Source organism: Verrucomicrobium spinosum DSM 4136 = JCM 18804 (genome assembly GCF_000172155.1).
GTDB classification, from domain to species: domain Bacteria; phylum Verrucomicrobiota; class Verrucomicrobiia; order Verrucomicrobiales; family Verrucomicrobiaceae; genus Verrucomicrobium; species Verrucomicrobium spinosum.
The window spans coordinates 1441425-1556767 of the sequence record NZ_ABIZ01000001.1; the positions used below are offsets into that span (position 1 = coordinate 1441425).

Annotated in this window: 89 protein-coding genes (2 of these 89 cut by a window edge); 39 read left to right on the forward strand and 50 right to left on the reverse strand. The window is 59.5% G+C overall.

Annotation, left to right across the window (positions count from 1 at the left end; genetic code table 11):
* The 5 genes in view from VSP_RS05650 to vccD (VSP_RS05670) are tightly spaced (at most 28 nt apart) and all read left to right on the forward strand, a layout consistent with a single transcriptional unit that may run on beyond the window.
* A protein-coding gene (locus VSP_RS05650) for an autotransporter-associated beta strand repeat-containing protein (RefSeq protein WP_009959323.1) crosses the window boundary here: on the forward strand, positions 1–533 show its end. Its footprint begins 6793 nt before the window's first position; 533 of the gene's 7326 nt are visible here — the last part of the coding sequence; its start codon lies off the left edge, out of view; it ends in the stop codon at positions 531–533.
* A gap of 28 nt (positions 534–561) precedes the next feature.
* A complete protein-coding gene (gene vccA, locus VSP_RS05655; RefSeq protein ID WP_232289549.1) occupies positions 562–4593 on the forward strand; it encodes a Verru_Chthon cassette protein A in 4032 nt (1343 codons plus the stop codon).
* Positions 4590–5108 carry a Verru_Chthon cassette protein B gene (vccB, locus tag VSP_RS05660; protein ID WP_009959325.1) on the forward strand — a complete coding sequence of 173 codons (519 nt, stop codon included), beginning with the start codon at positions 4590–4592 and terminating at the stop codon, positions 5106–5108. The genes vccA (VSP_RS05655) and vccB (VSP_RS05660) overlap by 4 nt, the downstream gene beginning before the upstream one ends.
* Before the next feature lie 12 nt (positions 5109–5120).
* On the forward strand, positions 5121–6239 hold the full coding sequence (gene vccC, locus VSP_RS05665) for a Verru_Chthon cassette protein C (protein WP_009959326.1): 1119 nt from the start codon (positions 5121–5123) through the stop codon (positions 6237–6239).
* Positions 6229–6852: a Verru_Chthon cassette protein D gene (gene vccD, locus VSP_RS05670; RefSeq protein WP_232289550.1), complete on the forward strand. Its 624-nt coding sequence runs from the start codon at positions 6229–6231 to the stop codon at positions 6850–6852. The genes vccC (VSP_RS05665) and vccD (VSP_RS05670) overlap by 11 nt, the downstream gene beginning before the upstream one ends.
* A gap of 1 nt (position 6853) precedes the next feature.
* Here vccD (VSP_RS05670) and VSP_RS34045 read toward each other — a convergent pair whose 3' ends face one another.
* A complete protein-coding gene (locus tag VSP_RS34045) occupies positions 6854–7537 on the reverse strand; it encodes a DUF2293 domain-containing protein (RefSeq protein WP_009959331.1) in 684 nt (227 codons plus the stop codon).
* A 116-nt stretch (positions 7538–7653) separates the two neighbouring features.
* Here VSP_RS34045 and VSP_RS05680 point away from each other — a divergent pair, with 116 nt between their 5' ends.
* Together VSP_RS05680 and VSP_RS05685 are read left to right on the forward strand one after the other, a co-directional pair.
* A complete protein-coding gene (locus VSP_RS05680; protein WP_009959333.1) occupies positions 7654–8232 on the forward strand; it encodes a J domain-containing protein in 579 nt (192 codons plus the stop codon).
* A 58-nt stretch (positions 8233–8290) separates the two neighbouring features.
* Positions 8291–10084, forward strand: coding sequence for an Hsp70 family protein (locus VSP_RS05685; RefSeq protein WP_009959334.1), 1794 nt, complete (start codon positions 8291–8293; stop codon positions 10082–10084).
* Positions 10085–10096: 12 nt separating this feature from the next.
* Here VSP_RS05685 and VSP_RS05690 read toward each other — a convergent pair whose 3' ends face one another.
* The 3 genes from VSP_RS05690 to tal all read right to left on the reverse strand — a co-directional run bounded on the left by VSP_RS05690 (position 10097) and on the right by tal (position 13866).
* Complete coding sequence (locus tag VSP_RS05690) at positions 10097–10567, reverse strand: arsenate reductase ArsC (RefSeq protein WP_009959335.1); 471 nt, start codon at positions 10565–10567, stop codon at positions 10097–10099.
* Positions 10568–10728: 161 nt separating this feature from the next.
* Positions 10729–12720 (reverse strand): hypothetical protein, encoded by a 1992-nt coding sequence (locus VSP_RS05695; RefSeq protein WP_029190212.1) that lies wholly within the window; start codon positions 12718–12720, stop codon positions 10729–10731.
* A 192-nt stretch (positions 12721–12912) separates the two neighbouring features.
* On the reverse strand, positions 12913–13866 hold the full coding sequence (gene tal / locus VSP_RS05700) for a transaldolase (protein ID WP_009959336.1): 954 nt from the start codon (positions 13864–13866) through the stop codon (positions 12913–12915).
* A 202-nt stretch (positions 13867–14068) separates the two neighbouring features.
* Here tal and nuoB point away from each other — a divergent pair, with 202 nt between their 5' ends.
* The 4 genes from nuoB (at position 14069) to VSP_RS05720 (ending at position 17751) form a co-directional block, all read left to right on the forward strand.
* A complete protein-coding gene (gene nuoB, locus VSP_RS05705; protein ID WP_009959337.1) occupies positions 14069–14602 on the forward strand; it encodes an NADH-quinone oxidoreductase subunit NuoB in 534 nt (177 codons plus the stop codon).
* 33 nt (positions 14603–14635) lie between these two features.
* Positions 14636–15211: an NADH-quinone oxidoreductase subunit C gene (locus tag VSP_RS05710; RefSeq protein ID WP_009959338.1), complete on the forward strand. Its 576-nt coding sequence runs from the start codon at positions 14636–14638 to the stop codon at positions 15209–15211.
* A gap of 223 nt (positions 15212–15434) precedes the next feature.
* Positions 15435–16757 (forward strand): outer membrane protein assembly factor BamB family protein, encoded by a 1323-nt coding sequence (locus VSP_RS05715; protein WP_009959339.1) that lies wholly within the window; start codon positions 15435–15437, stop codon positions 16755–16757.
* Positions 16758–16878: 121 nt separating this feature from the next.
* Positions 16879–17751, forward strand: coding sequence for a DUF6268 family outer membrane beta-barrel protein (locus VSP_RS05720; RefSeq protein ID WP_009959340.1), 873 nt, complete (start codon positions 16879–16881; stop codon positions 17749–17751).
* 11 nt (positions 17752–17762) lie between these two features.
* Here the strand turns inward: VSP_RS05720 and VSP_RS38945 are convergent, their stop codons facing one another.
* Together VSP_RS38945 and VSP_RS38950 are read right to left on the reverse strand one after the other, a co-directional pair.
* Complete coding sequence (locus tag VSP_RS38945) at positions 17763–18884, reverse strand: serine hydrolase (protein WP_009959342.1); 1122 nt, start codon at positions 18882–18884, stop codon at positions 17763–17765.
* A gap of 20 nt (positions 18885–18904) precedes the next feature.
* Complete coding sequence (locus VSP_RS38950) at positions 18905–19609, reverse strand: type I 3-dehydroquinate dehydratase (RefSeq protein WP_009959343.1); 705 nt, start codon at positions 19607–19609, stop codon at positions 18905–18907.
* 60 nt (positions 19610–19669) lie between these two features.
* Between VSP_RS38950 and VSP_RS05735 the strand changes: the two genes are divergently transcribed.
* From VSP_RS05735 to VSP_RS34060, 10 genes are all read left to right on the forward strand, one after another.
* Positions 19670–21067: a sugar transferase gene (locus VSP_RS05735; protein ID WP_009959344.1), complete on the forward strand. Its 1398-nt coding sequence runs from the start codon at positions 19670–19672 to the stop codon at positions 21065–21067.
* A gap of 170 nt (positions 21068–21237) precedes the next feature.
* On the forward strand, positions 21238–22191 hold the full coding sequence (locus VSP_RS05740) for a UDP-glucuronic acid decarboxylase family protein (protein ID WP_009959345.1): 954 nt from the start codon (positions 21238–21240) through the stop codon (positions 22189–22191).
* Between the two features lie 123 nt (positions 22192–22314).
* Positions 22315–22935, forward strand: a complete 621-nt coding sequence (locus VSP_RS05745) for an Amuc_1102 family pilus-like protein (RefSeq protein ID WP_009959346.1) — start codon at positions 22315–22317, stop codon at positions 22933–22935.
* A gap of 92 nt (positions 22936–23027) precedes the next feature.
* Entirely contained in the window at positions 23028–24782 is a 1755-nt protein-coding gene (gene mul2B / locus VSP_RS05750) for an Amuc_1101 family PilM-like pilus complex protein (RefSeq protein WP_009959347.1), read from the forward strand.
* The gene (locus VSP_RS05755) at positions 24783–25841 is read left to right on the forward strand and encodes an Amuc_1100 family pilus-like protein (protein ID WP_009959349.1); all 1059 of its coding nucleotides are present in this window, start codon (positions 24783–24785) and stop codon (positions 25839–25841) included.
* A 48-nt stretch (positions 25842–25889) separates the two neighbouring features.
* Positions 25890–26897 (forward strand): Amuc_1099 family pilus-like system protein, encoded by a 1008-nt coding sequence (locus tag VSP_RS05760; RefSeq protein WP_009959351.1) that lies wholly within the window; start codon positions 25890–25892, stop codon positions 26895–26897.
* A gap of 160 nt (positions 26898–27057) precedes the next feature.
* The gene (locus VSP_RS05765) at positions 27058–29508 is read left to right on the forward strand and encodes an Amuc_1098 family type IV pilus outer membrane protein (RefSeq protein ID WP_009959352.1); all 2451 of its coding nucleotides are present in this window, start codon (positions 27058–27060) and stop codon (positions 29506–29508) included.
* A 77-nt stretch (positions 29509–29585) separates the two neighbouring features.
* Positions 29586–30182, forward strand: a complete 597-nt coding sequence (gene coaE / locus VSP_RS05770) for a dephospho-CoA kinase (protein ID WP_009959354.1) — start codon at positions 29586–29588, stop codon at positions 30180–30182.
* A 4-nt stretch (positions 30183–30186) separates the two neighbouring features.
* Positions 30187–31626 carry a transcription termination factor Rho gene (gene rho, locus VSP_RS05775; protein WP_009959355.1) on the forward strand — a complete coding sequence of 480 codons (1440 nt, stop codon included), beginning with the start codon at positions 30187–30189 and terminating at the stop codon, positions 31624–31626.
* A gap of 2 nt (positions 31627–31628) precedes the next feature.
* The gene (locus VSP_RS34060; RefSeq protein WP_009959357.1) at positions 31629–32774 is read left to right on the forward strand and encodes a ribonuclease D; all 1146 of its coding nucleotides are present in this window, start codon (positions 31629–31631) and stop codon (positions 32772–32774) included.
* Between the two features lie 116 nt (positions 32775–32890).
* Here VSP_RS34060 and VSP_RS05785 read toward each other — a convergent pair whose 3' ends face one another.
* The 30 genes from VSP_RS05785 to VSP_RS05935 all read right to left on the reverse strand — a co-directional run bounded on the left by VSP_RS05785 (position 32891) and on the right by VSP_RS05935 (position 68240).
* Complete coding sequence (locus VSP_RS05785; protein WP_009959358.1) at positions 32891–34255, reverse strand: sigma-54-dependent transcriptional regulator; 1365 nt, start codon at positions 34253–34255, stop codon at positions 32891–32893.
* 111 nt (positions 34256–34366) lie between these two features.
* Positions 34367–36817, reverse strand: coding sequence for an O-antigen ligase family protein (locus VSP_RS05790; protein WP_157210752.1), 2451 nt, complete (start codon positions 36815–36817; stop codon positions 34367–34369).
* 8 nt (positions 36818–36825) lie between these two features.
* Positions 36826–38250, reverse strand: coding sequence for an MraY family glycosyltransferase (locus tag VSP_RS38955; RefSeq protein ID WP_157210753.1), 1425 nt, complete (start codon positions 38248–38250; stop codon positions 36826–36828).
* Between the two features lie 63 nt (positions 38251–38313).
* Positions 38314–39465 carry a glycosyltransferase gene (locus tag VSP_RS05800; RefSeq protein WP_009959361.1) on the reverse strand — a complete coding sequence of 384 codons (1152 nt, stop codon included), beginning with the start codon at positions 39463–39465 and terminating at the stop codon, positions 38314–38316.
* A 23-nt stretch (positions 39466–39488) separates the two neighbouring features.
* Entirely contained in the window at positions 39489–40250 is a 762-nt protein-coding gene (locus tag VSP_RS05805) for a glycosyltransferase (RefSeq protein ID WP_157210754.1), read from the reverse strand.
* Between the two features lie 139 nt (positions 40251–40389).
* Positions 40390–41172: a glycosyltransferase family 2 protein gene (locus VSP_RS05810; RefSeq protein ID WP_009959364.1), complete on the reverse strand. Its 783-nt coding sequence runs from the start codon at positions 41170–41172 to the stop codon at positions 40390–40392.
* Positions 41169–42347: a glycosyltransferase gene (locus VSP_RS05815; RefSeq protein ID WP_009959365.1), complete on the reverse strand. Its 1179-nt coding sequence runs from the start codon at positions 42345–42347 to the stop codon at positions 41169–41171. Before VSP_RS05815 ends, VSP_RS05810 begins: the two co-directional genes overlap by 4 nt.
* Complete coding sequence (asnB, locus tag VSP_RS05820; RefSeq protein ID WP_009959366.1) at positions 42344–44164, reverse strand: asparagine synthase (glutamine-hydrolyzing); 1821 nt, start codon at positions 44162–44164, stop codon at positions 42344–42346. Before asnB ends, VSP_RS05815 begins: the two co-directional genes overlap by 4 nt.
* A 2-nt stretch (positions 44165–44166) precedes the next feature.
* Positions 44167–45126, reverse strand: coding sequence for a glycosyltransferase family 4 protein (locus tag VSP_RS43585; RefSeq protein WP_081452415.1), 960 nt, complete (start codon positions 45124–45126; stop codon positions 44167–44169).
* A gap of 277 nt (positions 45127–45403) precedes the next feature.
* Entirely contained in the window at positions 45404–46126 is a 723-nt protein-coding gene (locus VSP_RS05830; RefSeq protein WP_009959368.1) for a class I SAM-dependent methyltransferase, read from the reverse strand.
* Between the two features lie 83 nt (positions 46127–46209).
* Positions 46210–47109, reverse strand: coding sequence for a glycosyltransferase family 2 protein (locus VSP_RS40680; RefSeq protein ID WP_081452416.1), 900 nt, complete (start codon positions 47107–47109; stop codon positions 46210–46212).
* 3 nt (positions 47110–47112) lie between these two features.
* A complete protein-coding gene (locus VSP_RS05840; protein ID WP_009959370.1) occupies positions 47113–48501 on the reverse strand; it encodes a hypothetical protein in 1389 nt (462 codons plus the stop codon).
* A gap of 43 nt (positions 48502–48544) precedes the next feature.
* A complete protein-coding gene (locus VSP_RS05845; RefSeq protein WP_157210755.1) occupies positions 48545–49705 on the reverse strand; it encodes a glycosyltransferase in 1161 nt (386 codons plus the stop codon).
* Between the two features lie 15 nt (positions 49706–49720).
* On the reverse strand, positions 49721–50740 hold the full coding sequence (locus tag VSP_RS05850) for a glycosyltransferase family 2 protein (RefSeq protein WP_009959372.1): 1020 nt from the start codon (positions 50738–50740) through the stop codon (positions 49721–49723).
* Positions 50730–51947, reverse strand: a complete 1218-nt coding sequence (locus VSP_RS05855) for a glycosyltransferase family 4 protein (RefSeq protein WP_009959373.1) — start codon at positions 51945–51947, stop codon at positions 50730–50732. Before VSP_RS05855 ends, VSP_RS05850 begins: the two co-directional genes overlap by 11 nt.
* On the reverse strand, positions 51944–53119 hold the full coding sequence (locus tag VSP_RS05860) for a glycosyltransferase family 4 protein (RefSeq protein ID WP_029190217.1): 1176 nt from the start codon (positions 53117–53119) through the stop codon (positions 51944–51946). Before VSP_RS05860 ends, VSP_RS05855 begins: the two co-directional genes overlap by 4 nt.
* A gap of 28 nt (positions 53120–53147) precedes the next feature.
* Entirely contained in the window at positions 53148–54521 is a 1374-nt protein-coding gene (locus VSP_RS42915; RefSeq protein WP_198141324.1) for a glycosyltransferase family 4 protein, read from the reverse strand.
* The gene (locus VSP_RS34070) at positions 54407–55345 is read right to left on the reverse strand and encodes a hypothetical protein (protein ID WP_009959377.1); all 939 of its coding nucleotides are present in this window, start codon (positions 55343–55345) and stop codon (positions 54407–54409) included. Before VSP_RS34070 ends, VSP_RS42915 begins: the two co-directional genes overlap by 115 nt.
* A 161-nt stretch (positions 55346–55506) precedes the next feature.
* Positions 55507–56415 carry a glycosyltransferase family 2 protein gene (locus VSP_RS05875; protein WP_009959378.1) on the reverse strand — a complete coding sequence of 303 codons (909 nt, stop codon included), beginning with the start codon at positions 56413–56415 and terminating at the stop codon, positions 55507–55509.
* A complete protein-coding gene (locus VSP_RS05880) occupies positions 56412–57398 on the reverse strand; it encodes an alpha-1,2-fucosyltransferase (protein WP_009959380.1) in 987 nt (328 codons plus the stop codon). The genes VSP_RS05875 and VSP_RS05880 overlap by 4 nt, the downstream gene beginning before the upstream one ends.
* A gap of 197 nt (positions 57399–57595) precedes the next feature.
* Positions 57596–58345 (reverse strand): hypothetical protein, encoded by a 750-nt coding sequence (locus VSP_RS05885; protein WP_009959381.1) that lies wholly within the window; start codon positions 58343–58345, stop codon positions 57596–57598.
* A gap of 82 nt (positions 58346–58427) precedes the next feature.
* The gene (locus tag VSP_RS05890; protein ID WP_009959382.1) at positions 58428–59189 is read right to left on the reverse strand and encodes a DUF268 domain-containing protein; all 762 of its coding nucleotides are present in this window, start codon (positions 59187–59189) and stop codon (positions 58428–58430) included.
* Between the two features lie 28 nt (positions 59190–59217).
* The gene (locus VSP_RS34075) at positions 59218–59892 is read right to left on the reverse strand and encodes an O-methyltransferase (RefSeq protein WP_009959383.1); all 675 of its coding nucleotides are present in this window, start codon (positions 59890–59892) and stop codon (positions 59218–59220) included.
* A gap of 3 nt (positions 59893–59895) precedes the next feature.
* Positions 59896–61164, reverse strand: coding sequence for an ABC transporter ATP-binding protein (locus tag VSP_RS05900; protein WP_009959384.1), 1269 nt, complete (start codon positions 61162–61164; stop codon positions 59896–59898).
* 177 nt (positions 61165–61341) lie between these two features.
* Positions 61342–62172: an ABC transporter permease gene (locus VSP_RS05905; protein ID WP_009959385.1), complete on the reverse strand. Its 831-nt coding sequence runs from the start codon at positions 62170–62172 to the stop codon at positions 61342–61344.
* Positions 62173–62250: 78 nt separating this feature from the next.
* Positions 62251–63816: a PLP-dependent aminotransferase family protein gene (locus VSP_RS05910; protein ID WP_157210757.1), complete on the reverse strand. Its 1566-nt coding sequence runs from the start codon at positions 63814–63816 to the stop codon at positions 62251–62253.
* Positions 63817–63837: 21 nt separating this feature from the next.
* Positions 63838–64473 carry a YdcF family protein gene (locus tag VSP_RS05915; protein WP_009959388.1) on the reverse strand — a complete coding sequence of 212 codons (636 nt, stop codon included), beginning with the start codon at positions 64471–64473 and terminating at the stop codon, positions 63838–63840.
* A gap of 27 nt (positions 64474–64500) precedes the next feature.
* Positions 64501–66378 (reverse strand): carbamoyltransferase family protein, encoded by a 1878-nt coding sequence (locus VSP_RS05920; RefSeq protein WP_009959389.1) that lies wholly within the window; start codon positions 66376–66378, stop codon positions 64501–64503.
* Between the two features lie 267 nt (positions 66379–66645).
* Positions 66646–67767: an acyltransferase family protein gene (locus VSP_RS05925; RefSeq protein WP_009959390.1), complete on the reverse strand. Its 1122-nt coding sequence runs from the start codon at positions 67765–67767 to the stop codon at positions 66646–66648.
* A 155-nt stretch (positions 67768–67922) separates the two neighbouring features.
* On the reverse strand, positions 67923–68240 hold the full coding sequence (locus VSP_RS05935) for a hypothetical protein (RefSeq protein ID WP_009959392.1): 318 nt from the start codon (positions 68238–68240) through the stop codon (positions 67923–67925).
* Positions 68241–68674: 434 nt separating this feature from the next.
* Here VSP_RS05935 and VSP_RS05940 point away from each other — a divergent pair, with 434 nt between their 5' ends.
* A complete protein-coding gene (locus VSP_RS05940; protein ID WP_009959393.1) occupies positions 68675–69823 on the forward strand; it encodes an IS4-like element ISVsp14 family transposase in 1149 nt (382 codons plus the stop codon).
* 365 nt (positions 69824–70188) lie between these two features.
* Here the strand turns inward: VSP_RS05940 and VSP_RS05950 are convergent, their stop codons facing one another.
* Entirely contained in the window at positions 70189–70794 is a 606-nt protein-coding gene (locus VSP_RS05950) for a superoxide dismutase (RefSeq protein WP_009959396.1), read from the reverse strand.
* 233 nt (positions 70795–71027) lie between these two features.
* Here VSP_RS05950 and VSP_RS05955 point away from each other — a divergent pair, with 233 nt between their 5' ends.
* The 5 genes from VSP_RS05955 (at position 71028) to VSP_RS43820 (ending at position 77061) form a co-directional block, all read left to right on the forward strand.
* Positions 71028–72113 (forward strand): permease, encoded by a 1086-nt coding sequence (locus VSP_RS05955; protein ID WP_009959397.1) that lies wholly within the window; start codon positions 71028–71030, stop codon positions 72111–72113.
* The gene (locus VSP_RS38960; RefSeq protein WP_009959398.1) at positions 72110–73504 is read left to right on the forward strand and encodes a TIGR03943 family putative permease subunit; all 1395 of its coding nucleotides are present in this window, start codon (positions 72110–72112) and stop codon (positions 73502–73504) included. The genes VSP_RS05955 and VSP_RS38960 overlap by 4 nt, the downstream gene beginning before the upstream one ends.
* A gap of 186 nt (positions 73505–73690) precedes the next feature.
* Positions 73691–75007, forward strand: coding sequence for a hemolysin family protein (locus VSP_RS05965; RefSeq protein WP_009959399.1), 1317 nt, complete (start codon positions 73691–73693; stop codon positions 75005–75007).
* 907 nt (positions 75008–75914) lie between these two features.
* The gene (locus tag VSP_RS42920; RefSeq protein ID WP_198141325.1) at positions 75915–76604 is read left to right on the forward strand and encodes a reverse transcriptase domain-containing protein; all 690 of its coding nucleotides are present in this window, start codon (positions 75915–75917) and stop codon (positions 76602–76604) included.
* 157 nt (positions 76605–76761) lie between these two features.
* The gene (locus tag VSP_RS43820; RefSeq protein WP_343123276.1) at positions 76762–77061 is read left to right on the forward strand and encodes a group II intron maturase-specific domain-containing protein; all 300 of its coding nucleotides are present in this window, start codon (positions 76762–76764) and stop codon (positions 77059–77061) included.
* 349 nt (positions 77062–77410) lie between these two features.
* On the opposite strand, the gene VSP_RS05975 is transcribed toward VSP_RS43820, so the two are convergent.
* Positions 77411–77797 carry a hypothetical protein gene (locus tag VSP_RS05975; protein WP_009959402.1) on the reverse strand — a complete coding sequence of 129 codons (387 nt, stop codon included), beginning with the start codon at positions 77795–77797 and terminating at the stop codon, positions 77411–77413.
* 677 nt (positions 77798–78474) lie between these two features.
* On the opposite strand from VSP_RS05975, the gene VSP_RS05980 reads away from it, so the two are divergent.
* The 10 genes from VSP_RS05980 to vccD (VSP_RS06025) all read left to right on the forward strand — a co-directional run bounded on the left by VSP_RS05980 (position 78475) and on the right by vccD (VSP_RS06025) (position 100888).
* Entirely contained in the window at positions 78475–80925 is a 2451-nt protein-coding gene (locus VSP_RS05980; protein ID WP_157210758.1) for an autotransporter outer membrane beta-barrel domain-containing protein, read from the forward strand.
* A 39-nt stretch (positions 80926–80964) separates the two neighbouring features.
* Positions 80965–84897, forward strand: coding sequence for a Verru_Chthon cassette protein A (gene vccA, locus VSP_RS05985; protein ID WP_009959405.1), 3933 nt, complete (start codon positions 80965–80967; stop codon positions 84895–84897).
* Positions 84894–85451: a Verru_Chthon cassette protein B gene (gene vccB / locus VSP_RS05990; protein ID WP_009959406.1), complete on the forward strand. Its 558-nt coding sequence runs from the start codon at positions 84894–84896 to the stop codon at positions 85449–85451. The genes vccA (VSP_RS05985) and vccB (VSP_RS05990) overlap by 4 nt, the downstream gene beginning before the upstream one ends.
* Positions 85448–86530, forward strand: a complete 1083-nt coding sequence (gene vccC / locus VSP_RS05995) for a Verru_Chthon cassette protein C (protein WP_009959407.1) — start codon at positions 85448–85450, stop codon at positions 86528–86530. Before vccB (VSP_RS05990) ends, vccC (VSP_RS05995) begins: the two co-directional genes overlap by 4 nt.
* 16 nt (positions 86531–86546) lie before the next feature.
* The gene (gene vccD / locus VSP_RS06000) at positions 86547–87158 is read left to right on the forward strand and encodes a Verru_Chthon cassette protein D (protein ID WP_009959408.1); all 612 of its coding nucleotides are present in this window, start codon (positions 86547–86549) and stop codon (positions 87156–87158) included.
* A gap of 94 nt (positions 87159–87252) precedes the next feature.
* Entirely contained in the window at positions 87253–94539 is a 7287-nt protein-coding gene (locus VSP_RS34090; protein ID WP_081452419.1) for an autotransporter-associated beta strand repeat-containing protein, read from the forward strand.
* A 34-nt stretch (positions 94540–94573) separates the two neighbouring features.
* Positions 94574–98605, forward strand: a complete 4032-nt coding sequence (gene vccA, locus VSP_RS06010; protein ID WP_232289552.1) for a Verru_Chthon cassette protein A — start codon at positions 94574–94576, stop codon at positions 98603–98605.
* Complete coding sequence (gene vccB, locus VSP_RS06015) at positions 98602–99117, forward strand: Verru_Chthon cassette protein B (protein ID WP_009959412.1); 516 nt, start codon at positions 98602–98604, stop codon at positions 99115–99117. The genes vccA (VSP_RS06010) and vccB (VSP_RS06015) overlap by 4 nt, the downstream gene beginning before the upstream one ends.
* Positions 99118–99132: 15 nt before the next feature.
* On the forward strand, positions 99133–100263 hold the full coding sequence (gene vccC / locus VSP_RS06020; RefSeq protein ID WP_009959413.1) for a Verru_Chthon cassette protein C: 1131 nt from the start codon (positions 99133–99135) through the stop codon (positions 100261–100263).
* Positions 100253–100888, forward strand: coding sequence for a Verru_Chthon cassette protein D (gene vccD / locus VSP_RS06025; RefSeq protein WP_081452420.1), 636 nt, complete (start codon positions 100253–100255; stop codon positions 100886–100888). Before vccC (VSP_RS06020) ends, vccD (VSP_RS06025) begins: the two co-directional genes overlap by 11 nt.
* 290 nt (positions 100889–101178) lie before the next feature.
* Here vccD (VSP_RS06025) and VSP_RS06030 read toward each other — a convergent pair whose 3' ends face one another.
* Both VSP_RS06030 and VSP_RS06035 read right to left on the reverse strand, forming a co-directional pair.
* Complete coding sequence (locus VSP_RS06030) at positions 101179–102993, reverse strand: IS1634-like element ISVsp1 family transposase (RefSeq protein ID WP_009959415.1); 1815 nt, start codon at positions 102991–102993, stop codon at positions 101179–101181.
* Between the two features lie 320 nt (positions 102994–103313).
* Complete coding sequence (locus VSP_RS06035) at positions 103314–104327, reverse strand: L,D-transpeptidase (RefSeq protein WP_009959416.1); 1014 nt, start codon at positions 104325–104327, stop codon at positions 103314–103316.
* A 1243-nt stretch (positions 104328–105570) separates the two neighbouring features.
* On the opposite strand from VSP_RS06035, the gene VSP_RS06040 reads away from it, so the two are divergent.
* Positions 105571–106215 (forward strand): hypothetical protein, encoded by a 645-nt coding sequence (locus VSP_RS06040; RefSeq protein ID WP_009959417.1) that lies wholly within the window; start codon positions 105571–105573, stop codon positions 106213–106215.
* Positions 106216–108322: 2107 nt separating this feature from the next.
* On the opposite strand, the gene VSP_RS34095 is transcribed toward VSP_RS06040, so the two are convergent.
* The 5 genes from VSP_RS34095 to VSP_RS41975 form a co-directional block, all read right to left on the reverse strand.
* Positions 108323–108868 (reverse strand): hypothetical protein, encoded by a 546-nt coding sequence (locus tag VSP_RS34095; RefSeq protein WP_156346416.1) that lies wholly within the window; start codon positions 108866–108868, stop codon positions 108323–108325.
* Between the two features lie 584 nt (positions 108869–109452).
* Positions 109453–109770 (reverse strand): hypothetical protein, encoded by a 318-nt coding sequence (locus VSP_RS06055; RefSeq protein ID WP_009959420.1) that lies wholly within the window; start codon positions 109768–109770, stop codon positions 109453–109455.
* Entirely contained in the window at positions 109767–110153 is a 387-nt protein-coding gene (locus VSP_RS06060) for a hypothetical protein (RefSeq protein WP_009959421.1), read from the reverse strand. The genes VSP_RS06055 and VSP_RS06060 overlap by 4 nt, the downstream gene beginning before the upstream one ends.
* A 48-nt stretch (positions 110154–110201) precedes the next feature.
* On the reverse strand, positions 110202–110744 hold the full coding sequence (locus tag VSP_RS06065; RefSeq protein WP_157210759.1) for a hypothetical protein: 543 nt from the start codon (positions 110742–110744) through the stop codon (positions 110202–110204).
* Between the two features lie 161 nt (positions 110745–110905).
* Positions 110906–111433 carry a hypothetical protein gene (locus tag VSP_RS41975; protein ID WP_198141326.1) on the reverse strand — a complete coding sequence of 176 codons (528 nt, stop codon included), beginning with the start codon at positions 111431–111433 and terminating at the stop codon, positions 110906–110908.
* Between the two features lie 727 nt (positions 111434–112160).
* On the opposite strand from VSP_RS41975, the gene VSP_RS06075 reads away from it, so the two are divergent.
* On the forward strand, positions 112161–112343 hold the full coding sequence (locus VSP_RS06075; protein WP_156346420.1) for a hypothetical protein: 183 nt from the start codon (positions 112161–112163) through the stop codon (positions 112341–112343).
* 287 nt (positions 112344–112630) lie between these two features.
* Here VSP_RS06075 and VSP_RS06080 read toward each other — a convergent pair whose 3' ends face one another.
* From VSP_RS06080 to VSP_RS06100, 5 genes are all read right to left on the reverse strand, one after another.
* Positions 112631–113179, reverse strand: coding sequence for a hypothetical protein (locus VSP_RS06080; protein WP_009959426.1), 549 nt, complete (start codon positions 113177–113179; stop codon positions 112631–112633).
* A 92-nt stretch (positions 113180–113271) separates the two neighbouring features.
* Entirely contained in the window at positions 113272–113964 is a 693-nt protein-coding gene (locus VSP_RS06085) for a hypothetical protein (protein ID WP_029190222.1), read from the reverse strand.
* 32 nt (positions 113965–113996) lie between these two features.
* Complete coding sequence (locus VSP_RS06090) at positions 113997–114545, reverse strand: dihydrofolate reductase family protein (RefSeq protein WP_009959428.1); 549 nt, start codon at positions 114543–114545, stop codon at positions 113997–113999.
* A gap of 89 nt (positions 114546–114634) precedes the next feature.
* Positions 114635–115054: a hypothetical protein gene (locus VSP_RS06095; RefSeq protein WP_009959429.1), complete on the reverse strand. Its 420-nt coding sequence runs from the start codon at positions 115052–115054 to the stop codon at positions 114635–114637.
* A 131-nt stretch (positions 115055–115185) separates the two neighbouring features.
* Positions 115186–115343: the 3' portion of a hypothetical protein gene (locus VSP_RS06100; RefSeq protein ID WP_009959431.1), read on the reverse strand. Its footprint extends 34 nt past the window's final position; 158 of the gene's 192 nt are visible here — the last part of the coding sequence; its start codon lies beyond the right edge, outside the window — the gene reads right to left on this strand; the stop codon is at positions 115186–115188.

Here is a 115343-nt window from a genome sequence, read left to right on the forward strand (position 1 = left end):
CTGCCGACCGCAACATCTCCATCAACAACGGTGCCAGCCTGCAGGTGGGCAAGCTGGGTGAATTGGGCGACAGCACCGGCCAGTCTTTCTCGCTGCAGAACAGCGGCACGGGGATCATCAGCCTTCAGGGAACACTGGAGTTCGACATCATGGAAAACTTTGGAGGGGACGCCAACCTGGCCTCACCGCTGGCCACCAACGATGTGCTCGTGCTCAAGAGTGACAACGCCATCGTGCTGGGCGGCGCGTTGAAGGTGACGGACATCAACGAAACCTCCGAGTTCTGGATGGAGCTGGACAAGTGGCAGCTCATTGACTGGAGCAATGTGGTTGTGGGTGGGAACCCGAACAACGCCAAATTCAGTGGCTCCCTTGGGCTGCTGGACATGCCGGATCTCGGCGAGGACTTGAAGTGGGAGATCTCCACCGACCTCAACGGCCTCTACATCCAGGTGGTGGTGGTGCCAGAGCCCGCCCGCATGTTGCTGCTCCTTGTGGGCTTGGCCGGCCTTTGCCTCCGCCGTCGCCGTTGATCAAAAGCAAACCAAACAGGTCAATCGCATGAACAAAAGACGCAACATGAACAGGGGGAGTCAGCAGGCCGGGATGGCTCTGGTGATGGTGCTCGCCATTGTGGCTCTTCTCATGGGTCTGGTGCTGGCGCTGCTCTCCATGGGCTCGTCAGAAGCCCGTTCCTCTTCCGCATTCAGCCAGACCTCGCAAGTGCGCAGCCTCACCGACATGCCGGTGAGCATTGTCATGGGTCAGATCCGCGAGGCCACCTCCGGCTTGGGGATGAGCAAGACCTGGGCCTCCCAGCCGGGCATGATTCGGGTGTATGGCACCACCGCAGGCACGGTCGCGGGGCGGGCCAAACTTGAGACTGCCTGGAGACTCTACTCCTCAGACAAGATGTCCGAGGCAGGGGCGGACTTCAATGCCAGCAACGAGGTCGGCACGCTGACGGACTGGAAGCAAAACACTGCCCAGTTCACCGACTTGAATGAACCCGTGGCCAGGCTGGATGCGAATGGGAACATTCGTCGCGTGTATCCGGTGCTGGACTCCAGTGCCTTGTCCGCGTCTGGCGGCACTACGGCGGGCAAGGTGGCGGGGTTCGGCCTTTCCTCCACCGTCGCTGCCCCCGGAGCGACGGCTGAGCAGCCCATGCCCATGCCGTTGCGCTGGCTCTATGTGCTACAGGACGGCACGGTGGTGGCTCCGGATGGCGGTGAAGGCGGGCGTGCCACTTTCAAGAAAGATGTGGTCATTGGAAACAACCCCATCGTGGGACGCATTGCCTTCTGGACCGATGACGAGAGCTGCAAGGTCAACATCAACACCGCGGGTGAAGGCACGGGCTGGGACGTGCCGAAGGCTGTGGGCTGGTCTGACCGGAACTTCGCCTACTTTGTTCCGGCCCAGAACGAGTTCCAGCGGTTTCCCGGTCACCCGGCCATGACCTGCTTGAGCGCCGTGCTCCAGGGTTTTGATGCCAAATACGCCTACCAGTTTCCGCAAGTGCAGAGCGATGGCACGGTGACCAACAAGACATCCTATCAGACCTGGCTTCGTAACATCTATGACCTGCTGCCCCGCGTCCAGTTGGGCACCACCGGCGAGAGCACGATGGGCGGCACGGAGACTGTCACCGGTGCCACCGGCATTCCGCTCAAGAGGGACCGTCTCTTCACCTCGGTGGATGAGTTCTTCTACGGCTCTTCTTTTGACGCCGCCACCGGGCATCGGCTTCCCAATGGGACCGGCGGATCCGTGGATGCCGCGGATCTGGAGGCGGGGCGCTTCTTCCTCACTGCGCACAGCCGTGCACCGGAGGTTAACCTCTTTAACCGTCCTCGCATCTCCCTCTGGCCCATTCAGGCAGAGACTTCCAAGCGCACGGCCAAGGACAAGCTGCTGGCCTTCTGTGCCACGTCTGGAGGGCAGTTGGGGGCCTTCCAGCGCGCCTCGACGTGGGAGAATGACTCCACCAGACAGGGGTCCTCCCAGAGCCCCTCGGAGGATTTTCAGCTCGCGGGGAATCAGGCCTTGTTCAGCTACATGCAGAAGCTCACGAAGGCGGGCATCCCAGGATTTGGCACCTCCACCTTCGATGACAAGTATGGTTCGATGAATCGAAACCAGGTGCTGCTGGAGATGTTTGACCTGGTGAGGTGGGGCGTGAACGCCAGCAATCCCTATGAAGCCCCCAAGTATCACTACCTCCCACCGCGGGCCTACACTGGGCTGAACAATGAGTATCTTGCGGAAGCCTCCGCCGTGCCGGTTGTGTCGCAGGGGACTTCCGCAGAATCGTTTGGATCCAAGCTCAAGGCCTTTGGCCGGTTCCCCACGGTGGTTGAGGCGTCGCTCATCTTCATGGCGACGGAAGTGGACAGCAACCCGGACGGCAGTCCCAAAGATGTGGCACCTGCGGACAGCAAGGCCGACAAGACGAAGCGCATGCGCGCCTATCTGGTGCTGCAGCCATTCACCCCGGTGGTGGGCATGCCGCCTTACTCGCCCAACGTGCGCTATCGCATCAAAGGCATGGAGAATTGGAAAGTGAACAGTCAACCTCTGGGCTTTCCCGCGGCCGGAGTCAATCGTGTCTGGGTGCCCGCCGGTTCGGCCAAAGATGGTGGTCACTCTACCGCCTACACTTCGTTTCATGCTCAGTTTTACCGGGCTCGCAACGGTCTGATGAAGTCCGTCGCCATCGGAGGCGTGGGTGCGGATGAGACCAATTCGTTCCCGTTTGTAAGTGTGGACGTGGATGTCTCCACACAGAACACCTTCCAGTTCACGGGCGGCCCCATCACCATCGAGACCCATGTGGGCAATGGTGCGGCCGGGCAATTGGATGACACCACCTTGATCCAGTCTGCGACATTCAATTTCTCCTCCCCTACAGGGGCCTGGCCGGTGCCGACGGTGCGCGTCAACTCGAGCATGCCCTCCAATGCGAACTGGACGGTGGCCAAAGAGTGCATGGATCTTCAAGCTCGCTTCAACAAGAACGATCCGCAAAACTATCTCATCGTCTTTGGCGACACAGTGCGGTCGGTGATCACCAATGCCAAGAACGCCAGCATGAAAGGCGACTTCCGCCTTATGTGCGGCCTGCGGGACATCCCGGCGGACTACTACGTGACTCATCCTGACTACAGCAGCACCACGAAGGAGGAGGCACAAACGCTGCGTCACGCCGGCACCACCTTCACTGGTCACTACGGCCGCATTCACGGCAATGCCAACGTTTACAACACGGTGGGCAAGCAGCACATCTGGCAGCTCGCGGGTTACACCATCGGCAATGACAAGAAGGTGACCAAGCCCTACGGTTTGCTCAGGGACGTGGCCTACTGGCAGGACTGTCAGCCAGCTGCTCCGTACCAGCTCGACGGAGCTTACAATGCCACGAACCGCCCCGGTGACTGGGACAGTGGCATGGGCCGTATCGAAGACGGACCGTACATCAACAAGCCGGACGACACGGGGGCCACCGCTGATGTGGTGAGTGTGCGCACCGGCTACTTTGCCCGTGACGGGTTCAGTCAGGAAACCAATGGGAGAACTTACTCGCCCAATCGTCAGATCTGCTCCGGAGTGGCCTTTGGCTCGCTGCCCACCGGTATGCACCCCACCCCGGCGAACAGCAATCGCGTGGGGCCCTGGCAGACGCTGCTCTTCTGCCCGAATCCGCCATCGCGCGTACGTGCGGCCAGTCTGGAGCCCATTCAGACGGATCACTGGGGATTCCGCCCACCGAGGGATCACCTGCTCCTGGACATGTTCTGGATGCCGGTGGTGGAGCCCTATGCCATCAGCGAGCCCTTTTCCACCGCCGGTAAAATCAACCTCAACACCCAGATCATGCCTTTCTCCTACATCCAACGGGATACGGGGATCCATGCCGCTCTCCGCAGTGTGAAGATCACGGCGCTGCCCGCGGAATCCGCCTGGCCCAAGGACACCACGACGAACACTGTCACCGCGGACCAGATGGAGCAGTGCTACAAGAGCTGGGAGAACTGGTATCGCTACGAGAACACCTACGACGTCAACGCGGATGAGACGATGAAGGGCTTCCGACAACGGTTCGACCAGGGGGACATCTTCCGCAGCGCCTCGGAGATCTGCGATATCTTCCTCGTACCGAAGCCGATGTCGGGCCGCACCTACTACCCCCGGGCTGATGGCCTGCCGAGCTCCTCACCGACCTATGAGAGCATGGTCACCTGGTGGAACGGCAGCCTTTCCAGCCAGAAAGACGGGTTTGAACTGACTGGCGACAACGTGCGCGAGTCCCCCTACAACCAGCTCTATCCCCGCCTCACCACCAAGTCGAACATCTTCACCGTGCACTATCGGGTGCAGGTGCTCAAGAAGGCGCGCTCCTCCGCTGCGGACGAGTGGGATGAGAGCAAGGATGCCGTCACTGCGGAGCAGCGCGGCTCCTCCATCATCGAGCGCTACATCGATCCCAACGACCCGGAACTTCCCAACTACTTCGCCAACCCCTCCCAGAGCGGAGCTTTGGACGACTATTATCGCTTCCGCGTCATCACCCGCAAAACGTTCATGCCATGAAACTGATCCTGCCACCCTCCAAGAAAAAACTACATTGTCGCGGCTTCTCCCTGGTGGAGACCACCATCGCCGTAGGCATCGCCGCCACCGTGCTTGTCGCCCTGGTGGGACTGATCCCCGTGTCCCTGGACACGCTGCGTGAGGCCTCCAACACCACCGCTTCCGCCAGGATCGTGCAGTCTATTTCCTCGGACTACCGCATGCGGGACTGGAGTGATGTGCTCCAGCAGCAGCAGCAGGGGGGGCAGCAGGACTACACCTTCGATGCACAAGGCACGCGGGTGAGGTCGGGTGACACCAGCGCCATCTTCACCGCACGCGTGTCAGTGACGGATGCGAAACCGCTGCCTGGCATGGCTTCCTCGAACCCAAGGTTGAAGGCTTTGCAGATCCTGGTCACCAGCAGCCCAGATCCTGACCTGGCCTTTCAAAAACCCGCCACCTGCATGCGTGCGCAGACCCTCCTTGCCCAGACCGGCAAGACGGCCAGTGCTGCGGCTGTGGCTTCCAACTAACCAACCTTCCCTATGTCCGGCCACTGCCCACTCCGCAAGACGGCGGCATTCACCTTGATCGAGCTCCTGGTATCCGTGGCAGTGCTCTCGGTGCTCATGATGGTGTTGTCCCAGGTGTTGTCAGACACCCAGGCCACCTGGGGCCGTGCCAAGGCCCGGACTGAGGAGTTCCGGGAGGCACGGGCCGCCTTTGAAGCCATCGCCGCGCGTCTTTCCCAGGCCACGCTGAATTCGTACTGGGGCTACAAACTGGATGCAAACGGCAATCCCCTGATCTACCAGCGCCAGTCCGAGCTGCACTATGTGAACGGTCCGGTCACGACCCTGCTGGGCAGTGCGGTGCCAGCCGCAGGGCACGCCGTCTTCTTCCAGGCTCCGCTGGGGGAGAATCTCGACCCCGGAAGTCCCAACCCTGCCTCCACAGAGCCCTATGGGCTGGAGTCCATGATTAATGCCTGGGGCTGGTATGTCACCTATGATAGTGACCTGCCACGCCGTCCCGCCTTTCTGGGAGACACCCCGGCGCATCCCGAGCGCAAGCGGTTTCGCCTGATGGAATTCCGCCAGCCGACAGAGAAGCTCTCCCTTTACCGCCTGGTCACTCCGCCCAATGGTGATGCCACCTCCACAAAGATCCCGTGGTTGGAGGCGCAGAACTCACAAAACGGCCTCTATGACTGGTTCCGCTCGGATCTGGCGGCCGACTCCCAGCCGGTGGCGGAGAACATCCTTGCCATCTTTGTCCAGCCTGTTTGGCCCATGCCTGGCAAAGACACAGGGGCGGACACCTCGGCAGCTCCCAACTACCTCTATGACACCCGCCGGCATCAATGGCCAGACACCACCACCATGGCGGAGCGCAGCCGGCATCAACTCCCACCTATGATCCGGCTCACGCTCGTAGCCCTGGATGAGCGCGACTGGTCGAAGCTGGACAGTACGGCCACAGATGCGCTTGCCACCCAGTTGCGCACACTGGCCAATACCAAGGTCTTCATCACGGCGGCGGAGTATGAGAACGACGTGAAGAAGCTGGAGTCCGAACTGGTCAATCTCAACCTCGGCTTCCGTGTCTTCTCTACTGCGGTGCAGATCCCCGCCGCCAAACTGATGTCATCCCGTGAGAACTGAACATCCCTCCTCTGCGGCCTCGCGCGGCGAAGCCTTCACCTTGATCGAGATGATGGTCGTCATCGCCATGGTGGCAATGTTGGTGGCGCTCTCTTCCTTCTCCATCGGCTCAGCACTCTCGGCGCAGCAGCTCACATCATCGTCAGCGCGCTTCACGAATGAGCTCGCTTATGCCGCGCAACTGGCGGCCCGGGAGAACCGCATGGTCGGCGTCCGCTTCCTCCGCCGGGAGCAGGAGGTCGGCGGCGGCAAGAGCTATTTCCAAGGCTGGCAGCTTATGGTGCCGGACCGCACCACTGGAAAGTGGAGGCCGTTCGGTGAGGTGAATCTGCTGGAGAAGTCCACCATCATGCTCGGTCAGGAGGCCTGGTCCACCTTGCTGGCCCGCTCACCCCTCGTGAACGCCTCCGCCGTGGATGATGTGGACACCACCCCGCCCGTGTTTGCCTTCAAACCCGAGGGAGGCACGACTCTGCCGCGTGGCGCTTCTGTTCCAAAGTGGTGCGTCACCCTCGCCCTCGCCACCGACTGGGAGCGCTCGCCAGATGCCCTGCCGTCGAACTACCGCACCCTTGTGCTGAATGCCAGCACGGGGGCGGTTGTACTTTATTGAACTACTCCACCGCCCACTTGCGCTCCACGCGGTTCACGATGTCGATCACTGCGTCGCGCGCCTGTTCCTTCTTGTAGCCTCTCTCGAAGAGTTTGTCGTAAGGCGTCTCGGTGTGGCGGATATGGGCTCGAACCGCGAGCTTCAGGGACTCGTCATCAAGTTCTTCACGGGCGGCTTCGCGCCGGCCCACGCGGCCAGAGTGTTTCTCACACGCATGCATGGCGATCTCCGATTCCAACCCCTCAGGGCAGGAGGGGTAGAGCTGACGGATGCGCATCGCAAACACCGCGATGTACTCCTGGTCCAGCTTCTCCCGTCGCACGGCGTCCTTGGCGCGTTTCACCTCACGATCCGCCGCATCGGCCTCGCATTCCGCCTCAGCGAGCTGGAGAGCATAGGCTTCCACGAGCGTGCCGCGTCGCTCATACCGATTGCGCCGCTTTTCAGGTGAATAGACCGGATGCGCGACGTTGGAGTGTTTGGTGGCCCGGCGGGTCAGTGCCACATCCCCCGCGGGCAGCAGCAGGTGGTCTCCCAGTCCCTCGCAACCGGTGCAAGTCAGTTTTTGATTCCGGTACACGCATAGCAGGGCCCCCTGCATGATGGGGCGGCTGCAGCGGGAGCATTTTTCGTTTTGTTTACTGAAGAAGACAATGAAGAGGCTTTCTGACTCGGTATCGGGCATGGAAAGAGGGCGTTTGTTTCAGATTAGACAGCGAAGCCCCGCTGACAAATGATGGCTGGTGCGAATGCGCCGGACCTTGCCAGAGCGGTGCGCCGCGATTAGGGAACCGCTGACCTGTGACCAACGCTTTTGATATCCTCGCCCTTCCCGCCCGTCTGTCTCTGGACGAGGGCACTCTGCAACAGGCTTATCTGAGCCGGAGCAGACTGGCGCATCCGGATCACGGGGGCAGTGACCGCGAAGCCTCAGAAGTCAACGCGGCTTATGAAGTGCTGAAGGCCCCGGACAAGCGGGTGAAGCATCTTCTTGAGTTCGCCGCCCCGGAGGCCGCCCGGAGCTGGCGCACCGTGCCGCTGGATGAGCGGATGATGAGCCTGTTCTCCAGCATCGGCCAGACGCTGGATGTCTCCGCCAAGTTCGTGGAGCGGAAGGTTCGCGCCCAGAGTGCGCTGGCCAAGGCGCTCCTGGCCAACGAGGAGATGCAACAGCGCGAGCGGCTTGAGAAACTGGGCATCGCCATCTCTTCCCGTCTGAGTGAGATGGAATCCGCGCTGCCTGAGCTGGACACCCGGCTGGAGTCGGATCCCGCCAGTCTGGAGACGTGGAAGGAAATCGCCGCCCTCCAGGCCCGAATGGCCTACCTGACCAAGTGGCAGGCGCAGATCCGCGAACGGCTGCTGCAACTGATGATGTAGAGGCATTCAGTGCATTGGTGCTGGATGCGACTGCGCCCCGCGCTACCGTGCCCGTGCTATGGCCTCAGACTACATCCTCGGCATCGATCTCGGCACCACCAATTCCCTTGTGGGGGTGGTGGACAGCGGGTTTCCCATCCTCCTGGCGGATGGTGAGGGCTCCCGGATGACTCCGTCTGCGGTTCATTATGGGCCAGAGGGGGAGGGGGTGGTGGGCAGTGCGGCCGTGCGTCAGCGGGCGGTGGATGTGCAGCACACGGTCACCTCAGTGAAGCGCCTCATGGGGCGTCGGGCAGGGGAGTCGGCCTGGCAACCGCCCTATGATCTCGCTGGCCTGGGCAAAACAGCCGTGCAGGTGAGTGCAGACATCCTCAGGCACCTCAAAGCGGTGGCGGAACGTGCCCTGGAAGTACCGGTCACGCGGGCGGTCATCACAGTGCCCGCATTCTTCAATGATGCCCAGCGCAATGCCACCAAGCTGGCGGGAGAGCAGGCCGGGCTCACAGTAGAGCGTATCTTGGCAGAGCCCACCGCGGCGGCGCTGGCCTATGGGCTGGACAAGCTGGAGGAGCATCGGCGCATCGCCGTGTATGACCTGGGCGGAGGCACCTTTGACGTCTCTGTGCTGGAGATGCGGGACGGTGTGTTCCAGGTGCTCTCCACAGCAGGGGATACGCAGTTGGGCGGTGATGACATTGATCGCTCCTTGGCCGAGTGGATCTGGGACAATTGCGGGCTTGATCCAGCGATGGCCTACGAAGACCTTCAGTCCCTTCAGCGCATGCGGTTGATCGCCGCTGCGGAGGAGGCCAAAAAGCATCTCTCCTCCGTCTCTGCGACAGAGGTGCTGCTGCCGTTTTTCCTCGAACAACAAAGTGTGCAGGTCACTGTGTCCCGCAGCGACCTCGAGGGGCTGACGCAGCCCCTGATGGAGCGCACGCGCAAACATTGCCTGAGAGCCTTGGCAGATGCCCGGTGCGAGGTGACCGATCTGCATGACGTGATCCTCGTGGGAGGGAGCACCCGCATGCCGCTGGTGCGCGAGACCGTGCGATCCATCTTCCAGCGGGAGCCGGATGTTTCCCAGAACCCTGATGAGGCCATTGCGATGGGGGCCGTCATCCAGGCCGGCATTCTGGCAGGCTCGCTGCGTCAGGTGGTGCTGCTGGATGTGACGCCGCTCTCCCTGGGCATCGAAACCTTCGGGGGTCTCATGAATGTGATCATTCCGCGCAACTCGACCCTTCCCTGCAAGGCCGGGGAGATGTTCACCAATGCGGTGGCCAACCAGTCAGAGATGCTCATCCGCGTGCTGCAGGGGGAACGGGAGCTGGCCAAGGACAACTGGGAACTCGGGCGGGTGGCGGTGCCGTTCCCGGCCGGGCCCAAGGGCAGTGCCCGGGTGGGGGTGCAGTTTGCCATCGACGCCAACGGCATCCTTCAGGTGCTGGCCCGCGACACCGTCACGCAGGTGGACACGGTGCTGGAGATCCAGAACTCGGCCGTGGATGTGGAAGACGCGCGAGTGGAGCAGATGATCGCAGAGAGCGTGGACTTCGCCTTTGAGGACATGAACGAGCGCATCTGGACTGAAGCCCGTCTCAAGAGCGAGGAGCTAACTGCTGCGGTGGACGAGGCGCTGATCCAGTGTGAAGGGCTGCTTGAACCGGCGGAAACCGTAAAGATCCGCGAGTGCAATGCGGAGGTAAGACGCCTGCTGGGCGTGGAGCCTCACGATGCGCGGGCTCTGAAGGCGGCCAATCAGGCTCTGGATGATGCCACGCAGACCCTGGCCGTGCTCCTTGTGGAGCGGGCCATGGAGGCGGCGCTGGAACGGAAGCTCGGGATTTGAATCAGCCCCGTCTTATGAGTTCGCGGGCTCAGGGCTGCCGTGTTCCAGCATCTCGGCCAGTTCCTGGGCTTTCCAGACCTCGACCGCAGCTTTGATCTGGTCTCGTACCTTGCGCACCTCAGCGAGCTTCTCCTCGTCTGTGCCGGTGAAAAGAGACGGGTCATGGAAGCTCCAGTGCAACCGGGTGAGCAGGCCGGGGAAAAGAGGGCACTTCTCCGCAGTCTCATCATCGCAGACTGTGACGACCACGTCATACCGATGTCCGGAACTGAAGAGGTCCAGCACGTGCTTGGAATGCTGGTGTGAGATATCGACACCCACTTCCTGCATCGCTTTGACCGCCAGTGGGTTCAGGTCTCCGGCTTCGATGCCGGCGCTCTCCGCCACGGCAAAGTCACCGCAGAGATAGTTGAGCCATGCCTCTGCCATCTGGCTGCGGGCGCTGTTGTGGGTGCAGACGAAGAGAACCTTTTTCTTGCGCATGGGATGGGCAGGAGGATTGGAGTATGGCCAAATATGGCACTGCGGTCATTCCAGCTGCAAACCACACGGCGTGGCGATTTCGTCACCCGGTAAAATAAAACACCCACGTCCAGGCAATGGCCCTGACGTGGGTGAGTCTGACAAACAAATCAGAGTGGATCTCAGGCGCTGGCCTTGTCTGTTGCCTCCTCAGAAGGGGCACTGGGGGCTTCCTGAGTCTCTTCTTGAGGGGTGGAAACTTCGGCGGGTACCTCTTCGATGTTCTCCGCGGAGGCCACTTCGGCCGCTGCTTCCACCACGGGATCGGAGGTGCCTTCCAAGGCACCCACATCCACGTGAGGCGCAGGTTCAGCCTCCACTGCATCGGACACCTCTTCAGGAACTTCAGCAGGTGCTTCGACTTCTGCGGCTGACTCGGTCACCTCTTCTTCAACAGGCGCGGATTCCTCAACTGGGGCTTCGGTGGAAGCCGCAGCTTGGGCGGGTTGAGCTTTGACGGGCTTGGGCTTGGCAGGCGGGGGTTCCGTCACACCGGGGAAGACCACGCCGTCAGCGTACTCGATCACGTAACCTTCGCTGTTGAGCCAGTGAAGGTCTTTTAGCAACTGCACATGTTCAGGAGAGGGCTGGTGAGCAGGCTCTTCAACTGGGGCAGCGGCTGCGACGGCAGCAGGAGCCTCAGCCGTGGCTTCGGTCGTGTCGGTCACCACTTCAACAGTGCCTTCTTCAGCGGGGGCGGCCTCGCTGGCGGATTCGACGGCCTGAGTTTCCTCCCCTGCAGGAGCTTCTGCCGCAGTCTCCAATACAGGAGCGGTGGCTTCGGCTGGGGCCACGAGATCAAGCAGCTCTTTGGTGGAGACGCCGGGCTTGGTCTTGATCAGTTCCACCAGTTTGGCGATGCGATCGGAAAGCACTACGCTGGAATCCAGGGAGCGGGGGCGCACGCGGCTCACCCAGAGCTTGCCGCCGCGGCGTTTGAAGAGCTTCAGGCCATGGTGCTCAAAGCCGCTGCAAAGCTGCTGGGCCGTTGCCAGGAGATGCTTCCGGGCTTCGTCCACTGCGCGGCGCAGGTGATTGTAGAGTGCGGGGGCCAGCAGGCGCTTGGGAATGTTGCCGGACACTGTCGCTTCGCTCACTTCGCCCACCAGGGTGTCAGCATGCGCTTTGCGGAAGTGCGTCTCCATGTCGGCGCGGGACTTGAACCGCAGCGGCTCCGCTCCCTCTGCGACCTCGCCCTTCTGCCACACCCACTGGGTGCCGTGCTTCTGTGATTCCTTCCACTTCGCGACCGCCTCGGGCGTGTTGTCGGTACGAACCCGGCGCTTGTACTCCTCGAAGGGGAGATGATTGAACCGCTCGCGATGCAGGCGGTGGAGATTCGTCTGGTAGCTGTGGTGGCTGGGCGGGCCCAGAGGCTCACCACTCATGCCGCAAACCGCCACGCTGGCGAAGTTGCCCTTGGGCTCCTCCAGCTCAATCTGCTCTGAGACGTAGAATTCCTTGAGCGCTTCACTGTGGAGGAAGTGAGCCAGCGCATCTTCGCGGCTCAGCCAGAGCGAGCCATCCTGAGGGACGGTGTACAGTTTGCCGGGGGCGTCTGCTGCGAGGCTGAACTTCACATGGAAACGTTCGCCATTGGCGAGGACGAGGCGGGCTGCGTCGAAGACGCTGTAGGCCTTGCCAGCGGTGCGGATCATGGCGGCCATGGCTTCCGTGGCGCGTGCTTCTGGCTCCACTCCCACGGTCAGGCCGGGCACAGGACGCGGGGCTTGGTCAAAGCTGGGACGTCCACCACGGTCATCTTGACCATGCTGCCTGCCCCCGCGATCACGATCTCCGCGGAAGCCGCCACCACGACGGTCATCCCGACGATCGCCACCTGGGCCACTGCGTGGCTTGTCAAATGAGCGTCTGTCTCCGCCACTGGCACCAGGACCACCAGGGCCGCGGCGATCGCCGAAGCCGCCGCGGCTCATGCCGCCACGACCTCCGTCGCGTCCACGGTCTTTGAAGTCACGACGTTGGCGGGTGTCTTCCTCGGGGAAGTCGGCGCCGGTAGAGGGCTTGGATTTGCCGAAGTCCGCCACCCAGCTGGGCGCGAGGCGAAGACTGGAAAGATCGAGCGGCGGCGTTGTCTCTTGTGAATCAGACATTGGGAGCGGAGGCGTGAAGGACGTCCATTGTGACTGTTTAAGTGACGATGGCAATGGGATTGTGCACGGCTTGTCCTTCATCGCATGCCGCGCCTGTTGTGATCTTCCCCACAGTGATGAAAAAACAAGGCCGCGTCCGGGTGAGGACGCGGCCTTGCTCATACCAAATCAAGGGAGGGGCATGAGTGGGCCTTACAGGGCAGCCTGCACCAGCTTCTCAAGCTTCACGATGTCCTCAGCGAACTTGCGGATGCCCTCGGAGGTCTTCTCCGTGGCCATTGCATCTTCGTTGAAGAGCCAGCGGAAGCTCTTTTCATCGAGGTTCAGGCGCTCAATGGAAAGGGACTTGGCGTGCTCGGTGTTCAGCTTCGGTGAGATGGGCTCGCTGGCGGCCTGCAGTTCACCCAGCAGCGAGGGACTGATGGTGAGAAGGTCGCAGCCGCACAGTTCGGTGATTTCACCCTTGTTGCGGAAGCTGGCCCCCATCACTTCGGTCTTGTAGTCGAAGTGCTTGTAGTAGTTGTAGATCTGGGTCACGGACACCACGCCCGGATCTTCCGTTGGGCCGTAGTCCTTGCCGGTGCTCTTTTTGTGCCAGTCGAGGATGCGGCCTACGAAGGGGGAGATCAGCTTGATTCCGCCTTCAGCGCAGGCAACGGCCTGGGCGAGGCTGAAAAGGAGCGTCAGGTTGCAGTTGATGCCTTCCTTCTGAAGCACTTCGGCGGCCTTGATGCCCTCCCAGGTGGAGGCGATTTTGATCAGGATGCGCTCACGAGAGGCACCGGACTTCTCATAAAGGTCAATGATGTGGCGGGCCTTGTCGATCGTGCCCTGGGTGTCGAAGGAAAGGCGGGCGTCCACTTCAGTGGAGACGCGACCCGGCACGATCTTCAGAATTTCCTGGCCGAAGTTCACGAGGATGCTGTCAATGACGGACTCCACGAGGGCACCGCCGCTCAGGGTCGATCCTTTGTGATCGGTGACCGCCTTGTCCACCAGAGGCTTGTACTCGGCCTTCTGGGAGGCTGCGAGGATCAAGGAAGGATTCGTGGTGGCATCCTGGGGCTGATAGGCGCGCATCGCCTCAAAGTCGCCCGTGTCGGCCACGACCACGGTGTGTTTCTTCAGTTGGTCAAGTTGGTTCATGATGATTTAGAGGGGTGGTAGAATAAGGGGAATGCCGGGGGATGCAAGGGGGGAGTCTGGGGCAAAGAATTCATGATTGGGATGAATGACAACGGGGAGTGGATGCCGGAAAGGCGAGGCGCGTGCTTGTGAAAATTTTCACAAAGCGGTTGCCCGGTTGAACCGGGCGTTTAGGTTGGCCATTGTTCCACCCGGCCTTGCCATGACTGAAGCCACCAGCACCACTCCCTTTGCCTACGACTCCAAGATCGAGAGCAATGTGGTCATCACCCGGCTTGATGCCGCGATCAACTGGATGCGGAAGAACTCCCTCTGGCCCATGCCCATGGGTCTCGCCTGCTGCGCTATTGAGCTCATGGCGACCGCTTCCTCCCGGTATGACATCTCCCGCTTCGGGGCGGAGGTGTTCCGCTTCTCCCCTCGCCAGAGCGATGTGATGGTGGTCGCTGGGACCGTTACTTACAAGATGGCCCTCGCCGTGAAGCGCATCTGGGACCAGATGCCGGAGCCCAAGTGGTGCATCGCCATGGGTGCCTGCGCCAGCAGCGGCGGCATGTATCGCAGCTATGCGGTACTCCAGGGGATCGACCGCCTGATCCCGGTGGATGTCTATATTTCCGGTTGCCCGCCCCGGCCCGAGGCGCTTCTGGAAGGATTCTTCCGCCTCCAGCAGAAGATCGAGAAGGAGCATTCGCTTCTGGATCAGAAAAAGGAGCTCGTCGAACAGCTCTCCTAAGCCGTCTCCGCCTTTCCCCGCCGCCTTCCTGCCATGGATGTGTCCCAGATCGTCAAAGCCCTTGTGGAGAAGTTTGGCTCCCAAGTCACCGGAAACACCGAGTTTCGTGGAGAAACCTCCCTCACGGTCACCTTGGAGTCGCTCAAGCCCTTCCTGCGGTACTGCCGGGATGAGATGGGTTTCGACTATCTGATCGATGTCTCCAGCGTGGACCATTTCGAGACGGATCCCCGTTTTGAGATGGTGTATGAGCTTTACAGCCTGTCCCATCACCATCATCTGCGGGTGAAGTCCCTGCTGACCGAGGAGCAGGAAGCTCCCACGGTGAGCGATCTGTGGGCGACCGCGGAATGGCATGAGCGCGAGGTGTTTGACATGATGGGCATCCGTTTCGACGGCCATCCGGACCTGCGCCGCATTCTGATGTGGGAGGGGTACCCCTTCTACCCGCTCCGCAAGGAGTTCCCCCTGGCTGGCAAGCCCAGTGAAATGCCGGAGATTGCCTTCACCGGCATCGCACCGTTGGAGGGGGGGCCCTTCGTCACGGCTCCGAGCGATGCTGACACCATTGAGCGTGAGCCTCGCGCCAAGACGTTCGAAGACGCCTGATTCGTCGAGACTATTCCGGTTAGTGGAATCAACGGCAGCAGGGGCGTGGGCCCGGCAGGAAGTGTGACAGTCTTGCCACAATTGCCCATGACTTCGTTACTGGGCGAGAACCCCTTTTCTCTGAGATAGACAAAGCGGGGCAAATGCGTTTTGCTCTCCCTGCTCGGGCAGTTGGAGAAGTTTCCAGCTATGCCTTCATGCTCATCTTCCGTTGTTAACCTGTATGATGACCCGATTTATTGCCCCCGTGGTGCTTGGCGGCCTGGCCGTTTCAGCAGTCGTTTCCCAAGCTGCGCCGCCTCTGCTGCCGGCCCGCGCCACCTCGGCAGCGGCGAGTTCCGGTCCTGCGGAATGGCCCAGCTTCCGGGGCCCCAAGACAGATGGCACTGCTCCCGTGTTGCCAGTGGCGGATGCCAGCAAGGTCAAGCTCAACAAGCGCTGGAAGGTGGAGACGCCCAAAGGGTTCGGTTCCTTTGCTGTGGCAGGGGCGAAGGCCTACACCATCATCACCCGTGATGTGGAAGGCAACAACAGCGAGGTGTTGTTGGCTCTCGACGTCAAGTCCGGCAAGGAACTCTGGGCCCAGCCACTGACCATCGTCAAATATGACGGCGGCGGTGACTCCGGCACTCCCAGCAACAAGGGTGGCGATGGCCCGCGCTCCACGCCCATCGTGAATGACGGGAAGGTGTATGTCATCGATGCCAACCTGGGCGTGTACGCTTTTGACGCCACCACTGGCAAGGAAGTCTGGAAGCGTGACGTAATGAAGGACAACTCGGGGGTTCAGATCAAGTGGCAGAACGCGGCTTCCCCTGTAATTGACGGCGAAATCCTGCTGATGTGCGGCGGTGGTCCTGGGCAGGCCTTCCTGGGCCTGAACAAGAAAACTGGCGATATTGTGTGGAAGGGCGAGGACGATCGCATGACTCACGCCACTCCGGTAATCACCAATATCCTGGGCGTGCACCAGTGCATCTTCTTCACGCAGAAAGGTCTCGTGGCAGTGGATCCCCAGAAGGGCACGGTCCTCTGGCGTGGTGACTTTCCTTTCAAAGTGAGCACGGCCGCATCGCCGGTGGTGTATGAAGACGTGGTGTACTGCTCCGCTGGCTATGGTGTGGGTGCGGGTGCCTTCAAGATCTCCAAGTCAGGCTCCGGACTGGAGGCCGCCCCTCTTTGGCGGCGTGAGAATGAGTGCTTTAACCACTGGAGTACGCCGGTGGTGAAGGATGGCTATCTCTATGGCATGTTCAGCTTCAAGGAATATGGCAATGGTCCTGTGGCATGCGTGGATATTCGCACTGGCAAGGATGTCTGGAGCGAGGCGGGATTTGGCCCCGGGCAGGTGATTCTGAGCGGGGACACGGTGATCGCCCTCAGCGACAAGGGAGAAGTCGTTTTTATTAAGGCCGACCCGACCAAGTACAGCGAATTGAAACGTGAATCCATTGTCGAAGGCAAAGTGTGGAGCTACCCGGTTCTCGCCTACAACCATCTTTTCGCCCGTAGCACGGTGGAAGGTGGTTGCTGGGAGATCAAGTAACCCACTTGCGCGGTTGAGTGAAGGAGTTCACTCAACTTTGCTTTGAACTTTGGGGGCCCGGAAGTTGATTCCGGGCTCTTTGTTTTTGAATAGCTGCATCAATCCTGTCCTCCCTTCCCTTATGAAGTTTGTCGCCTCCTTATTTACCGTTCTCGGACTCGCACTGGCGGGTGGTCTCCGTGCCCAATCTCTGGAACTGAATCCAGATGGGGCGCGTATGGCGAGGTTCGACACCTGGTACGAACCCTCGGCTGATGTCGAAAAAGGCGGCGAAGTGGAGTTTTTCCAGATTCGGCTGGGGTCACCGCTCTATGCTCACCGGGCGGGAGAGTACATTTGGGGCATTCGGGCCAGCTATGAGTTCACGTCGCTGGATCTCTCCAATGATATGCTGGCAGAGAGTGCCTTCCATCGTATGGATATTGGTCCTGCTCTGGTTTATCTGCCGGAGGGCTCGCCTTGGCGAGCTTTTGCATTCGGTGGGGTGGGGCTCGCCACAGATTTCACGGAGGTGAACAGCGAGGACGTCATCTTTTCTCTGTTGGCGGCCGTGGGGTACAAGTTTTCTGATTCCTTCACCCTGCTGGCGGGGGGCTACTATTCCCAGGACTTTGGCGATGCCCAAATCTACCCTGGCCTCGGTTTCATGTGGAAGATCTCAGAGCGCTGGACCATGTCCCTGCTGCCGCCTCGTGCCCGGCTATCCTATGCACCCAATGATACCTGGCGCTTTGCTCTTGAAGGGTATCCCGATGGCGGCGGTTGGAGTGTTGAGGCAGCCAATGGCAAGCAGTCCAGCCTGGAGCGTAAAGCATGGCGGGCCGGTGCACGCATCGAGCGCAAGATCGCGGACGACGGCTGGGCCTATGTGGGGGGAGGCTGGGCGTTTGGCAGGGAACTGCGCCTGGAGGAAGAGGACAGCGGTCGGCTGCTCTTTGAGTCCGACGTGGATGGCGGGGCCTACTTTGCCATCGGACTCAGCTTTGGATTCTAAAATCAAAAGGGCTACCCCTTGAGCGACCACTCAAGGAGGGACTGGGAGTCCTTCCAGACGGCTTGGGAGGTATCAGAAAGCACGACGACGATGCGTCGGTGGTTGTCCTTCTCTCCACTGGAGATGAGGCAATAACCGGCGGCCTGCGCGTAGCCCGTCTTCATGCCATCGCAGAAGGCGTAGTTTCGCAAGACCCGGTTGGTATTTTCCAGGTTGATCCAGCTTCCATCGTTCTTTTTGAAGACAAAGGATTTGGTGCTGATCATTCGCCGGATGTCTGGCACGGCATCTACGGTCAGGGCCACTCGGGCCATGTCTCTTGCAGTGGAGTATTGCCCATCTGCGGGCAAGCCGTGGGGATTGAGGAAGCGGGTGTCTTTCATTCCCAGCTCGGCAGCACGGGCGTTCATCTTTTTGACGAACTCGTCCATGGTGCCCGCGTTATCCCGCGCCAGGGCTTGTGCAATATCATTGGAGCTTTTCACTAAGAGGGCAGTCAGCAACTGACGGCGCGGATACTGTTCACCCGCCTTGATGCCGAGGCGGACGGGCGCGCACTTGGTGTCATCAGGCTCCACAGTGAGGATCTGGTCCAGGTTTCCGTCTTCCGTCAGCAGCAGAGCGGTGAGCAGCTTTTGGGTGCTGGCCACTGGGGCTTTGCGATCAGCGTTCTTTTCAAAAAGCACCTCGCCAGTGCCTGCGTCCACGACGATGACGCGTTCCGCCTGCACCTTGGGAGCGGGGCCCCGGCGTTCCTTGCGCAACGCGGCCTCTTGCTGTTGCCGGGCTTTTGAGATCTCAGCATCCAGGCTCAGCCGGAGTTGATGAATTTCCTCACGCTGCTTCGCCAGATCTGCGGCGGTGTCGGCTAACTGGCGTTCCTTGTCTGCCAGGGCCCGATCATGGGCGAGGCTGGCTTCCTCGCGGGCCTGGAGCTGTTTTTCCCGGGATTTGAGCGCATCAACGGCAGTGTCCAGATGTCCGGCATCATTACAGGCTGGCAGGGAAAGCGCCAGCAGGAGGGCGGTGAGCCGGGCTGCCCGCCAGGCCGTCCAGGAACTGTTTTGCGCACCTGCGGCATGCGGATGGGCAGAGGAATAGGGGGGCTGGCTCGCGGAGGCTGTGCGGGGCATCAATGACAGAAAGGGGAATTTTAGAGTTCCTGCAACAGTTCTTTCAATCTCCGGGCAGGCCACTGACCGGGGGCATTCGGACTGCCCAGATAACCGTAATTGAGCACGCTACCACATTTCGCAAGCACAAGCCGCGATGTCCGCCCCAGGGGCCCCATGCCCATGATGCTGATGGGCAGGCGCTTCTCCGTGGCTGCCAGGGTGACCAGCCGTCCCAAGTCTGCCGGACTTTGAAGCATGGTGGCGATCTTTACGGCATCGAACCGAAATTGCAGCGCTACATCGACCGCGCCACGCAACACCTCATCCATCGGCGTGGACTGGAAATCGTGGAAGGAACCAATGACGCCCACTCCCTTGGACTGTGCCTTGCGAATGAGGGGCTGGAAATCCATGGCACTGCGGAGCTCCACATCCATCAATGTCGCCACATCCAAATGAGACTCGAGGAGCGCACATCTTGCATTCGCACTCAGTTCTTGCTCCCCCCCCTCAAATGGATGTCTCGCCGTAATGAGAAGGGGCAGTGTAAGGTGGGTTGCGTGACTGTGAAGTTCTTCCAGCGGTAGCCGTATGGAATCCAAACGGAGTTCCAATACATCACACTCCTCAGAAATGAGACTGATCTGCGAAATCCCTTCCAGCGTACTGGCAGAGCTGACTGCCCCCACAACGAGTGGGCGGGAGTTGGTGAACAGGTTCTTACTGGAGGCCAGTTGCGCCATTATGGAAATTATTTAAATTGCTATAAAATAGAATTCGGACAAAAATGTCGTCTTAAACCTATGCTTGGTCGCCGTCAGGAAATCAATCTTCAGCTCCATGAAGTTCTGGACTGCATCCTGCTGGCCTTCTGTCTCTGGCTGGGGCACTGGCTGCGGGGTACTGTGGCACTCCAGATCTGGCCGACCTTGGACAAGATTCCGCCGTTCTCGGAGTTTTTCTGGCTGATGGCGGTTATCGCCCCTTTTTTCCCGCTCATTTTGGAGTCACGAGGTTTTTATGACAACGTCCTCAACAAATCGCTCGGCACAAGCCTCAAGCAGCTGTTAGGGGCGGGGATTCGCATCGGGGTCATGGTGGGTTTTTGCGAAATCTTCCTGAAGTGGGAGGTGCGCAGTCGTGCGGTCATGGCGCTGGGAGCCTTGCTGGGGGTGGCGGCTTTGCTCATCCGCGAGGCGATGGTGCGCCGCACTTTGCGAAAGAAGCTGGCTACCGGACATGCGGACAAGGAGCGGGTGCTTTTGGCTGGTTCTCCGGCCCAGGTGGACGGGATTTTGAAGAGCCTGACCGATGACCAGCGGGCTGAACTGGAGGTGGTGGGGTCCTATGAAGTGGCCCTGGAGCCCGTGTCGAAGCTGGTGGAATTGCTGCACACCAAGTCAGTGTCACGCGTGATCTTCAGCGTGGATCATGTGTATTTCAGCAAGCTTGAGGAGGCGGTGCAGGCCTGCGAGACGGAGGGGGTGGAGGCATGGCTCAGTGCCGACTTCCTTCAAACAACGATCGCCCGCCCGACATTCGACATCCTCGGCGGCAAGCTGATGCTCGTTTTCCACACCACACCGAAGATCTCCTGGTCGCTCTTCATGAAGGACGTGATCGATCGGGTCTGCGCTTTGCTGCTCCTGGTGGCCACTTCCCCCCTGTGGTTGATCGCCATGGCAGGCATCAGGCTTTCTTCACGTGGCCCAATCTTTTTCCTGCAGGACCGCGCGGGGAGGCACGGCCAGCCTTTCCGTATGATGAAGTTTCGCACCATGATGTCCAATGCTGAAGCCGCTCAAGAAGAGCTGGCCAGGCAGAACGAGATGTCCGGACCGGTTTTCAAACTCAAAGATGATCCTCGCGTGTTTCCATTTGGCCGCTGGCTGCGCCGGCTGAGCATTGATGAACTGCCTCAGCTCATCAACATATTAAGAGGGGAGATGAGCCTCGTCGGCCCCAGGCCCTTGCCGGTATATGAGATCGAAAAGATCGAGAAGCATGCCCAGCGCCGTCGGTTGAGTGTGAAGCCCGGGCTCACCTGCCTGTGGCAGGTGATGGGCAGGAATCGGATCACCAGCTTTGAGGACTGGGTGGATCTTGACCTGAAGTACATCGACAACTGGTCGTTGTGGCTGGACTTGAAGATTATGTTCAAGACTATACCGGCTGTTCTCCGTGGATCTGGCGCTCATTGAGGCGGGGGGGGAGTGTCGGGGGGGGCCTCATGGACAGGGTTTGTCCGACCGAATTGGAGGCAGAGCAGGCCCCAAAGGGCGGGCACCATGTGTTTTGCCCACATATCACTTGCAACCGGGGGGATTTGTCCCCTTACTCGCGCCCAATTTCTGCGTAGCCAGACCTTTCTATGAGCATTAAGAAAACCGCCGTCGTCACCGGAGCCGCAGGCTTTTTGGGCTCCCACCTTTCGGATCGTCTCCTTGCCGAAGGCTACAAGGTGGTGGGATTGGACAACCTCCTGACGGGGAACTTGCGAAATATCGCTCACCTGGGCAGCAATCCTGATTTTGACTTTATCCAGCATGATGTGACGAAGTTCATCGATCTGCCGGGCCCGGTGAATCTGATTTTCCATTTCGCATCCCCGGCCAGCCCGATCGATTACCTGCAACTCCCCATTCAGACGCTCAAGGTGGGCTCATTGGGCACGCACAATGCCTTGGGGCTGGCTAAAGCGAAGCAGGCGACCTGCCTCCTGGCCTCGACTTCGGAGACCTACGGCGATCCGCTGGTGCATCCCCAAAAGGAAACCTACTGGGGGAACGTCAACCCGGTCGGCCCTCGCGGTGTGTATGACGAGGCCAAGCGTTTCGCCGAGGCCATGACAATGGGCTACCATCGTGCTCACGGTCTGGACACCAAGATCGTCCGCATCTTCAACACCTATGGCCCGCGGATGCGTCTGGAAGATGGTCGCGTGGTCCCAGCCTTCATTGGCCAGGCGCTCCAGGGGCAGCCGCTGACGGTTTTCGGAGACGGCTCCCAGACCCGCAGCTTCTGTTATGTCAGCGATCTGATCGATGGCATCTTCCGCCTTTCGCAGAGCGACTACCACGAACCCGTCAACATCGGTAATCCTGCCGAAATGACCGTGATTGAGTTCGCGGAAAAGATCCTTCGCATCACCGGCAGCGATTCAAAAATCGATTTCCGTCCGCTGCCCGTTGATGACCCGAAAGTCCGCCAGCCTGATATCACGCTTGCCCGGAAAATCCTTGGTTGGGAGCCCAAAGTGAGCTTCGAAGAAGGCATCGTAAATACCGTCGCCTATTTTAAGGACTTTCTTGCACTCAACGCTTGATGTCCTCAGCGGGAACCTGCTAGAAATGAGTAAATCTGCGATTAATCAGCCCTCCCTGACCAGCGGTTAACTGGCATGTGGAGGGTGATTCCGTGGACTCATTTCAAACCTTCCCGATCCTTCATGAGACTACTTTCCGGACTTCTGGCTCTCTCTGCCATTTTGGCACTTCAGGTGACTGGCGCACAGGCGCAGGATGCGCCCACGGTGAAGGTGGACGTGAAGGACATGAAGGTGCAGCAGCAACAGTCTCCCCAGATTTCTGCCAGCAATGTGACAGACAAGCGGTGGCGGCCTAAGAACTGGCTGGAGGTGGATCTGGCGTTTGAGGCCAAGAAGGCGAACTTGCCGGGCGATCGCAACCCCTTCATTGAGAGCTTGGAAGTAAAGTTCTACGTGGCGCTCAACAAGACGGACGCTGCTGGCAAATACATCCTCCTGACCGCGACGACCACCTTCCTAAATGTGATGTCCAAGGAAGTCAGCCATGGCATGATGTTTGCCCCGCCGCAGGCACTCAGCCGCCTCCTTGACAAGTCGGAGTTTTCCACCGCTGACGCCAAGGCTTGGGGCGTGGAAATCAACCACAATGGCCAGCTCGTGGGTGGCTATTCCTCCCAGGGGGGCAAGTTCTGGGAAACCTCGGCACAGAACTTTGCTGTGACTGACGGCGTTCTGCTCCCCAAGGCGAAGACTCCTTTCTCTGTTCTTTGGGGTGACTACGACCTCGAAAGCAAGCAGTAATCTTTTTTCACAAGGTGCAGTGATCGATTGTCCCGGACCAAACAGGGTGCCGGGCAATCTCAAGCGGCTCAACCCGGTCTAAATACAAAGCAATGGCGGATAGCAGTTTTGCAGTTCTCAATCTGGGCTCTCAACGCGTCGGAGGCGCAGTTTTTAGCAAGGCGCGAAACGGTGACTTGGTTCTCAAGGCCTTCGATTTCGCAGAAATGCATGGTGATCCCAGTGTCGAGGCCACCCGCCTTCCACAACTGAGAGTCGCCATCCTGGAACTTGCTGACAAACTCAAATTGAAGGGCAAAACGGTCTGGTATGCTATTCCTGGGCATTCCGTTTTCACACGGTTTGTAAAGCTTCCTCCGTTCGACACGGAAAAGGCGGATCAGATCGTTGAGTTTGAGGCCCGTCAGAACGTGCCTTTCCCTATCAACGAAGTCATCTGGGACTACGAATTCATCGGTGATGAAGGGGGCTCTGAGCGTGAAGTGGCGTTGGTGGCCATCAAGGCCGATGCGCTGAATGACGTGAATGACCAGGTGGAATCTGTAGGCATCAAGGTGGCGGGAGTGGATCTCGCTCCGCTCGCTGCCTTCAACGCCTTCCGCTATGCCTATCCAGATGTTGAAGAGTCTGCCTTGATCATCGATCTGGGCGCTCGCTCCACCAACCTGGTGTTTGTCGAAGGTTCTCGCGTTTTCACCCGCAATATCCTGGTCGGCGGCAGCACTTTGACCGGGAATATTGGCAAAGAACTAGGAATGAACTTCAGTGAAGCCGAGGAGCAGAAACGTTCCCGCGGCTACGTTGCTCCCGGTGGTGCCTATGAGCCCAACGAGGATGAGGTGGTGGATGCGATGGCGAAAATCATGCGCAACACGATGACCCGGCTTCATGGCGAAATCGTGCGTACCATCAATTATTACCGTGGTCAGCAGGGCGGTTCACCACCCCGACGCTTCTTCCTCTGTGGTGGCGGTGCGCAAGCGGCATTGGCCGTGGAGTTCTTCCATGAGAAGTTTAATCTCCCGGTTGAGATCTTTAATCCACTGCGGGGCGTGCAGCTGGACTCCCGGGTGAACCGGGCGCTGGCTGAGGACAATGCCGCAGGGATGGCAGAACTGGTGGGATTGGGGCTGCGTCAAGCTGGGGCCTGCCCCGTGGAAGTGGAGCTTTTGCCGGATTCGGTATCCAGCGCCCTCGATTCCGCCCGTCGAGCCCCGTTCCTCCTCATGGCGACCGCGTGTCTGTTCGCTGCGCTTGGGGTTGGGGTGTTTTACTTCAACCGTGCCAAGCAGGCTGTGGACAGCCGTCTCACTTCTGCCGATGCGGAATACGCCGAACTGGACAGGGACGACAAGCTGATCAAGGACTACGACAAGCAGCTCAACCTTCTTCAGGGACAGAGTGGCCAGCTTGAACAAGCGGTGAACGACCGTAGCTATTGGACCCACCTGCTCAACGTGCTGAACAGCAAGTTCGAGAATGACTTCATCTGGTTGACCCAGATTGAAGTGCTGAAAAACGGTGGAGCGATGACACCCTCACTCGGTGGCGCTACCGCCGCTGCTGCGACGCCTCCGCCCGCGACACTCGCTTCCAATGCGACCGCCACTCTGCCAGGTGCTGAGCCCCAGTACCAGCTGCGCCTTCAGGGGCTCTACCGGAAGAACGACAGTGGTCAAGAGGTGGTTTACAAGTACTACAACGACCTGAAAACCGCCACTGACCTGTTTTCAGCTCCACCCGCGGAAGAGAAGCCCGAGGTTGAGGCCGGTCTAGAAGAGGACCGTTACGCCTACACCTTCAAGTTTCGCCTGCCTCTCGTAAAAGGAATGAAATTCGACAAGTAAATGAATTGGATCAAAGAAAACAAATCACTGGCGGCCATTTTGGGCGTGATGATAGCCGGGGCTGTAGCCTTGGCGGCACTGCTCTTCATGTCCTATACGGCCTACAACGAATCCGTTGAAAAGTGGAAGACCACCAGCGAGAACGTCAAACGCCTCAAGTCGGCCAAACTTTACCCGGATACCACCAATGTGGCCGCGAAGGAGAAGATGGTGTCTGAGTATGCGGACAAGGTGAACTTGCTGCGCGCGACTCTGCTGGATCCAAAGGTCCAACAACCGGTGAAGCCCATCTCTGAAACGGAGTTCCAGGCCAAGCTTAAAGACCGCGCCAACACCGTGAAACGTCTGGCAGAAGGGTCGCAGGTGCTTCTGCCGGCGGACTTCGCGCTAGGATTCGATGAGTACACCGGTTCTCTTCCCCGGACCCCGGAAGTGGCAGCAGATCTTAACGTCCATCTGGATGTGATGGAAAAGCTTGTCACTGCCCTGATCCAGTCGGGAGTGAAGTCCGTGGATTTGCTGGAGCGCACCAAGCTGCCCAATGAGAAAGCTGCCGTGGCCGCCCCTGTGATTGCACCGAGAGCTACCAAGGCAAAGCCCAACTCCAAGGGGAAGAACAAGACCATCATCACTGCTGCCGCCGCCGCGGAACCTGTGCTGGACCGCTATCCGATCAAGCTCATGCTGACCACGGACCAGGGGCCCTTCCAGAATCTGATGAACACTTTGGCCAATCCCAGCAAGCTGCCCCATTTCCTGGTGGTTCGCCAGTTGCGGGTGGAGAATGAAAAGCTCGACGGTCCACTGAAATCAGAGATTCGCATTTCTCGGGATGCAGTTTCGCCTGAGACCTCAAATGCTCCAGCCGCCGCTCCGAGTGGTGCTCCTGCTGGAACTCAGGTGATCGTGCCCCCCAAGGCCGCACCCAAAGATGCCATCACCATCATGGGTGAGGAGAAACTGAAGCTGTATCTGGAAGTTGACTATGTCCGCTTCCGTCCGGCCGCAGAGGTGGAGGAAGTCGCCACTCCTGCTGCAACCGCCGCTGTCACCAATTGATCGGAGCTATCCGGCTGCTACTGAATCATCTGCCAATTTTCCGCCATCATGCAAAAGGGAAAAAGCAACTACGAACGCGTCATCCTGATCCTCTCGGCCTTGGTTGCCGTGGGATTGAGCGCCTGGCTCATTTTTATGAGCCTCGGATTCTCTTCCTCTGTTGAAACGTCCACGCCCAAAAAAGGTGCGGAACTGGGGACAGCCCCTATCAAGAGTGTAGAAGACGCGATTACTCGCGCCATCACCGATCCAAAGCCTTGGGTGGCAGTGGTCCGGGCCAACAAGCCAGTGCCGCTGAACAAGTCGGTGCTGCTGGTTCTGAAAGATGAGCAGCCCTACGACCTCTTCCTGGATGACCCTCAGCTTCGTCCGCCGATGTCGAACTCGTTCCTCCGGAACAATGAACTGGAATTCCTCTCGCCGAACGTCGGGGATCTGGATCCCGACAACGATGGGTTCTCCAATCTGGAGGAATTCTCTGCCAAGCCGGCGTCCACCAACCCCAAGGATGCCCAGTCCCATCCGCCCATCACTGACAAACTGTTCATGGTGCAGCGGATCTCCAATGACTACCGGATCACGCTTCGTTCCCCCTCGACTCCTCACCAGGTGGCGACCCCGGACGACAAGCGCAAGAACTGGTTTGTTGACCCGAACGCCATGGATGCGAGCGGTCAGCCTGACATGAAGGCGCGCAGCTTTGGCAAAGATGGAAGCCGTTTCAAGGCTGTAAAGTTCGAGCGGAAGGCAATTCCTGACCCGACCGTGGGTGAGCGCGACGTGTCAGAACTGACCGTGGAAGACATCGTACGTGGCAACACCCTTGTGCTGGTGATGGGCAAGGAACAGAATCTGGCGGACTACGAAGTGAAGTTCCAGTTCCGGCTCAAAGTGGTTGCCGACATCCCACCTGTGAAGAAGGGGGGCACGTTCCGGATTCCCGGACACGAAAGCACCACCTACAAAGTCATAGACATCTTGGAAGACAGCGCTGTGATATCACCCCTCAAAGCCGATGGCACCCCCGATGGCGAGTTGGTGGTCAAAAAGGGCTGATGCAACAGGGGTTCTCTTTCAACGATTTTTTAAAAATTGAACTCGCCAACGAACGCCCGATTTGAATAAACTCCGCCGAACACAATTATACGGCTCTCAACACTCCCTAATGACACGCATCAACCGATCACAGCCTATGAAGCAAACCGCGTATGTATGTATGACCCTTGCACTTTGCTCCGGCGCGGGATTTGCCGGCAGCCAAGGTGGCCCCAGTGGCTCCGCGTCTGGCATTGCCCAGCGTGAGCTGGCCCGTCGTGAGGCCCGGGTCCAAGAGGCGCAAGCGGCCATGGAGCGCGGGGACAAGCTGTTCGCAGAAGGCGACTACGAGGGCGCGCTCAACGAATACAAAGCTGCTCTGGACTTGCTGCCTGATGCGCCCATGACGGCGTCCTTGCGGGATGCTGCGACCGCCCGGTATTGCGATGCCGCTGTCGAACTCGCTCGCGAACGGGCCAAGAATGGCCGTTATGCTGAAGCCAAGGCTCTTCTCAACGACGCTTTGGCCCGCAACCCTGATCATGTGAAAGCCAAGAAGTTGCTGGTAGAGCTGGACGATCCGGTCCGCTATGAGCCGGCTCTGACGCCCGAGCACGTGAAAAACGTGGGGGAAGTGGAGCGCCATCTACAGATGGGCTACAGCTACTACAACATCGGCGACTACGACGCGGCGATTCGCACGTTTCAAGACGCTCTCCGCATCGACAAGTACAACGGCGCTGCCCGTCGTGGTATGGAGCGCGCTGAGCAGAAGCGCTCGGAGTACTTTGACACCGCACGGGATCACCAGCGCGCCAAGATGCTGAATGCGGTGAACGCAGGCTGGGAAGACCAAGTGCCTGTCGTGCTCACGCAGTCCGCTGTAGATCCCTTCGTCGGTGGTGCTGACGGTTCCCGCTATTACACGGAAAAGATGCAGCGCATCATTTTCCCTGCGGTGCAGTTCCAGGGTGCGAGCATTGATGAGGCCATCGAATTCATGCGCATCAAGAGCCGTGACTTTGACACGGTTGAGCGTGATCCGAGCCGGAAGGGTGTGAACCTGATTCTGAAGGCCGGTTCGACCCCTTCCACAGCACAGATCAGCCTTGACCTCAAGGATGTGCCCATGGTGGAAGCCCTCCGCTACATTACGGAACTGGCCGGGATGAAGTACAAGATCGAGCCCTTTGCCGTGGTGGTGGTGCCGCTCTCGGACGTGGGTACCGAGCAGTACACCAGAAACTACAAAGTGCCCCCGTCGTTCCTGAGCCTGGGCCAGGAAGGTGCTGGTGGTGGTGCCGCAGCTGCCCCAGCTGATCCCTTCGCGGCAGGTGGTGGTGCCGCTCCGGCGCTCAATCGCAAGGCAACGGCCTTGGAGATTCTCAAGGCTCAGGGCATTCAGTTCCCTGATGGTTCCTCCGCTGTGTTTGTCGCTGCCACATCGCAGCTCATCGTTCGCAACACTCAGCCAAACCTCGACCAGGTTGAAGCTTTCGTGGAAGGTCTGACCAAGCAGGTTCCGCAGCAGATTTACATCACTACGAAGTTTGTGGAAGTCAGCCAGAAGAACACCGACGAACTGGGCTTTGACTGGCTCATCGGCGGCTTCGACATCGGTGGCCGAGCCTTCGGTTCCGGTGGCACGACAGGCAATTCCTCAAACGGCCCAGTGAGCTCTTCGAACTATCCGTTCAGCCAGAGCGGCGTCCCCATCGGACAGAACCCGGTGACCGCTGGTCTCCGCTCAGGTACCTCTGCCATTGCGGCAGACTCGATCGACGGCCTGATCTCCGGCCAGAGTTTGGTTTCCAGTGCTGCTCCTGGTGTGTTCGCCCTCGCTGGTGTCTTCACCGACCCGCAGTTCCAGGTAGTCATTCGCGCTCTTAGCCAGAAAAAGGGTGTGGACCTCATGAGCGCCCCCAGCGTGACGACCCGTTCTGGTCAGCGTGCTACGGTGGAAGTGATTCGTGAATTCATCTACCCGACGGAGTTCGATCCGCCGCAAATTCCGCAGAGCGTCGGTGCCACAACGACCACTGGAGGCGTCGGCTTGGGTTCCTCCACTGCGGCTTTCCCCGTCACTCCTACGACCCCGACCGCGTTTGAAATGCGCCCCGTCGGTGTCCGTATGGAAGTGGATCCCGTGATCGGCCCCGATGGCTACACCATCGACCTCAACCTCGCTCCTGAAGTGACCGAGTTCGAAGGTTTCATCAACTACGGCAGCCCGATCAACACGGCTTCTACTGACGCCCTTGGCAATCCTACCACGGTGACGCTGACGGAAAACCGTATTGAGCAGCCGGTCTTCTCCACCCGCAAAGTCACGACGGCTGTGACGGTGTGGGACGGCCAGACCGTCGCCATGGGTGGTTTGATCCGCGAAGACGTTCAAGATGTGGAAGACAAGGTGCCAATTCTTGGTGACATCCCGATCCTCGGTCGTTTGTTCCAGAGCAAGGCTGAAGATCACTTCAAGCGTAACCTCATGATCTTCGTGACGGCCAAGCTGATTGATCCTTCGGGCGAACCGATCCGCAAACCTGCCCCTACTCCTGTCGCTCCCACGGCTCCGCCTCCCGTGAGCATGGATGGTGGTCCAGGACTGGTGCCGGCCATCAACCCTTAATCGGGTAAGGGTCAGTTAGACCGCAATATCTTTGCAGGGCGGGCTGGGAAACCAGTCCGCCCTTGCTATTTTGTAGAATGAAAATCTGGATCGTAACGGGTGGTGCCGCTTCCGGGAAATCAACGTTCTGTCGTTTGCTTGCCGAGCTGTCGTCTCAGGTGGTGCTGTTTTCGAGCGATGAGGCGGTGCATCAGATCTACCAGACGCCAGAGTTGGCAGCTGTGCTGGCAGGGGTGCTGGACCCATCCGTCGTCGGGGAAGACGGTCTGGTGTCGCGGGGGGCGTTGCGGGATCTGGCGTTCAACGATCCCACAGTGCGACGGAAACTTGAGGATTTCCTTCATCCTCAGGTATTTAAAAAGCTTTCTGATTTGGTTCAGCAGACCCGGGAAGCCGGAAAGGCACAACTTTTGATTGCGGAAGTGCCTTTGTTCTACGAGGCTGCTTCAGACTTTCCTGCTGATGCGGTCATCGTCGTCGCCTCTGAAGCCAGGGTGCAGCACGACCGAATGACGGGAGAACGTGGACTGAACGCTGACACCGCTCAACGCATTCTCGACATCCAGTGGCCGCTTCGGCGCAAACTGGAGCTCGCGGACAAAGTCGTCTGGAACGAGGGTTCGACTGAACTCCTGCGTTCTCAGGCCCAGCTACTCTTGCAACAAATCGTATAGCCAGATGCATAGTGAAGAAAACCCGGTCTCTGTCCCTGCGGACGCTCCAGAGGGAGCGCTCGTGAATGAGACGGTGATCGCTGAAGCCAGCGCACCCGAAACGACAACTCCTCCGCCTGTTGGAGCGAGCCCTGCCCCTGACCATACCGGGGCACCAGTTGAGGAGAAGGTGCCAGGTCCTTTCCCAGAAGTCGTAACGATCAACGACTTGCAATCCAGCACCCTGGGGGCACTACAGGCCTTGGCTGCTACGCTGGGATGGCGCGTCAACGGCAGCCGTACCAAGCACCAGCTTGTGGTGGAGTTGGTGAGTTGGATGATGCAACACGGCACCCGGGCTGAGGTGGAAGGTTTCCTTGAGATGCAGCAGGAGAGCTTCGGTCTCATCCGATATCCTTTGTACAATTTCGCCCCGTTGCCAGAGGACATCTTCGTGCCTATTTTTGTGATCCGGAAGTTCAATCTCCGGCCCGGCCAGAAGATCAAAGCCAGCATCAAAGTGCCGCGCGAGAAGGAGAAGTATCTCGCCATGGACCGGATTCTTGAGGTCGAAGGCAGGAGTGTTGATGAATGGCAACTGCCTGTGGATTTTGACAAGCTGACGGCGACCTTCCCTTCCCAGCGGATCATCCTGGAGACTCCGAAGAATCCTGCGGTGAGTGCCCGCATGGTGGACATCATCGCTCCGCTTGGCAAAGGTCAGCGGGCTTTGATCTGCGCTTCGCCCCGCTCAGGCAAGACGATGTTGTTGAAGGACATCGCCAGATCCATCACTGTGAACCATCCTGAGGTTACCCTCATCATCCTTTTATTGGATGAGCGGCCGGAGGAGGTCACAGATTTCGAAGAGAGCGTGCAGACGGAGATCTACAGTTCTACTTTTGATGAAAGTCCCAAGAGGCATTCCCAAGTTGCAGAGCTGGTGCTCGAACGTGCTAAGCGCCTGGTGGAGCTCGGTAAAGATGTGGTGATCTTGTTGGATAGCATCACCCGACTGGCGAGAGGTTACAATGCCCTGCAGGGCGGCAAGGGCCGCACCATGTCTGGCGGGATTGACGCCAAGGCATTGATGAAGCCCAAGAAGTTCTTCGGCGCGGCTAGAAAGGTCGAAGAAGGCGGCAGCCTTACAATTGTGGCGACGGCCCTCGTCGAAACAGAGAGCCGGATGGACGAAGTGATCTTTGAGGAGTTCAAGGGGACGGGCAACATGGAGGTGAATCTCGACCGCGAGATCGCCGAGCGCCGCATTTTCCCGGCGATCCATGTGCTCAAGTCAGGCACCCGTCGCGATGAGTTGTTGTATCACCCCGATGAGTTCAAGCGGATCTCCGTGATCCGCAAGCAGCTCGCCAGCGTTCCTGCCTATGAGGCAGTTGAATTCCTCCTCAAAAACATCGAGCGAAGCAAGAGCAATGCTGAGCTGTTGCTGTCTGGATTGCGTTGAACATGATTTCCTCATCCGCTGAGCCATCCATTGGTCGGGACTACTATTGGATCGACACCGAAGAGCAATTGAGGGGGCTTGCCGCGGATCTCAATAGCTTGATCACCCGTGGTGAGCTGACTCGCGTCTATCTGGACACGGAGGCAGACAGCCTGCATCACTTTCAGGAGAAGCTGTGTCTCATTCAGCTTGCTGCCAATGGCATTTATGCCCTGATTGATCCGCTGGTTCTTTCCGACCTCGGCCCGTTGTTGGAAGTGGTGGACAATGCGGAGGTGTGGTTTCACAGCGCAGACTACGATCTGACGCTGCTGAAGCGGACCTGCAACTGGACCCCCACACACCTCAAGGACACCCAAGTGGCCGCCAGGCTGACCGGGCATCGTACTTTTGGATTGGCGGCTCTGGTGGAGCAGCACTGTGGTGTCACGCTTTGCAAGAGCTCTCAAAAAGAAGACTGGAGCCTCCGCCCTCTGCCTGCCAAAATGCAGGCTTACGCGGTTGACGATGTCCGTTATCTGGGGCGGCTCGTGGATATTTTCATGACGGATCTGGTGGCGAAGGATCGTGTGACCTGGTTTGAGCAGAGTTGTGAATCTCTGCGCCGAGATGTTCTTTCGAGGCAGGAGAAAGACCGCGATGAGGCTTGGCGCATCAGTGGCTCCGGGCGGCTGCGGCCTGCAGGGCTCGCCATCTTGAGAGAGGTCTGGAATTGGCGTGATGGTATCGCACGTGAAAAGGATGTGCCTCCGTTCCGCGTTTTGAACAATCAGCAGATGCTGACGATGGCAACGGAGTTCGAAACTTCGGGTACTGCCCACCCTCCGCCCAGATGGCGCGGCCGGTGGAAGGAAACCTTCGAGGCGGCTGTGACCCGGGTTAAGAAAGCAGACCCCGCGAGCTGGCCGGAACGGCCCAAAAAGCATGCCCGCCGAATGACTGACCAAGATCGGGCGAAGATCGACCGGCTCTGTCAAGCTCGAGACCTCAAGGCAGAGGGGCTTGGACTTGAGACGTCTCTGTTGGGTTCGCGGGGGCTGATGGAAGATCTGGTCCTGAATCCGGATGGAGAAGTTAGAAACAAGCTCATGGCATGGCAGCGCGAGGTGCTGCAAGACGTGCTTTCCAAAGAAGAACTGGTGTTCTGACCCCCCGGCAGTGCCATGCGCGCGGCATGATCAAGACACAAAAAAGCGCCTCTGAAAAGAGGCGCTTTTTTGTGTCTTGAAGGTGACAATTCAGCCTGCGTCAGAAGCAAACGGTCCTATGACGTGGTTTTACGCTCCACATTGAGCTCCATTTTCCGGTAAAGGGTGGCGATACTCACGCCGAGCATGCTGGCCGTCTTCTCACGACTGCCGTTGTTGAACTTGAGGGTCTCGGCAATAAAGAGCTTCTCCTGGCCGCGGATGAATTCATCCAGCGTGCCACCGATGGGCAGGCGCTGTTTGCCTTCACCGCTGGCAGGGTCGAGTGGTGCCTCCACCTTTTGGGTGACCTTGGCAGGCAGGTCGCTGGGTTTGATGGAATCTCCTTCCGCGAGGGCGCACGCACGCTCGACCGCGTTGCGCAGTTCGCTGATGTTTCCCGGCCAGGGATATTTCTCAAGAAACTCCTCGGCAAAGGCTTCCATCCTCTTCATCCCCCGCCCGGAGCGCAGGGCTTGTTCTCTAAGAAAATGCTCCACGAGCAGGGCTATGTCTTCCCGGCGCTCACGCAGCGGCGGCACAATGATGGGCACCACTGAGAGCTTATAATAGAGATCTTCGCGGAATTTCCCATCCCGAATGGAATCTTCGAGGTGGGCTGTGGTGGAGGTGATGAGGCGGAAGTTAAATCCTGAACCATTGTACATGGTCTGGGAGGAGACTTGGGCCTGCTCCAAAAACCCGTTCAATTGCGCCTGGATGCGCATCGGCATCTGGTGGATCTCCGCAATGTGGATGGTGCCACCACGTGTGCGGGCAAAGATGCTGTTCTGTGGAGAGCCGTGACCGAAGAGCTCAGACTCAAGAAGATCTGGCGGCAGCGCGCTGCATTGGATGGCTTTGAAAGGACCGGAGCTGCGCCGGCTGCTCTCATGCAGGGCGCGAGCGATCAATTGCTTGCCGACGCCGAATTCCCCTTCAAGCAGGACAGGGCTGTCATTATCGGCGACGCGCTGGACAATGCTGAGGATTTTTTGAATTGGCGCGCTGCCGCCTACCAGACGGGAACTGTTGGCTGCTGAGGGCGGGGCGGCTTGATAGCTGCTGGCGGCCGTTACGCTCTTCTGTCCCAGTGCTTGTTCGATCGTGCGCTTGAGGTCGGCAAGGTCGAAGGGTTTTGTGAGATAATCATAGGCGCCCAGCCGCATGGCCTCTACGGCAGTCTCTACGCTGCCGTGGCCTGTCACCATGATGATGGCGGTGCTGGCGGATTCGGCACGGGTGTGTTTGATGATTTCCAACCCGTCAATATCACCGATGCGGAGATCCACAATCACCAGATCGGGGCGACTGTCCCTGATGCTGCTCAATCCAGCCATCCCGGTCTGGCACTGCACGACCTCGTGTCCCAAGCCACGGCAAAACTTGGCCATAAGCTCCAAGATGGACGCCTCGTCATCAATGATTACCACTTTTGCCATGTTAGGAAGAATGATTGGGTATGGGAGTTTACAGAAATTTAACCGAGGTTAAACAGAGTACTCCTTTGGGTCAATCGTTTACTTCTCGAAAATGAGAATATATGGTTGTACTCAGGGCTCGGCAGAGCGAGTTCGATAGGCTAGAAGAGAGTCCCAAGCACGGGAATAATCTCCCTTCTCAGCGAGGCGTACGGCATATTCGTAAAGGGTGCCTACTGGGGTATTAGGGATTCTTGTTACATCTCTCAGGGTGGTGAAGGCCTCTGCATCTAGCCCTTGTTGCCGCTGCACTTGGTACAGCCCCAAGCCGCGTACCGCGTCCATGGGATTCTGTAGAAAGCTCCGGGTCAACTGCCCAAGATCCCGGACTTCACCTGTGGCGGGAAGGGATGGCTGTCGCATGTGTTTGAACGCCAGCTCACAAGCGTCGCGAAACTTCCCTTCGCCAGCCCAGTGTCGGCCCAGCACGATCCATCCGCTGGTGCTCCAGTTGGGATTGTTCTGAAGTTCACGGATGAGCTGATTCTTGTCACCCCTGCTGTACCAAAGCTCAAAGAGGGACAGCTTCTGGGATGGTGTGAAGTTGTCGAGACTGGGATGGCTGTCGAGCAGCTCCCGCAGGGCTGTCTGGAAGTCGCTTCCAGAGACCCGTTCCAAATAGAGGAGACGGAGCTTGGGATCCTCCGCCATGGATCGCAGCGGCTCCCGCAGATCGGGAAAGCGATGGATGTTGTCGGCGATCTGTCTGTAGTAATCGGCGGCATTGCGAGGATCCCGGCGAATGGCCTCCCGCAGAGCCGGGAGGGCCTGAAGGGGGGCGTGATCCAACCAGAGGGCGGCCTCCTGCATGCAGAAGGTGGGGGTGTTCGGTTCCAGTGCGCGAGCCCGGGAAAAGTCGTCCATCACCTGCTGATGGGGGCGGCCGAGCTGGAGGGAGATGGCGGCGCGAATGTAGTAGGCATCCCATCTCATCGGTTGAGTGGCGATGACTTTGTTCAAGGCCTCGAGCGCGTCAGCTTGATTGCCAGAGGAGGAGAGCGCCCTGGCAGACTCCAGCTGCATCCTGGCGCTGAATGCCCCGGGCAGAACAGCCTCCCCTGAACCTACGGCCATCCACGCGAAGCCGCTGAACAAACAGATCCCGCTGGCGGTGTAGCGCAGGATGGGGACGGAGAGGTTCGCCGCAAGACGTTTGGCCGGGTGCCAGGCCAGCCCGGCGAGCAGTGCGCCGAAGGTGGCCAGCCCCAGCGTGTGGAGGGGGGTATCCACAAAAGCCTGGAGAAACAGCAGGGCGACCCCAATCCCCGCAGCAGCGCGAAGCCGCCGGTCGCGACGTCCGCTGCCGTCGGATTTCTTCCACCTTCCAAAGCCTTTCCAGATGAAATAACCTGCGGTGAATGCCGCCGCGAGGGCCAGCAGTCCGCCTTCGATGCCCAGCCAGAGCCAGTCGCTTTCCGGGTGGGCGGTGCGGGTGATCATTCCATCACCGGAGGCGGTCTTGTGCAGGGCGTACACGGGCTCGAAATTGCCGAGCCCCACCCCGATGAATGGTGCCTGAGGGATGAGCGCCAGGGATTGCTGGAAGATCTTGATCCGGCCATCACTGCTCAACGTGGAGACGATGCCCTCCGAACCTGTGAACCGTTCCAGAATGCGCTGGCCGTAGATGAGGGAGACCGTGGCGAGAATCAACAGCAGGGAGGTGGATACGGCAAAACGCTTCGCCGAACGCGCGGCATGGCTGCCTGACATCATCCACATGCCCAGACCGACGAAGAACAACACGACCCCTGTGCGTGAGGTGTTGGCGAGGATGGCACCGAACATGGGGAGAATAGAGAGGGCAAAAACGGGCCAAGACCAGCGCTTACGGTGGTAGGCATCATATGTGCAGGCGAAGGCCAGCACCGCCCCGGAGGCCAGCAAGCCCGAGAAGTTGTTCCGGTTGGTAAAGGGGCCGTAGTAGTCAATGCGCTCGGTGCCCTGCCAGAAAATCACTTCATAGTCCCCGTAGTGCACGACGAGGCTGGCAATGGCGATGCCAGCGATGCCCAGCACCAGCAACTGCAGCAGGGTCCGCCTTTCGGGTTCATCGAACCCCCGGGTGATGCAGACGCTGAGCCACAGGGTGCCCACGGTGAGTAATAGCACCCCCTGAAGGGTGATCCAGGGCTGGGGAGACTGGGTGCCTGGCATGATGATGCCAAAGGCGTCCCGCAAGGTGGTGCGCCACGCCGGAAGGTCAGAGTCTCCAACGGGCAGCAACCCGCACAAGGAAAAACCCAGCATCAGCAACAAGGGGGCACCGACCCATGCCGGCACTCTGAAGCGCGGGGGCGCAGCGAAGATGGCGGCACCCATGAGCACCGTAGAGAGCCCTATCGCGAAGGGCGACCGATTCCCGCAGATGGAGATGGCCAGCAGCGGCACCGCCACCAGGAGCAAGAGAGCCCACCAAGGGGTGGGCGCGACTGGAGGGATGCTTCGGGAAGGCGGCGGGTCTTCCTCATCCTCTACGAGGGGGCGACGTGGGGACTTGGAGTTGCGTTGTCTTTTGAGCACCTAGGGTACTAGGGGGTGAGGTTTGCTTTTGGCGTAGCGATGGGTCTGGAATCAAGGGAACCTGCCGCAGGTGTGAATTCAATGTCCGACAGACGGCCCCATCTTTCTGTGGCGAGATTGAGGGCGGGAATGAGCTGGTCCGCCTTGGCCACCCAACGATCTGCCATGTCAGCGTCGTCCGGCACGTAGAGACGGCAGGTCAGGTCTGTGATGAGTGAGAAATCCAGCGGGCGGAACCCGGCCGCTGGGGCAAGCTTGACCCCAATGCGCTCCGTACCCAGGCGGAAGAGCATGAGAAACTCATCGGCCTCCAGCGATCTTTCTGCCTCCCACTCCAGCACCTTGCCATAGGCGGCAGTGTAGAGCATGTCCCGGCGTCGGTTGAGCGCTTCTCTGAACTGGGCCCGTACTTCCCGCCAACTGCGGACATACCCCAGATAGCGCGCTGCGCCCAGCCCCAGCAGGAACAGGGCTGCGGTGGCAATCGGCAAAGAAAGACCGCGATTCCAGAAGAGACTGATGCCGAAGAGGCTGAGCACCAGGCACACCGTATAGAGGGCAATGAGCGCCTTGGCCTTGCTGAAGCCCAGCAACATCAGGCGATGATGGATATGCTGGGCATCGGCGCGGAAGATGGGTACTCCGCGCAAGAGCCGGCGAATGATGGCAAAGAGGGTGTCAAGAATCGGCACGCCCAGAGCGATGATGACCACCAGCAATGAGGCGATGATCGTCCCCTTGTTGGAGGAAAGGAGGGAGACAGAGGCGACAAAGAAGCCAATGAGGTAGGCTCCTCCATCCCCAAGGAAGATGCGCGCCGGTGGCAGGTTGAAGACGAGAAAGCCAATGAGGGCACCGCTCATGACCACAGAGATGAGCACCACGTCCGGCATCCTGGCAAAGTGGCCAACAAATGCGAGGGTGAGGCTGAGGAACAGGCCAAATCCCGTGGCCAGCCCATCCATACCGTCGATGAGATTGATGATGTTGGGGATGGAGATGAGCCAAAGGAGGGTGATCGGGAGCCCCCACCATCCCAACACGATCTGCCCCTCGCCAAAGGGGTTGGACAAGCTGTCGATCGAGATGCCCAACGCGTAGAGGATGCAGGCGGCACCTATCTGACCGACAAGCTTGACCCGCGCCCCCAGCGGACGCAGATCGTCCGCGAAGCCCACGGAAAAGATGAGCAGATTGGTGAGGATGATCGGCCACCATTGAGCGAAGAAATCTGGAAGCCACCAGGTAGCGAATGCAAAGCCCAGGCAGAGCGCCACGAAGACCGGAAGCCCGCCCAATCTTGGCACTGGTGTTGTGTGCAGTTTCCGATGTTGATCCGGATGGTCCATGCCCAGCCCGGAATTTTGGCGAATGATGAGCCAGGTGCCGAGCGCACTGACCAAGATGGCCCCCGTAAAGAGGAGCCACATCATCGGGGAGGGCACCCGCGGCAGGGGGAGATCCAATGCCAATAGACTGTGTAAATGGGACATCCGTCAGGAGATTATGCGGGGCGACCGGACCAGTTGGACAAGGCGCTGGTGCCAATCATCCACGGCGAGAGTCTGGATGGACGCAAGTTTTCCATGCCATTCCGGGCAAGAGACAACCGCAGCAGGCACGGAGCCGCCTGACATCTGATTGCGCAGCCAGTCGGTCACTCCTTGGCAATCACCCGGTGCAAAGAGACCTGCTCCGGGATGGTTCTTTTGGAGCATTCGAGCGATGCCGCCTTCGGTGGGGCCTATCCAGAGGATCGGCCGGTTCAGGTGCTTCAGAACGGCGAGTTTGGACGGCCAGAGCAGACCCTGGGTTTCGACTTTTTGAGTGGCGACGAGCACATCTGCCCTAAGCAAGGAGGAGACCAGTTGCTCGTCTGGTGCGTAGTCCAGCCAGCGGCACCGTCGCAGTCCAAGTTCCGCTGCCCGATGTTTTGCCCATGGAATCTGCGGGCCGCGCCCTTGGAATACGAGGTCCGCTTCCAGTCCCGCTGCCTCCAGCTGATGCTGAGTTTGAAGGAGGGTTTCAACATCGTGCGCCCGGCCCAAATTGCCCGAGTAGAGCCAGGTGAAACTGGATGGGGATTGCGAAACTATCGGCTGGCTAACTATTGAGGCCGCAGTGATTGTCGAAGGAGGCCACGGGGGGCAGAGATGAAGCCGGGGGTCGGTTTTGAGCTGGAGAGCGTCTGCCATGTCCTCGTCCAGACACCCGATCAGCTCACAGCGTCGAAGGCCGAGCTGCACCGCCTTGTCAAGCCAACGGTAGGGAGGGCTTTTCGGGGATACCTCCCCCAGGGCGGCTGCGATTTGGGGGTAAACATCCATGACCCAGTGGGCGAGAGGAATGCGCCGGATGCGGGAGATGAGCGAGGCGGTGAAGACGAGGCCCGGTGGGTCGGACAGGCAGAAAATCACGTCAGGTCGCGGAGCAAGACAGCCTGCGACGAAGAGTCTCCCATGTGCCCAGCCTTCACGCATCCACCGCTTGAAGCCGCCCGAGCCCGTGCCTTGTCGGTAACTGCCCCCTGCGGATCTGCTGAAGACCTCCCAACCACGCGCCTGAAGTCCAGTGCCCAACTCGGCCAGCAACCGGGCCGTGGGGGCTGGATCCGGGGAGGTGAACTTGTTGAGGAGAAGGATGCGCATGAGCTGGCAGATGCCAGTATCTTTTACTCCACCCCGTAAAGGGAGCCTGGATCCGCGTGCCACTTCTTCCGGAGCAGGTACACGTCCCGGAACATCCGCCATGAATCCCGAAAGAGGTGAATCTTGCCGCCGGGGATTTCACTCCAGTCCACAGGGAACTCTGAGATGTCACAGCCTGCGTGCCGGAGGGCCATCATCAGATCGACGTCAAAGGCGAAGCCCATAAGCGTGAGCCGGTCCCGGACGGATTCAAATACCCGGCGCGGGACCACTTTGCAGCCGCACTGGGTGTCATAGACGGGTACGTGGAGCAGCTCGGAAACGAGCGTTGCATAGATGCGCCCGACGAGATGCCGGTGAAAGAGGCGATGAACATTGCGTCCCAGCATCTTGACCCTGGAGGCGAACCAGGCGTGGGGGGCAACGTCCTGGCGGGCGGATCGGACAGCAGTCACCAGCCGGGCAATCTCGGAGGCGGACACCGCCCCATCGGCGTCGGCGAACGCCAGCCATTGCTCACCCTGATGGGCGGACCAGCCAGCATACACCGTGCCCCCCTTCCCAACGTTCTGCGGCAGAGCCAGCATCGGCCGCACAAAGGGGTGGGCGGAGCGGTATTCATCGACCAGGGCGCGAAGCTTTCCGGCTTCCTCCTCACCGCTCCCGTCATCCACCACCAGGATGGAGACACCGCCAACATCTCCCAGCACCCTGCAAAGGTCGGAGAGAAAGGGGCGGAGACGGGTGCTCTCGCGAAAACAAGGAATGACGAGCAACAAATTCAAAATGATGAATTATGAATTATGAATTATGAATGCGGAATGCGGAATGCGGAATGCGGAATGCGGAATGCGGAATGCGGAATGCGGAATGCGGAATGCGGAATGCGGAATGCGGAATGCGGAATGCGGAATGCGGAATGATTCAGGTTCGAGGAAGTTTTTTCTGGAGGCGGTGGTCGAGGAGGTGAAGGGCTAGTATGACCTCTGCGAGGACCCGCTGCAATGTGTAGAACCACCCGCGCCAACCATCGAAGAGGAGCCCTTTTGCGAAGAGGCAGTAGATCAGAGTCGCGAAGGGGGCGAGGACCATGGACTTGCGAAGCCGGTCCTGGAGGGACAGGCTGGCATCGAGGGCTGTAGCGAGTTTTTCGGCCTCCAACAAGGCGTACCTGTCCTGGGACTGAATCCACCGCGTGAGGGATTTGCGGTCATCATGATTGATGAAGCTTTGGATCAGGCCAGTCGTCCCGTTGATATCTAGCAGTTGGGTGTGTCCGTCCTGCCGGTAGGTGCAGGCTTCCTTGCGGAAAAGCACGGCACGCGGCGGGTAGAGCGTGGCCCGGAGAGGCCGGCCGGCGATGCAGTAGCGGAAGCGTGCATGATAAGCGACCACGCTGGGAACTGGGGCGAGAGATGCCAGTTCGGAAACAAATCCCGGATCGAGGACATAATCAGCGTCCAGTGCCAGGATCCATGGGGAATCCGCCAAGGCCACGCCGTGGTTCCACTGTGAGGTGTGATCGTCAAAGGCACGCTGCTGGAAGGTGACGTTGGGGAAGGCCCTGGCAATCGCCGCTGTCCCGTCCGTGCTGTGGCTGTCCAACACCACAACCCTGGGGAACGCTGTGAGTGGTTCCAGGCAGCGGGCCAGGTTGGGTGCCTCGTTCCAGGTGAGGATGAGGGGGGTGATGTGGGCCAGATTCACGATGTCATTTTGCCTGTGCCTACCACTTCGCCGTAGAGTTTTACAAGCCGGGCTCCCACAGCCTCCAGTGAATAGCGGGACGCCACGAAAGATGCAGCATCTTCACCGAGGCGCATCCGTTCAACTGGGCTTGATGCTAGTAAAGCGATAGCGTCTGCCAGTGCGTCCTCCTTGGCTTCGCTTCGGACAACGGCGGACGCTGCTTCATGGGCTAGCGCCACTCCAGGGGTGGCGACACAGGCCCGGCCAGATGCCATCGCTTCGAGGAGTGCAATTCCGAAATTCTCGGAATGGGAGGGCAGCACAAATACATCTGCAGCAGCCAGGGCGGACAGCTTGAATTGATTATCCAGAAAGCCGGTCCATATGACCTTGTGATCAACTCGAAGGTTTGAAGCCAGAGTTTTGAGTTCGGCCTCGTATTTGGCAGGGGCATTGCCCGCGAGTACTAGCACAGCGTCTGGATGACGTTGTTGGATTAGGGCGAAGCTCTTTAGCAACAACTCCACTCCTTTTTTTGGATCTATCCGGGAGAGGAACAAAATTAAAGGGGAGGACTGCGCGGCTGGAAAGCGCTCGAAGAACAGTGACGTTGAAGGCAGATTAGAGAACGGTCTCAGATCAATTCCCAAAGGCAGAATCGCCGTTTGCGAGGTTAGTTGCAACGGGGCAGCTTCATCAGCCTCAGCCTGACTGGTGAAGTGAATTTTTGCAGCATGTTGTAGAAGAGGTCTTTCAAGTAGCCGAAACGAAATGGACTTGAGCCAGGGGCGCCTGTGGGTCATGCCCCAGTTATTGAGCAGGCCTAAGGGGCGAACTACGTAGGGGATGCGATGGCGACGGGCAGCATGTGCAGCTGCCCAAGGTGCGTAGGAAAAAAGTGCGTGAATGTGAACGAGATCGAACTTGGTAATGTTCTCCTTCAGCCAGCGGCCTAGAGGTCGGGATGCCTTGTAAAATTGGGTTTGCCTTGGAAATTCATGAAGGGTAAATCGTGCATCGTTGGGGAAAGAGCTGCGGCCCACAACTTCGACTTCGCTTGAGCTGGGCCAGCGTGTGGTCGCGACCGTCACTTCCACGTCATGCTTGATAAGGCCATGGGCCATCGCTACCATTGCGAAACTCGGCCCACCATCGCTCCGATCAAGCGAAGGAATGATATGGAGGACCTTCATCGAAAAGTGCTTGGAGTGATCCGGTGTTTTTCAAGCCAATGCACCAGCATGAACAAGCTCCAGCGCTCATACCATGTCGGATGTTTCATCGGGAAGGACTTGGTCAGTGAATCAAACTGTTGTTTCCACTCTGGGGTTGCCAACCATTTTTGGTAAGGAAATAAGAAGCCCCGTTTCGGCTGATTTTTTATCCATGGTGGAATCTCCGGCACTGCATCCACCAGAAGCATTTTGCCCATGCGAAGGCGCAAGCTGGCAGGCACTTTCGCGACGGATTCGAATAGAGTCTTGTCGACCAAGGGTACCCGCAGTTCCAGCCCGTGGGCCATGCTCATGACATCACTGTCGCGAAGCAATTGGTTTCGCATATAGTGGGTCAGCTCGAGTGCGCTTACCGCATCGGGCCCGTCTTGTGGAATGGACCAACTCGACGAGCTTTGCTTCATCGAGACCTGTGGACGGTTGAGAACGAGACTTGCCAGGGCCTTGGCTTCTTCATGAGTTCTAATGCTGCGAAAACTGCTGTAGGCATCGGCGATTGTCGCTGGGGCGGGAGAGGTCAGAAGACTTCCCAAACGACGCAGGCGCGAACTCCGCCCGTGTAGTTGAAGAGATCGACCTGCCAACCCGTTCAACTTCGCGAAAGCGAGAGTTTTGTGCAGGCGCTGCAGGCGGGGCACCTGCCTGAAGCTGGGATATCCTCCGAAAACTTCATCGCCACCCAAGCCGCTGAGTACCACCTTCATGCCGTGATGACGGGCAAGGGATGCGACGCAATAGGTGTTGAACCCGTCGATCGTCGGCTGATCCACAGAGTCGAGAAATTTTGCGAAGAGTTCTGCGCCTGTTTCTGCGCTGAGGTGCATTTCGTGATGGATGGCACCGAAGTGTTTGGCTGTGCGTGCTGCTGGGCCGGTTTCATCAGCGACTGAATCGTCGACCCCGATGCTGAAGGTCTGAAGACGGTCTCGCCCAGTCGCATTGGCCAATGCTAGCAGCGCGGTGGAATCAATGCCGCCGCTCAAAAACAGGCCCACTGGTACGTCACTCACAAAGTGGTGCTCAATGCTGTCAAGGAGTGCCAATCTTGCGAGTTGCACGCTCTCCGCAAGATCGGAGCAGTTTGAGACTGGAAATCCGACTTCCCACCAGCGTGTGATCGTCGTGTGCCCGGCTCGCCAAGTGAGGTGACAACCCGCCTCAAGCATGGACACGCCTTCGAGCAGCGTGCGAGGTTCCGGAACCGAACCACTTTGGAGAAAAAGGCAGACACTTTCTTCATCTGGCCTGAGGGGCACAAAACCGGATGCGATCATGCTGCGCAACTCCGAAGCAAATACTATATTTCCGTTCTGGTCAGCATAATAGAGCGGCTTGATGCCAAAAGGATCCCGCGCAAGAAAGCAAGTTTCTTCTTGGTGATCCCAGATTGCGAAAGCAAACATGCCTCGCAAACTCTGCAGACAGGCTGCTCCCTGTCGGGCATAAAGCTGGAGCACGACCTCAGTGTCCGTTCCTGTGGAAAACGGCACACCACTATCCTCTAGTTCTTGCCGGAGCGCCCCGAAGTTGAAGATCTCACCGTTGAATGTGATGGTAAAGCGACCATCTGGGCTGCTCATCGGCTGGATGCCAGCCGGGGAAAGATCCAGGATGGCCAAGCGGGCGTGTGCGAACGCTGCGGTGTGACACGGCGACTGCCAAGAAGAGCTCCCGTCAGGCCCACGGTGACGCAATGCATCAAGCATGGCCTGTAGCTGGTCTGTCCGGATGGTTCCGGAGGGGTTGCTTTCGACGATGCCTGCGATGCCGCACATGATCAGGCGTAGGGTGGACGGTTTTTCGGCATCAACTTTTGCAGAGGTGCTGCCAGTCGGGCCTTAAATGCTTCAAAGCCAAATGCCGCTTTCACCGCGGCACTGAGTGCCATTGGCTGAAAGAGCAACTTGTTGGGGTACTTTTGATCGAGGATTGACAATACTGCGTCCGCCAAGGCGACTTTGTCGTCCGGATCGACAAGCACGCCAAGACGCCCCTGATCCAGGGCATCTGTTGATCCGTCTTGGTTTCCTGCAATGACAGGCCGACCGCTTGCCATGGCTTCCAAGAACACGATGCCAAATCCTTCAGCTTTGCTGGGCATCACAAAGATGTCGCAAAGCCGGTAGAGATCGGGAAGTTCTTCCGTGGGTATGAACCCAGTAAAGATCACTGAATCTGCCACGCCTAGGCGTAAGGCCTCCGATTTAAGGTAGCCAAGATCATCCCCTGTGCCTGCGACAATATAGCGCATGTTCGGGCATCGGTTCAGGATGCCCGGCATTGCGGCGAGCATGGTTTCATGTCCCTTGTAACGCTCTGACCGGTCGACTCTGGCAACTGTCAGGGCGATTGGTTGATCAATGTGGAGACCATAGCGGGAAAGGAGGTTGTCGGGCTTTGGCCCGGGGGAGAACCTGCTCTCATCGAATGAACAGGGAAGCAGCGATGCTTTCGCCAGATCGAGACCATGTCGAGCCGCGGAGCTGCGCAATGTGAATCTACTTACGGCATACAACCAGTCTGCAGAAGCCAGAGCCCGGCGTCGGGAAGCCGGAAGCGGGTTCCACGCTTCGATGCCGTGGAGGACTCCCACATACGGGCTGCGAAGGAGGCGTGCCAACGGAAGTACTGCCGGCATGAAGTTCAGATGAAAGCAAATGATGCAGTCAGGGCGTTCACGAAGCGCATGGTACCATCCGATCAACACCATGGCGGCGGTTCGCAATCTCAATGGCATCCGGGCTGCCGAAGAGCACCTTACATTTTGTGCAAGTATTGGGTCAGATGAGGGCAGGCAATCGTTCTTCGCAATCACACGAATGGCCGCATTGGGAAACAGATGGCGCACTGCCTGGGTTGCTTGCCGGGAGAATGCCTGGATGCCTCCTGCGCCTGGGGAAAGGCCCGGTGCCCAAAGGTGGATGACCTGCTGAGGGGGAGACACTAAATGGGAGATGGTTTTTTGATGCAGGTGAGCGAACTGGTTGCAGCGGAAGGGACAATTTTGGCCCTGCTCAACTCTTTGACGAGTTCCATTCTCTCAGAGTCTTGCATTTCCGGAGGCCCTCCATGAGACGTTCACTTGTCGCCATCACGATCGTGCCTCTTTTTGCACCAGTCTCTGAATGTCCGGCAAGGCTAGGGAAAAACCAAGGGCGCTGGGAAAATGGTGTTCCACGCAAGTACAACACGTTAAGAGCCCGGCCCTCGCCATAGTTGTCGTATGAATAGCTGGGATCATCAGGTACTTCAAAGTCATCGATCATGATGACGGCAGGCACATTGCTGGAGTGGATGATTTCCAGTTCCTCCTTTAACGGCAGGTCTTCGTGCCAGTGGGCATCGAGATAGATAAACGTCCAGGTGGTTTTGACTTTGTCAGAATTCAGATGGTGCTGCAGAAACGGCCGGCTGTCTCCTTGGTTCAGCCGTACCATGGGGTTCCTCGCAAATTTGGCCGAAGAGAAACCGAAGAACCTTGGATTGTACTCCACCGAAGTCACTGGCAATCCTGAGACGGACTGCATGAATTCTGTAGAGATGCCGCGGAACGATCCAGTTTCAACAATCTGCTGAAATTTGAATTGCTGCAGGAGCTCTTTAAAAATCTCCTGGCGAAAGTTCTGTCCATTGAACGGACCGCCGCCGCCCCAGCTGTTGTTCTTTCGCGGATACAGGTAGTACTCCAGAGTGCCGAACAGTCTGGAGTTTTTCAGGAACCCTGGGATGATCGTCATAGGTTAGGGGGGCTTGTGTGACGATGAGTCTTCGAGTGGTTCTGCATAGTCGAGTCGCGTAAGTTTCTTTCGTTGTGCGATAGTTAAGTGGAGCGTCGCCTTTCCAATTTCCTGAGGCGATGCCAGCCGAGAACCGCAGAGGCACTGGCAGGTTGACGAAATCGCCTAAGGGCAAAAAGGCGGCAGGGCAACAGCAACATGCCCAGAAGTGCCGCAGCGAGCGTGCCATGGGAAATTTCCCAGCGCATACGGGTGGCGACATGCCAGAACATCAAGGGTGTCAGCCAGCAAGGATATCGGAGGAAAGGCAGGAGTCCTGCGTTGACAACCATTTCAGCCCGTTCCTGACAGCTGTGCCGATCCGGTGACGCTGACAGGTGGATCACTGGCAACTTTGAATCGTAAAGGATGATGCCTCCGTGTTGGTAGAGTTGCAGACTCAAGTCCAGTTCTTCCATGCCATAGGCAACACGACGGGGGACGTAGCCAGGAAGCTTCTGATAGGCGGACTTTCGATAGACGCAGCCACAGCCCTCAAACTCTGCCACTCTAATAGGGCAGTCAGATGGGGGGGTGCCCTTCGCCGGAGAAGTCGCGGCTGCCAGCATGGTCGCCTCTGGGTGGAACCGGAAAACCCATTCGACTCTTGAAAAGAACGACGGATCGGCGGGGAAGGAATCGTCATCGAAGGAGACAACAATCTCATGAAGAGCGGCATTGATGAGAAGGTGACGTGCGCCGCCGGGACCCAGCCTCTCAGGTGAGGAAAAAATCCGCACCTCCGGCCAAAACCGCTCAATAGACTCAAGGATGCCTGGATCGGCACCGTCTACATGAACACAAACGTCGTCCGGAGCTGGGGTGCACGCGTGGATGACTGACAGTGTATGCAGCAACCCTTCGCGCCTAGTGCTGGCGGGAATGACTACGGATACTTGAATTTTGGTGCAAGCTCCGCAGGTCAACAACGAAGGATCATCCATGCGCTATGGGCGGTGCTTTTCAGCCCGTGGCTGCCTGGCATAGACAGGTTGCAAGGTAACTGCAAGTGCCAGACCCAAAGTGCCAAAAACAAGGAATCCAGCGGTGTGGTTGAACACGATCTGTGCAAAAAGGTGAATAACCTGAATTAGAGCCGCAGCCAACGCCAAGCCTTTGCCCATTCCAGGCTGGCACCGGCGGAACAGCTTCCAAGCGAGGGCTATCAAATAGAACCGCAATCCATACCAGATGCCAAAGCCAAGTGGTCCAACCTCCGCCATGATCTGCGCCGGTTCGGATTCAAACAGCGCCTGCTTTTTGGGAGGAGGAATGCTCAAAGCGTTGCGAAGGGCAAAAGAGGCAGGGTTGGTAACGCCGATGCCAAGGCCAATGCCTTCACTTTGTTCCATCCCTGCACTCAAGTCCAAGATTGGACTGAGAAGCCGATCCTTAACGGTATCGCTAGAGGCGGCCCTTTGGTAGAAGGCATTCGCGGCTTGTTTGAAAAGGAAAATTGAACTGAACAAGGCGAGTGTCAGGGCCAGCCCAATTTTGAGCGTCGCGAACTTGATGGAACTCAGTCGCAATGCTGCGGTTCCCACAACAAATCCCGAAGTGATGATAATCTGGCCAAATACTGCAGAGCGGGAGCCTGACATGTAACCCGCGGCGAGCAGCAACGGGAGGCAGATAAACGAATTGATGGATTGGAATCGAGCTCCCGGCGAAGTGATGACCACCAGACAATATGCGGTGAAGCAGTGAAGAAAAGTCGTGAGACCGGTCAAATAAGAGAAGGTGCCGGTAATTCTAGTAAACTTCAGTTCACCAACAACAGCAGCAGTCGCGCTTGGAGCGGTTGCCTCATGGGCATAGACGTTTAAGAAAGAGTCTGCCGGGGCAAAGAATTGAAAGATCCCGAGCACGCAAACTGGGATGGCCAGCAGGGAATACCAGGAGAGATTGTGAAGAAGTTGGCGCTGGTTGGCAAACAGGTGAGGGACGATAAAAAGAAGGGGTAAATAGAAGAAGTAGGTTTTAAGCCCAAACAGAGCAACAATTGGAGAATCCAGATTCGGGTTGAGGGCGGAGAGACCGACGATCGCGAAAGCTGTTAGAACAGGGACAGCTGGTGCCGCGGATTTTAAAGCGCGAGTTTGGGGGTCAGAAAACAGGAAGAACTTCGCGTAGGCTCCTGCCAGAAACACGTCCTTCAAGAAGTACACCAAGTCTTGAGCCTGCGGCAATGCCCATTTTCGGATGGCACCCTCGAAAATGACGGCAATGAACGCCATTTTTACAGCTGTCCTCCAATGGACGAATGAAAGGAGGAAGATGATGACGGCACCTATGGCGCCGATGAGATAGATCGTTTCTTTAGGAAGTCCGCCCATGGGGATCGTGGGGAGTGAGATTATGTAACCGGGCTAAGCCGTGTCAGGAAGCCGGCGTGGCGTTGTTCAAACAGTTTTGCAAAGCTGTCTCCAGCGCGATGGCGTTGTTCAGCCCATATTTGGCAGATCGCACGCCCTCGAAACGAGACTTTGGAACTTGGAGGGAAAGGATCTTCTCTACTCCTTCTGCGATAACGTGCGGCCGTAGATCCGAGCAGCAGTACCCCAGTTCGCCATTGCTGACCACTTCTGCGAGCGTGCTGTCCATAGGTGCATGCGCGAAAATAGGCCGCTGACTCTGGACATATGTTGAGAGTTTTGTCGGTAAGCTCGTGCGCCGAAACTCTGACGACTTCGCATCAAACGGATACATGGCGTACACAAAAGAGGTGCCTCCAAGCAGTCTGACCGCATCGATCTCGTTCAGATGATCGTAGTCTGTGACAGAATCTGAGCCCAGAATCTCTTGAGCCAGGCATACCTGATCAGGCTGACTGCCCACGAGATAAAACTGAAGAGATTGACGCCGGGTTTCTCTATAAGCACGGAGGCCGAGCAAAAAGCAGGAGTACTCTTTGTTGGAATAGACGTTTCCAATGTGCCCGACTGAGATCGCATCGCCGGATACGGAGTTTGCGATTTCCGGAAGGGCTGTGATGACTCGGTGGCAGACAAAGGAATCAACGTGATGCAACTGAGCATACCGACGTTTCATTCCATCACTGATCACGTCGATGGAGCTTGCCCTTCGAAGCAATCTTAACCAGGGTTTTCGCATCAATCCTGCCATCCACCAATAGCGTCGTGACCGACCGGCGATGGCCCCGACCTGATCATCGTGAACGGAGACGTGAAGAGGGATGCCCAGTTCTTCGGCCACGATGTTTCCCACCGGTATCCCCTCGTTCATGGCCACCGTCCAGATCACCGCCGGCTGTTCCCTGGTGATGCTGGTGACGATGCGCCCAAGCTCGGGCTGCCCCCAGCCTGTCCACATCTTAAGCGACGCAGACAAATCTTTGAGGAGCGGCTGCCCAATGACGGATGGGGCAATACAGTGCGAGTTAGGGAAGTTGGAGGGGGTGTCGCCGAGATAGAGCCAGCGAACTTTCAATTTGCTGAATGCGGCAATCAACGTCCGGAGAACTACGGCACCGCCACCGGAATCTGGGTGGAAAGGGGTAAATAGAACTACTTCATTCACGCAAGAATGGGGTAATCAGGTGGTGGGGGCGGTGGAGCGGGCTGGCCGGTGGGTCGTCCGGACAGATTCAACCCAGCAATGAAAAACCACGGCGAACCTTCGCCAAGCGTCTTGATCGCCTGACAGGACAAGCAAGACACTTCGAATGGCCCCGCATGCGCTCCTGTTGCCCCAGAGCAGAGCATGGGTGACGTGACCCCAATAGTGATGCAGCTTTGCCTTGCGGCGCATGATGCAAAAGCCATTGTAAATCATGTGCTGAAATTCGACCGTCTGAGTCGATGTCCGGTTCAGGAGACTTTCGTCATGACGGGGTGCGATCCAGTGATCGACTTGAATGGACGGGTCGTACACAAGACGGCCCCCCGTCTTTTTGATGTCAAAGGCCAAACTCAGCTCCCAGCCCACTTGAGCTCCGCTGCCACGTAGCGAATGATCCAGTCCTATCCGCCGCAGAAGGACTCCGTCGTAGGCACAATTGCAGCCCTTGAGAACATCAACCTCTCGAGGGGGCCCGGTGCCCCGGTGGTGATTGCCTGAGAGGTGCCCCGTCCATGCGAAGACTCCAACTCGACGAGTGAGGGGTTCGATCTGCCGCCCGGCCGGATCATCTTGCAGAAAGTCCTTGCCTCCCACGCCAGAGGGGCGGGGTTGGCTTTCAAAGTGACAGAGGACTTTTTCGATCCAGTTTGGATGAAGAGTTACGTCATCATCCAGCAATGCAACCACATTGGACTTGGTGATATTGATCGCAGCTTGCATGTTGGCGATCACACCCTTTTCCCTGGTGACGGACTGACGAATCGGGCACGGAAAGGGTGCAGCCGAACGCAAATAGGCGGCCGTCGTGGAGTCCCACTCGTGGGTTGCCACAACAATTTCATCTGGAACATGCGTTTGTTGCTTGATCGAGTCGAGACAGCGTTCGAGAAAGTCGATGCGATCAAGTGTAGGAACGACAATCGTGATGGTCAGGCCACGTGAATTCTCGTTCTGAGGTGGGCCGGGCTTGGAGGATGAAAAATCAAATGCCAAGGAGTTTCAGGTAGAGATCGTTGATGTTTTTCCGGTACTTTGCGGCAGTGTACTGACAAGCATGCCGACGTGCGACCATCCCCAGTTGGGCTGTGCGGTCCCGGTCATCAGCCATGGCCAGAATTCGTTCTGCGAGGAGATTGCCGTCCATGGCAGAAACCTGCCAGGACTTGTCTGGGACAGGCGCGCCGCAGTTTGCGGTTGTTACCACAGGAAGGCCGCATGCCATGGCTTCCAGTGCAACGAAACCAAAAGAGTCCACCACGGAAGGGAGAATAAACACGTCATGTTGGCGATATATTTCCCTGAGTTGCACTTTGTCCACTGGCGGGATCCAGGTGATCCTGTCTTGATAGCGGGAGAGCAATGGACGCATGGCTGGATCCAGACTGCCGACCAAGGTCAGAGAGATCTTTTTATGACAGAGGTCGTAAGCCTGTAGGAGGAAGGGGAGACCTTTGCGGAGGTTGAGTGTGCCCACGAAGAGTGCCTTGAGCGGAGATTTCGCATCCGCAGCAGAAGGATCGCCGCCCGACCAGAATTCGGTATCTACCCATAACGGACATTGGAAGAGTCTCTCAGGACTGAAGCCTGCGTTGGTAAAACTCAATTTGTGAAGATCTGAATAGACCAGCAGCCAGTCCGCCAGAGCATATTCCTCAAGTTTGCGTGCTGCCATGCCCGGGGTGTCGATGGGCAGGGGCTGAGGTAGCCCCGCCGCGTCTGATGCCTGCGCCATCAGCTGTGTGAGCAGCGTAGGATGGACCTGGGGGCAGTCGTGCACAGTAACTGCGCCATGTTGCCTGGCGACGCGCAGGCCGTAAAGATCACAGGTTTCAGTGCCGACAAATATGCGGGATGGGTTCCGTTCCATTTGACTTGCTGACCATTTGTCAAATTGGTCACTGGCAGCAAGCCAGTCATCCCGCCGGTGTGGGAGAAATTTGTCCCGAATGAATTTGCCGACCAAAGGCCAAGGATACTCGATGATGTTTGCTCCAGAGAGGCCATCAACACGGCGATTCAGCAGGTCCGATCGCAACACCTTCTTGAGCAGTTTGCCCCAACGAGGTCCCTCCGAATACACTGAGCAATAAAATGCCTGAAGCCGGTTGAACTCGGCGGCGGCCAAGGCAAGCTGGTAAGCCTGATGCACTCCCATGTAGGCGACGGAAATGCCGGAGGCGGATGCTGAGGATGAGTTCATCCCTCTTTGAAGATTGAAAGGTGCTGAAGAGCTGACTGAAGGGCGGTGAGATCCTGCTCAAAGCCCCAGTTGCGAATGATGGCGGCACTTTGCCGGCCGGAGGCCTCACGAAGCGCGGGATCGGCAATCAGCTTGCTCAGAAGACCAGCCAAGGCGTCAACACTTCCCGCTGGGAAGACAAAGCCATTCACGCCATTTTTGACGAGGTCATCAGCAGCGCCTACCCGGTCGCTAACAATCACCGGTTTTGATGCATTCATGACTTCGTTAACGACGAGTCCCCAAGGCTCAAACACTGAAGGGAGGACAAAGATGTCGCAGAGGTCGTAGAAGGCTGGAAGTTCAGTTTGATTCCGGAAGCCGAGAAATCTGACCGTGTCGGGCGGCAGGCCTGCGGCTTGAGTTTCCAACGTGTGGCGCATTTCACCATCCCCGACCATCAGCAAAATAGGTGGCGACGAAGAGGTCTGTGCTGATACGAGTTGGGAGACTGCCCGAATCAGTGTCTCCGGCGATTTGTCAGGATGAAGTTTGCCAACATAGAGAACAACCGGCCGGTTTGGAGGCAAGTTCAGGGCGTCACGGAAATCTTGCCGGCGAGCCGACGAGTCCATAGCGCGTTGCCGAAAAAACTGATTGTCGACCGCATAGGGCATGGTCGTGATGCGATCCTCTGGAACCCCATAGTGAAGGTAGAACGCCTTGTTTGCACTTCCCACCGCCAGAAAGTGGCTCACGGTGCGGAACAGCCGGCTGAACACCCATCGATGCAGTATTCGCTTCAGTGAAGACCCTTTGAATGCGGCGAGTTGCGAGTCTCCCCGCATGAGAACGGGGATCCGGAGGTGGCGGGCTGCCAACCATGCGGCGCGGGCATAGGCGCTCCCCCAGCCGTGTATCCAAGTTGCTTGCGGTTTTCGATCCTGGAACGCCTGGTTGAAATACTGTAGTGTGGAACGGAACCCCAGATTTGAAGGAAGGGAAGTGTAGGGGTATCCTGCCAGCAAGGGCACATCCCACACGATTTCCTGGTTGAAACCGTGGTCGAAATATCCCTCCACAGCTCCCAGGGTCCGATACACAACCTCAATATCCACGCCGCCATCTATCAAGTGCCGTACTAGCGGCACCTGATATTGGACTGGATGAGTCAGACAATAGAGCAGTGACATCTGAAGAGGTCGGAGCGCCGTGCTCCGATTATGCTTGGCAGCTCTTGTATGGGGGGAGGCCTTGGCAATGTGAGCTCCAAAATGCCAAGTAACGTTCAGCCATCTTCGCCGGAGTGAATTGGTTTGCCCAGACGATTGGCCCTTCTGCGGCCTTGCGTAAAACTTCCGGGCGATTGAGGCAACAGTCGAGCATGGCGTCCGCGAGAGCTACAGTGTTTGCTTTGGGCACCACCCAGCCTCCTCCTCCTCCCAGCACTTCCTGGCTGCTGCCCACATCGCTGGCGATCACAGGGCGTCCGCGGGAGAGCATTTCCAGCATGACCAGGCCGAAGCCTTCATAGGTGGATGGCATGAGACCGACATCGATGCCGGCCGCCAGGGTGTCGAGTTGCTCCGGATGATAGCGTCCATGAAACAACACCTTGCCACTGATGCCAAGGCTGTACGCAAGCTCCTGGGTGGCGGGTTTCATGGGACCGTCTCCAAAAAAGTGAAGTTCGGCCTTGCCGCCGCGAGACAGGCAGTCTGCGAGGGCGGCCACGGAAAAGAGTGAGCCTTTCATGGTGGCCAGCCTTCCAAACTGCCCCAAACGCAGGACTTCTTTGTCCAGATCAAGTTTGGAGACTTTGAGGGCAGGCAGCGAAGATGGCCGGACGATCTCCACAGGCCTTGTCATCTGGTAGTACTCCTTTGCCGACTGCAGCTGCCTTTCTCCGTGTACCGAGAGCGCTGTCACCTGATTGCAGACCTTAAACCAAAGTGGTTCGTAGTTGGGACAAGCAGGGCTGGCTTCGCTTGGATCGTGGACGAAAAATGGGATGGACGGCCCGGGACGCTGCTGAAGGGCAAGACAGGTGAGAATGTCATTGGTTGGAGACCAAATGAGGGCGGGATGACGGATTCTGGCATGGTGGCGGAGCAGCGCCACGACCTGGCGGTGAGGAAGTTGAAAACGGCGCAGAAATCCAAACCATGGTCTGTAAACACGAATGGAGCGGGCTTGCAACGCGGGTGTCCAAGGAGATCGACCGGGTGTATAGCGGGCAGTGTAGAACGAGACCTGCCAGCCTTGCGCCACGAGTTCGTGCGCGAGAATCACGGCGAGCATTTCGGTTCCGTGTGCAGATTCGAGTGAGTCAATCAAGAACAGCGCATGCGGCCGTGTGCCCGTAGATTGACCTGCGGTAGATGAATTAATCATGGTCTGGGTGGACACTGCGAACCATGCGCCCGGACAAAAATGCCAAATCAGCGAAGATAGATGGTGTCCACCATCATGAGATGCGGTCAGGAGGCGCTGTGATAGAACCGGCTCAACAGGGTGGCCAGCTTCAAGTTCAGACAGCGTAGGAAATACTGAGATCTCGACCAGGGAGAAATCAGTCCGTTTGCGAAGCGCCAATAGTTGCGGTGGCTCTGAGGAACACCCTGACCGAAGCGCAACAAATGCAAAAGATAGTTGCGGCACCAAGGTTTGGGATTGTCCACGGCATGCCACATGACGTTCATTCCGGCAGAGAAACCCATGCCTTCCTGACCTAGGGCGATGATCGGTTGCCGATTAACCATGCTAGCAACGTTCATCGTGTCTTGATCGGTGCCGAAAAATGCGTCTCGACGGGTTCCCGGCTTAAAGGAGGAGAGGGCGACCCCGATCTTCGGAAGGCAGGCTGTGGCGTGACTCCAGTCTTCCAGGAAGGAAAGTTGCGGACGCATCACTGCTGCAAATCCGCTATTGTAGGAGCGGTTGGGCAGATTCACGACCTGTTGACCGACCACCCTTTCTGCAAAATCCCGCCACTTTACTCGCAAGAGGTGATTCTCAGACATGCTTCCAAAGCAACTGTCCTCGCACAGGGCAACTCCCCGGCTGGCCCAATCTTCGAAGAAACTCCAAGGGGCATCCACAACGATGTCCGGGTCAAAGTAGACTATGCCCTCGCAATTAGGATCCCTGTCTTGCAAAATGGAGAGCATGAAGTCAGCTTTTGTCGACGCAAGAAAATCAGGTGTCGAGAGGGTAATGAAATGCAAGGCAACCCCTCCGGCCTGAAATCCCCCTGCCGGATTGATCTCAAACTGGCGTACCCAAGCGGGAGGATCGCCGCGGATGCCGAACCAAATTCGGCCTGAAAATCCGTTCAACACCAGGGAATTGATGAGCGCGGCGGCACCAAGGTCGTAGTGTCCTTCAAAAAGGCTGCATACGGACAGGGTGCTTTTCATGGGCTGAGTGTCGAGTCCAGAATCAAGATGTCTTGGGACTGGCGGGTGCTCCTGTCGAGTGGCGGTTTCAGAATGGGTGCTAATTCAAGCTTGGATTCAATGAGATTCAACACCTGCTTGATGAAGAAGCATTTTCCAGATGGGCAAGGGCCAGTGGTGAATCAAGTTGCTCGAAAGCGATTCCAAATGCTGCGGAACCGGAACACCATCTTTGCTCCCGTGAACCTGGAAACCATTCTCAGCAAGCGGGATGAGGATACCACCGAATCTCGACCAAGGGCGTTTGCAAGCTTGATGGCTTCATCCGTTTCAGAGAATTGACGCTGAGCGTGGCACTTGTACGCCAATTCCATGAACATGCTTGCGAGGACGTCGTGGTGGGCAGGTGGGATTGCCCCCATATAGCTCTTGTACACCTTCAACCAGTCTGAGTTGAGTTGTTCCGGTTGGGTTTCGGTGAACGTGATCCCTCCGTGTCGGCAGTAGACATTCAAGGGGGAGGGAATGGTCCGAAACCTGGCACCTGCGAGAAACAGGCGGATGTGGATCTCATGATCCTCTGCCCCTCGAAGGTCCTCACGGAAGCCTCCAATGCTCCGTAGCAGAGCGGCAGGATAAAGACCAGAACCCATTTGGAACTGACAGGCAAGGTATGTTCCAAGGTCTGAGCACCCATTCAGCTGCATCCAATGAAACTCCTGCCCATACTTGCCGCTTTGCGAATCAAACATCTTCAGACCGCAAAGGACAATTTCATTCCCTGACGGATTGAGTTTGGAAACGGTCGAGAGGTAGGCGGGATCGAGCCTGTCATCAGCATCGTGGAAGTGGATCCATGGGCAACTTGCGGCTTCCAGCAGGCGGTTTCTTGCGAAGGCGGCACCCCTGTTGACTTTGCCCTCGATGACGTTGGCTCCCAGTGCCTCGGCAACGGCGATCGTTTCGTCTGTGCTGGCGTCGTCATACACAAGGATCTCGTCAAACGGCTTCTCCTGAGCCCGGGCATCGGAAATGATGTCCGGAAGAAAGTTGGCGGCCTGGTAAGCCGGGATGAGCAGCGAGACCTTCATTGAGCCGGCAACAGCGAACTTCCGTCCAACTGGATCCAATGGGGAGGCAGGACGTCCGCTGTAAAGTGGTTCGAAAAATTTAACCAGCGGTCTGCAGGGGGGCTGAAGACAAAGGAATTTTCATTGGTTCCCAGCCACGCAGCCCACCAACTGAGAGAACTGGAGGCGATGATGTGATGATCGCAGGACTTCATCAGTCGAAAATCCTCCGATACGTCTTCAGCGCGATTGTGATCGACATGTATGACAGATGAAGAGCAAGGAATTTGCTCTCTGACCCAATCCCAATCATCACTGAACACAAAGAAGGTGGGCGCTTGGAGTCTGGCCCGCATCTCGGACATCGCTGCCAGGCAGTACTCGAGGGAAGTGCAATGATAGCTGGAAGATTTCGTCTTGTCTCCCCGGCGGACGTGGAGAGAGACGGAGCTGCTGCGCTGAATTCTCTCCAGCACTGCTTTTGTGGCTCCAGCCGGAGGCGATTTCAGGGTGAGTTCTCGAAGAAGAATGTCCCTGATTTCCCCGAAGTAACGCTCATCCTGCCAGTAACCGACGAGGCAGACATTGTCCGGGCATTCCAACACGTCCGGATCAAAATGGAAGTGCCGCTCCGACACCACTTTTCCGATAAGAAGAGGTTGTTTCGGTGTTTCTTCCTTGAAGGAGTGCAATCGCGGTTGGTATGGGCTGCCCAGCCCCAAATTGCCCAGAAGCCGAAGGGTGGCGCCCCGCAGTTTTCCTGGAAGGCGGGCCCGGATAGCCCTGGCAAGGCCTTCCAAAGGACACAAATGACTGATCTCGGCGTCCGTCGCGATCGGCGAAGTGATCAGGAATCGATCGAGTTGGAATGATCTGAATGGATGGAGACGGTAGTGATAGTCGTCCAGCTTCAACGTGGTGCCAAGGTGGTAGGACAGCCTCCGGCCTGCCGCATACTGAAACATCTGGTTGCCGAGACCTTCGCTGATGTGGGATATCACCATCGACTGAGTTCTAAAGGGAGCCGTGCTGAGCCGCGCTATTTGCCGGCATTCGGCGGTACCTGCATCGCCCAGCAGGCTCCTCGATTGTTCACTGCTGCGACGCTTCCTTCAATATCGCCTATAAATGCCACTCCGCCGTGATTTGGGAATCGGCACACGGACCCAATGCCGCATGATCATGCCTGCACGCAACTGCACTATTTGCCGGTGCAGTCGATAGGGCTCATGAACAACCAAGGCGTCTCGTGTTGGCGTCCTTCAGACACTACCTTGGCGCGATAGCGACGGGGGATGAATTGGTCTATTCCCGCTCTGGTGGGGCATTCGTGCCAATCTCTGCTCTCGGGCAGAACCTTCGTGATGTGGTGAGAGGCTGCAAATCTCTTGAGAAGGCGGTCGCTCACGCCGGGGGCCTCAAATTCATGCAGTTCCACCAGCACCATTGCACGGCTCATCCAGACGGCTACGCCTGGGTCTAAAAGTACGTCCTCAGCACCCTCGACGTCACAGATTAATGCTACGCGTTCACTGTTAAAGTGCATTTGGGCCAAGTCGGCCAGATTGCACCGCCCCTCTATTTGGACCAAGTGATCCACTCCGTTTAGCTGCGAAAGATTGCGGCAGAGAGACCGGCCTTCTTCAGCTATTTCAAAGGCGATTTGCCTTGCATTTGTAAGGCGCGCCATGCCCACCACATAGTACCCTTCAGCTGCTCCTATGTGAACTACGCAGCTCGGATTCCACGCTGCGATGGCGTTCACGCTCTGGTGCAACTCTCTTTCGTAGATGCCGAGAAGTTTCGGGGGATATGCGCCCGCAGAGGCCCCTTTTACGTAGCGCATTCCCGTAAATGGCCCGGAGGCCACTGTATAATTGGTGATGGCGACAATCCCTTCGACCAAACGTCTCGTCAGCTTCAATGGAGCCGGGATGAATCTGGAGACCATTTTTCGGGCCGTGCGAAAAAGTGGGAACTGTCTGACGTGAGTAGGTGCTGGCTGCATGGGGGTATCCGCCGTTGAGACGTTCCTATCGGGGTTTTTTGAACCAGAAACACCCACATCCATAGTCCTGATGATCAGACTCGGCTTCACTCGGGTTTGGAATCATGCCAACGTCAATGGCATTGTCTGGAACAAGGCTGAACTCTTTAAGCTCAAGATCTTTGAATGCGTTGATCACCTGGCGGTAGGAGTAGATGCGGTGGGCATTGAATACGATCATTGGTTTGCCAATAGGAACCGCGAAAAGGAGATCTCCTCCGGGAGCGAGAACCCGAATCAGTTCCTGCATGGCCCGTTGATCGCCCACGGGGTCCAACTGATCACCATAGCGACCCAACCCGATGTGCTCCACCACATGCATGCAGGACAGTGAAAGGATTGAGTTGGACTCAAAATGCAGGTTGGTGAGGTCACACTTTCCAGTGGTGAGGTTGGACAGTCTTAGATTTGCTGGGCGGTAGTCGTAGAATTCCACTGGGACGAATCCGGAAACGATCGCTGCGAAGTGGAGAGTTGAAGATAGATCAATATGAAGGGCTGGGGCAGTTGAATGAATGATGCGTGCCGCCCATGCAGGAAAATAGACGTAATGGGTGTCAAATCCGGTTGTGGCAGTTCTGTCGTCCATCAACGCCCAACTTTTCTCCCAAGGCATTGGGGTGGAGACTCCTGCCGCCTGTGACATGGATTCGAATTGACGGAATTCTGTTTTGAATTGCCTTTCCAGCTGGAGTTGCCTGAGCTTCCTCGCTGCAAAGTTGAGAGATCGGCCGAGCAGGGATGTCATTTTCCTTTGTTGCAAGTGTCGGAATTGTTCAATTGCCCAGCCGGGCAAGCACCCTTCGAGCGAAGTTTGTCAGCCGAGGGAAAACTCCACTTTGAGTCGAGGAAAACGGATATCGTTCGGCAAAATTACTGTGCCAGTCCTCATCCAAGACGGGCTTAAGCATCTTGGGGACGCAAACCACCACATCATCCAGTATGGTCGTGACATGATTTGGGAAATTCTTCCATAGCAGATTGAAGAGATCGTCGATGCCGATCCAGTGTTCGGATTTGTGTGGCGGAGGCGGCGGACCGAGGAAACACCGTGCATCGTCGATCAATATTATCGGGTTTACGCAAGATTTCAACGCCTCCACTTCTGCTACAATGGGGCACTCGTCGATATCGGCACCGGTCCCTGGCCCGCAGTAATGACCGTCAAGCCAGAAGACGGTAGCTCCGGCTAACCTTTTGGCGATGGTCGGGAGGACCTCAGCGCTATTCCCAATCACAAATTCGATGTTGATTAGGTGGGCGAGTCGCCGAGAAGTTGTCCGACTGATCTCCGGATTGACTTCAATGGTTATCACCTTCTGAAAGTGAGAGGCTGCCCATTCGGTAGTCCCGCCCATAAAAGTACCAGTTTCAACAAAGCAATCCGCAGGAAGTCGCTCAAGTAGCTTGAGGATGAGCTCTTTTGGAGCCCCCATTCTTATGTGTCCCATATGCTAAAGTTTGATAAAGGGTAATACAGGGGCCAAAACGCCTGGTCGTGCTTCCACCCAGTAGGGAGACTCGCTCAAGCCACCTCTCACTTGGAGCGAAACAGAAGGGGCGTTAGCCATCGGTTGACTGATCCATTTGGACCAGTGGATACTCACAATAAGTTCAAATCGATACGAGCCCTCGTTTAACATATTCTGTGGAATCCAACTGATAAAACGGTTCGGTCCACGAGACAGAACTGGCCAACATTGTTCAGCGGTATCAGTTTGCAGTGACCACCAAAGAAGTTGGCCGTTGTCAGCGTAGATTGCATAGCCCAATGTCAAAAGGGGGGTCGGCTCCTCAATGACGCCTTCAATAAGTACCCCAAACTTGGAGTGGCCTGGTATGTCTTGCTTCAGCGACTGCAACTCTTCGTCCACAAGCGCAAATCTAGTGACGCTAAATGAAGCGTCCGCAAGGGCAGCGGTTGCAATACCTTTCCATTCAGAAACAACAGATTCTGTTGAGCTAAGGTAGGCCGCTATCACGTCGTTGGTCGGCCCGTCGAGTTTTTTCGAGCCCGCCTCCAGTAGGATGCAACGGCGGCAAAGCGTGGAAATGACGTTCAGCTGATGGCTGACGAACAATACTGTTCTTCCGCTCTGGGCAACATCCTGCATTTTCCCCAAGCAGCGTTTTTGGAATTCTGCGTCACCGACCGCAAGCACCTCGTCAACTATCAAGACTTCGGGTTCCAGGTGGGCCGCCACAGCGAATGCGAGTCGAACATGCATTCCGCTGCTATAGTGTTTGACTGGTGTGTCGAGAAATCGTTCTATTTCGGCAAATGCGACTATTTCATCGAATTTGCTTCTAATTTCGGAGATGGTCATCCCCAATATGGCCCCGTTGAGGTAGATGTTCTCTCGGCCAGTGAGTTCAGGATGAAAGCCAGTTCCCACCTCAAGGAGACTGGAGACTCGCCCGCGAAGGGTCACACGTCCCCTCGTAGGTTCGGTGATCCGAGAAAGAATCTTGAGAAGCGTGGACTTGCCAGCTCCATTTCGCCCAATGATGCCAAGAACTTCACCTTGTTTGACTTCGAATGAAACATCTTTAAGTGCCCAAAAATCTTCAGATCGTGCAATTTCCTGCTTTGCCGGGCGGAATAGGGCGCCAACCTTGTTGGTGATTACATCTCTGAGGGCGGTATAGCGAGCTGTTGTTGTCGCGTGGCGCAGGGCATACTTCTTTCCGAGGTTTTCGATGCTGATGATGTAATCCGACATTAGATTGCTGGGCGGTTGTCGGGTGACTGCGTCACCACGTAGGCGGTCAACTATCAACTCATGATCGGTTCGATGAAAGTGCGGACGTATCGGTGAGGCAAGCGGCATTCATGCTCAACTGGCACCTTTTCAGCATGAATGTTGAAAACGGTTGGAGGTGGAACGATTGAACTGCTACTATATGATATCTGCGAAGCGTCGTTCCATTCTTCGGAAGTAACGGACTCCTACGATGAGAAGGAGCCCAGAAGTTGCAAGGGAGCAAAAGAAGCCCGTGGTGGATAAGCCGGATTCATCCCCGAAGCACCAACGGAAGCCGTCAATAACGCCTACCATGGGGTTCAATGAGTAGAGCAGGCGCCATTGTTCCGGGATGAGCGAAGTGCGAAAGCCTACGGGAGAGATGAACAGACCAAATTGGACGATGAAGGGGATGATGTAGCGAAAATCTCGGTACTTGACATTTAGCGCTGTTATCAGGAGGCCAGGCCCAAGCGCGGCCAAGATGGCAAGGACGACAAATGCGGGCAGGGCGAAGACCTGCCAGCCCGGGATGTGCTGGTACCACACCATAAGCCCAGCGAGGATGGCGAAGGAAATGACGAAGTCCACCAGGCTTACTACAACCGCGCTGGCCGGCAAGATGAGGCGGGGGAAATAGACCTTGGAAATGAGATTCGAGTTTGAAACAAGACTCTGGCTGGACTCGGTCAGAGCGTTCGCGAAGAATTGCCATGGAAGCATGGCCGCTCCTACCAGAATTGCGTAAGGCAACGGGCCGGAATCGAGTTTGGCGACTTTTCCAAAGATGACGGTAAAGATGAGCATGGTGAGCAGTGGTCGAAGAAGCGCCCAAGCGATGCCAATCACCGTTTGCTTGTATCGCACCAGGATGTCCCGCCAGGCAAGAAACGCAAAAAGCTCGCGATAGCGCCAGAGGTCACGCCAGTAGTGGGCCTCCGTACGGCCGGCTTCAATTACCAAAATGGTTTTGGGGTCTGGCGGCATTGATGAAGCTGGTGAGTGCAAAGGTTGAGTTCTGCGTGGGTTGTACTCGATTGATCTGGATGCTCTGTTTTCGAATCGTCACTGTTTCGGGATGGCCTTGTAGATGATGCATCCCGCTCCCCATGCGCTGTTAGAGAGGGGGATTCCCATCATCCGACTGGGAGCATCATCGATGGTAGAATGTACCATTTTGAAATCCCCCCGATTGATCGCGGCCTGCAGTTTTTCAGGCAGCGGTTGGTGAAGGCCCGGCGTTCCTGTCCCGTGCGCTGTGAGCACCATGTAGTCGAGATTCTCAGGATCGATTTGTTCTGCAACCAGATTGTCGTACACCTGGCATTGGTCGCCGATGGACCACCAGTGGGCCCATGCCAGCACCCTTGAGCCCGGAGGGATGAGGCTTCTTACAAGCGCGGATTGTGCGGTCCAGTGCTGGGTTTTTGGCAAACTGGCAGTGATCAGCAGATAACGCACGTTCTTTACGGCAAGGAGAGCGATCACTGAAATGCTACACAGCATGCATGCAGTGGACGCAATCCCGGCGGGTAAAAATTGAGAAGCGCGGCGCGGGTTCGCAAATCCGCGATTTGCAGCAGCGATCAACCAAGGCGTCCAGAACCAGTAGTAGTAACCTTGATGCGGGTAACGGGTGAAAAAGAAGGCCCACACCAATAAGGGTGCAACCCAAAACTGACACCACGAGAGGAACTCTTCGATCCCCCGACTTCTGATCAATTGCCAAACCCCCAACAGCGCCAGCAAGGCAGTTGCCGCTACAGACGTAGGATAGTAGATAAGAAGCTGCTGAACACTATCGGCTCCAGGGGAGGACACGAGGCCGAATGTGACCGCGATGTTTTGTGTCAGAGCTCCAGGATGTTCCCCCGTTGCCCAAAGGGCTGTCGCGGCCCATGCCGCAGCTCCACAAAGTAGGAGGGTGGAAGTCTGGAGCGCCTTGCGTGACGCCGGCATCCTGGAAAAAAGAATCCATCCCGCGCGGATTGTTCCAAGAACCATGATACAGGGCACGCTGACCACGCTACAACACGCCAGAAGAAGATTGCTGATCCACAAGTTTCGGGTGGAGGTCTGCGAGGAAGAAGCCGCAGCCAGTCCTGCGTAGCCGAAGAGCATGGCAAGTTCGTCTGGACGGCCCGCAGCCCCGGCAAAGATCAATCCGGTGGCGATCCACCAGCGCCACTTTTTAACGTTGCCGTCCAATTTGCCAAAAAAGATGCCCAAGGTGAAGACGAGGGCCAGATGAATGACTGCGTCATAAGCGACACAGGTTCTCCAACTAAATCCAAAGAGTTTGGCAAACAGGCCAAATCCCAGGGGATATCCTGGGGGGTAGGTGAAGAAAATTTCCTCGATACCCGGCTGAATTGCGGGTCCGAAAAAGCCCGTCTCTTCCTTTGCAGCCCAAGGACCTCCCAGGAGCCAAGACAGACCAGTGCACTTGAAAAACACTTCGTCCGTGGCTGGGGCTCGCCCGAAGAAGATCAAAAATGCCAGCCATGATGCCGCCACAAAAAGGAAGATCGTGAAACCGAGACCTCGTTGTGAATCCAGATGACTGGGCATTATGTGCGTGGAGCGGTCTTTCAATTCTGCTTCCAGACTGAGTGGTGTTCGGGCGGACATTCTGTTGAGGCCAAGTGTCGCCTAGTAGTTCAACAGGTAATACAGGCTTTTCGCCAGTTCAGTTTGAAAGGCGATGAATCCATCCTCGTGCCTCCACCAATCCGTCTCTGAGTAGCGAGGGTGGGGAATGGCCCGAACATGTACAGTTGCGCCGGTTCCCTCCAGAGCCCGTTGAAAAATCCAACGGGCGCGTCGGGTGTGGAATGGGTCTGTGGGGATCAATATGTCCTTTGCTTGATGCGCGATGACCCAATCACGAAGGGCGAGGGCCTCGTCCCGTGTGCTTGTGACATTTTGACCAAGGGGCCGAATGGCTGTGGATGGGACCCCTTTTTTTGTGAGAACAGTGGTGTTGATTTCGGCCTCGCTGGGCTGCTGCAAGAGATTCTGTGATGGGCTCTTCTCTGGCTGTGTCACCAGAACAACCGTAGACTGCCCCGCAAGATACATGTCTGCGGCGGTAAAGGGGCGCCAGTCCCTTCCTCCGCCCAAAACGACTATGGCATCTGCTTTTAGGACAGGATCATCCACCACCCAGGTACGGGCGGCGGTTCTAAGCAGGGATTCTCGGAAAATCCACGCCACACCGAGCAGCACCGCGACGACGAGGATGAGCTTGACCAGCCGGAAGGCGAGACGGGCGAGGAATGTGATCACTAGGGAGGTGTGAAAGAGAAATGAAGGCTACCTCACCACCAAATACCCGCCCAGCACCAACACATCCATCTTGGTTCGAAGAAAGCACTCCAGGGCCTCGCGCGGATGGCAGACGACGGGTTCGTTCTCGTTGAAGGAGGTGTTCAGCACCATGGGCACGCCAGTGAGGGCGTGGAAGCGGCTGATGAGCTGGTGGTAGATGGGGTTGGTGTCGGCGGAGACGGTCTGGAGGCGGCCGCTGCCGTCCACATGGGTGACGGCGGGGATCTGGGGGCGCTTCTCCTCACGGAGCTGGAAGACCTGCATCATGAAAGGCACGTCGTCGTCGGTCTCGAACCAGGCGGGCACTTCCTCCCGAAGGACGCTGGGGGCGAAGGGCCGGAAGGATTCGCGACGCTTGATCTTGGCGTTGAGGATGTCCTTCATGTCGGCGCGGCGCGGATCGCCAAGGATGGAACGGTTGCCCAGGGCGCGCGGTCCCCATTCAAGGCGGCCCTGGAACCAGCCAATGACCTTGCCTTCGCTGATCGCGCGGGCGACGGCGTCGCAGAGGGGGGCTGCGTCAGGGTGCAGGGAGATGTGGCAGCCTGCTTCATCCAGGCGGGCTTTCTCTGACTCCAGCAGCGTGGTGAAGTCGGCCTCCGTGTACTCTGGGCCCCAGTAGGCGTGGCGGCAGTGGTGACGGGGCAGGGGGGCTAATGTTGAATTAGGAATGATGAATGAGGAATTTTTAGCTGCGGAATTCGGAATGGCCGGACTTGGGTCGGCGGAACTGGGGGCGATCTGGGCTGCCAATTTTGAATTTTGAATTTTGAATTTTGAATTCGGAAATGTCTGCGCGACGACCATGGCGGAGCCGATGGCCCCGCCGGCATCGCCAGCGGCGCTCTGGATGTAGAGTTTCTTGAAAGGGCTGCGCTGGTAAACCTTGCCGTTGGCTACGGAGTTCATGGCACAGCCGCCGCTAAGGGTGAGGGCATCACAGCGATAACGGGGGTGCAACTGCTCCAGGAGGGCGAAGAGGGCCTCCTCAAACATGGCCTGGATGGAGCGGGCGATGTTGCGATGCCGCTGCTCCAGCGGTTCGTCCTTTTTCCGAGCAGGGCCGAGGAGGGCTTCCAGTTCCGGGGTGAAGAGGGTGCCGACCTCTGGGGAGCCGTTGTCCCAGGAGTAGGGTACGGCCTCCCGATGGTGGCGGAAGTAGCGCAGGTCGAGCTGGAAGGTCCCATCGGGCTGCACGCGGACGATCTGGCGCATCTGGTCCAGGAAATGGGGCTGGCCGTAGGGGGCGAGGCCCATCACCTTGTACTCATCCCCATAGTGCGGGAAGCCCAGCCACTGGGTGAGGGCGGAGTAGAAGATGCCCAGGGAATGGGGAAAGTACACGCGCCCATCCACAGAGAGGTCCTGGCCGCGGCCCATGCCCCAGGCGGCGGAGGCGAAGTCGCCCATGCCGTCCACGGAAACATTGACCGCTTCCTCGAAGGGGCTGCAGAGGTAGGAAGAGGCGAGGTGGGCCAGGTGGTGCTCCACGTGGTGCACCTGCGCCTCTGGGTGCAGAGGCTGACCGGGGAAGGCGGTGTTGAGCGTGTCACGCAGGCTGGTGGTCTTGCCCAGTTTGGCGAGCCTGGCCAGGATCAGCTTTGGGGAGGGGAGGTGCCGCAAGACATGGAGGAGTCGCCGTCCATGGTTGACCTTGGGGTCAAGGTTGATGGCGATATGGCGGAGGTCGCCATAGGAGATGCCGGCCACCTCCAGGCAGTACTTGATGGACTCGGTGGGGAGGCCCGCCCAGTGCTTGATGCGGCGGAAGCGCTCCTCTTCGACGGCAGCAATGACCTGCCCGTCCTGGAGGATGGCGGCGGAGGAGTCGCCGTGGTAGGCATTGAGGCCGAGAACGAACATCTCTGAAACTTTTTTTTAGGAATTATTAAAAGGGCGACCGTCTTTCTCTGAGCACGCTACCGCCCTCAGTCAGTCGACCCGGAAAGTGCAGATTAGGGTATTAAACTCTGCGTAAATGAACAGTCAGAGGGGAGCGCGGACTCTAGCACCCCGCGACTCAGGAATGAAAGACAAATATGGCTGCTTTGCGCTCAAGATTGTGTCGCTTCCGCCACAGAACGAATGTCATGGGGACTAGGATCATCTTATCAGGAACGAAAGATCTTGCTAGGAAGCCCTGACGTAGGCCTCTCCACGATATTGGAACCGATGGGAAAAGCGAAGCAGGGGTTGCTCCAGCCACCGGAAGGAGAGGGCTGCCAGCGCCAGCGTGGCCACCAATGCGAGCGAGGTCACCCAAGCATCACTGAGGCTGACTAATTGTGGATTTCGACCCAAGATGAACCCATGGAGGAGTCCATTGACTGGTTGATGCAAAAGGTAGATGGCATATGACCGTACTCCAAACCAAACCAAGATTGGGTGGGCCAAGGCCCGTCCATGTGGAGAGTTTTGTCGGAGGAGAGTGAGCAAAATTCCCAGGCCATAGCCTAGGGCGAGTAGAAAGTGAGGTTGTGTGGTGAACCCGCCCCGGATCTTGATGAAGCAGCCTACTGCAAGGAGGGAGACCCACATGGCGGCTAGCAACCCAAAGTGCCTCGCAGCGACGGTCAGAAATTTTTGGTGCTGAAAACCAATCGCAAGGAGGGAGCCCATGAGTAGCGAGTCAAGGCGCCATGGAGTGTTCACGAATGCGTGAAAACCGGGACTGAGCCATCGAAGCGCAGGGGCGAACACGATCCCTGCCACCACAAGCGAGATGAATATTCGGCGCGGAAGGAGCACTGCCGCAAATGGCGCCAGGAGGTAAAACTGCTCTTCCACCGCTAGTGACCATGTAACGGCGATCCAATGGGGCCCCCAGCCCCCCTTGATTCCCATAAAGATGTTCTGGGTAAAGGTGGCGTACGCGCCCAAGGGAAGGGGGTTCTCAAAGAGTAAGCTAAAGCGAGGATCCTTAGGGAGCGGGGTGAGCGTGACGACCCCGACGAAGCTAGCAAATAGCAAATAATACAACGGGAGAATCCGGAATGCCCGCCGGATGTAAAAGGTGGCAAAAACGTTGGGCGAGTTTTTGGCCAAGAGAAGGATGTTTGTGATAAGAAATCCAGAGAGAACAAAAAATAGGTCTACGCCGCTCCAAGTGAACCCCAAGACCTTGGAGGCTACGCGAGCGAGTCGGTCAGAATCGGGTATCACTGAGCAACTGACGTAGTGCCAGACCAGCACCATGAGAATGGCGATGCCCCGGATCCCATCCAACTGTGGGATGCGCCGCAAATCAGGCATGAAAGAACTGAGCTGTGGGGAAGAGTTCACCGGTCAGGACTGGTCTGAGATCGGTGAAGCCATGCTGTGGAGTTCGTATTCTGACAAGGAGCAATGATCTAAAAATCGCCCTGCCGACGGTGATCAAAAACGGAAATGCTGGATGGCCCAGAATTTCACGGCCGCACGACGACGCGGCCATTGATATAGTCCAGACAGCGCTCCCGCAGCCCATGCTGGGAGGTCTTGGGGAAGTGCACGGTGATCCGCCCCATGCGGTAGCGCCGGTAGTCTGGCACCACCTCATCTGGGAGCCACAGGACCTGACACCAGGCGCGGCCTCGCATGGGGCCGCTGGCACACCGCACGTACTCGAAGGTCATCACCCGCTTGGGATGATGGGGCGCTTGCTCCGCATGGACGCGGGCAAGGTGCTCGCTGAAAGCTTCAGTGTAGATGACGCCGCAAGGCAGTCTGGCTAACGTGCAGGGCATTGGTCGCTGGGCTTATAGCACGATGGAGACCAGGGCGCGAGTGCTTTGGCGGGAGGAAATGCTGGGCCCGGAGCAGTGCGTCAGTGGGCTGTGCGTCAGTGGGCAAGGTGTTGGGAGTGAATTTGTACGGAGTGCAGGCTTCAGCCCAATGCCATCAGGGAAAAGCTGGTGAGGTCGATGATTTGCCTTTGGCGAACGAGCTGAGGGCTGAAAGCCCGGCATGATAGCAGCCTTGGGCAACGCCCAAGGTAGGCGCTCGTTTTAGATCTTGAGGGCTGTAGGCCCGACGTCATTCAGGGATGCTCGTCATAGGCAGACTTGATGACACCGGGCCTACAGCCCTCATGGGTAGTTTGGCCATCTATCCCTGGGGCGCTGCCCCATAAGCGCTAACTTAACATAGACATGGTAGGATTTTTTGGCTAGCGTGCGGCATGCCCTCCTTGCCCGATGAGAACTGGGATTACCTTTTGAGTCTGCTTCCGGAGAATTGGGAGTCATTGGCCAAGACGACCGGGGCCGTCCAGCGCCTGCGTGGCGCGGAGTCTTTGAGCAGTCTGTTGCGTGTTTTACTGCTGCATGCAGGTCACGGCTGTTCTTTGCGCACTGCTTCTGTGGTAGGCAAGGCAGCAGGCTGGATCAGCATGTCTGATGTGGCCCTGCACAAGAGGTTTGCTCTGTGCGAGGGGTGGCTGCAGCAGCTTTGCGCAGGGCTTTTTGCCCAAAGTCGGTTGCAACTGCCGGCGGCTTACCGCGGCTTGAAGCTGCGCTTGGTGGATGGCACGACCATCAAGGAGCCCGGCGCCACGGGCAGTCAATGGCGCATCCACTACAGCTTGCGAGTGCCTGATTGGCATTGTGACTTTTTCCGTCTCAATCCAGTCAGGGGCTCTGGCAATGGCGAATCGCTCAAGCATTTTGAAGTTGCCCCTGGAGACTGCTTCTTGGCAGACCGCGGCTTTAGCCACCTGTTGGGGATCGAGCATGTCTATCGGGGCGGGGCGCATGTGATCATGCGGCTTAACGAACAAAACACCCCATTGGAAGATGAGCAGGGACGTCCAGTTGTCCTGCTGCCCTGGCTCCGCAAGCTCAAGCAGCCGGGAGCGGCGGCGGGCCTGGATCTTTGGGTGCGCCCACGTAAGGAGGACTCCTTGGAAAAGCGTGTGCCAGTGCGTCTGTGCGCCGTGCGCAAAAGCGTGGAAGCTGCCGCTTTGGCACAACGCAAAGTGCAGCGACGCGCTCAACAAGATCAGACCAAACTGCGCGCAGCCACCTTGGAGCACACGGCTTGGATCGTGGTGCTGACCACCGTGCCAAGGGACACGCTGAGCGATGTAGAGGTGCTTCAATGGTATCGGGTGCGCTGGCAAATTGAACTGGCTTTCAAGAGGCTCAAATCACTGGGAGATGTCGGACACCTGCCCAAAAGTGATGAGCGATCCAGTCGAGCGTGGGTCTACGCCAAACTGCTCATTGCTTTACTCAGTGAAAAGATGCAGCGCCACGCGGCGGCCCTTTCCCCCTGGGGAGGACGTTGGCTGGAGAATGAAACGCCCCCGCAGCCACTGGCGGGAGACTGAGTGGCTCATTGAGTTGATCCAGGCGGCTACTTGGCCGCCGCTGCGAATCGCTGACTGTCTGAGTTCCTGGAATCAGATCGCTCAAGACTCGCCGAACGAAAGCGAAAAAGAATGCCGCGTGTTCAAAGCCTCTTAAGTTAGCGCTTATGGGGCGCTGCCCCAGGCTGGTATGACTCCGGACCGTTGGTCCTCAGTTTCATCATGCAACGGCGTTGATCGCGTTGCCCAACCTTTTCCCTGATGGCATTGGGCTTCAGCCTGCGGATGCTGGTGATTGGTGCTTGGTTCTGGGGGTGGGGAAACGAAAATGGCCGTCGGGGTGCGACGGCCATTTGAGAGGGAGGGCAGAGATTTGGGCGCGGCGATTAAGCGGCGAAGCGCTCTGCGACGGCATCCCAGTTCACCACATTCCACCAGGCGGCGATGTAGTCAGGGCGCTTGTTCTGGTACTTCAGGTAGTAGGCGTGCTCCCAGACGTCGATGCCGAGCAGCGGGGTGCCGGAGCCGTCCATGAGGGGGTTGTCCTGGTTAGGGGTGGAGGTGATGGCGACTTTGCCGTCTTTCTTCACCAGCCAGGCCCAGCCGGAGCCGAAGCGGCCCACGCCAGCCTTGGCGAAGGCTTCCTTGAAGGCGTCGAAGCTGCCAAAGGCGGCGTCAATGGCGGCGGCGAGTTCACCCTTGGGCGCGCCACCGGCGTTCGGGGCCATGATGTTCCAGAAGAAGGTGTGGTTCCAGTGGCCGCCACCGTTGTTGCGCACGGCGGTGCGGATGCCTTCGGGCACGCTGTTGATGTTCTTGTTCAGTTCGTCGATGCTGAGGGCCTCGAGCTGTGCGTTGCCAGCGATGGCGTTGTTCAGGTTCGTCACATAGGCGTTGTGGTGACGGCCGTGGTGGATTTCCATCGTCTGGGCGTCGATGTGAGGCTCGAGGGCGGCTTTGTCGTAAGGAAGAGGAGGCAGGGTATGGGCCATGGTGTGGTTCCGTTCAGTGTTTTAGGTTTGAACTCGGGAAAAGTGCTAGCAGGGATACGCCACGCGGCAAGGGAAGGTTTGGGGATTGGTGCGGTGACAGGGGAAATACGAAGAGCATCGCGGAGCAGTTGTCCAATGGACCTGTGAAAAGTGGTCATGTGTGTGTTTCCCCGTTTGAACCGGATGTCTTCGGACGTTAGTAGGGGCTTCATTCACATTTCGTACACCTTTGCATGACCCTGCCTGAACCGAGCGCGACCGGTGATATTCTGAAGGCCTTCTTGAGCATTCTCTTTGAGGGGGCTCCCTACATCCTGGTCGGCACTTTGCTGTCGGGGTTTATTGATGCCTTCCTCCCTGCGAAGCTCCTGGAGCGTGTGCTCCCGAAGAATCGTGTCCTCTCCACCTTTGCGGCGGGCTTTCTGGGGCTGGTGTTCCCAGTGTGTGAGTGTGCGGTGGTCCCGGTGGTGCGAAGGCTGGTGCAGAAGGGGTTGCCGATCTCCTGCGGCATCACCTACCTGTTGAGTGCCCCTATCATCAACCCCATCGTCATCGCGAGTACGCTCACGGCCTTCAAGGAGTTCCAGAAGATAGACGGGGTGTTTGGCATCGGGAATGCAACCATGACGCTGTCCCGCATCACCCTGGGCTACGCGGTGGCCGTCATTGTGGGGCTGGTGCTGATCCGGAAGAAGCCGGCGGATGTGCTCACAGACGCAGTGGTCCGGGGCATTGGCAAGGGGGCGGCGGCCAATGGCGCGCCCCAGACCTTCGATGCGAAACTGACGCATGCCATGCGCACGGCCATGCGGGACTTCCTGGACACGGCGATGTACTTCACCATCGGGGTGATCATCACCGCCGCCTTCAACACGCAGGTGGACCAGAGCAAGATCACGGCGGTGGCGGGGAATGAGCTCTTTGCAGTGCCCTCGCTCATGGGCCTGGCTTTTGCCCTGGCGCTGTGCAGCACGTCGGACGCGTTTATCGCCGCGCCCATGGACAGCTTCTCCAATGCGGCCAAGCTGGCGTTCCTGGTCTTCGGCCCCATGTTGGATGTGAAGCTGGTCTTCATGTACTCCTCGGTTTTCCGCCGGAAGTTCCTGGTCGGGCTGTGTGCGGCCATCTTCCTGCTCGTGGCTCTGCTTTGCGAGCCGTGGGCGAAGTGGGTGGGCAAGCTTTCCAACAAGCCGGTGCCCACTGCTGTCTCAAGTATGGGTGCAGGTGGGCCCGCGGGTGCTCCTGCTGCGGCCCCGGCCTCACCTCCAGCACCCGCGTCCGCCGTATCTCCCTCATCTTCAACTGAAGCCAAACCATGACGAAACGCACTGCCATTCATGTGACCAGCGTTCTGCTCCTGATGTTGTGGGGCGCAGTAATGCTCTACTTCTATACCAGCGGCCGACTGGTGAACTACCTGCCTGCAGACGGGATTTTCCGGCCCATGGTCTTGGTGGCCGGTATCGGTCTCATGATCCTGGCGCTGTTCAATCTGGTTACGACCACGGCGAAGGAAGCGGATTGCTGCTCGGATGACGCAGACGCAGGCGGATGTTGTGGTCACGACCACGACCACGACCATGACCATGATCATGATCACGATCACGGACACAAGCATGATCACGCCCATGGCCACCAGCATGGGCATGTGCACGGGCCCGGGTGCAGCCATGAGCATGGGCATGGGCACAGTCATGGTCTTGAGGCTGCCTATGAAAAAGCTGCGGCACCTGTGCAATCGCAGGTGCATGTGCATGGTCTTGGCTGCGGCCATGGGCATCACGAGAATGAGGTGGCGCATGGGCGCACTCATGCTCATTCCCATGAACCAGGGGTGAAGCAAGGGTGCTGCGGTCATGACCATCACGACCATGGACACAGTCATGGCCATGATCATCATCACGACCATACGCATGATCATGACCACGACCATACGCATGCCCATGGCATTCTGGAGGAAAGCGGTGTGGTCGGCCGGTTGGTCGCCATTTTCCTGTTGGCGGTCCCGGTGAGCTACGCGGCGATCAACACGCCGGACCAGTTCAGCTCCCGGGCGGTGGTTAACAAGGGATTGTACAACCAGAACTATGGTCAGGGCGGGCTGGCCGACCAGTTCTCACTGAAAAAAGAGGCGGGTAATCGTGGGACGGGGAGTCCGACGATGGCAGGGACCTCTTCTGCGGACTCGCCTCCCGGCCCCCAGGCGGCCGCTGGACAGCCGGGGGATGTGATGCCGCCCGTGAATCCGCAGGAGCTGGACCGGCAGGCCAAGAGTGCCGGTGCCGAGGCCAAAAACTACGGCCACTTCACCCTGGCGGATCTGGAGGCCCAAGTGCCGCGCAGCAAGGAGGGCAACTTCATGCTGGAGGTGCCGGAGATCTTCTACACCGCTGGCGACAAGGAGGTGCAGTCCGTGCTCAACGGCCAGTCTGTGGAAACGATCGCGCAGGTGATGCCGGAGAAGGTGAACAATGATGCGGGGACCCGGGTGCGCATTTTCCGCCTGCAGGTGCAGTGTTGCGCGGCTGACGCCCGGCCATACTCGATCCCAGTGGAGTTCGGGAAGGCCCCGCCCGCCTTCAAAGACATGGGCTGGGTGAAGGTGATCGGAAAGGTCACCTACCGGCAGGAGGGAAATCAGACGGTGCCCATGGTGGAGGCGGTGAGCATGGTGGAGACGGCCGAGCCGGACTCCAAGATGATCTATTGAGATTGATTTGATCTGAAAAGGGAGCAGCCGGGGCGGTGAGGCGCGATCTGAAGGAGTCAGATCCCGCCTGGTTCTGGTAAAATGGATGTCAGCGCCCTAACGGGGCTGGCCATGGAATGAGAGGTGCTCTGTGGGAGGACGGCAGTGGCCGTGTGGAGGTACATGGAGCACGATATTTACTAATGCATGAGTGTAATCCTGTTTGAAATCGCGATCATCTTTGTCCTGGTGGTTGCCAACGGAGTGTTTGCCATGGCGGAGATCGCCCTGGTCTCCTCCAAGCGGAATCGTCTGCGCTCGCTGGCAGAGGCTGGCCACGCCCGTGCCGGGGTGGCCCTGGAGCTGGCGGAGAATCCGAGCCGGTTCCTGGCCACGGTGCAGATTGGCATCACGCTGGTGGGGATCCTGACCGGGGTCTATGGAGGGGCCACGTTGTCAGAGCATCTTGTGGTGGTGTTGAGAGAGGTTCCAGGGTTGCAGCACTATGCGCAGCCGGTCAGCTTTGTGCTGGTGGTGGTGGCCATCACCTACCTTTCGCTCGTGGTGGGGGAGCTTATTCCCAAGCGGCTGGGGCTGAACCATCCCGAGGGGTATGCGGTGATGCTGGCGCGGCCAATGAGGCGGCTGTCCCGTATTACGGGACCAGCGGTGGATTTCCTGAGCGCTTCTACGGACGGTATGCTGCGTCTCTTTGGCATCAAGATCACGGAGGAGCAGACCATCTCTGATGAGGAGGTGAAGTCCCTCATGCGGGAGGGGATGCGGGCGGGGGTCTTCGTGCCCACGGAGTCCAGCATGGTGGAGAACGTTCTCGAACTCGACCACCTGCAGGCGCGGGAACTGATGACGCCGCGCGCGAAGATCATCTGGGTAAATGCGGATGAGCCCCATGATCTGCTCTGGCACAAGATTGTGGTGAGCGGGCACTCGTACTTCCCAGTGTATGAAGGGCGGCGGGATCATGTGGTGGGAGTGGTGTCCGTGAAGGCTATTTATGCGAACCTGGCGGCCGGCGTGCCGGTGCGGGTGCGGGATGTCATGACGCCCATGCTGATGACGCCGGACACCACGCCGGCGTCCAAGCTGCTGGACACCTTCAAGACGTCCGGCAAGCACCTCGCGCTGGTGGTGGATGAGTTCGGCAGCGTCATCGGGCTGGTCACGGTGCATGACATCATGGAGGCCATTGTGGGCGATTTCCCCTCCCAGGACGTACGGCTTAAGCCTCGCGCCCTGCGCCGGGACGATGGCTCCTGGCTCATCGATGCGATGATGGACTGTGAGACGTTCGAGGAAAGTGTACAGGGCTTCACCCTGCCTCCGGCGGCGGAGCGTGACTATCAGACCTTTGCAGGGTACCTCATGCGCCGCATGGGTGGCGTGCCCCAGGAGGCGGACTGGTTCGAGGAACAGGGCTACCGTGTGGAGGTCATCGACATGGACGGCCACCGGGTGGACAAGGTGCTCTTGATGCCGGTGAGGGGCGAGGGAGGGGGAAGTTGAGATGTGCCGCAAGCGGCACGTTGAGGCGCTGTGCTGGTTGAGACGCTGTGCTGGTTGAGACGCTGCGCTGGTTGAGACGCTGCGCTGGTTGATGCGCTGCGCTGGTTGAGGTGCGTTGCTGGGTTGGGGCGATGGTGGTGGGAGGATAGTTTCCTGAGCCGCCTAAAGGCGAATGCCATCAGGGAAAAATTGGATGGAGCGATCAACACCGTAGCATGATGAAACTGAGGGCCAAGGGCCCGGGGTCGTGCGCTGTGAAGTTGTTACAACCCTCCGGAGTGGAAGACTTCGGCCAGATGGTGCCGATGACCGTCTGAGAACTCAACATAACTGCGTCGCCGTGAGGCGGGGTGGGGAGCAATCGAGAGAACCATTCAGACCATAATACAAGTGAACACGATTCGGCCTCAATCCTTCGGCGAGCCTGCGACGTCAGGGCGAAGCCATGCTGTTGCCATGAGCGACGGGATCCACGCACGGCGAGCCTCGGAGGCTGTGTGTGGGAACGACGGGGTGTTTGGTGATGGTATGTCTGGCAAGGGTAGTGCAGTGAACACAGGAGACCTGTCAGGACAGGAGGGCGCAAGCCCTCTGACAGGAGTCAGAGCTGCCATAGTAGCGTTGAACCCGGGTAATTCCGGTGGAGCCAAGGGCGGCAGGAAAGCAGATGCTTCGAAGGAAAGACCGTGTGAAGAAAGCTGCCCGTCAGTTTCGGCAACGGATAAACAAGGGCAAGAGGACCTGTGGATCAAACACAGGGCCAAACACGGGGTCTGGAGTGAGAAGATACTGGAGGCCCTGGCAAACGGGGTCAAAGGAAAGGTGTGGTTCAGCCTCATGGACAAGGTCCATGGGGAGCGAACCCTCCGGATGGCCTGGGAGCAGGTGCAGTCCAACGCAGGGGCCTGTGGTCCCGCCTTGCGGGAGCATCAGTGTGGGACACTTCGCCAAAGACAGCCAGAAGCGGCTGCTCGCCGTGAAGGAGCACCTCCAAGAAGGTTCCTACGTTCCCAGTGCTGTTAAACGGGTGTGGATCCCCAAAGCTGGAGGCGATGGCAAGCGGCCGCTGGGCATTCCCACGGTGCGCGACCGCGTGGTGCAGACAGCGCTCAAGATGGTGATTGAACCAATCTTTGAGCATGAGTTTGCGCCGCACAGTTATGGGTTCCGACCTGGACGTGGTTGTAAAGACGCGTTGCGTCGCGTGGATGGACTGCTCAAGGGCGGTTTGGTCCATGTGGTGGACGTGGACATTAAAGGGTACTTCGACAGCATCCCGCACGGGCGGCTGCTGGCGCTGGTCAAGGAGCGCATCTGCGATGGGAAGGTGCTTGGCCTGGTGGAGTCGATGCTCAAGCAGGGAGTGATGGAACAGATGGGAGAGGTGGAAGGGACCGAGGGGGATGCAGGCACGCCGCAAGGCGGGGTCATCAGTCCGCTTCTGGCCAACATCTACCTCAACCCGCTGGACTGGCTCATGAGTCAGAAAGGGCTGGAAATGGTGCGATACGCTGATGACATGGTCATCCTGTGTGAGAGCGCCACGAAGGTCCAGGAGGCCTATGAGATCCTGCGTGAGTGGTGTCACCGGGCTTGAGCTGCATCCTCAGAAAACAAAGATCGTGGACATGGGGCAACCCAAGGCGAGCTTTGAGTTCCTTGGCTACAGGTTCTTTCGCAGCGAGCACGACGGGAAGATCAAACGGTACATCCGGCCCCGGAGTGTGAAGAAGGTCAAAAGGCAGATCAAGCCAATGACCAAGCGAGCCAACGGAAAGAGCCTCAACGCCATCATTGCTCGGGTGAACCCTGTGATGAGAGGTGTATACGGTTATTTTGCGCAGGCCGAAGAGGCTTCACTTGAGGCGCTGGATGGCTGGATGAGAGGCCGGTTGCGAAGCATTTTGCGACATAGATGCAATCGACCAGGTCGAGCCCGCGGGAAAGATCACCAGAGATGGCCCAACCACTACTTTGAAGAACTTGGGCTCTACAGCCTGAAGAGAGCCCAAGAAGAAGCTTACGCCAGTCTCCGTAGAGGAGCCAACTGCTGACGGAAAGCCGGATGCGGGAGATCCGCCAGTCCGGTTTGGAGGGAGGGGCGGCGCAAACCAATGCGTCGTTCCTACCCCTATATACCAGACGCCATGATGGTGTGGATCAGTGTCTTTCTCGTGGCACCAGGCACGTTGCCTGTTGAGCCCGCCGTCATGGCGTCTGCCATCACTCCGGGCTTTCAGCCCTCAGCTCGTTCGCAAAAGGGAAATCATCGGCCTGGTTACCTTTTCCCTGTTGGCATTGGCCTAAAGGCGGTACTCCAACCCTGCTGCGGATCTTGATCGGGGTTTGGGAGCGGATGGGCGCTGTTCGGGCGCTTTGCCCATAACCCTTAACGTCCACCCCCTAACCCTTTACTCGCTTTGCCGCCTGCTTCTTCGTGGGCGCCTTCTTCGCCGCAACCTTTTTCGCTGGCTGCTGCTTCTTTGCCGTCTTGGTCGTTCCTGCGCCCTTTGCCCCCTCTGCCGTCGCAGCCGCTGCCGCCAGCGCTGCGGCCTTTTTCCGGGCCCGGGCCTTGCGCATGCGTTCGCGATTGTACACCCGGTACTCCTCCGGATGGTTCTCCCGCCACTTTTTCACCGCGGCGCGGTTGCTTTTGATGCCTTCCTCGGTCTTGCGGTGGGTCTGGCGGGCTTCCAGCTTGCGCTCCCGGAACTCCGCGTCCTCGGCATAACGACGCCGCTGGGCGGCGTTGATGGCGGCGCGTTGTTTCTCGGGGTCGGCGTAGGGCATGGCGCAGCATATTGACCGTGAACGGGTCTGCAAGGAAAACGGAAGGCGGTTCCTGGTGTCTGGTGCCTGGTGTTTGAAGTTTGAAGTTTGAAGTTTGCCCGGCCAGCGCCCATCCCGCACCTCCCGAAGTCCCCATGGGGCGGGTGTTGTTTCACTAAACCCGCCAAAATTTCACATAAAACTTCAACTTCCTGCTTCTCATTCTGAAAAAATGTGTAGAATGGCGGGGTGTGAATTCGTTCGCACCGCCCAGTAGCACGAATGTATCCGAACTGACAAAGGTTTCTCATAACTGACACACCTTGTTCATTCAGAGAGCGTTCCAGATACCGGGTGATCCCAGCAGAAATCTCGCGGTTTAAAAGCGTAAAACAGCGTCTTCACGAATACCTGAAGGCGCTCCCGGGAAAAGTCCTAGCATGGACTTGGGGCAATGCCTGAAGGGTGAATTTGCCAAAGCCTGGTGGCCAGCCTCCCTGATGGTGAAAATGTGTCGCACCAATGTTGTAAGACACGTGTGTTTGTGTGGAGTAAAAAATCGATGTTTATTCCTCATGGCAAACGGCTTTGGTGGGTGGAAAATCCCTTATAATGAGTGTTTTAGGCGGCTTGATGCGTGTGTCGATACTGTAACAAGCTGTTAGTTCTAAGGTTGAGATTTTAGGTAATTACAAAGCATGCCCCCACGCTTTGTAGTTGTTCTTACCCTCTTGAGCCTGCTGCCTGCATCGCTGTATTCAGACACGATTGTGGCCAAAGGCAGCGGCAACTGGCATGATCCTCTCATCTGGGATCCTGAGTTCAGACCCCTTACGGGCACGAACGGAAGTGACAGTGTTCTGATCGGCACGGATGAGAACGGTGTGGCGCGGATCGTGACCTGGGTGGCCGGGACCAGCGGGGGAGTGGGCAACACCAATTCCACGAATGGGGCGAGCGCTGACTTCGGTGTCGATAACGGCAATACCATCACCGTGGATGGTGGGATCCTCGCCCACACCAAGGGCACGAACTGGGTGCGCATCGGCAACTGGGGTGAAGGCACTCTGGATATCAAGGACGGCAAGGTGTTTTTCCCCGTGGGCGAGGTCCACGTGGGGACGCACGGGACTGCGGCAAATGGGATCATCCGCATCGGTGACGGCACAGGGGCGGCGGGTTCCGCAGTGATGAACTTGTGGGCCACGGCGGATGGCAACTGGAGCGGGCAGACCACCGCGCTGAACCTGGGCAAGCAGCAGAGCGCAACCTTCTATGGCAGCGCGGGATTCATCACCATTGAATCCGATGGCTTGCTGGAAGGTGGCGCTCATACCACGACGTGGGACGACACCAAAAAAGTTTGGAATTACAACCAGAGCGTCACCCGCATCGGCTTCTACCCCTCCGCAGTGGAGAGCGTGTTGTTGATCAAGGCCGGAGGGCGGTTCAACGCCCGTGGCACGGTGGAGATGGGGTCAGCCGGAGCGTTGAACGGGATGACGTCCAAGGGGCTGCTGCATCTGGACGGGGAGGGGGCGCTGATGACGATGGACTTTGGCGAATTGAACATCGGGCGGGATGGCGTGGGACGCATGATCATCGAGAACTCCGCCCAGTTCATCAAGAGTACCAACGCCCTGGACACCACCAGCGGGGTGATTCCGAAGGGATTTGGAAACAACCTTGGCAGGGCCGCCACCGGGGCCGGCACGCTTACCATCCGTACCAATGGCAAGTTCATCCGCGATACGGGCGGGAACGTGGGGGATTTCTACATCGGCGCGAACGGGCAGGGGACCATTTATATTGAAACCGGTGGGGAGTTTATCAACCGCTCCACGAACTGGGACTGGATCGCCGTGGCCGCAGGCAGCGTGGGGAAGGTGTATGTGAGCTCGGGCGGCCTGTACAGCGTGACCACCGGGGCCAACATCGTGGTGGGCCGGGATGCGGCCAATGCCACGCTGGCGGCGGCATCGGGGTTAATTGAAATAGACGGCGGATCCCTGGTCAGTGGCGGGGATGTGCACATCGGGCAGGACGGGAGCGGCACCCTCCGTCTGATCTCCGGCCGGGCGGAGATGAACAAGCTCTCCATGGGCCGCGGTGCGGGCACCAGCCTGGTGGAGGTGCAGAGCGGGGAGATGCTCATCAAGGGGAACCTTTTCGTCGCGGGGGACACGGGCGACTACTCCACGAACACGAGTCTCGGCACGGCCACCTTCAACCAGAGCGGCGGCACCGTCACCGCCACGAACGCCCTCTCCATCGGTTTGGGCACGAACCACACCGGCACCGTAAACCTCACTGGCGGCGAGATGTACCACAAGGTGAGCGACGTCACCGTGGGGGAGAAGGGCACCGGGTACTTCTACGTCGGAGCCAATGCGAAGTTCTATGACGAGGCCACGGCAAGCGATGCCTATCTGTTCGTCGGCCGGTTGAATGGTTCCCAGGGCACCATGATCGTGGACGGCTATGTGGAGAAGCAGAATGCCAGCGTCCGCGTGGGCCATGGCAATGATGCCGCCGGCACGGAGAACAACACCACCGGGCGTGGCTTGCTGGGGGGCTCTGGCACCATCAAGTCCCCCGGCGGCGTGTACATTGGCAGCTATGGCACCCTCACTGGCGGCACCATGACCTCTGTGGGTGCGCTCAGCATCCAGGGGAATCTGAACCTCGTCACCAATACCGGGGCCGCCTCGCAGAGCACGCTCTTTGTGAACTTCGACAGCTCCAGCCCCCTGGGCGCAGACCGCATCATCGTCACCGGTGAGATCTATGTGGACGGTGCCCGCATTGATGGCACCTGGGGCGGCGGCGAGACCGGGCTGGAAAGCCGCTACTGGCTCGTCCTCAGTGATACCGGCCTGGGCCTCTCTGACTTCTTCACGAACATGGTGTGGGACTCCGACCACTACCTGGCCTCTGACTACTCGAACATGGGCGCGGACGGCTTCGTCAACATCGGCGGCATGGACTACGCCATGTTCTACCAGGCGGACTTTGACACCGGCGCCCTCACGGGAGGGAATGACCTCATGCTCTCCGCCATGGGGGCGGTGCCTGAGCCGGGTATTTCCTCGCTCGCCGTCCTGGGTCTCACCTGCCTCCTCATGCGCCGCCGCCGCACCCGCCGGTAATACGCCGCGGAGTCTTTGAAATAACTTTGCCCTTGCCTGATGAAGACCCCCTTCTCACATCCGGATCGCAAACGCCCGCACCCGCCGCGTGGCATTGCCCTCATCATGGTGCTGGTGGCCGTGGCCGTGGTGGCCATGCTCGTGCTCGCCTTCCTGGCGGAGGTGCGCACAGAGCACCGCTCCGCCTCCGCCTACTCGAACATCACGGAGGCGCGCACCCTCTCTGAGCTGCCGGTGAACATGGCCATCGGCCAGATCCGCCGCGCCACAGAGCAGAACGGCCTGGAGAAGACCTGGGCCTCCCAGCCCGGCATGATCCGCGTGTTCGGCACCGAGTCGGATGTGCAGAACCACAGCGTGCGCGCCAAGACTGTGGCGCTGTACAAGCTCTACTCAGACGACGCCATGGTCGTCACCCCGCCCAATGCCACCGGCACCGCCAACGGCATGGCGCTGAATACGGTGAAGTCCGCCATCAACACGGATGTCGGCGATCTCGCCACCTGGCAGACCGTGCCCGGCCTGTATGTGGACATGAATGAGCCCGCCGCCGTCATGGCCCCTGGGGCGGACCGCGTGCAGACCGTCTTCCCCATCAGCGATCCCCGCGCCGTCTTCGCCCGCAACGGCGGGCTGCCCGTGGATGGCTACAAGGTGGATGGCAACGCCGTGCCCGGCACCGTGGCCCCCACAAGTGTGGATGATGTGAGCACCCGCCTGCCCATGCCGGTGAAGTGGATGTATGTGCTGGCAGATGGCCACGTGCTCGTGCCCACGGGCGGGAACAAGGAGGACGGCCTCACCTTTGGCGGCAACGGCGCGGTCGCTCCCACCAGGCAGAACCCCATCGTCGGGCGCGTCGCTTTCTGGACGGATGATGAGAGCACCAAGATCAATGTGAACACCGCCACCGAGGGCTCAGCATGGGATGTGCCCCGCTTCTTCAATGGCACCACGGCCCGGTTTGCCCGCTACCAGCCGGCGCAGAATGAATACTCCCGCTACCCCGGGCATCCTGCGCAGACGGCGCTCAGCCCCGTGTTCCAGGCGTTTGGCCAGCAGCTCGTGGTCAGCCCCGCGCTGAGTGACACGCAGCTCGCCACCGTGCTGCAGCGCTACCACCAGATCAGCCCGCGCGTGCCCTGGGGCGGCAGCTATGGCGGGACGAAGATGCCCTCCGTCGTGCTCGTGCCGGACAAGGACGACCGCCTCTACACCACGCTGGATGAGCTCGTTTTCAACCGGAACCGCGGCATGCAGGATCCCGCGCTCACGCAGCAGGACATGGCCACCGCGCGGTTTTTCCTCACACCCCACAGCCGCGCCCCGGAGCTGAATCTCTTCAACCAGCCGCGTGTCATGCTCTGGCCCATCTCTGCCGAGCCGACTGAGCGCAACGCGAAGGACAAGCTCCTTGCCTTCGTCGGCACCGGCGGTGGCAAGCCGTGGTACTTCACCCGGCTGAAGAACTTCAAGACCGTGGATGATGCCGGCACGGGGCAGAAGATCCGCGGGGATCTGGACCTGGACAGCTCCTCCGTCACCGGTGCCCTGGCGCGGAACCGCCAGCTCTATGAGAACCACCTCGTCCCTCTCACCGGCGGCACCGGCGGCGGCGGGCAGGCGCGGGACATCCCCGGCTTCGGAGGGAACTTTGCGGCCAAGTACACCGTGCCCCGTCGCAACCAGATCCTCACAGAGATGGTGGACTTCATGCGCTGGTCTGTGAACAGCTACAGCACCGGGCTGGCCCCCACCTACACCTACCTGCCGCCGCGCGTGGGCGACCGCCGGGGCGAGTCCTCCGCCGTGCCGCTGGTTCCAGGAAATGATACCAAGGGCTTCGGCCGCTTCAACACCCTCTCAGAGGTCGCCCTCGTCTTCATGGCGACGAACAAGAACCCAGACACGGGCGCGACGACGCGCATGCAGGCCTTCCTGGCGCTGGAGCCGTTCAACCCCACGTCCGGCGCGCCGGGTGCGACGTCGAACATGCGCTACCGCATCACCGGGCTCAATACCCTGGGGGTGAACGGGCGCTCCATGGCCTTCCCCGCCGTGGACACCATCCGCTGCAACACCGCTGCCGGCTATCTGGACTCCGCCGGGGCCACGGCGTTCTCCGGCTTTGCCTCCCAGTTCAAGAAGGCCAATCTCAGCTCCACCGCGGCCGACCAGTTCGCCACCGCCACGCGCCAGATGGCGCGGAACAACGAGGACAACAACTTCCCCTTCTACAGCGGCTTCGTCACCACCGGCACGGCCACGGAGTTCAACTTTGACGGCGGCAGCTTCACCATTGAGATCCTGAGTGGTTTCCCGAAACCCGAGGAGGCCGAGGTCATCCAGACCCTGCACATCACCTTCCCGCCCGCCACGCTCAAGGTGCCCCGCCTGGTGAATGAGGACTTCAACAACCTCACCAAGCGCACCCAGGGTGACGCGAACAGCTTTGTGAAGACGCTCATCCAGGATGGCGACATCACCCGCAGTGTGGAGATCGATGTGAACGGCCCGACCAGAGGGGACCTGCGCATTCTCTCCGCCATGCGGGACGTGCCCGCCACCTGGTACACCCCGCACCCGCGCTATGCGGACAAGGAGGTGGAGCGCCTGCACTTCCTGCGCCAGGGCAACCAGATGGTGTACGGCCAGTTCGGCCCCGGGGACTCTGCGAGCGGTCCGCTGGGCCTCTCCCGCTCGGATCTGCGCGCGGCCACTGTGAACACCGCCGGCACCCTGGTGAAGGGCGTCTGGTATGGGCGCGACTCCATCCCTGCGGTCATGCGCGGGCAGGACGGCGTGTCCAACTCCCTCGGCCGCCCCGGGGACTTCGACAACGGCGCCGGCCGCGTGGAGGACGGCCCCTACATCAACAAGGCGGATGAGAACAACGTGGTGACCAACAGCCAGGCGGAGGACGGTGACCTCGGTTACTTCAGCCGGCACGGTTTCGGCGTGGAGAACGGGCTGAGTTTCAGCCCGAACCGCCAGATCACCTCTGCCGTGGCCTTCGGCTCGCTGTCCTCCGGCATCTATGGCAGCCAGGCCACCCCGTCCCATCCGCACCAGCCCTGGCAGACCCTCCTCTTCTGCCCCAATCCCGCCTCCCGGTCCACCCCCGCGGGTCAGGAGCCAACTGAGCTGGATCACGAGGGCTTCAAGGGCCCGCGGGACCACCTCTGGCTGGACCTCTTCTGGATGCCCGTGGTGGAGCCCTACGCCATCAGCGAGTCCTTTGCCACCGCCGGCAAGGTCAACATGAACACCCAGATGCTGCCCTTCCGCCACATCGAGCGCCACACCGGGCTCCATGCCGTGCTCAAGCCCGTGCAGCTCAGCGCTATTTCACCGAACTCCGTGGGCGGCACCACCCCCAACGGGTACAACAGCGCCGGCGGCACGAACTACAAGGAGGGCGCCATGCACCGCTACGAGCTCTACTATGATGTGAACCGCGCCGAGACGTTGAAGGGCTTCACGAAGCGGTTCGACACCGGCGACATCTTCCGCTCCGCCTCGGAGATCTGCGAGATTTTCCTCGTACCCCAGCGGCGCAGCGGCGTGACCTACAACACGGACGCCGCCCCGCCCCCCACCACCTATGAGGACATGGTGAGCTGGTGGAACGGCGCTCTGAATGCGGCAGATGCCTTTGAGCCCACCGGGGACAACAGCCGCGAGGCCCCGTACAACCAGCTCTACCCGCGCCTCACCACCCGGTCGAACACCTTCACCGTCCACTTCCGCGTGGAGACGCTGCAAAAGGCCCGCAGCACCCGGGTGGACCGCTGGGTGGAGGGGGCAGACCTCCCCACCTCCAGCCACCGCGGCTCCGCCACGCTGGAGCGTTACCTCGATCCCCAGGACCCGGAGCTGGCCGAGCTCACGAACAGCACCCCCAGCCACAGCCAGAGCTGGGACCGCTACTACCGCTTCCGCATCATCGAACGCAAGACCTTTGCCCCATGACCCCCCGCCCCCCTGCCGCCATCGTCACTGCATCCACCCGCCCCGCGCGGGGCTTCTCCCTGCCGGAGGTGGCCCTCGCCATGGGCATCGCCGCCACCGCCCTGCTCACGCTCATCTCCCTGCTGCCCTTTGGCCTGGACACCCTGCGTGACTCCAGCAACAAGCAGGCAGAGGCCCGCATCCTGCAGACCGTGATGGACCGCTACCAGACCGGCGTCTGGCTGGATGAGTCCGCCACCGGCGGCAGCCGCAGCGTGCAGATGCAGGACTGCACCCTCTTCTTCGACCAGACCGGGGCCGAAGTGGCCTCTGCCACCGGGGTGGACTGCAACTACGCCGTGCAGGTGAAGGTGGGCACAGAGCCCTCCCTCCAGGGTGACAACGAGGCCAACCCCTACCTGCGCCAGCTCCGCGTGCGCGTGACGGACCGCCTGAGCAACTACACGCAGTCCCTCGCGGATGGTTCTGGGAAATACCGGGAGCGCAGCGTGTGGATCGCCCTGCTTGAACAAACCGGCCCGCTGACGGGGGCTGCCGCCGTCTCCTCCCTGTGAACGCCCGATTGCAAAAGCCCTCCCCATCGTGTTCCTCCGCCTTCACCCTGGTGGAGGTGCTGGTGTCCGTGTCCGTCCTGGCGGTGATGATGACCATCATGGCGGACCTCATGGTGCGCACGCAGGACACCATCAGCCGTGCCAGCGCCCATGCCACGGAGTTTCAGGAAGCACGCCGCGTGCTGGACGGCATCAGCAGCGCCCTCTCCCAGTCCACCATGGACGCCGTCTGGGCCTACCGCCGCTCCGCGCAGGACGCCTCCTCCCCCACGGGCTATGAGCGCACCTCAGACCACCACTTCATTCTGGGGCCGTCCAGTGAGCTCCTCACCCGCGGTGCGGAGGCCGGGCAGGCCGTCTTCTTCCAGGCCCCGCTGGGCCGTACGGAGGACGCCGACCGCCGCCGCCTGCATGATCTGGTGAACTGCTGCGGCTTCTACATCCAGTATGACACTGACCTGCCCAACCGGCCCGACTTCCTCCAGAAAGGCCCGCCTGCGGTGGTCAACCCGGAGCGCTACCGCTTCCGCCTCATGCAATACGTGCAGCCGGCGGAGGGCAGCATCCTCTACGGTGACACCACCAGGTTCGGCCTGAACAAGCTCACCAGCCGCACCCAGGCCCTGCGCTGGTACCAGCAGGATATAGGAGTTAACTCCCGTCCGCTGGCGGACAACATCCTGGCCCTGGTGCTCACCCCCCATGCCACGCAGACAGACGGCGGCCGCACCACCGTGGTGCCGGACCCCCAGTACCGCTATGACAGCCGCGACTTCCAGTGGAACGGCCTGAACGCCACCAACAAATCCCGCCGCCACCAGCTCCCTGTGATGGTCGGCATCACCCTCCTCGCCGCAGATGAGACCAGCTATGAGGCGCTCGTGCACAAGCTGGGCGAGAAACCCGCCGGGGAGGCCGTGCGCGCCGTGCTGGCGGGCAAGTTCGTCCGGTACGCCCAGCTCAAGGACGACATCGCCGCCGTGCAGCAGGGGCTGAGCGCCCTGCCGCTCCATCACAAGGCGCTCAGCAGCAGCGTCACCCTGCGTGGCTCCAAATGGATCTCTCAAGATGAGCTGTAACCCACCCCGTCCACCGGTGAAGCGCCCCCTCCATTCCACTGCCGCCGGGTTCACCCTGGTGGAGATGCTCGTCGTCGTGGCCCTGCTCAGCCTGCTGGTCACCATGGCCGCCATGTCTGTGCCCGCCGCCCTGGGCAGCCAGCGTCTCTCCGGCGCCGCCCGCCAGCTTTCCGCCGATCTCAACCAGGCCAGCCTCCTGGCGCGGAAGGAGGACAAGCTCGTGGAGATGCGCTTCTATGAACTGCTGCCCACCACCCGCCAGGGCACTCTGGGCTACCGCGCCTACCAGATCGGGCTCGTCACCGGCTGGGCCTCTGATGGCAAGCCCCAGGTCACCTTCTCCAGCGAGCTCCAGCGCCTGCCGGATGACGTGCTCCTCATGCCGGATGCCAGGTACAACACCCTCCAGAGCCAGGCCGTCCACACAGATGGCACCGCCGGCGGGGAGCAGAACGTGAGCTACGTGAGTTATTTCCTCCACGTCAACGGCAGCACCACCCTCCCGCCCGGCCAGCCCGCCGTGATCACCCTCGTGCGTGAGTCCCCCCAAGGTGTGCCCTCCGGTCTGCCGGATGATTTCCGCTCCGTGGTGATCGATCCCGGGACGCATCAGACGCGAGTCTTTTAAGCTGAATGAATTTTTCCGGGGAAACGGGGAATCACGTGCCGCGCACTGCCTCCGCTCCCCCCCTACGCAGCCCTGCCCTCCTCTCACTCCCGCCATGCCCTCCTCCCGTCGCCAGCCAGTGGTCTCCCACGTATCTCCCCTCCGTCGTGGAGGCGCGCCTCCCTGCTGCCCAGGGGGGTATGACCGCCGGTGGGCCGCGGGCAGGGGCGGGGTATGGTGCCTCATTGCGGCGGCTCTCTTCAGCGTAGTGGGCAGATCTCCCGCCGCCACGGGAGCCTGGGATGGCAGCCAGGATGCTGCATGGTCCAGTGCTGCCAACTGGGACACGAATGCCGTGCCGGGTGCGGGTGACAGCGCGGTCTTCAACAGTGCGGGCCATGCCAATACGGTCATCAGTCTCGGGGCAGGGGTCACCTTGCAGACCCTCACCTTTGACACCGTGCACGGCTCCTCCTATGTGCTTGGCACAGGTGCCGCCGGCAGCCAGAGCCTGACCCTGGGCAACGGGGGCAGCGTCATGATGAGTGCGGCTCTGCTTAACAATCAGCTCATCAATGGGGCCCTCATCCTCGGGACAGATGCCACCGCGCAGGGCTACACGATCACCAACAATCACACCACCGCGCAGCTCAATTTTGCAGGTCCGGTCACGGGCGGATCAGGCGGTGTGGCGGGAGTGAAGACCCTCACGCTGACGGGCAGTGGCGGCGGCACGATCTCGGGAGTTATTTCCAATGGCGGATCCTCCGCCCTCGCAGTGACCAAGACCGGCTCCGGCACCTGGGTGCTGGCGGGCGCGAACACCCACACGGGGGCCACCACGGTCACCGCGGGTGTGTTGCGGCTGGCCCATGCCAATGCCGTGCAAAACAGCACCCTCACCAACAACGTGGCCAACGGCGTGAGGTTTGGCACCGGGGTCTTGAAGTTCAATGTGGGCGGACTGGCCGGGAACTCCGCCCTCGCGCTCACAGACGTGGGCGGCTCCGCGGTGACGCTGACCGTGGGCGGCAATGATGAAAACACCACCTACAGCGGCGTGATGAGCGGGACGGGTGGCCTGATCAAGACCGGCTCCGGCAACCTGACCCTCTCGGCCATCAACACCTTCAGCGGGAATACCGTGGTCAATGAAGGGACGCTTACCCTGAGTGCGGGCGGCAGAAACGGCGCGGTGACGGGAACACTGACGGTGAATGCGGGTGCCCTGGTGGAACTGAGGGCGGTGAACGCTCTTGGCTACAACGACGGCGTCCGGGTGAACACCGTTTACCTCAATGGCGGCACGATCAACCACGCCGTCACGGGTGATCAGGGCTATCGCACCAACTTCGTGCTCACCGGTGGCTTCATGACTTCCACTTCCGGGGCTGCCTTTCACTTCACCAACAACTTTGGCATCTTCAGCATGGCCAGCAGCACCACCTCTGTGGTCAGCGCCAATGTCAACGCGCGGGACCAGGGGCCCGTGATCTTCAATACGGCGCTCGGCACCACTGCCAGCGGGGTGGATTTGCTCGTCTCCGGGAACGTCACCGGAGCTGCGGGCATCGCCAAACTGGGTGCCGGCACGTTGCATCTCACAGGCACAAACACGTACACTGGCGCTACGATCATCCGTGGGGGATTGCTCAGAATAGGTGATGGCACGACCGGCTCGCTCAATGGCACGACTGGCACGGCACTCACCTTTGCCAGCACCGGAGCAATAGAGTTCAAGGAAGCAGCGGACAGATCTCAGGGAATGGGCGCGCTCAATTTCACTGGAGGGGACGGCTCGGTGACCTCCACCTATGCTGGAAGCGGGAACACGACGCTGACCTTTGCTTCTTTCACCCGGGCGGCGGGAGCCACGGCAAACTTCGTCGTCTCCGGCGGCCTCAATGGCACCACGAACAAGATCGTGGTGACCACGGGTCTCACCCCAGGTAGTTTCATTGACCAAGGGACCTTCTTCGGCGGCAGCCGCTATGCCTTCTACGCCGCGGAAGGTTATATCCGGGAACTGCAATACGGTGCTGATGCCGGGGCCTTCACCTTCGCAGGCGGCACCAGCCTGACCGGCACTCATGTGCAAACCACTGACGCCGTCACCGCCCAGAGCACGGCCACCTTCACCACGCTGAACCTCAACGGGAACACGAACTTCACCCTGGCCACAGGCTCCATCGTGACAGTGAACGGCATCCTGAAATCCGGCAACGTCGCGGGCGGGGCCACGATCTCCGGCGGGACGGGCATTCAGGCAGCGAGCGGGGCGGAGCTCGTCATCCGCGCAGATCAGGCCGGTGACTCGCTGGCCATCACGACGAACATCCTTGCCAACGGTGCCAGCTCCCTGACCAAAAGCGGGCTTGGGACCGTGGCGATTACAGGAGCCAACACCTACACCGGCGCCACCACCGTGAATGCCGGCGTCCTGCGGGCCACGACCAATGCCACCGCGCTGGGCGCTGGTGCCCTGGCCCTTGCGGGCGGGGAGTTGCAGCTTGCCAACAATACGGCGCTGAATTTTGGCCGGAACACGACCGTCACTGGCGATGCCCGCCTCACCTCTGACCGCCTCGCGCTCGGGGCGGGCGTCACGCACACGCTGGGCACCCTCTCCATAGGTGGGCAGCGGCTGGTCATTGCGGGTGGGGCCAATGTGAACAGCGGCACTGCCGGCATCACCTTTGGTGCGGTCACCTTCACAGATGCGCCCACCTTCCATGTTGTGAACCCTACTGCCGGCGGCACCACCCTGCTCACTCTCGGTGCGGTGACCAATGCCGGCTTCAGCGCCACCATCACCGGGAACGGCAACGTGGCGCAATCCGCCGTCATGGATGGTGCAGGCGGCCTCATCCTCGGTGTGGCCGGCGGGGCCACCTATTCGGGCACCACGACACTGAATCGTGCCAACACGTACACCGGGGAGACCGTGGTGAACTCAGGCACGCTGGAGATCTCCACCAGTGGCGGCACCAGCGCCCTCCGCGGGGTCATCACCGTGAATGCAGGCGGCGTGCTCAAGCTCTCCGCGAATGATTCGCTGGGCTACAATACCGACCTCGCCGTCAAGACCATCAATCTTGTGGGCGGCACCGTCACCAATGGCTTTGCCAACCAGGGCTACATCACCAACTTTGTTCTCACTGGCGGTACCATGGCCTCCACGAACAACGGCTCATACCACTTTAGCTCAGGGTACGGCATCACCACCCTCGGGAGCACCAGCACCTCGCTGATCAGCAGCCGCATCGTCGTCCGCGGTGGATCGCTGAACTTCAACATCGCCGCAGGAGCTGTGGCCAGCGGAGTGGACCTGCTGGTTTCCAATGTCATCAGTGAAGCCAACAGCGGTTCAGGAATCACAAAATCCGGGGCCGGCCTGATGCATTTGACGGCCGCCAACACCTACGCCGGCATCCTCACCCTCAATGGAGGCACCCTCCGTGCGGCCACGGCGGGCATCAATGGGACCAGCACCACCAACGGCATCACCTTCAACGGGGGCACGCTCCAGGCCGATACGGGCGGGATCAGCACCGCCAAGATCATCAACCTCACGGGGGCTGGCACCTTTGATACGAATGGCAACGACTCCACCCTGTCCGGCAACGTTGTCGGGCTGGGCTCCTTCACCAAGACCGGGGCAGGGGTTCTCACCCTGAGCGGCGCGGGGAATACCTTCGGCGGCGGCCTGACCGTCACCGGCGGCACTCTGCTGGTGGACAACGCGAACCAAGGCGTGCTGGGCACCGGCACCGTCACCATGGGGGCGGGGGCCACGCTGGATCTCAACGGGAACAGCCAGACCACCGGCCTGCTCAAGACCTATGACGATGCCTCAGCGATCAGCATCCGCTCCAACAAAGCCTCTGTCGCCACAGGGCTGACGATCAGCGGCACCGGGAGTGAGACCTTTGGCGGCAGCATCAGCAACGGGCTCTCCTCCTCCTTCAGCCTTACGAAGGAGGGGCTGGGCACGCAGACCCTCTCAGGAAACAACACCTACACCGGGGCCACGCAGATCAATGCGGGCCTGCTCCGCATCACCGGGCGCCTGGGGAATACAGCGGTCCAGGTCGGCACCTCCGGGGCGTTGGGCGGCTTTGGCTCCATCGCCGGGCTCGTTTCGCTCAGCGGCCCGGGTGCCGCCATCAATCTCCAGGACGGGGTGACAGGCACCCTGACCCTCTCGGCAGGGCTGACGCTGACGGGCGGGAGTGCCCTCTTCTTTGAGCTGGGAAACAACGCGTCCGACCAGATTGCCCTCACCGGCGGCACTTACACTTTTGTCAATGGCATCGCCATGATCAATCTGCTGAACCTCACCGGCTATGGTGCGGGTTCCTACAACCTCATCACCGGAGCCTCCGGCATCAGCCTGGCCAACTTCGAACTCGCCGCCCCGTCCCTGGCGGGCTACAACCTTTCCCTGGGGGTCACCGGCGGGAACACCCTGACGCTGAATGTCTTCATCAGCAACTCGCCCACCGTGGCCTATTGGAAGGGGGATGTGAACGGCCTCTGGAATGCCAACAGCGGCGGCAACTCCAACTTCACCACGGACGCGGGAGGCGCTGCAGACCCCGGACAACTGGTGGACGGCACCACAGCCCTGACCTTCTCCGCCACGGGTGCGGCGAATGAGAGCAACACCACCCTGGGCGCGGACACCGCCATCAAAAGTCTCACCATCAGCACGCCCAACGCCGTGGGTATCGGCGGGGCCAATGTGCTGACGATTGCCGATGCCGCGGGCATCACCATCCATGCCGGTGCGGGTGCCCTGACCCTCTCTGCCAGCGAGGTGGCCCTGGGCCTCAGCCAGACCTGGACGAACAACTCCGGCAATGCAGCGGTGATTTCCTCGATCATCAGCGGTGCCCGCACGCTCACCCTCGCGGGCACAGGGGTGTTCACCTTCTCAGGCCCCAGCACCTACTCCGGCGGCACGATCCTCTCTGACGGCACGACGCTGAACATCAACCATGGCGGCTCTGGGGCCGGAAACTCCGCCATTGGCACCGGCACGCTCACGATCAACGGAGGAACGCTCGACAACACCAGCGGCGGCTCCGTGACAGTCGGAACCAACAACGCCCAGATCTGGAATGGCAATGTGGTCTTCGCAGGCTCCAATGACCTGAACCTGGGCACCGGCGCGGTGATGCTGACGGGCAACCGCATGGTGACGACCCAGGGCTCCGCCACACTGACCTTGGGCGGCGGGCTGAGCGGCACCGGGTTTGGGTTCACCAAGAACGGGACCGGCACCCTCGTCCTCGGCGGACAGAGCACGTACACGGGCATCACCACCGTCAACGAGGGCATGCTCCGTGTGACCGGCACGATCAATGCGCTGAACACTGCCAACACAGGGCAGATCACCGTGGGGGACGTCGCGAACGTGAATGCCATTCTCTCCATCGAGGGGGGCACCGTGAACGCCACCAAATCAGCCACCCCCAGCGTCAGCATCGGCCAGGCTGCGGGGAGCCGGGGGTTCATGAAATTGTCTTCCGGGGTGCTCAATGTCACCGGCCAGCTCCACCTGGGCCGCGGGCAGGGGAGCTATGCTGCCCTCACCATGACCGGCGGCACCCTGACCGCCGGCAACTGGTTCGTCACGGGGGCCAACAACGACCGCGCGGTGATGAACCACACCGGGGGGGATGTCTTTATGAACGCCAACGGCATGACCATCGCCGCAGGCGGCGCCGGGGCCATCGGGGTTTACAACATCGGCGGCACCGCCACCTACTCCGCGCTCAGCGGCTCGGGCAGGATCTATGTGGGTGAGAACGGCATGGGTATCATGAACCTGACGGGAACCGCCTCTGTGAATATCGCCTCCAACGGGGTGCAGATGGGCCAGAACGCAGGCTCCAGCGGCGTCCTCAACCTGCTGGGTGGCACACTCACCACCTCCCGTGTCAGCAAAGGGGCGGGCACCGCCGTCTTCAACTTCAATGGCGGCCTTCTGCGGGCCTATGCGGCCAGCACCGCCTTCATGACCGGCCTGACCAGTGCCAACGTCCATGCAGGTGGAGCCCGGATTGACTCCAACGGCTTTGACATCACCATCAGCCAGGCGCTCCTCGCGCCTGAGGGCAGCGGCGTCAGTGCCATTGCCGTCACCAGTGGGGGCGCAGGCTATGTGGACACGCCTGTGGTAGTGCTCAGCGGGGGCTCCGGCACGGGTGCCACCGCGGTGGCCACGGTGGTGAATGGCGTGGTGACGGGCTTCGTCATCACCAATCCCGGCACCGGCTATGTGGAGGGGGATGTCCTCACCGTCTCCCTGCATGGCGGCGGTGCCACCACGGCCGCCTCAGCGGGCACGGTCACCTTTGCCGCCAATACGAGCGGCGGCCTGACCAAGACGGGCGCAGGCACGCTCACGCTTTCAGGAGCCAACACCTACACTGGCGGCACCACCGTCAACGAGGGCGTCCTCGCCTTGGGTGCCTCCGGCGTGCTGGCTGACACCGGTGCGGTGACCGTGAATGGCTCCACGGCGGCGCTTAGCCTGGGGGAAAACAACGAGACCGTGGCGGCCGTGACCCTTGCTGACGGCAAGATCGAAGGCACCACCGGAGAGCTCAGCGCCTCGTCCTATGACATGAGGAATGGTCTCGTGGATGCCATCCTGGCCGGCAATGCGGCACTTGCCAAGACCACCACCGGCACGGTGCGTGTCTCCACAGCCAATACCTACACCGGTGGCACCACCATCAGTGCGGGCTCTTACATCATTGAGAACACGACCGGCAGCGGCACGGGCACGGGCGATCTCACGGTATTGAGCGGGGCCCGCTTCGGCGGGGCAGGCCGGGTTCAAACGGCCGCCAACAGAAACATCACCGTGGCCTCCGGAGCCACCCTCCAGATTGGCAAGGTGGGCGCCTACGGCGATTCCGCGGGACAGAGCCTGACCCTGAGCAACAGCGGCACCGGCATCATCAGCCTGCAGGGCACGATGGAGTTCGACATTGTGGACAACTACGGGGGCGACTTCAACCTCGATGCCCCGCTGCTCACGAACGATGTGCTCGTGCTGGAGAGCGACTCTGCCATCGTGCTCAGCGGTACGCTGAAGGTTTCAGACCTCACGGAGAGTGCGGAGTTCTGGTCAGAGATGGACAAGTGGCAGCTCATTGACTGGTCGAACGTGGTGGTGGATGGCAACCCCAACGCCGGCAAGTTCACCGGTGGCTTCGGCGGCATGATCCTGCCGAACCTGGGCGAGGACTACAGGTGGCAGATCTCCACGGACCTGAACGGCCTCTACATCCAGATCGTCGTCGTCCCTGAGCCGGGCCGGGTGGTGCTCCTGGTGCTGGCCTTCGCAGGTGTACTCCTGCGCCGCCGCCGTCGCTGTGCCCAGTGATCCGACCGAAGCAACTTCAGCCGAAATGACTGACATGAAAAAAAGCCTCATCATCCGGAAGTGGCAGCAACGTCAGGCTGGGATGGCGCTGGTGATGGTGCTCTCCATTGTGGCCTTGCTGATGGGCCTCGTCCTGGCCCTGCTCTCCATGGGCTCGTCTGAGGCGCGGTCCGCCTCCGCCTTTAGCCAGAGCTCGCAGGTGCGCAGCCTTACGGACATGCCGGTGAGCATCGTCATGGGCCAGGTGCGGGAGGCGACTTCTGGTCTGGATATGGCGGCCACGTGGGCCTCCCAGCCGGGCATGATCCGCGTCTATGGCACGGCGGCTGGCACTGTCGCAGGCAGGTCCAGGATGATCTCGGCGTGGAGACTCTACTCCTCAGACAAGATGTCGGAATCGGGCGAAAACTTCAACGCCTTGAATGAGGCTGCCACCCTCGCTCAGTGGAAGGAGAAGCCCGCCCAGTTCACGGATCTCAATGAGCCCGTGGCGCGGTTGGATGCCCGCGGCAGCATCCATCGTGTCTATCCTGTGCTGGATGCCGGTGCGCTCCAGGCCATCGATGGGGCTACCACAGGGAAGGTGGCGGGATTCGGCCTTTCCTCCTCGGTGGCCGTGCCGGGGGCGACGGCAGCGCAGCCCCTGCCCATGCCGGTACGCTGGCTCTATGTGCTGGAAGACGGGCGCCTGGTGGTGCCGCAGGGCGGGGAGGGGGGGCAGGCCACGTTCCAGAACGACGTGGTCACAGGAAATAATCCCATCGTGGGGCGCATCGCCTTCTGGACGGATGACGAGAGCTGCAAGGTGAACATCAACACCGCGGGCGAGGGCACCGGCTGGGATGTCCCTCGGGTGGCAGGCTGGTCAGACAGGAACTTTGCCTACTTCGTGCCGGCGCAGAATGAGTTCCAGCGGTACCCCGGGCACCCAGCCATGACGAGCATGAGCACGGTGCTGCAGGCGTTTGACTCCAGGTACGCGTACAGACTGCCTCAGATTCAGAGTGATGGCACGCTCGGCAACAAGGCGGAGCACAAGGCCTGGCTCGGGAGCATCTACGATCTGCTGCCCCGTGTGCAACTGGGTGCCTCAGGCGAGGGCTCCATGGGGGGCTCAGAGGTGGTCACCGCGGCCAACGGCATCCCGTTGAAGCGCGAGCGTCTCTTTGCTTCGGTGGATGAGTTCTTCTACGGCTCCGGCTATGACCCGGCCACGCAACAACGCCTGCCCAACCTCTCCGGCGGTGCCGTGGATGCTGCGGACCTTGACACGGGGCGCTTCTTCCTCACCGCCCACAGCCGGGCTCCTGAGGTTAACCTCTATAACCGCCCTCGCATCTCCCTCTGGCCTCTCCAGTCGGAGACGGCCAAGCGCACGGCCAAGGACAGGCTGCTGGCCTTCTGCGCCACCTCGGCAGGGCAGTTGGGCGCCTTCCAGCGGGCCTCCACCTGGGAGAATGACACGAACAAACAGGGCTCCTCCCAGAGCCCGACGGCGGACTTCCAGCTTCCGGGAAATCAGAGGCTCTTCAGCTACTTGCAGAAGCTCACCAAGACAGGCATCCCCGGCTTCGGTTCCCCGAGCTTTGATGACAAGTATGGTTCCTTGAACCGCAACCAGATCCTGCTCTCCATGTTCGACCTGGTGCGCTGGGGCGTGAATGCCAGCAACCCCTATGAGACGCCCAAGTACCACTACATTCCTCCCCGGTCCTACACCGGTCTGAATCCGGAGTTCCTGGCTGAGGCGTCTGCGGTGCCGGTCGTGGCCGAGGGCACGGCGTATGAGTCCTTTGGCACGAAGTTGAAGGCCTTTGGCCGCTTTCCCACCGTCATTGAGGCCTCTCTCATCTTCATGGCCACTGAGGTGGACACCCTGCCGGACGGCAGCATCAAGGACACCGCCCCTGCGGACAACCGGTCAGACAAGACCCGGCGCATGCGGGCCTTTCTGGTGCTCCAGCCCTTCACCCCTGTCATTGGCATGCCGCCCTATTCCCCCAGCGTGCGCTACCGGATCAGAGGGATGGAGGCCTGGAAGGTCAACGGCCAGCCTCTGGGTTTTGGCTCCTCACTCGTGAGCCGCGTGTGGACTCCCGCCGGAGCCACGGGGGAGGGCGGGCACTCCACCGCCTACACCTCCTTTCATTCCCAGTTCTTCAAGGCGCGAGGGAATAACGTCAAGACGGTCGCCGTAGGGGGCGTGGGCACCGATGAAACGGCATCCTTCCCGTTCGTCAGTGTGGAGGTGGATGTGTCTGCGCAGGGCGCCTTTCAGTTCACCGGCGGCCCCATCAGCATAGAGGCCCATGTCGGCGAGGGCACGGTCGGGCAGCTGGATGACGCCACCCTCATTCAAACGGCCACCATGAACTTCACGACGCCAAGCACTGCCTGGCCCGTGCCGAGCGTGCGGGTGGGCGCTGGCATGCCTTCCAATGCCAACTGGACCGTGGCCAAGGAGTGCATGGACCTGCAGGCCCGCTTCAACAAAAACAATGTGAAGGACTACCTAATCCTGCTGGGGGACACCGTCCGCTCGGTGATCGTCAATGCCCAGAACACCAACACCAAAGGCGATCTCCGCCTGCTCTCCGCCATGCGGGACATCCCTGCGGACTGCTACAGGGTGCACCCGGACTACAACAGCCCGACCAAGGAGGAGGCGCAATGCCTCCGCTCTGCCGGTACGCCATCCGCCGGCTACGGTCGCAGTTATCTCTCCACCAACACCTACAACACCGCGGGGAAACAACACATCTGGCAGATCTCCGGCTACACCATCGGGGCGGGCAAGACGGTGACGAAGTCCTACGGCCTGCTGAAGGATGTGCCCTACTGGCAGGACTGCCAGCCTGCTGTGCCCTACCAGCTCGACGGCGCCTACAACGCCGCCAACCGCCCGGGCGACTGGGACACGGGCATGGGCCGGATCGAAGACGGTCCCTATATCAACAAACCCGATGACGGAGGGGTCACGGGTGACATGGCCGGCACGCAGACGGGATACTTCGACCGCGAAGGCAGCACCCAGGCGGCTGATGGCAGACATTATTCCCCGAACCGCCAGATCGCCTCCGCCGTGGCCTTTGGCTCCCTGCCCACGGGCATCCACCCCGTGCCCGCCAACAGCAATCGCGTGGGGCCGTGGCAGACGCTCCTCTTCTGCCCCAATCCTCCCTCCCGGGTTCGAGCCTCCACCCTGGAGCCGTTGCAGACAGACCACTGGGGCTTCCGCCCGCCGCGGGATCATTTGCTCCTCGACTTCTTCTGGATGCCGGTGGTCGAGCCCTACGCCATCAGTGAGCCGTTCTCCACAGCGGGCAAGATCAATCTGAACACCCAGATCATGCCCTTCACCTTCATCAAGCGGGAGACCGGCATCCACGCGGCCCTGCGCAGCGTGCGGCTCAGCGCCCTGCCGTATGAGCTGGCCTGGGCCAGGAATGCCCCCACCTCCGGAGCCACCTCTGACGAGTCCCAGGAGAACTACAAGTCCTGGCAGGACTGGCTGAAGTTTGAGACCGTCTATGAGGTGAATGCGGAGGAGACCATGAAAGGCTTCCGCCAGCGGTTCGACCAGGGGGACATCTTCCGCAGCGCCTCGGAGATCTGTGATGTTTTCCTCGTACCCAAGCCCATGGCGGGCCGCACCTACTACCCCCGCACGGGTGGCCTGCCCAGCTCCTCGCCCACGTATGAGAGCATGGTCACCTGGTGGAATGGCAGCGCCGCCACGCAGAAGGACGGCTTTGAGCTGACGGGGGACAACGTCCGCGAGTCCCCCTACAACCAGCTCTACCCACGCCTCACCACCAAGTCGAACATCTTCACCGTGCACTACCGGGTGCAGGTGCTGAAAAAAGCCCGCTCCACCGCCCCGGCCGAGTGGGACGATGCGCGGGATGCCATCACCTCTGAGCAGCGGGGCTCGACCCTCATCGAGCGCTACATCGACCCCAATGATCCGGACCTGCCGAACTTCCTCGACAACCCGCTGCAGAACGGATCCCTGGATGACCACTACCGCTTCCGTGTCATCACGAAGAAAACCTTCGCCCCATGAAAATCGTCCTTAGACCCTCGAACCCGGACCTGCGCAGTGCCTTCTCCCTGGTGGAGACCACCATCGCGGTCGGCATCGCCGCCACGGTGCTGGTGGCTCTGATCGGGCTCATCCCCGTGTCCCTCGATACCTTGCGGGAGGCCTCCAACACGACTGCCTGCGCACGCATCGTGCAGGCAGTCTCCTCGGACTACCGCATGCGCGACTGGGGAGACATCCTCCAGCAGCAACAACAGGGGGCCTCCCGGGACTACTGCTTTGACGCCCAGGGCACCCGGGTGAGCACGGGTGACCCCTCCACCGTCTTTACTGCGCGAGTCACCGTGGCCAATGCCCTGCCCCTTCCGGGCATGATGGCCACGAATTCACGCTTGAAGGCGGTGCAGATCCTCGTGACGGGCAACGCCGACGCCGCACTCGCATTTCAAAATCCCAAGTCCTGCAAGCGGGCGCAGACCCTCCTGGCCCAGACGGGCAAGACCGCCAGCCCCGCAGCCGTGGCTTCGAACTAGCCGCCACCCCTCTTCATGGACACCGCAGCTTCCGGCTCCCTTCGCAGATTGGCCCCGTCCGCTTTCACGCTGGTGGAGCTCCTCGTCTCTGTAGGGGTGCTTGCGATTTTGATGATGGTGCTCACGCAGGTCCTTTCAGACACCCAGAAGACCTGGGGGCGGGCCAAGGCGCGTGTGGAGGAGTTCCGCGAAGCGCGCGCGGCCTTTGAGGCCATCGCCGCCCGCCTGTCTCAGGCCACGCTCAATTCCTACTGGGGCTACAAGCTGGACGCAGGCGGCGACCCCGTGCTCTACCAGCGCCAGTCAGAGCTGCACTATGTGAGCGGTCCCGCAACCACGCTGCTGGGCAGTACCGTGCCTGCGGCAGGTCACGCCCTGTTTTTCCAGGCTCCGTTGGGGGAGAATCTTGATCCCGGCACGGGCAACCCCTCATCCACTGAGCCCTATGGACTGGAGAGCATGCTCAATGCCTGGGGCTGGTATGTGACCTATGAGAGTGACATGGAGCGTCGGCCCGCTTTCCTCGATGACAAGGAGCCCCATCCCGAGCGCAAGCGCTTCCGCCTCATGGAGTTTCGTCAGCCAACGGAAAAGCTGCCCCTCTATCAACTGGTCACGCCAGCCTCAGGCGGTGCCGCCACCCCCAAGGTGCCGTGGATCGAGGCGCAGACCTCGCAAGCGGGGCTCTATGACTGGTTCCGTGTGTACCTGGCGGCGGACTCCCAGCCGGTGGCGGAGAACATTCTCGCCATCTTCGTGCAGCCTGTGTGGCCTCTGCCCGGCCAGGACACCGGGGCGGACACTACGGCCGCACCGAACTATTTGTACGACACCCGTCGGTACCAATGGCCGGAGTCATCCGGCCTCGCGGAGCGCAGCCGCCATCAGCTCCCACCCATGGTGCGGCTGACGCTGGTGGCCCTGGATGAACGCGACTGGGCCCGCCTCGACAGCACGGGCACGGATGCCCTCGCCGTGCAGTTGCGCTCTCTGGCCAATACAAAAGTGTTCACCACCTCCTCCCAGTATGAAGCGGATGTGAAGCGGCTTGAGACGGAGCTGGTCAGCCTGAAGCTGGGCTTCCGCGTCTTTTCCACGGCCGTGCAGATCCCGGCAGCCAAACTGATGTCCACCCGTGAGAACTAGCCGCCTCCCGTTCCAATCCTCCTCCTCCTCCTCCCGCGCCGCCTTCACCCTGGTGGAGATGATGGTGGTCATCGCCATGGTGGCGCTGCTGGTGGCCATGTCCACGTTCTTCGTCGGCGGCGCCCTGGCCGCCCAGCAGCTCGCTTCTTCCTCGAACCGGTTCACCCACGAGCTCGCCTTCGCCGCCCAGCTGGCCGCCCGGGAGAACCGCCTGGTGGGCGTGCGTTTCCTGAAGCGTCCCCAGGACGCGGGTGCTCCGGGCGTCACCTATTTCCAGGGCTGGCAGCTCATGGTGCCAGACCGCATCTCCGGCAAATGGAAGCCTGCAGGGGAGGTCCAACTGCTGGAGAAATCCGCCGTCATGATGGAGGGGGCCACCTGGTCCACCCTCCTGGCCCGCCCCTCTCTGGTACCTGCCTCGACCGTGGACGACCCCGACACCACGCCCCCTCTTTTCGCCTTCAAACCCGAGGGCGGCACCACCCTCCCGCGCGGAGCCACCGACCCCAAGTGGTGCATCACCCTGGCCCTGGCCAAAGACGTAGAGCAGACCCCAGGAGCCCTCCCCGCCAACTACCGCACCCTGGTCCTGAATGCCCACACCGGCGCAGTGGTGCTTTACTGAGGAAGTGAAAAGTAGTAAGTAAAAAGTGAAAAGTGGAGGAGGTCGGTGAGTGGTTGGCGGTTAGTGGTAAGTGGTAAGTGGTAAGTGGTAAATGGTAAATGGTAAATGGTGAGCAGGGTAATTAGATATGCTCTCATCACGCGAGATCCGCAGCAGGGTTGGAGTTCCGCCTTTAGCCCGACTTGGCGGATTGCCGGGGTTGATGATCCTCCAGCCCTTGATTTTGCGACATTGGGTTCAAAAAGTCTTCACTACATCTTCCGCCATTTCGCGACCTTCCGGGGTCTGCTTCAACCAGTGATTTTGGGCGGGGCCTGTTCAGGCAGCGTGATCTTGAGCTGGTCCAGCAGCAGTTGCAGATCCTTTGAAGGCTGCGTGTGGCGGCTCATCACCACCTCCCTTCCATCAGTTGTGGGCAGATGCACATCGAGCATCTGCACCGTCGCGAACTTCTCCAGCACACTTCGCGGTGTCAGCCCGCTGGCCGTCAGCCTCAAGCGCGCCTTGAGCGTCACCTGCAGGCAGTACGCCAGGAACGACACGAAGAGGTGCGCTTCAATGCGATGGTCCAACTGGTGGTGCACCGGCCGGATCCCCAGATCGTGTTTGAGCTCCTTGAACGCCTGCTCCACCTCCACCAGTTGCAGGTAATACTCCCAGAGCTTCGCGGGATCGGTCTCCGTCAAATTGGTGCGCAGCAGGTAACGCCCCTCCCGCCGCCATCCTTCACGCAACAGCTTGCGGTCCAGCTCCCAGCTCAGAGTCGCCCGCTGCCGGCCCTTGCCCTTGCTCTTGCTCTTGCTCTGGTCTTTGCCTGTTGCTGGCTGCAACTGCACGCTGACCTTGACAAAGCGCGCATCCCGCCCCGCCTCCTTTTTGGCGGCACCCAACGCTTCGTACATCGCATCACGGTGCAGGGGGCGCTTGCGCTTGCGCAACCCTTCCAGGGCATCCAGATACTTGCGCAGCCGGCGCCGACGCATCGAGCGTTCCTTGGCCACACGGTCCTGGCTTTGGGCCAGTACATAAGTCTCCCCTTCATGCGGCAGCAGTTTGACGCGCACCTGGGGGCGGGCCTGCTGCCAGGGTTGCCGGGCCAGTGACTCCTCCAGCTTGCTCAAGCGTCCTTTGGGCGTGCCCACCAGATAGCTCACCGGCGGAGTGCTCTGCCGCATCTGTTCAAGGGTCTCTTCAGTCGGGATGCCCCGGTCCATGACCCAGATGCGTTGGGCCTTGCCGTACTGGTCTTCGATCCTGGCCAGGAAGCTCTTGAGGGTGCTCTTGTCGGTGGTGTTGCCCGGCAGCACCTCATAGGCCAGCGGGAAGCCTTCGGGGGTGACGATGAGGGCAATGACCACCTGCACGCAGTCGCTGCGCTTGTCGCGGCTGTAACCAAAGCGGCGCAGACCGGTGGGGTTGTCCGGCGGGTTGCTTTCAAAGTAGGTGCTGGTCAGATCATACAGCAGCACCTCATAACGGGCTCCAAACAGGTCGCGCCAGCGCTCGGTGAGATGATCAAACAAGGCACGCTTGTGGGCCAGGATCTTGTCATGGCATTCGTAGAGACGGTGGATCTCGGCCAGGGCGAAGTCCGCGCCCAGCAGGTCGGCAATGGCCGTCTGGTCAAACCAGTGGCGGTGCAGCCGCCATTCGCTGCCCGGTTCGATGAGCCGGTAGAGCACCAGGGTCTGGAGCACCAGATCCCAGCGGGTGCCCTCACGACTGGGCGGCAGACGTGGTCGCCAGAAGTCAGCCAGGAGCAACTGCTCCCAGAGCAGGCAGGCCAGCCAGCAGGCCCCCCATTGCCGGGGCCGTTCCAGCCGCATGGCCGCAAGGCGCAGACGCACAATGGGCAACTCATCAACACCGACCTGCTCGGGAGCATGATCTTCGGCAAAGAGGGCCACCTGTTGAGGAGCGCTCTGGTCTTTGCCGAAGAGTTCAACCGTCTTGCGCCAGGAGGCTTCCTGACGACCATTGAGTTCACCCAGATAAAGGACGTGCCGCTGGACCACCTGCCGGGAACTGATCCGCCGGTTTTCGACGATGCTCCAGTAGAGGTGCTCTTTGCCATCCTTGAGCCGTTTGGTGGAACGCAGGAACATGATGGCCCAAGAAGTTAGCCAGCAAAACGCGCGTGCAACCACCAAGGTCTGCACTACAAGCCGTTTTTGAAACGGACCCTCGCAAAATCAAGGGTTGCAGCTCGATGGCAGGCCCAAAAATGCCAAAATCGGCCGCGAATCCGCCAAGTTGGGTTAGGCGGTCACGAGACAAGCGTCTCATCACATCTCCCCACCCACCCATCCCCCATCGTTCAAGGAAACAAAAAACGGGAAGCCGTCAACCCGCCTCCCGTCTTCCAAGTCACCCTCCACTGAACGCGCCGCCAACTGCCAACTGCCAACTGCCAACTGCCCACTGGCTAGTGTCCCAGCACTTCCGTGCTCGGTGCCGCGTTGCGCACGGCGGCGTGGTCGGTCACGATGACGGTCGTGCCGGGGGCGATGGTGTCGTACAGCTTGGTGGCGAACTCCGGGTTCACGGTCAGGCGCTTGCCGAGGTCGTCCACATCCAGCTTCGGGCCGCTGCTGGTCACACGCATCCACGGGCGGGCGGAGCGGCCGGGGGCCCAGAAGCTGGGCTTGTCGGTCGTACCTTCCAGCAGGGTGAAGACGTGGTTGCCCAGTTCCTTGCGCGTGCCAAAGAGGCCGCCGTCGCTGATCTGCACGGCCGCGCGGCCGATCGGGTTGCCATTGCGAAAGACGTACAGCGCCTTGTCTGCCGCGCTCACCACGATCGTGATGGGGCCGGTGGGGCTGCGCTCCGGCAGCCAGGTGTAGTCGCTCGTGCCCTGGGGTTTCAGCATCTCAGGGTTGAAGTCCTTCGGCGCCAGCATCAGGCCGGGGTTGGCCGCCAGGTGCGGCGTGGGCGTCTTACCATCGCCGATCACCACCGTGCCGCCCTTTTCCGTGAGCTTGAAGAGCAACAGGGAAAAATCATACGGCAGGCGGATGCAGCCGTGGCTGGCGGGATGACCGGGGAGGTTCCCAGAGTGCATGGCGATCCCGTCCCACGTGAGGCGCTGCATGTTTGGCATGGGCGCGTTGTTGTACTTCTTGGAGCGGTGCGACTGCTTCTTCTCCAGGATGGTGAAGACCCCGCCCGGCGTGGCGTGCCCCTTGGCCCCCGTGCTCACTGTGGAGCGGCCAATGAGGATGCCGTTGCGGTACACATGCAGGATCTGGTTGGGCACACTCACCAGCACCATGATGGGACCGCTGGGGGAGATCTCCGGGTGCCACCAGTATTCACCCGGCTGCAGGGGCCCATCCGGGGTGCCCGTGGGCGTGCCCTTGGTGTGAAAGGAGGGCATTTCCAGGGCGGACGTGGTGCCCACGAGGGCCATCAGGAGGCTGAAGAGGATCAGGATGCGCATGGGGAGGGGAGTGAGTGGTAACTGGTAAGCGGTGAGAGGTAAGCGGTGCACTGATCGGGTGAGGGAGTAAACAGCGTGAAAGACTTTTTTCGACTGTAAAACGTTCGCGGCAGGGTTGGAGTACCGCCTTTAGGCGGAATCAGTCGCACGTCTCCCGACGTCTCTCCACGCCTCGACCGCCCCATTTACCCGGTGCGCAAGGTTTGTCCATTGGATCATGCGGGAAGGTTGTAATTAATCCGTAGGATCAATCAGGTCCCCACCCCGCCCTGCCGCCGCCACCGCCGCGTTGGATATGATCAGCCGGAGGCTGTGAGTCCGCTACGCGGGGGACAGAAGACTTCAAGACACAGACGCAAGACGCAAGACGTGAGGTCAGGGGTGACCTGACGTGAAAAGGGGCGGAGGGATCGGGTTAACCACAGAGGTCACAGAGTTTCACGGAGTAGAGCCGCAAAAAGCCGCGTTCTTATCACATACCAGATTCGCAGCAGGGTTGGAGTACCGACTTTAGTCGGCTCAGAGAAGCTTGGTGAGCGCACGCATCTTGCGTGCTGTTCCCGGCATCTTGCCGGGAACGTCTGTGGCGGTCTCTTCATGATACCGGGGTCAACTCATAGGGCGCTTGGTAGTTTCCATGACCCGCCTAGAGGCGGAACTCCAACCCTGCTGCGAACGATCAGGTGGGGGAAAGACAGACCATCTCGCTGCTCATGTTCCTTCTCCGTAAACAGCGGCCAATCACTTCCAAATTCCCCTCCGCATCCGCGCCGAAGTTGGAGTACCGTCCCGCATGCGGGACCAATGCCATCAGGGAAAAGTGGAGAGGTCGAGCATCTCCCTTTTGTGAAAGTATTGAGGGCCGAAGGTCCGGCATCATTGCAGCCTTGGGCAACGCCCAAGGTAGGCGCTCGTTTTAGATGTTGAGGGCTGTAGGCCCGACGTTATTCAGGGATGCTCGTCATAGGCAGACTTGATGACACCGGGCCTACAGCCCTCAAGGGTAGTTTGGCCATCTATCCCTGGGGCGTTGCTCCAGGCTGGTATGAACCCGGACCTTCGGCCCTTCTGAAAAGGGCTCACCAGTTACAGTCGTGGCGGTTGCACTATCGCGGCTCCGAGGCGCGCCAGGGCAAAACAGCAAGACGATGCGTTTTCCCTGATGGCATTGGCCTTTAGGCGGTCACTCTCCAAACGACCCAAGACATCCTCATCCTCGACGAACTCCTGTATGTCCGCGGGAATGCCGTCGGCACGTCTCTGTCGGCGGCAGGAGGCCCTCGCTGAGGATCAAAGCCTCTCCGGTGGCGTGGAAATCCTGAAAATTCCTGCACGTAAACCGCCACCCCGCACCGTAGAAGGAAACATGAAACCGGCCGTTCTTCCCGTCGTCGTGTCTCTTGCGGTATTTCAGCTGGCTCCGATCGCCGTTGGCTCGCCACCAGATCCTCCGCCGCATGCCAAGGCCGTCCAGGCCGCTCTGGAGAAGGTGGACAAGGAGATCAAGCCCGAGCACTACGACCTCGTGGAGGTGGACCTGGATGAAGACGGGCGGAAAGACGCCCTGGCGCTGATGAACGGCCAGAGCTCCTACAGCGGCAGCGGCGGCAGCACCCTCTTCCTCCTGCGCGCGTGCAAGGAGGATGGGAAATACACCAAGGTGGGCTCCGTGAGCGTGGTCCACGCCCCCATCTACCTGCGCACCACCCGCCATCATGGCCTGCGGGACCTGCTCGTCACCGTGCGCGGCGGCGGCGCGGAGCCCGGCGTGGCCGTGCTCGCCTTCGACGGCAAGGGCTACCCCAGAAGCCCCGGCGAAGCGACAGCCAAGGTGGAGGGGAAGGACAAGGTGCTCTTCGCTGAGAAGTCAGGGGCGGATGGGAGTTGAAACGCGGTCAGGGTGCCTGCGGCCCAGTGCGTCAGTACGTCAGAGGGCAGTGCCTCAAGGCGTTGGGGCTGAAACTGTACGGAGCACAAGCTTCAGCCTGCGGAGGCCTGGGGCGCGGCCCGGAGGGGGCACTCGTAGCTGCGTTTGTAAAAACGCGGTCAGGGTGCCTGCGGCCCAGTGCGTCAGTACGTCAGTGGGCAGTGCGTCAAAGTGTTGGGCCTGGAACTGTACGGAGCACAAGCTTCAGCCTGCGGAGCCTAGAGTCGCGGTCAGGAGGAGCACTCGTGGCTGCGTTTGTAAAAACGCGGTCAGGGTGCCTGCGGCCCAGTGCGTCAGTACGTCAGAGGGCAGTGCGTCAAAGTGTTGGGCCTGGAACTGTACGGAGCACAAGCTTCAGCCTGCGGAGCCCTGGGGGCGCGGCCGGGAGGGGGCGCTCGTGGCTGCGTTTGTAAAAACGCGGTCAGGTAGCCTTCGGCCCAGTGCGTCAGTACGTCAGAGGGCAGTGCGTCAAAGTGTTGGGCCTGGAACTGTACGGAGTACAAGCTTCAGCCTGCGGAGCCCTGGGGGCGCGGTCAGGAGGAGCACTCGTAGCTGCGTTTGTAAAAACGCGGTCAGGGTGCCTGCGGCCCAGTGCGTCAGTACGTCAGAGGGCAGTGCGTCAAGGTGTTGGGCCTGGAACTGTACGGAGTACAAGCTTCAGCCTGCGGAGCCCTGGGGGCGCGGTCAGGAGGAGCACTCGTGGCTGCGTTTGTAAAAACGCGGTCAGGGTGCCTGCGGCCCAGTGCGTCAGTACGTCAGTGGGCAGTGCGTCAAGGTGTTGGGGCTAGAACTGTACGGAGTACAAGCTTCAGCCTGCGGGCCCATGGTGCGCGGCCGGAGGCGGCACTCGTAGCTGCGTTTGTAAAAACGCGGTCAGGGTGCCTGCGGCCCAGTGCGTCAGTACGTCAGTGGGCAGTGCGTCAAGGTGTTGGGGCTAGAACTGTACGGAGTACAAGCTTCAGCCTGCGGGCCCATGGTGCGCGGCCGGGAGGGGGCACTCGTAGCGGTCAGGGTGCCTGCGGCCCAGTGCGTCAGTACGTCAGAGGGCAGTGCCTCAAGGCGTTGGGGCTGAAACTGTACGGAGCACAAGCTTCAGCCTGCGGAGGCCTGGGGCGCGGCCCGGAGGGGGCACTCGTAGCTGCGTTTGTAAAAACGCGGTCAGGGTGCCTGCGGCCCAGTGCGTCGGTACGTCAGTGGGCAGTGCGTCAAGGTGTTGGGGCTAGAACTGTACGGAGTACAAGCTTCAGCCTGCGGGCCCATGGTGCGCGGCCGGAGGCGGCACTCGTAGCTGCGTTTGTAAAAACGCGGTCAGGGTGCCTGCGGCCCAGTGCGTCAGTACGTCAGAGGGCAGTGCGTCAAGGTGTTGGGCCTGGAACTGTACGGAGTACAAGCTTCAGCCTGCGGGCCCATGGTGCGCGGCCGGAGGCGGCACTCGTAGCTGCGTTTGTAAAAACGCGGTCAGGGTGCCTGCGGCCCAGTGCGTCAGTACGTCAGAGGGCAGTGCGTCAAGGTGTTGGGCCTGGAACTGTACGGAGTACAAGCTTCAGCCTGCGGAGCCCTGGGGGCGCGGTCAGGAGGAGCACTCGTAGCTGCGTTTGTAAAAACGCGGTCAGGGTGCCTGCGGCCCAGTGCGTCAGTACGTCAGAGGGCAGTGCGTCAAGGTGTTGGGCCTGGAACTGTACGGAGCACAAGCTTCAGCCTGCGGAGCCTAGGGGCGTGGCCGGAGGGAGCACTCGTGACTGCGTTTGTAAAAACGCGGTCAGGATGCCTGCGTCCCAGTGCGTCTGCCTGCGTCCCAGTGAGCCGTGCCTCAAGGATCAGGGGGCTCGATGCTCCTGAATACCCCCCCACAATAGCTCCCCATTGAAACTCATCCCAGATTGGGATGTGTACCCCAGTCCTGGGTAACTGCCACGGCAGGGGGTGCAGGTGGCAAGGCCGTTGGTGTTTCCTGAAACCGAGCCGTCAACTCCTGAATCCCCCAATCACCGTGCCGCCTTGCCCCTGACCCCGCAAATCCAGCAGAGCCCGTCGCTCCCACAGCAGTTGACGGGACCGGGCTGCGATTTCACTCCAGCTGCGACCAGCCGCTCTTCTCCTTGCCGAGTTGAAGCACGCCATAGAGGATTGCGACACCAACAAGGCCGCCCAGTGCGGAACCAATGCCAAGGCCAATGGAAAGGTTGATGCCGAACGCAATCGCAGCCGTCACAACAAATCCCCAGAAGCCCCATCTTTTCCATTTAAACAGTGCGATGGCGCAGGCGAAATTCAACAAGCTCCCGGCAATCAAAACCGGAAAGGCCCAGTCTGGCATGTTCGGAACGCCCTGTCGCACGCTCTCAGACGCAACGAGGTAAACGAGCGCCGTGCCCGAATTGGCCAGAAGCATCAACACGAGATACGCCGTGAGGCATCCGTGACGCTGTTTCGGTGATGTTGGTTGATTCGATGTCGCTGGGTTGGATGGATTCATTGTCTTGGCTTTCTTCTTCTTTGTCTGAAAACGGATGGTGCCAACCAACCTGCGTCCAAACTGGATGTCGGCAAATGGAGGCGGGCCAGGCAACTGCCGTGTCAGCAAGGGTAAAACGCCCTGTGGATTTTCTGCCACAGGAGACCCGTCTTGTCATGTTTTTTCCGTTTGTTCGCCAAGCCCATGTCTCGCGCGGCAGCACGTCGTCTGACGCCAAGGGCGTCACACAAAATAGCCCAGGGTCAGGCGAGGCACGAGCCGCCACCCTGGGTACAAACACCAGTGCCAATGAACTCCGAAGCGAGTTCTACAGACCACAGCAGTATCCCTGAGGCGTCTCTCAGATGCAGGCTCGTCGTTTCCTCATCTTCAGGTGGTCTGGACGGTTTGCAGAACTCCCTTGGGGCTCCTGAAAATCTTGCGCGGCGGTTGTTCAGAAGGTGACCCCGTCCACGGGAATAAGTCGAAAGTCTGCGAAAAGAGGACGAACCGCCTCGTTAGCCGCACCCACCTGCACGACCAACTCGACAAGACTATCACCCTCGTAGTGGACAACCACCATGCTGGTATCTTGGCGCGACTCCCATACGGAACTGCCGGCGGTGAGGCTGAGGCAGTGCCAATCGGATGCTGGGAACTGCTGCCAGATGGCTGCTGTGAGAGCTGGACTGCTTCTGAACGCAACCCAACCACCAACGGGTGCAAAATGCTGCCACTCTCGATCAGGTGCCTTCGAGTCCATATTGAAGGTTGAGATTGAGCAGACGGTGGCCAAACACAGATGACTCTCTCAGATCGAGAACAATCACGATGAAGACGTTCTTGTCGTTGGTGTTGACGAGAACGTGCTGAAAGCGCCCTGTTGCGTCGGTCCAGGCATGGCTGACACTGCCCACAGAGCAATCATGCCCAGCAAAGTGAGCGGTAGGAATGGCATCGAAGTAGTCCCAAAACGGAACAGGCGGTTCAGCGTCCAGCGCGACCCGCTGCATCGAGCCCGCGAAAGTCGCGCGAAACTCAGATTCGGTGAGATGCTTCATTCAAGGGGCGAGGCCTGAAGCTGTTGGTAGCTCCGATGCCAGCGTTCGAGGAAAGCCCATTCCTTTTCCGCGTGGGTGTCCTTGTAGAGACGGTTGGACCAGCGAGGTTGGGCGTATTGAATGAACCGAAAGCCATCATCCGTTAAGTCGGAGTTGCGGAGGGAAGTGGCGGTGGTGATCTCGGAGAGCGTCTCGGCGATGGTGCGGACGGTAAAGCCGTGGCGTTGAATGAAGTCGAGGAACTGGAAGAAGCGGCGATAAATGATCTCATCCGGGATGTGTCGGAAACCTGCGTGGGTGTGATTCTGCACGGCTTCCAAGTCCCATGCGATACTGCACACGGTAAAGTCCTTCCCGGGGCTGGGTGGCAGTTTCTTTTTCATGGGTGGACTGAACATCGCGAGGCAACGGTTCTCAGCAGCGCGCTGTTCCTACGCCTTCGGCTTCGCTTCATTGACAATCTTCTGAAACTCCGCAACGAACTTCTGAATGGAGTCGTTGTTCTTCGGGTTCGGCGTGGTGATGCGGGCCTTGATCGCGTAGTCCGATCGAATGGTGGCGTAGATCATCGACATGAGGAACCCCTGATCAGACCGGGCCGTGAAAGCCGCCTTAGACCACCCCGGTGTTGCTGAGTCATCGGCACTCTTGAACACCTTCACGTTCGAGTAGCCTCCGGATGCTTCCAGTTGTTTCACCGTCGCCAGCGTCTCATCAATGAGCATGGCCGCGGAAGTAATCTTCTTGGGGTCGATACGGCGAATGAAGACAGTAATCTCGATCTCGTTGGCGTGATACGGAATGGCGACGCCCGGTTCGCCAGTCGAAACCTCATAGTTGGTGGCTTCGCCACGCGTTGTCCCGGCGATGGTGTCAGGCAATGGAATCCCAGTTTCCATGTGTGAGAAGGGTTGAGCAGCGGAGGTGATGGCGGAAAGCAATCCGCACATGAAGAAGATGAGTACAGTTTTCACAGGTGGAGTCTTTGCGAATTTCAGGGCAAGGGCAAGAGGTGGGATCAGGGGGGCGAAACGGCTGACTCGATTGGTGTCAACAGACCAGCACGAGGTGGTGGAAGTCAAGGTGCCAGCCGCCACCGTGGTTACATGGGCGGTTCAGTCAGAGTTCGATGCGCTCAGTGTCCGAACGGCGAGGGTTGTTTCGTGGTTTGCTCAAAATGATGGGGCTTGCAGAGGACGCTGAACTTCACTGCTCCGCGACTGCAACCGGGCTGTCTGCAGCGCTGGGTGTCATCTTCAGGGCCAAGGCTATCAAAGAATTCCCGTTGTTGTGCCAGGGTCGCCTCAGCCGATGCTTGTTTGAGTATTTGGAGCTCTTCTTGGGAAATGGGGGGGGCGTTGCCATCTTTCCAGGGCAACGACTGCATATCCTGAACTTGGCCGCGTGAGAGCTTGATCCAAAGCTGCAAAGCCTCCGCTCGGGAAATGGCTTCAAGATACTGTGGGCCTGTATCCATTGCCGAGTTGCTCAAGATGCAAGAGCCCCCTGAAAAAATAGATAGTGTCCAACCACTTTCATGCGTCAGCCATGCGTCAGGATGTTCGGGGTCTGGTACATCCAGTTCAGCGAGCACTTCACGCATCTTGCTTTCTGACGGGTCATCCACACAGTCTCCCCAGCGGCTTTGGACGAAGCAACTCATAGGCGATGTCATCTTTTGGCTTTCGACAAGCGGGTTGTTGGTTTGGAGTTCTTGGACAACACAAGAGTCATAGAGACCACGGACGTATCGTATTGATGTGTAGGCAGGATTGGCACTCGACCCCCGTCCTTTTGTACCTCGCGTAGACCCAGGCGCTTGCGTCTGTCATTTCGGTAAACGCGCCACCCAGTGAAATAAGCGTAATCAGTCCCAATGCGCCACCAAACACGACGTTGTAAGGTGCCGCAAGAAAAGTCCATGCAGCAGGGGCTGCAATGGCAGACAGCACGGCAAAGGAAAAGAACACTCCGGGCCGATGACTGAGCTCCAATCTCTTTTTGCAGTGCGAGCATTTCATGTGGTATGCGGAGTTGACTGACGACTTGACTCGGCCTTCGTTGATTGGAATGAATTGGCACTGCCAACGGCCGGTTTCTTCTTTCCTTCACCTCACCTGAGCGTGTCGGCGGCTGCTTCTAGCGTAGTCGGCTCGGGTGAACCAAACTGCCTCTGAGACGTGTTCAAGACCACGCAAGGCGGCTTCACAATTCGCCAACGCCCTTTCAAAAGGCGTCTCTCGCTGGAAGAGTCGGCGATGTAGCGCCCGGCGATCTTCGACCATTAGGAGCCATGGATCAGGATGCTGCAGCATGTGCCAGAATCGCCCCTCTGGACCCTGTGTCTCGAAGGACCAGCCGTAGAAGCTGTGCTGTGTGATCTCGGACACATGGTGGCCACTATCCCGCAGGCATCGAGCCAGGCTGTCCATGATATTTCGGCCAGCAGCAGGAACGACGCCGTTGCCGCCTTCTTCGACGCTGTCGTCGGGCAGACTCGACACAAAGGTAAAGTGATTGTGCAGCATGGCTTTGCTCAATCTATAAAGCCCAGTGCCGATGTCCAGATCTGACCGATTGGGACGATGGACTGCTATTGGGATGTGATGGCCTGGAGGGGGCGACATTCCTGACGCGTCTCCCGAATGCAGGCCCGTGGTTATCTCCTCATCTCCAGGTGGTGCTGACGGTTTGTAGAACTCCCTTGGAGTTCCAGCGCGTTCCCATCGATACCCAGGGTGGCGACCGCTTCGCGGTCTGATCCCGCGACTGCGGGACTGTTTTGTACCACGCCGTTGGCGTGGGAGTTTCTCCCTGCGAGATTTGACGCGGATGGGAGCAAGCTCCCCTAGGCAAACGATCAGCCGATCTTGTGCATATGGTATCGGGCGGTGTGGAAGGCGTCAGGTGTCGGATCGACTGAGGGGATGGATATGTCGTCCACCGACTCGAACGCAAGCTCAATGCCGAGTTGGACGCAGTCCTCCCGGAACTGGGCAAGTGCTTCGTCGTCGTGAATCACGAAGAACAGCGACTCAACGAAAGTCCCGCCGCAAAGTCGGAACTGCCCTTCAGTGTCGTATGAGACGAGAGGGCTCTTCGCAAGGGGTACGTGATTCGGCCCGCGCCAGTAGCCGATGTAGGTGTCGTCTTCCGTCCGCGCAATGAAGTTGATGAGCTCAAAGGTGTCGTCGATGGCGCGGACATTTGCCGAGATGTCTGGATCAGCCAGATCGGCTGCTGTGAGGTAGCTCTTGTCCGCCCACGGTTGCCAGGTGGCGTCTCCGCACACCTCTACGTTCAGGTCATGCAGCAGATCGTTGCCCACCGTGAGGAGCACGCGCAGATCCTCCGGGCAGGGCTCTCCGCCCAGACGATTCACGGTGACCGATTCAAGCAAGGTTGGCATTCTGATCGCGTGTGGGTTGGGTTTGGGTGAGATTGGTGCGTGCTCCATTTCTGCCACTGTCGCCCAGTGGCAACATCCTAGCCTCTCAGAGCCTAATAGAATTTCTTCGGCTCCTTGGGAGTCAGACCGGTGATTTTGAGCAGGTAGGTTCCCAGTCTCTTGTACGCATCAAAGTCCCGAATGTTGGGGGCGCTTTTGCCCTTCTCCCGAATCATCGAATTCAAATGGGGCACGTTGCGCAGTTCGAGTGAGACGCGTTTTCCTACGGACAAACGCTCGAAACACCACGTGGAGCCGTCTTTCACCAGCAAAGGGAAGGCCTGCTGTTCCGCCTGGGTCAGGGGCATCCAGAACACATTTCCTGCCGTCAGGCGGATCACCTGGGTCCACTCTTCGGGCTTGAGATATCGCGTCGTGTCTTCAGCGATCGGGCCTGGTCCGTACTCGATTGGCTTCTTCATGCGCACAGCCCTCATTTTGTAGCTCGAACCCGTGCGCCAGATCCGGATGGAGATGGGATCGTGAAACGATCTCAACCAGAAGAACCGGAGCGCAAACTCCTCTGAGTTGCTCTTGGTGGGAACCAACGAGGGCTCGGCCATGGCGGCCAGCCACTGATCCCCGTAGCTATCGTATTCGCGACCTGCCGGATCTTTCGGAGGATGGTAGGTATCATCCTCTTCGGCTTTGGCTTCGGCATGGGCAATCCCCATGGCCATGCCCGTCAACCATACCACGAGCGCGAAGATTGACCATGGGGACTTTCTTGGGTGATCCTTCATCATCGTACGGGTTGGTCGTTGTTCCTGGGCAATCCCTACCTTCTCGGCTCATACCGCATCGCCACCGCTCCAGACCGGAACTCCACCCGGTCCACGAGCTTCAAGTCGATCGACTTCGACAAGCCCGCGAACAACGTGGGGCCGTAGCCTGCCAGCTTGGGGTGGACGATGAACTCGTATTCGTCGATGAGATCCAGCTCCGCCAAGGCAAGCGGGAGCTTCACGCCCCCCACGAGCAGGCCCTTGCCCGGCTGCTGCTTGAGCTGCTGCACCGCCTCCCGCAAATCACCGCGTAGGAGCTCCGCGTTCCAATCCACCTGGTTCAAGGTGCTGGAGACGACATACTTCTTTGCCGAGTCGATCGTGTTTCGGAAGGATTCCATCCAGTCGGGCATCGCACCCGTCCATGCCGGTCGAAACGCGACCTCCATCATCTCATAGATCACCCGCCCAAAGAGGAGGGCGTCGGCCCGGTTGAGGTTCGCCACCGCGTGACGGTGCATTTCCTCGTCCGGCGCGATGCCGGCGTTGTGATCGCAGCACCCGTCCAGGGTGACGTTGATAGTGTAGCGGAGGGGTCGCATGGTGGGGGTGGGTGAGTGTGCCTGAGAGGGGTGGGGCGGCAGTGCTGCCTCCGGGAAAAAGCCGTGCTCAACGCCATCGGCTGCAGCGCCTACTGGGCGGGTTGAGCGAATGGGTCAGTAACGTCATCGATGGATTTGGCAATGACGAATCCTGCAAGCCCGATGGAAGAACTGATCTCCCAGGCACATAGCCCTTGCGCCTCAAGCTTGCGCTGATAGCTGGCAGGATCGGCGTAATCCCAGTGCTGTATTCCAAACTGGGTGGCCCAGAGTTGAATGCGGTCCCCATATTCTTGGAAGACTTGTGACAGTGGCATCTCAGTGATGTCGAGGATGATGGCACCGCGGGTATGGACAAAGTGGTAGAGCTCGACGCCCTGAAACCCGATGTGAGACTCCTCGCGCGGACACGACGGATAGTCATAGAGGAGATGCAGCACGATCTCGCTCCCGGACTTGCGCACATCATAGCCTGTTAGATGGAAGTCATGGTAACGCAATGCGCTCATTCTCCTGGTGTCAGAGTATTTTGAAATAACCACCAAATCGAATGACTGCGGGAGACCCGGCCCACGGGATGCGCTGATGCTGATCGCAATCGGGGCATGATGGCTGCCCTTTCACCCTTCAGCCTCAGCCCTCAGCCCGCAGCCCTCACACTCTTCCGGTACCCTGCCCAAGCAGAGCCATAGGCAACGCCGCCGGAAACCACGGCCGCGACGATGATGGCCACGATGAGGTCAGGCCGGGTCATGCCTGCCAGAGGGCAACCCAGGCCGGTCAGGGTCGTGCTGATGA

Bases quoted from the DNA above. Each gene is read 5' to 3' on its own strand.
- vccA (WP_232289549.1), top strand. From the start codon at position 562: ATGAACAAAAGACGCAACATGAACAGGGGGAGTCAGCAGGCCGGGATG.
- vccB (WP_009959325.1), top strand. From the start codon at position 4,590: ATGAAACTGATCCTGCCACCCTCCAAGAAAAAACTACATTGTCGCGGC.
- vccC (WP_009959326.1), top strand. From the start codon at position 5,121: ATGTCCGGCCACTGCCCACTCCGCAAGACGGCGGCATTCACCTTGATC.
- VSP_RS34045 (WP_009959331.1), bottom strand. From the start codon at position 7,537: ATGCCCGATACCGAGTCAGAAAGCCTCTTCATTGTCTTCTTCAGTAAA.
- VSP_RS05685 (WP_009959334.1), top strand. From the start codon at position 8,291: ATGGCCTCAGACTACATCCTCGGCATCGATCTCGGCACCACCAATTCC.
- VSP_RS05690 (WP_009959335.1), bottom strand. From the start codon at position 10,567: ATGCGCAAGAAAAAGGTTCTCTTCGTCTGCACCCACAACAGCGCCCGC.
- VSP_RS05695 (WP_029190212.1), bottom strand. From the start codon at position 12,720: ATGTCTGATTCACAAGAGACAACGCCGCCGCTCGATCTTTCCAGTCTT.
- tal (WP_009959336.1), bottom strand. From the start codon at position 13,866: ATGAACCAACTTGACCAACTGAAGAAACACACCGTGGTCGTGGCCGAC.
- nuoB (WP_009959337.1), top strand. From the start codon at position 14,069: ATGACTGAAGCCACCAGCACCACTCCCTTTGCCTACGACTCCAAGATC.
- VSP_RS05710 (WP_009959338.1), top strand. From the start codon at position 14,636: ATGGATGTGTCCCAGATCGTCAAAGCCCTTGTGGAGAAGTTTGGCTCC.
- VSP_RS05715 (WP_009959339.1), top strand. From the start codon at position 15,435: ATGATGACCCGATTTATTGCCCCCGTGGTGCTTGGCGGCCTGGCCGTT.
- VSP_RS05720 (WP_009959340.1), top strand. From the start codon at position 16,879: ATGAAGTTTGTCGCCTCCTTATTTACCGTTCTCGGACTCGCACTGGCG.
- VSP_RS38945 (WP_009959342.1), bottom strand. From the start codon at position 18,884: ATGCCCCGCACAGCCTCCGCGAGCCAGCCCCCCTATTCCTCTGCCCAT.
- VSP_RS38950 (WP_009959343.1), bottom strand. From the start codon at position 19,609: ATGGCGCAACTGGCCTCCAGTAAGAACCTGTTCACCAACTCCCGCCCA.
- VSP_RS05735 (WP_009959344.1), top strand. From the start codon at position 19,670: ATGCTTGGTCGCCGTCAGGAAATCAATCTTCAGCTCCATGAAGTTCTG.
- VSP_RS05740 (WP_009959345.1), top strand. From the start codon at position 21,238: ATGAGCATTAAGAAAACCGCCGTCGTCACCGGAGCCGCAGGCTTTTTG.
- VSP_RS05745 (WP_009959346.1), top strand. From the start codon at position 22,315: ATGAGACTACTTTCCGGACTTCTGGCTCTCTCTGCCATTTTGGCACTT.
- mul2B (WP_009959347.1), top strand. From the start codon at position 23,028: ATGGCGGATAGCAGTTTTGCAGTTCTCAATCTGGGCTCTCAACGCGTC.
- VSP_RS05755 (WP_009959349.1), top strand. From the start codon at position 24,783: ATGAATTGGATCAAAGAAAACAAATCACTGGCGGCCATTTTGGGCGTG.
- VSP_RS05760 (WP_009959351.1), top strand. From the start codon at position 25,890: ATGCAAAAGGGAAAAAGCAACTACGAACGCGTCATCCTGATCCTCTCG.
- VSP_RS05765 (WP_009959352.1), top strand. From the start codon at position 27,058: ATGACCCTTGCACTTTGCTCCGGCGCGGGATTTGCCGGCAGCCAAGGT.
- coaE (WP_009959354.1), top strand. From the start codon at position 29,586: ATGAAAATCTGGATCGTAACGGGTGGTGCCGCTTCCGGGAAATCAACG.
- rho (WP_009959355.1), top strand. From the start codon at position 30,187: ATGCATAGTGAAGAAAACCCGGTCTCTGTCCCTGCGGACGCTCCAGAG.
- VSP_RS34060 (WP_009959357.1), top strand. From the start codon at position 31,629: ATGATTTCCTCATCCGCTGAGCCATCCATTGGTCGGGACTACTATTGG.
- VSP_RS05785 (WP_009959358.1), bottom strand. From the start codon at position 34,255: ATGGCAAAAGTGGTAATCATTGATGACGAGGCGTCCATCTTGGAGCTT.
- VSP_RS38955 (WP_157210753.1), bottom strand. From the start codon at position 38,250: ATGATGTGGCTCCTCTTTACGGGGGCCATCTTGGTCAGTGCGCTCGGC.
- VSP_RS05800 (WP_009959361.1), bottom strand. From the start codon at position 39,465: ATGCGCATCCTTCTCCTCAACAAGTTCACCTCCCCGGATCCAGCCCCC.
- VSP_RS05815 (WP_009959365.1), bottom strand. From the start codon at position 42,347: ATGAAGGTCCTCCATATCATTCCTTCGCTTGATCGGAGCGATGGTGGG.
- asnB (WP_009959366.1), bottom strand. From the start codon at position 44,164: ATGTGCGGCATCGCAGGCATCGTCGAAAGCAACCCCTCCGGAACCATC.
- VSP_RS43585 (WP_081452415.1), bottom strand. From the start codon at position 45,126: ATGCCATTGAGATTGCGAACCGCCGCCATGGTGTTGATCGGATGGTAC.
- VSP_RS05830 (WP_009959368.1), bottom strand. From the start codon at position 46,126: ATGACGATCATCCCAGGGTTCCTGAAAAACTCCAGACTGTTCGGCACT.
- VSP_RS40680 (WP_081452416.1), bottom strand. From the start codon at position 47,109: ATGGATGATCCTTCGTTGTTGACCTGCGGAGCTTGCACCAAAATTCAA.
- VSP_RS05840 (WP_009959370.1), bottom strand. From the start codon at position 48,501: ATGGGCGGACTTCCTAAAGAAACGATCTATCTCATCGGCGCCATAGGT.
- VSP_RS05855 (WP_009959373.1), bottom strand. From the start codon at position 51,947: ATGAACTCATCCTCAGCATCCGCCTCCGGCATTTCCGTCGCCTACATG.
- VSP_RS05860 (WP_029190217.1), bottom strand. From the start codon at position 53,119: ATGTCACTGCTCTATTGTCTGACTCATCCAGTCCAATATCAGGTGCCG.
- VSP_RS34070 (WP_009959377.1), bottom strand. From the start codon at position 55,345: ATGAAAAGCACCCTGTCCGTATGCAGCCTTTTTGAAGGACACTACGAC.
- VSP_RS05875 (WP_009959378.1), bottom strand. From the start codon at position 56,415: ATGAAGGTCTCGCTGCTCATCCCGGCTTACCAGGCCGCCAACTTTCTT.
- VSP_RS05880 (WP_009959380.1), bottom strand. From the start codon at position 57,398: ATGGTGATATCCCACATCAGCGAAGGTCTCGGCAACCAGATGTTTCAG.
- VSP_RS05885 (WP_009959381.1), bottom strand. From the start codon at position 58,345: ATGGTCTCCAGATTCATCCCGGCTCCATTGAAGCTGACGAGACGTTTG.
- VSP_RS05890 (WP_009959382.1), bottom strand. From the start codon at position 59,189: ATGACATCCCTGCTCGGCCGATCTCTCAACTTTGCAGCGAGGAAGCTC.
- VSP_RS34075 (WP_009959383.1), bottom strand. From the start codon at position 59,892: ATGGGACACATAAGAATGGGGGCTCCAAAAGAGCTCATCCTCAAGCTA.
- VSP_RS05900 (WP_009959384.1), bottom strand. From the start codon at position 61,164: ATGTCGGATTACATCATCAGCATCGAAAACCTCGGAAAGAAGTATGCC.
- VSP_RS05905 (WP_009959385.1), bottom strand. From the start codon at position 62,172: ATGCCGCCAGACCCCAAAACCATTTTGGTAATTGAAGCCGGCCGTACG.
- VSP_RS05910 (WP_157210757.1), bottom strand. From the start codon at position 63,816: ATGTCCGCCCGAACACCACTCAGTCTGGAAGCAGAATTGAAAGACCGC.
- VSP_RS05920 (WP_009959389.1), bottom strand. From the start codon at position 66,378: ATGTTCGTTCTCGGCCTCAATGCCTACCACGGCGACTCCTCCGCCGCC.
- VSP_RS05925 (WP_009959390.1), bottom strand. From the start codon at position 67,767: ATGCCTGATTTGCGGCGCATCCCACAGTTGGATGGGATCCGGGGCATC.
- VSP_RS05935 (WP_009959392.1), bottom strand. From the start codon at position 68,240: ATGCCCTGCACGTTAGCCAGACTGCCTTGCGGCGTCATCTACACTGAA.
- VSP_RS05940 (WP_009959393.1), top strand. From the start codon at position 68,675: ATGCCCTCCTTGCCCGATGAGAACTGGGATTACCTTTTGAGTCTGCTT.
- VSP_RS05950 (WP_009959396.1), bottom strand. From the start codon at position 70,794: ATGGCCCATACCCTGCCTCCTCTTCCTTACGACAAAGCCGCCCTCGAG.
- VSP_RS05955 (WP_009959397.1), top strand. From the start codon at position 71,028: ATGACCCTGCCTGAACCGAGCGCGACCGGTGATATTCTGAAGGCCTTC.
- VSP_RS38960 (WP_009959398.1), top strand. From the start codon at position 72,110: ATGACGAAACGCACTGCCATTCATGTGACCAGCGTTCTGCTCCTGATG.
- VSP_RS05965 (WP_009959399.1), top strand. From the start codon at position 73,691: ATGAGTGTAATCCTGTTTGAAATCGCGATCATCTTTGTCCTGGTGGTT.
- VSP_RS43820 (WP_343123276.1), top strand. From the start codon at position 76,762: ATGACCAAGCGAGCCAACGGAAAGAGCCTCAACGCCATCATTGCTCGG.
- VSP_RS05975 (WP_009959402.1), bottom strand. From the start codon at position 77,797: ATGCCCTACGCCGACCCCGAGAAACAACGCGCCGCCATCAACGCCGCC.
- VSP_RS05980 (WP_157210758.1), top strand. From the start codon at position 78,475: ATGCCCCCACGCTTTGTAGTTGTTCTTACCCTCTTGAGCCTGCTGCCT.
- vccA (WP_009959405.1), top strand. From the start codon at position 80,965: ATGAAGACCCCCTTCTCACATCCGGATCGCAAACGCCCGCACCCGCCG.
- vccB (WP_009959406.1), top strand. From the start codon at position 84,894: ATGACCCCCCGCCCCCCTGCCGCCATCGTCACTGCATCCACCCGCCCC.
- VSP_RS34090 (WP_081452419.1), top strand. From the start codon at position 87,253: ATGCCCTCCTCCCGTCGCCAGCCAGTGGTCTCCCACGTATCTCCCCTC.
- vccA (WP_232289552.1), top strand. From the start codon at position 94,574: ATGAAAAAAAGCCTCATCATCCGGAAGTGGCAGCAACGTCAGGCTGGG.
- vccB (WP_009959412.1), top strand. From the start codon at position 98,602: ATGAAAATCGTCCTTAGACCCTCGAACCCGGACCTGCGCAGTGCCTTC.
- vccC (WP_009959413.1), top strand. From the start codon at position 99,133: ATGGACACCGCAGCTTCCGGCTCCCTTCGCAGATTGGCCCCGTCCGCT.
- VSP_RS06030 (WP_009959415.1), bottom strand. From the start codon at position 102,993: ATGTTCCTGCGTTCCACCAAACGGCTCAAGGATGGCAAAGAGCACCTC.
- VSP_RS06035 (WP_009959416.1), bottom strand. From the start codon at position 104,327: ATGCGCATCCTGATCCTCTTCAGCCTCCTGATGGCCCTCGTGGGCACC.
- VSP_RS06040 (WP_009959417.1), top strand. From the start codon at position 105,571: ATGCCGTCGGCACGTCTCTGTCGGCGGCAGGAGGCCCTCGCTGAGGAT.
- VSP_RS06055 (WP_009959420.1), bottom strand. From the start codon at position 109,770: ATGAAGCATCTCACCGAATCTGAGTTTCGCGCGACTTTCGCGGGCTCG.
- VSP_RS06060 (WP_009959421.1), bottom strand. From the start codon at position 110,153: ATGAAAAAGAAACTGCCACCCAGCCCCGGGAAGGACTTTACCGTGTGC.
- VSP_RS41975 (WP_198141326.1), bottom strand. From the start codon at position 111,433: ATGAGTTGCTTCGTCCAAAGCCGCTGGGGAGACTGTGTGGATGACCCG.
- VSP_RS06075 (WP_156346420.1), top strand. From the start codon at position 112,161: ATGGTGGCCACTATCCCGCAGGCATCGAGCCAGGCTGTCCATGATATT.
- VSP_RS06080 (WP_009959426.1), bottom strand. From the start codon at position 113,179: ATGCCAACCTTGCTTGAATCGGTCACCGTGAATCGTCTGGGCGGAGAG.
- VSP_RS06085 (WP_029190222.1), bottom strand. From the start codon at position 113,964: ATGATGAAGGATCACCCAAGAAAGTCCCCATGGTCAATCTTCGCGCTC.
- VSP_RS06090 (WP_009959428.1), bottom strand. From the start codon at position 114,545: ATGCGACCCCTCCGCTACACTATCAACGTCACCCTGGACGGGTGCTGC.
- VSP_RS06095 (WP_009959429.1), bottom strand. From the start codon at position 115,054: ATGAGCGCATTGCGTTACCATGACTTCCATCTAACAGGCTATGATGTG.